We start from the raw sequence: 115,343 nt of genomic DNA on the forward strand, positions 1-115,343 counted from the left end.
ATGGAAACTAGATAATCAGTACTTTATGTCCGCTTATGGCACGAAGCGGACGCGGAAATAAGGTCCGCTATGAGCGAAAAGCAGACGATCGTATTTACACTAAAGTCCATCAAGATGTTGCTTAAGTATTCGAGTATCAATTAACCGGGAGCAGGTCACGACTGGCATCAATATGAGCTCAAAACATACTTAAAATATGCTGGGGTAGCTTTGATGACTTGCTCAATAGCACTCAGATGAATCTTCCAAGCCTCATTAAATGAGCTTCCTCCATATCCCTTTTGCAGGAGAGCATCACGAATTGCTTGTGAAATAAAACGGTCAGCGAATCCGGCCTCAAATGCACTCATGGACAAGGTATCCGGAAGGCCATATTTTAGGCTCTTCTGGAAATGCGCGAGCGATGCTCCAGGATCCCCAATTAGATCTTCCGGGGTAAAGAGGAATTGCGCGAGCGCTGCCAGAATGAGCGAGCAATCAAATGCCAGCGAGCTCTCCAAAAACTGAATAATATCGTCGTCGCTCACCTTCCGTTTAAGCTTGCCGGCTTTCTTTTTAACCTGCATCTGCACCGCTTCTCTGAATATCTCGCCATAGCTCGTTCCGCTCATCCACAGGAGTGCGAGCTGGAAGCCCGCATCAACTGGCTCGACGTTGCGGAAAAAACGGCTGTCACAGAGTTCAGCTAGCAGTGGCCATACAGCAGTGAGCCATGCATCAACAGAATCCAGCGTTAAAAGCATGTCTCTGTGCTCATCTGACCAAGTCTCTATGCGTTTAGTCTGCTTTGCACCGAGCAATGTTTTGCCGAAAAATGCCTGCTTAACAGGCGAGCTTTCCACCGACTCAATGCGTCTGGCGACCAGTCTGAAGTACTCCTCCAATTTGCCTGCTTCTTCTGCAGAGGCCAGCGAGTATGCCAGGGTATCGCGAGCAAGTTCGCCGGCCCTCTGTTCAAATGCGGTAGTAGAAATGGTCGCACAGTTTGCCATTAAGTAGCTTTCAAGCGTATGCGTCATTTTTTTACGCTCGGCCAGGGATCGCAACAGCGTTTTCTCCAGCTCATCTTTTTTCTTCTTGATAAGGCGAGGGACTGTATTTGCCACGTGCTGCGCCCAGCGTTCCCACTCCGCCTCATTATCTATCAAATCCAGCAGATACTCCCCGCTAAAACGCCATTCCTGGGTACGGGAAAGCGCAAAAGGTTTCAATAATAAAAGCAGCGAGCTGGTGACCCCTTCTGCTCGGTCAGGAGACAGCAGCTCAACGGCGTTTTGGAATTTCCACGACTCCTGCCAGCTTGTCCTTCTGTCCCAAACAGTTGAATCAGCGAAGATGACCACACCTTCAGTATGCATTCCGGCGCGGCCGGCACGCCCTATCAGATTCTGAAAATCGCGGACTTTTACAAGCCCGGCTCCCTGATTAACGCCCTGCACGATAAGATAACGAATAGGCAGGTTTACACCCTGAGCGAGGGTGGATGTACACGCAATAAAATTAATGAGCCCTTGCTGCATTCCGTGTTCGAGTGCTAGGCGAATACCCTGAGGTGTATTGCTGTGATGCGTATATATACCCAGCTCAGCGGCTTTAAAGAGGAGAGCGTTGCTTCCGAAGTTACCTTCGATAGTTGTTTTAAGTGCGCTGACTTCTTCAGGATCAGCGTAGGCCGCAGGCCATATGGTGTTATATCCCGCCTCCGCAATCTGTACCGCCCTCTTTGCTATGCCGTTTGCAATTAATTTTGTTCCGCAGAAAATGGCAACGGAACCCTTACCTGCAACCCGCAGACCCAAGTAGAGCGATACGTCGCTCGATTTCGCCCGGGTAGGAAATGTCGCGCTGTCAGCTTTGAGTCCCGAAAGTTGTGCTTCTTTGATTATTCTCGGCACAAAGTAGTCTTCTCTGTCATAACCATTTTCATGAAACATCAACTGCCCAAGCGATTCAGTCCAGCTTGCAAAAGCAACAGACCGGCTGGTGGGTAACAGCGTTGCGCCGTCAATAACCTGTGCCTTATCCGCACCCATCAGCCAGCTTGCAATCGCCTGCGGGTTTTGCATAACAGCTGAAATAAGCAGAGTCTGCGAAGTGTCAGAAAGTAATCCCTTGATTTCGGTGAGCAATAGTTCATAAGTTATTCCTCTCCAGCCGGTATCGAACTGGTGACCCTCGTCGTAAACGACAAGACCAACATGTTTAAAAACCTGAGGTGACTGGCGCAGTACATAGAGAAACTTTTCTGGCGTAAGGACCAGTACATTCGATGTTGAGGGTGGAGCACTTCCCAGCAGTTCTGCAATCTGTTCAACAAAGTCAATCTGAAGGGCATCCGTCAGTTCATTGACTTTAATGTCATCGCCAGCCAGATCCTGTCGCAGTGACAACGCGATTTCATGACATAGTGCCCGGAAAGGGGCGACAACGACCGCAAGCCTGGTGCGCCCGGACATAAATGCACTGCGCAGGACCAACTCAATCGACCTCGTTTTACCGGCACTTGTGGGCATCTGAATCAGCCCTGAAGCGCCACGGTAGATCCCACTGGCCCCCAAAAGCAGCTGCGAAGGCCAGAGTTCTTTGGGGAAGCGTCCTCTCTGAATGACCGGTCGCCAGTAATCTGCGGATAAGCCTGAATAATGTGGGAGAGTTGACCATACAGATGCGGCAAGCCTCATACGGCAAACCGATATGGCGACATCTGCATAAAGTAGCTCCTCAGCGCTACCCATTTTATATACTTCACTGCGGAGAATTTTCAGTAAGCTTTCAATATGCTGCAGTTGGGTTCCTTCGGCAAAATGCGTTATGACAGAGAGCGATATGGAAGTAAGCAATGATCCATAACGTACATCATCAAGAGGCCAATAGGTGCTCCAGTCTGCTTTGAGGAGCCATTGCAGAAAGTGCTCGACTTTGTTGCCTTTTGCTCTGTAATCAATTCGGCGGGCAAGGACTAAGCTGCTGCCCGGTCTGCGAGCTACATAATAGGCGGCTGAAGCTAAAAGTAATGTTGTTCTTTCCAGACCCTGTGCGAACCCTGAATCAAGGACTGCATCAAAAAAGCTGGCGCAGAAATTGAGTTCTGCTTGTGATTCAGGGGGAAGGGGAGTCAAGGGATGGGGTAATTCAGCAAGCACCCCAGTAACGTCCCCAAGCGTTGCTATGGTCATTACAAAGAGCTGCAGTGGATCTGACCCCTCTGGCACTCTGAGGTGCTGAGATTCATCCAGACCAAATTCGTACATCTTGCCTTTGGAACGCGTTATGCCAAAGAGGCGCCTGCTGTTGGAGCCGGCCTTCATTTGCAGGCCCTCTCGTAAAGTTCATGAACCAGTTGCATCTGCATGTCAGAGCGTACAACCATCAGGTATAGTGCTGCGGCATTTGAGTGAGCTTTAGCCAGCGTTTCAGCAAGTTCTTCTTCATTGAAAGCGGTGTTGCAGAGAACAGCTACAGCACCTGATAAGTATGTATATGGGTTATCAGCGGGATTCTGGAAACGTGAAATCCGGTTTACTTCAAGAGCTTTCCCTTCCCGATGAAATCTGCGTTTCGTAGCGTTTAAGGTGACAGCCAGCCTTATATGCTGATCGTTAGATCCGTCGTTAACAGCATTCTGGAGTTGGCCGCCATAGGCGTTTCCCGAAAGAGAGGCTTTAACTTCGAAAGCATGCAGTGCATCTGTCCGGGCGGGGGTGGTAATGTCCAGTTGATGGAAGCCAATGATATCAACACCTTTAACAGATTCATTGTTGCTTGCCTTGTCGGCGTATTTTTCACGAGGAACCCAGAGATTGAGCGTGAACTCAAGGTAATCGGAAATGAGAAATTCAGCGAAGTCACCTGAACGTATTGAAGGGCCGGGCGCTTTGGTTTTGTCGGGGAAAATGTAGGCATTCAGATATTGTTCGGTTGTCATCCCGGTCCCCATTAAAAGCACCGGAATCTCCTGGTCTGAACAATATTGCCGACGAAAATGCAATGCCCAGCTGTCAAGATGCGCTGGATCGGTTGGGGGAATAAAGTCCCAGACATTTATGGTACGACCTTCAACGGTCATCACGCCGGATGGACTTAAGTTTAAACCTTTTAAATGGTCGGGAAGCATAGCTTTTCCTTAAGGTGGGCATTCTACCATGAAAGGGGCTGCAGCCCTTTTTTGTTAGCAATATTGTCAAAACACAAGATTAAACTGGGCTTAGTGCATTGGTAAACAATTTTTAGTATTGGCCTGTGTCTCTTGATCTACTCAAGCTGAGTTTAACAATGCCCGCCTTTGGTACATAATGTACTAATGATCAGAACGATGTTCGATACAAGCCAACAACGGACGTTCGCAGTTGTTCTGCTGCAGATGGATGTTTTGCTAATGTAGTCGCATATTAGTTAATGAGGAGCAGGTAAGTTATTTAAAGAATACTGATCGAGTTAGGTGCGTAATTTTATAATGTTTAATTTTATTTCTGTGATTGTAGCCTTAAGTACCTGTAAACAAATCTTAGCTGTATGCTCTCTTGGTGTGAAGCCTGATGACATTTGCTGATAAGGGTGAATGTAATTACGAAAATCCCTTAAAATATGCGAAAACTTATAAGTATCAAGCTGAATTAGTTCTAAATCTTTTGCGACATCAATAAATGCTGCGAGATTCCAGTCATGAAAAGGTTGAACTTTGCCATCACGATTCTTAGGTGAAGACTTAACCGTATTAAATGCTCGCGGGTAACTAGAAGCTAACCCAAGAAATACCCCTTCTAAAGTACTACCAGCGATTAATATCGTAGAGAGGTAAGCTGCCGAACTAAAAGTTTTTTCAATTTCATCGACTCGCTTGTTCAGAACGTCAGTTACGTTAAGATCTAAGCCTAAATCAGAGATAGTAAAATCCCTAAACTCACGACTTAAAAAGTCAGATTCAGATAGGCTACTGGATTTCACACTACTCTCTTTTAACTCTACTTTATGAAGCTTCTTGAAATTTATTTCAGCTTCTTTTCTAACGACTTGCCATTTATCAAAAGCCAGGTACTGATTAAAATCAAAGATAAAGCGATCCAACTCGTCAATACGGCCAATAAAATTGACAGGATTAAATACTTCTTTGATGCAAACATCAAGCTTTGGAGTTCCATTGATTTTTTCTAAACAATCGTCTGTATACTTCCAGCGAGAGGGGAAGCCTTGTCCATATGAATGATCGAAATCTAGGCCATTAAAAAACTTAACCAAATTAGGGCCAGAACGATATTCAGTGCCTTCGTTAATTAAGTTTCGTAGTTTTTCACTCGTTTTACTGCTGATGATCATTCAAAATCCTCGAGAACATATAATGCGCTTTGGAAAGAGAAACTGCTTCTTTTGTATCGTTATAATGCCGTTTTCATTCTATTACTTCAAAGAGAATTACTGCGTCAATGATAGATCGTGCAAACCAGATTGCGCGATGCCTCCTAAGTACGATGAAAGGTTCTTCTGTAAGCATTCCACCCAAGTGGACCATACACTTTTAGATATCTGAAATAACGTTTGTGATGTCCTCGATGTCCGCTTTTGGCACAAAGCGGACGGTTCAAATAATAGTAACCGTTAGACTTCAAGAGCGGCGAGGATTAGGGTTTCCATTTTTTCCGGGGTGGTGAAGGGGGCAAAGCGCTTGAGCGGTTTGCCGTCGCGTCCGATCAGGAACTTAGTGAAATTCCACTTGATCCGTCCACCCAGCACGCCGGGCAATTCCTCTTTCAGATAACGAAACACTGGGTGCGTTGCGGTGCCGTTGACTGCCACTTTCTCGAACATGGGAAAGCTCACACCGTAGTTGATGTGACAGGTCTGCGCGATGTCGTCGGCACCGCCGGGTTCCTGCTTACCAAACTGGTTGCAGGGAAACCCAAGCACCACCAACCCCTGAGCGGCGTACTTTTTATAGAGCGTTTCAAGGCCAGCGTATTGTGGCGTAAATCCACAATGGCTGGCGGTATTAACCACCAGAACCAGTTTGCCAGCGTACTCGGCCATCGAGATGGGCTGGCCTCGCAGACTGGTGGCAGTAAGTTGATGAAAGGAGGTCATGTCGCAATCCTCAGAGCAAAATCCGTACTACTTCGCCATTGCAGCCAACTCGTTGCCGAGGGGGCACAGAGTGGGCAGCAGTATTAAGCCACCCAATATGACATACGGGCGGTCTTAATTCTCCGCATTCATACATTCGAATCAATCACCACTTGCCCTGCCAGGATAGACGGCGATTGGCGAAAACGGCGTCTGGTTGATGAAGCCTTCCAGCCAGTTACAGTCAGCGAAGATCAGTGCGTTAACGGAGTGGCTGGTTGCATGGCTTGCTGTTCCACGTTGGTAGCCGGTGTAAATGAGGTCTTGAAGCGACCGGTAAATGTGACCAAAATAGCCAATGGTCACAAATCGTCACTCTTCGCTCAATGAGCAGGTTTAAATAATGACAGAGCAAAAAAATCCCGCCGCCACGCGGGGTCCTTCCGATCACACCATTCGCGACCAGATTGTCGCTGCCGCAATGGAATACTTTAGCCACTACGGTTTTGAAAAAACCACCGTGTCCGATCTCGCACGATCCATCGGATTCTCTAAAGCCTATATCTATAAATTCTTCGGCTCTAAACAGGAAATTGGCGAAGTCATCTGTGTCAATTGCCTCACAGAGATTACTGCACGCCTAAATGGCGCGCTGGATAGTTCACCGTCAGCCACGGAAAAAATAAGGCAGCTGTTTAAAACACTTGCGGTGGCAGGCAGTGAGCTGTTCTTCCGCGAACGTAAACTGTATGACATCGCCGCGGCGTCCTCACGTGAGCACTGGGCCGCTGCCGTCCAATATGAAGCTTCGCTGCGCGCAACCGTACAGGCCATCCTGCGTGAAGGACGCGCTGCGGGAGAGTTTGAGCGTAAAACGGCGCTGGATGAAACGGCTGCCGCGGTTTATCTGGTGCTCAAACCGCTGGCCGATCCTCTTCAGCTCCAGACCTCCCTTGATACTGCCGAGGAAGATGCAATCCAATTGGCGGCATTAGTACTAAGGAGTCTTGCACCGTAATTAGTGACCATTGACATAATTGGTCACTAGTCAGAGAATGGGTGCTCACACTTTCCTTGAGTAAGGTAACCCATGCTCCGGCATCTCCTGTTTTTCTCAGTCGCCTGCCTTGTGACCGGCTGCGGCGAACCGGCATCGTCCGCTGACGATCCGCGTACCCAACCGCCTCTGATCAGGACGGCTGCAGTGCAGCCTGCCGCAGAAAATGCCCGGGTTTTTACCGGCACGGTTGCGGCGCGCGTCCAGAGCGATCTTGGATTTCGCGTATCGGGCAAAGTCCTCGAACGTCTGGTTGATAAGGGCCAAAGCGTCAGGCGCGGTCAGCTCCTGATGAAACTCGACCCGGCCGATCTGGCTTTGCAGGTACGCGCAGCGGAAGGAGTGGTAAACGCCGCGCAGGCACGGGCGCGACAGGCCGGCGATGATGAGAATCGCTATCGCGGACTGGTCGGCACCGGTGCGGTTTCTGCCTCCTCTTACAGTCAAATCCGCGCTGCAGCAGAGGCAGCGCGCGCCGATCTGAGCGCTGCGCAGGCGCAGGCACGCGTAGCGCTCAACGCTTCGCAATATGCCGTACTGAGCGCTGACGCAGATGGCGTGGTAGTCGATACCTTGGCCGATCCCGGTCAGGTGGTCAGCGCCGGTCAAACCGTTGTACGCCTTGCGCGAGCCGGGCAGCGTGAGGCGATGGTCAGTCTGCCGGAGACACTGCGGCCGCAGGTCGGATCGACAGCGACGGCCGTGATCTATGGCAGCCAGATCGTCAACGAGGCCAGGTTGCGCGAGCTGTCGGACGCGGCTGATGCTGCAACCCGTACCTATGAAGCACGCTACGTGCTGAGCGGTGCCGCTGCCAGTGCGCCGCTGGGTTCAACGGTCACGTTACGTATTCCTGAATCTGCCGGTGCCGGAGAGTCCTGGTCGATTCCGCTCGGTGCATTATGGGATGCCGGGAGCGGTCCAGGCGTCTGGGTGGTGACAGGTAAACCCGCAAAAGTGACCTGGCGCGCAGTCACGCTACTCGGCATCAGCGATGACAGCGCACGCGTGTCGGGTCCGCTTCATGGCGGGGAGCAGGTGGCAGCGCTAGGCGCGCATCTGCTTCATGAGGGTGAAGCGGTCCGCAGCGGAGCGCCAGAGCCAGAAGGCGTCACGCCATGAGCCAGCATCGCTTTAATCTGTCGGCCTTAGCGGTGCGTGAACGGTCAGTCACGTTGTTCCTCATCCTCCTCGTTACGGTAGCAGGTGTGATCGCTTTTCTCGGACTGGGGCGAGCTGAAGATCCGCCGTTCACCGTCAAGCAGCTCACGGTGATCACCGCCTGGCCGGGTGCCACCGCGCAGGAGATGCAGGATCAGGTTGCCGAACCGCTGGAGAAACGCCTGCAGGAGCTGAAGTGGTACGATCGCAGCGAGACGTACACCCGCCCCGGTATGGCTTACACCATGGTCTCGCTGCAGGACAGCACGCCGCCCGCGGAGGTGCAGGAGCAGTTTTACCAGGCGCGGAAAAAGCTCAGCGATGAGGCGCGCAACCTGCCGCCTGGTGTAATCGGGCCGATGGTTAACGATGAATTCTCAGACGTGGTTTTTGCCCTTTATGCCCTGAAAGCCAAAGGTGAACCGCAGCGCTTTCTGACTCGCGATGCCGAAAAACTCCGCCAGCAGTTGCTGCACGTGCCGGGCGTAAAAAAAGTGACCATCACCGGGGAGCAGGCCGAGCGCATTTATGTCTCCTTCTCCAGCGATCGCCTCGCCACGCTGGGCATAGCGCCAGAGCAGATTTTCAACGCGCTGAACGGGCAGAATGCCCTGTCGCCCGCCGGTTCTGTTCAGACGCGCGGCCCCGAGGTGTTTATTCGCCTTGATGGCGCGCTGGATACGCTGGAAAAAATTCGTAATACGCCGGTCGTTGCGGCTAACCATACGCTGCGGCTTGCGGATGTCGCGAAGATCGAGCGCGGTTATGTTGACCCGCCAGATTTCCTTATCCGTAATGATGGCGATCCGGCGTTGATGTTGAGCGTCGTAATGAGGGAAGGGTGGAACGGCCTTGAGCTGGGTAAGGCACTGGAAAAAGAGGTTGGTAACATCAATGACGGCATGCCGCTGGGCATGACGCTGAGCCGGGTTTCCGATCAGGCGGTAAACATTAGTTCGGCTGTCGATGAGTTCATGATTAAGTTCTTCGTGGCTTTGCTGGTGGTGATGGTGGTGTGCTTTATCAGCATGGGCTGGCGTGTGGGTATTGTGGTCGCTGCCGCAGTGCCGCTGACGCTTGCCGTGGTGTTCGTGGTCATGGCCGCCACCGGGAAAAACTTTGACCGCATCACGCTGGGTTCACTTATTCTCGCGCTGGGCTTACTGGTTGATGACGCCATCATCGCGATAGAGATGATGGTGGTAAAAATGGAAGAGGGCTATGACCGCGTTAAGGCGTCGGCCTATGCCTGGAGCCATACGGCGGCACCCATGCTGGCAGGTACGCTGGTCACGGCGATTGGCTTCATGCCCAACGGCTTCGCGCAGTCAACGGCGGGGGAATATACCAGCAACATGTTCTGGATCGTGGGGATTGCTCTGATTGCCTCATGGGTGGTGGCGGTGGTATTTACCCCTTATCTCGGCGTAAAGATGTTGCCTGAGATCAAGCCAGTAGCCGGTGGCCACGCGGCAATCTACAACACCCGTCACTACAATCGCTTCAGACGCTTATTGGCAACGGTCATCACGCATAAGTGGTGGGTGGCTGGCGCGGTGGTGGGCTGTTTTGCCGTCGCTATCCTCAGCATGGGAGTGGTGAAAAAACAGTTTTTCCCCACCTCCGATCGTCCTGAGGTGCTGGTTGAAGTGCAGATGCCCTACGGCACCGCTATTCAGCAGACCAGCCTGACCACCGCGCGGATTGAGCAGTGGCTGCGCAAGCAACCTGAAACCACTACGGTAACCGCGTATATCGGGCAAGGTGCGCCGCGCTTCTACCTGGCGATGGCCCCGGAGCTACCGGATCCCTCTTTTGCGAAAATAGTGGTGCTGACCAATGGGGAGCAGGAACGCGAAGCGCTGAAGCTACGGCTGCGTAAAGCGGCGGCAGATGGGCTGGCGCCGGAGGCGCAGGTGCGTGTGACCCAGCTGGTTTTCGGCCCTTACTCGCCTTATCCGGTGGCTTACCGGGTGATGGGCCCGGATCCTGACAAGCTGCGTCAGCTGGCGGCGCAGGTAAAAGCGTTGATGCAGGCCAGCCCAATGATGCGCACCGTCAACACCGATTGGGGCTCACGCGTACCGGTGATGCACTTCAGGTTGGATCAGGATCGGTTGCAGGCGATGGGGCTGACGCCTGCCACGGCAGCTCGGCAGCTGCAATTCCTGCTGAGCGGTGCGCCTATCACGGCAATCCGCGAGGATATCCGCTCTGTGGAAGTGACGGGGCGCGCAGCAGGAGACGTGCGCCTCGATCCTGCACGCATCGATGCACTGACGCTCGCTGGCGCCGATGGTCAGCGCATTCCCCTCTCGCAGCTTGGTGAAACCGAGATACGCATGGAAGAGCCGCTGCTGCGCCGGCGTGACAGAACGCCAACGATCACGGTGCGTGGAGATATCGCCGACGGACTGCAGCCCCCGGATGTGTCATCGGCACTCCTTCAGGAGCTTCAGCCACTAATGGCATCACTGCCGCCGGGATATCGCATCGAGCAGGCTGGCTCGATTGAGGAATCGGCTAAGGCGACAAAAGCGATGCTTCCACTGTTCCCGATTATGATCGCCCTGACGCTGCTGATCATCATTCTGCAGGTCCGTTCAATTTCGGCAATGATTATGGTGTTTTTGACGGCGCCGCTAGGGCTGATCGGCGTGGTTCCGATGCTGCTGCTGTTCCAGCAGCCATTCGGCATTAATGCGCTGGTCGGACTGATCGCGCTGTCAGGTATTCTGATGCGCAATACGCTGATTTTGATAGGTCAAATCCACCAGAATGAGCGGGAAGGTTTCGATCCGTTTAATGCGATTGTCGAGGCGACAGTGCAGCGTGCCAGGCCGGTATTATTGACCGCACTGGCGGCCATTCTGGCGTTTATTCCGCTAACGCATTCGGTTTTCTGGGGCACGCTGGCATACACGCTGATCGGCGGTACGTTTGGCGGCACTATCATGACGCTGGTGTTTTTACCGGCGATGTACGCCATCTGGTTCCGCATCAGGAAACCCGCTGCGCCGTCATCTGCAGTTTCTTCGGTTGCCCAATGAAAATCCGATAATCAGCTTAAAAATGGCGGTTCCGGACACCTGGTGGGTTTGTGTCCGGTTCGGCTATTTTCGCAGTGAGTTTGACAGCCATTGCCAACCTGGGAAAAGCAGCCCACAGCGGGCGCGTTCACTCCTGCACCCGCTCAAAGGTCGCAATCACCCGGTCGATATGCTTCTTCATCGCGGCTCGGGCTGCCTTCGCATCACGTTTTTCTAGCGCCGAGAGAATGTCCATATGCTCGGTTTCCGAAACCAGCGGCATATCGCTGGGCGTATAGTGCGCCTGCAACATGCGGAACATGCTGCCATAGCGATGGCCGAGCAGGTGGCCAATGATAAAACCATACGCCGGATTGCCGCTCGCCTGAGCGATGCGAATATGGAATAAACGGTCGCCGGGATGGGTGCGCGATTGCGCGCGATTATCTTCGCAGTTTTGCAGATAGGCCGCGCGGATCAGCGCCAATTCCTGATCGCTGGCATGCACAGCGGCCAGCGCAGCGGCCTCCGGCTCAATCAGGCGTCGCGCTTGCAGCAGCGAGAACGGCGGCAGCTCGGTGGAGAAATCCAGATTGATCCCCAGCTCATCGTCCGGCTCAATCCACTGGTTGCGCCCGGCCTGCATCATCACCGGCTCCTGCGTACTCGACCGCGCTTTGACAATCACGCCATTGCCGACTTTGACATCCACCAACCCAATCACTTCCAGCGCAATCAGCGCTTCACGTACCGATGCGCGACTCACCTGCAGCTGCTCGGCCAACTCGCGTTCCGCTGGCAGGCGACTACCGGGAGGAAATTCGTTGTTGTCGATAAGCTTGATTAACTGGTCGGCTATTTGTCTGTAAAGCCTGGGGTTTTCCATCTTTTTTATCGGCATCGCACTGCTACCTGTCTAAATAAATTAAGTGATCGGATGCACAAATAATCATCAGCACACTTGTCAATGTTACGCAATTGTCAATAAAACGTAATGCGTCAGCGAAAAAGTTGCCAGCGTTATTTGCCCTCTCACAAGGGTAAAACTCACTTTTAATGGCCTGACCATTAGATCTTTGGACCAGAGGAAATGCAATGAATTTATCCGGAAAACGCGTGTTAATCACCGCCGCCGGGCAAGGCATCGGCTTGGCCAGCGCGCGTTACTTTGCGCAGCAGGGCGCAGAGGTTATTGCCAGCGATATCAACCTTGCCGCGCTACACGATCTGCAAGGTATCCGCGCTTATCAGCTGGATGTCACCGATCGTCAGGCAATTGGCGCGGCGGCGCAGGAGCTCGGCACGCTCGATGTGCTGTTTAACTGTGCTGGTGTGGTCCACAGCGGCAGCCTGCTGGCGTGCAGCGAAAAGGAGTGGCAGTTCGCGCTCGACCTCAACGTCACGGCGATGTTTCACATGATTCAGGCATTTCTGCCGGGGATGCTGCAACAGCAGCAGGGCTCGATCATTAACATGTCATCGGTGGCATCCAGTGTGAAAGGCGTGGTCAATCGCTTTGCCTACAGCGCGACCAAAGCGGCGGTGATTGGCCTGACGCGTTCGGTGGCAGCGGATTACATCGGTGAAGGCATCCGCTGCAACGCCATCTGCCCCGGCACGGTCGATTCACCTTCGCTACGCCAGCGCATCGCCGCGCAGGCCGAGGCGGAAGGCCGCACGGAGGCGGAAGTGTATGACGCCTTTGTCGCACGTCAGCCCATTGGCCGTATCGGCACCACAGAGGAGATCGCTTATCTGGCGGCCTATCTGGCTTCCGATGCCAGCGCTTATATCACCGGCACCGCACAGATTATTGATGGCGGCTGGAGCAACTAACAGGAGTGCAGTCATGAAATTATTACGAGTGGGCGAGCCGGGAAAAGAGCGTCCGGCAATGCTGGATCAACAAGGTGAACTGCGCGATTTGTCGCACTTTATCGATGACATCGCCGGCGATGCGCTACTGCCTGCAGAACTGGAAAGGCTGCGTCAGCTGCCGCTCAGTGAACTGCCCAAAATCAGCGGCCAACCGCGCATTGGCGCCTGCGTTGGGCATATCGGCAAATTTATCTGTATCGGCCTGAACTATGCCGATCATGCCGCCGAAACCGGTGCTGACATCCCGCAAGAGCCGGTGGTGTTTAGCAAATGGACCAGCGCCGTGGTGGGGCCAAACGATGCGGTGCGCATTCCTCGCGGTTCAGTGAAAACCGACTGGGAAGTAGAGCTGGGCGTGGTGATCGGCAAAGGCGGCAGCTACATCGCAGAAGCGGATGCGCTGTCACATGTGGCGGGTTACTGCGTGGTCAACGACGTCTCGGAACGTGAATATCAAATTGAGCGCGGCGGCACCTGGGACAAAGGTAAAGGCTGCGACACCTTTGGTCCGATTGGTCCGTGGCTGGGGACCGCCGATGAAATCGCCGATCCGCAGCAGCTCGATCTGTGGCTGGAAGTGGACGGCAGGCGCTATCAGAACGGCAACACCCGCACCATGATCTTCACGGTCGCGCACATCATCAGCTATCTCAGTCGGTTTATGAGCTTGCAGCCGGGCGACATCATCTCAACCGGCACACCGCCGGGCGTCGGCATGGGGCAAAAACCGCCGGTCTATCTGCGAGCAGGGCAAGTCATCAGGTTAGGTATCGCCGGGTTGGGCGAGCAGCGTCAAATCACCGAGGGCAGCGAACAATGACCAGACTTACCGCACTGCGGGTGGAAGATATCCGTTTTCCCACCTCCGAACAGCTCGACGGTTCGGATGCGATGAATCCGGATCCTGATTACTCGGCTGCTTACGTCATCATCGAGACGGATAACGCGGCGATGAGTGGTCACGGACTCACCTTTACCATTGGGCGCGGCAATGAAATTTGCTGTGCGGCGATACGCGCCCTGGAACACCTGATTGTCGGCCGTCAGCTGGAGTCAATCACCGCCGATATGGGGCAGTTCTGGCGCGACATAACCAGCGACAGCCAGCTGCGCTGGATCGGCCCGGATAAAGGCGCGATTCACCTGGCGACCGGTGCGGTGGTCAACGCAGTATGGGATCTGTGGGCGAAATCGGAAGAGAAGCCGCTGTGGCGGCTGGTGGCCGATATGTCGCCGCAGGAGCTGGTGCGCTGCATCGATTTCCGCTACCTCACTGACTGCATCACGCCGGACGAAGCGCTGGCACTGTTGACGGCGCAGCAGGCTGGCAAAGCGCAGCGCATCCGTGAGCTGGAGCAGCACGGTTATCCCTGCTACACCACCTCGGCGGGCTGGCTCGGTTACGACGACGATAAACTGCGTCGCCTGTGCCAGCAGGCGGTCGATGCCGGATTCTCACACATCAAGCTGAAAGTCGGACGTGACCTCGCAGATGATATTCGCCGTGTGCGCATTGCGCGTGAAGTGCTGGGACCGGATCGCCAGTTAATGATCGATGCTAACCAGGTGTGGGAAGTGAATGACGCGATTGATTGGGTGCAGCAGCTGGCCTTCGCGCAACCGTGGTTTATTGAGGAACCCACCAGCCCGGATGATATTGAAGGGCATCGCAAAATTCGCCAGGGCGTCGCGCCGGTGAAGGTGGCAACCGGTGAAATGTGCCAGAACCGCATCATCTTCAAGCAGCTGATTATGCGCGAAGCGATTGACGTGGTGCAGATCGACGCTTGTCGCCTCGGTGGCGTAAATGAAGTACTGGCGGTGATGCTAATGGCAGCGAAATACCAGTTGCCGGTGTGTCCGCATGCAGGCGGCGTTGGATTGTGCGAATACGTCCAGCACCTGTCGATGATCGACTTCGTTTGCATTGCCGGTAGCCATGAAGGCCGAGTCATCGAGTATGTCGATCATCTGCATGAACACTTTTTACATCCGTGCGAAGTGCGCGGCGCCGCCTATATGCCGCCCACCGCGCCCGGCTTCTCGATCGAGATGTATCCCGCTTCGCGCGAGCAATACCGCTATCGCGCGCAGGGAGGCTAAGGTGCGAATCGACGCTCATCAGCATTTCTGGCGCTACGACACGCAGGATTATGCGTGGATCGCGGAATCCATGACGCGCCTGCAACAGGATTATTTACCGGACGATCTCGCACCGCTGCTGGCGCAACGTCAGCTGCAGGGCTCAATTGCGGTTCAGGCGCGGCAGTGTGTAGCGGAGACGCAGCAGCTGTTGCAGTGGGCGCAGCAGCAAGCGGCAACACAGGTAGTTGGCTGGATTGACGTCAGCGCGATGGACCTGACGCCGCAGCTGGAAGCGTTGCAGCATCCGCTGCTGCGGGGATTCCGCCATCAGGTGCAGGATGAGCGCGATCCTGCCGCATGGCTACGACAACCGCGCGTGGCGAGCGGCATCCGTCAGCTGCAGCAGCGTGATTACGTATGGGAAATGCTGGTGACCTGGCGGCATCTGGCAGACGCCACTCAATTTGCCGCGCAGCACGATCGCCACTGGCTGGTGCTTGATCACCTCGGCAAACCGGATATTGCGCGCGGCGCGCAGGCGTGGGGCGAACAGGTGGCGGAACTGGCCGCAATGCCGCACGTGGTCTGCAAATTATCGGGTCTGGTGACCGAGGCGCCGCAGGGTCAATGGCACAGTGCGCAGCTGCGGCCTTTTATCGATGAGGCGCTGGCGCGTTTCGGTCCGCAGCGCCTGATGTTTGGCTCAGACTGGCCCGTCTGCCTGCTGGCAGCGGAGTACCACGCGGTGGCGCAGCTGATTGAGGACGCGACGGCTGAGCTTGCAGCCGACGAACAGGCCGCCATTTGGGGCAACACGGCGGCGCAGGTATATAGCCTGACAGGAGAGAAGCATGAATCTGTTTTTGCAGGATAAAGTGATTATCGTCACCGGCGGCGGATCGGGCATCGGTGCGGCCATCTCACGTTTGCTGGCGGAAGAGGGCGCCATTCCGGTGATCGTCAGCAACGCGCAGCCCGATGAGATGTGGCTGGCCAACCTGCGCGAGCTGCAACCGCATACGGAAGTGCTGCTGGCCGATCTGTGCGATGAGCAGAACTGCCAGCGTGCGGTTGAAGCCGTGCAGCAACAGTTTGGCCGCATCGACGGACTGGTGAACAATGCGGGCGTCAACGATGGCGTTGGGCTGGAAGCGGGGCGCAGCGCTTTTGTCAGCTCGCTGGAAAAGAACCTCATCCACTATTACCAGATGACGCATTTCTGCCAGCGCGCGCTGGAAAACAGCAGAGGAGCCATCGTCAATATTGCCTCAAAAACCGCGTTGAGCGGGCAGGGCGGCACCAGCGGCTACTGCGCGGCGAAAGGGGCAATTCTGGCACTGACGCGGGAGTGGGCGGTGTCACTGCGTAGCAGCGGTGTGCGGGTTAACGCCGTGGTGCCCGCCGAAGTGATGACGCCGCTGTATGAGCGCTGGATCGGCACCTTTGCCGATCCGCAGGGCGAACTGGCGAAAATCACCCAGCGTATTCCACTCGGCCAACGCATGACCACACCGGAAGAGATCGCTAACACCGTCGTGTTTTTGCTGTCGTCGCGCGCTTCCCACACCACGGGCGAGTGGCTGAGCGTTGATGGTGGCTATCTGCATCTCGATCGGGCGCTGTTATGAGTGGCGTAACCGAACGCTATTGTCTGGCGCTGGATCTGGTAGATGAGGCCGACAAGATCGCTGAATACCAGCGCCTGCATCAACGCATCTGGCCGGAAGTGGCGCAGCATCTACGCCAGCATGGCCTCGTCAATATGGAGATCTACCGGCTTGGCACCCGACTTTTTATGGTGATGGAGGTGAACGATCGGTTTAACGCGCAGGATTTTGCTCAGGCCGCTGAACAGAATCCGCATATTCAGCGCTGGGAAGCGCTGATGTGGCAGTTTCAGCAGCCAACGCCGTGGACGCCCGCAGGGGAAAAATGGGTGGCGATGGCGCGAATATTCTCTTTGCAGGACCAATAACAACACTTACCGACTGTACCCTACGAGGATATAACCATGTCTACACAACGCGTCGAGACGCCAGAAAATATGGGCGTCGGGGGAACTATTAGCCTGCGCTGGGCGTTCATGCTAATTACCACCCTGTTTTTCATGTGGGGCGTGTCATACGGCCTGCTGGATGTGCTGAATAAACACTTTCAGGAAACGTTAAACGTCACCAAAGCGCAATCGGGACTATTACAGGCGGCCTATTTCGGTGCCTATTTTATTGTCGCGCTGCCGGCCGGCTATTTTATGCGTCGTCACGGCTACAAGGCCGGTATTTTGGCGGGATTATCGCTGTACGCCATTGGTGCGCTGCTGTTTGTACCCGCGGCGATGGTCAATGATTTCTCGGTATTTCTGCTGGCGCTGTTCGTGCTGGCTTGCGGGCTTGGCTGTCTGGAAACCGCGGCTAACCCGTATGCCACGGTGCTGGGCGATGCCAACGGCGCGGAGCGTCGTCTTAATCTGGCGCAATCCTTTAATGGCTTGGGGCAGTTTGTTGGGCCAATGATTGGTGGCTCGCTGTTCTTTACTCATGCCAGTCAGGAAGCTGCGCAGGACAGCGTCAAAATGACCTATGTCGTGATTGCGTGTGTGGTGCTCGCTATTGCGCTGTTATTTAAACGTACCGCGTTGCCGGACATTCGTGAGTCCGCGAGCGAACATGTGCAGCAGCCCGGCGCCACGTTATGGCAGCAAAAACACTTTGTCGGCGGGGTGATTGCGCAGTTCTTCTATGTCGCCGCCCAGGTTGGGGTTGGCGCCTTCTTTATTAACTACGCCACCGAGCACTGGCACGGCGTCACTAACCAAAGCGCGGCTTATATGCTTTCGGTTGCGATGATCTGTTTTATGGTGGGACGCTTCTTTTCCACCTGGCTGATGGGCCGAGTGAAACCGGCAGCGATGCTGGCGGCCTATGCGCTGATCAACATCGTGCTGTGTGGCATTGTGATGCTGGGCGCTGGTGATGTCTCCGTCATTGCGCTGATCGCCATCTTCTTCTTTATGTCCACCATGTTCCCGACCATCTTTGCCATGGGAGTGAAAAATCTCGGTCAGTCTACCAAACAGGCCAGCTCATTTATGATCATGGCAATTGTCGGCGGTGCGATAATGCCCTATTTCATGGGGCTGATCTCTGACAAAGTCAGTACGGCCGTGGCTTACGGTTTGCCGCTGCTGTGCTTTGTCGTTGTGCTGGTCTATGCGCTTAGGCAGCGGAGATATGCATGATGGCGATAGCGATGGATTAGAGCGCGCAGTGTAGGGCGATTCTTTGGGGTCGCCCTAAATATATGAGGGCCATGCATTTGCCGCTAACTGTAAAATATGAATGATAAAGTTTTGGTATTTGTAGCTGCAACGATATGAGCGAGCAGCGGAGGTTCAGAGTTGATCTCATATCTCTTGAAAGCTGTAAGAAATTTTCATTTAGTTCATTCGTTCTCTTAACTGCTCAACTAAGGGAGTCAGCCAATCAGATACACTTTGTATATAACTGATCCAATCAGGGTGTTTTGATGCAAGATCTATAATCTTTGCTAAGCCCGATGCTCGGTCCAAACCTAACCTATCAATTATGTTAGTGATATATCTATGCGAGTCCATTTCGAAGCGAATGCTGTTAGCAACAGTGATAATTTCTAAGGCGTCATTTTCTAAACCATCAATAGAAATTTCAGTTATTAATTGATGGAGGTACGTTTCAGGCTTAAGGTTGTCTGGAAGATTGAACTGAATAACCTTTCCTTGACCTTCAACCTTCAGTTGTCGAGTTCTTTCTTCTGTACCGGTTAATACCCTATCTAGAGCGGTGGATTTTGCTACCGGCGTGCTATACTCATCACCATCTAATATATAGATTTTGTGTGATATATCCTCACCTCTAATAAGAGAGCTAGAAAGTAACGTAAACGCATTTATCGCTGCGCCAAACATATATATTTTCACGTATCTGCTAGCTTGAAGTGAAGAGCATATTTTTCTGGCAATTGCGTTTGCCAAATCATCTTCAACAAAAATTTCCAGAGGTTTAACTTGCTCTCCTGTTAACCTGTTAATAGCATCAGGTTTTGTTTCGTCAAAGCAATATGACCTATTGTCCAGTGATACAATATGTCGTATATTGACTTTATCAGCCAAGTCTATTATTAATTCACGATGTGTTGTAAAGATGATCTGTTTATTTTTCTCATTTGCGTGGGAAGATAACACATAAATTAATTTTTTTAACGCTTCATCGTGTAATAATAGGTCAAGTTCATCAATTAAAATCAGGGCATTTTTATCTGCTTTAAAAACAGTCTCAAGAATCAGGAATATCTTTTGTTCACCTGCGCTCATGCTAAGAGATGAGTAAGCAAGGCCGTCAATTTCCACACCAATAAATTTAGAGCCATTAGGTTTTTGATGATGATTAAAACTTGTATATCTTTTATTTAATATGTAAGAAGCTTTGTTAAGCATCATAGTTATTAGTGCGCTGCTTACATTGCTTGTTTCATATTTTACATTATTATTTTTCTCTGATTCAATCATCGGCACGCATTTATCGATGCCCAAATAGTAGACTTCACGCATTGGACGCCTAGCATATATTTGAATCCATCGAGAGCCTCTGTTTTCAGCTTTCCCGTAATTTTTTATCTCATTTTCGATTAAGGATCCATCACGACGGTATGTTATGTTGATATTGAAGTTACTGCCATTCCATTCTGCTTGAGGACTTCGAGGAAAAAAGTCGCCAAGTTTATTATCCTCACCAGGAAATCCCTCTTCTGGCATATATATACTTGCTAATGCATGGAGAATGGTGGATTTACCACTTCCATTGGGACCAAGAATGGCGGTTAATGAATGTGGATGAAAGAAAATTTCGTTCAACTCATTTACACATTTTAACCTCCCTATTTTAATTGAGTTGATTCTTTGATTAGTTATGATTTTGCTGTTTTGAGGCATTCAATTCTTCCCAGTAGCGGCCAAAAAAACACTTCTATTTCTGATGTATGATGCAGGTTAAGTATGGTTTCAGTTTCAAGTTTCTGGATGAACATCAACCAAATGATGCATTTAACATTGTACACACTTCAAGAAAAATGTCAGGAACGCTTTCATTCTTATATATATTACGCATCCGCGCTATGCTCCACATGCGCTATGTATACATCCCTCTGTCAGGGAGGACTAACAAGCCTATAGCTTAAGCTCTTAGGTCTTAACCTGCATGTCCCGTTCTAAGATTGCCCGAAATACTTACAGTAAATTGAAAGCAACATCCGCTATTGGAACAAAGCAGATGAAGTCTAACTGTAAGGGCCAACCCGGAATCTAGTCACTCCTCCACACATGAACCTTCGCTCACTCAAAATGCGATGCATAAAAATCGTCATGGAGTCGGCATGCCAGTTTTGCTGCATCAACCTTCAAACAGAGCTTCACGTCTTCATCAAATCCACGCTGACGCAGTTCTAATGCGGATGAACATTCGCGAAGTTGCCGCAAATTTTGTTGCTGCTGAAATTGCCAGACGGCAATCGCGGCCTGTGCTTCCGGAGAACAATTAATGCGCCCCATCGCGGCAATAATGCCACCCGCTGCCACATAATCTTCAAGTGATGGGCGAAGGCTACCATTGGGCCATCGTTCTCCACACGGAATGATGAGGATACGTTTAAAGTCTCTGCAAGCTTTTGCCGTGGCAGCCAGATTCCTGAAACAACCGCTGAAAACCGTAACGCCTGTATCTCTTGCTTTAAAAGAAATTGCCGAGCCGTTGGGGGGGGAAGTACGAGTTTTTCACCTTCGCTTATTGTCATGATTGACGCGGGCGACAGGCTGTAACATTTACCGCTGAATCTTCTGTTCGGACTGGCGGCTTGTGCTCCAATTTTTTAAACCATATTCAATGATCGATTCATCTTTCCACGGATAGGGATAGATGCGCGCTCCGTTATCGACAGCCAGGCTAACACAGGTTGAAAATGACATCACGTCAACGATTACGGCACAGTCAACGTCTGTGGTTAAATAATCCACGGCAGATAAGCCCCACTCCAGGTGAACCTCGAATTCCTCCTGACCAAACCAGTGCATGATTTTTATCTCCGTTATAGTCTGCCGTTCTTCTAATGGTATGGTTAACATCCCGCTAATAAAAGAGGAAAAGCGAATGATTGTAAGGACATGGCACGGTTGCGTTCCGCTAAGACATGCGGAGAGCTTCGCTAAACACCTGGACGAAACAGGCGTGGAGCACTCAGCCAGTGTGCAAGGAAACAAGGGCGCATTTGTGCTGAGGCAAACGCAGGGTGATTGGGAGCATTTCTTCCTGGCGACGTACTGGCAGGATTTGGCTGCAGTACGCGCATTTGCCGGAGAACACTATCATGTGGCTGTGACGTATCCGGGTGATGAAGTCTTTGAACTGATCTCTGATCCCTATGTTTTTCAGCATGAGGTTGCGTCTCTTTCACCTCTATAGCTTATTTCCGGGGCAATCTGCGGGTTTCCCCGAAGATGACTTATTTTTGGTTCTGCCAATCGACATCAGCCAGAGCGAACATGACGCGATATCAGCTTCCTTCGCCGTTACCTTCACAACTCGTCACCTGCGGATAAGGTCGGCAAACCAGCATCATTTTGTTCTTCGGTTCAAAGCCATGGTCGATCATACAGCGTTGCGCTTTGGCTGTGCGTCCAATGCTGGCGACCTTCAGATTCGAGCCGAGAGGTTTCGGATAACCGCAGGCGTACATCATCGGCAGTGCTTGCTGATTGTTGGCAACCTCAACTGAATAGTGTTGTGATGCTCCCACTTTACGCCAGCTAACCTGCATATCTTCAGATCGGCCCGAATCCGGCTTTATCGGGTAGAAGCCCTCATCAGCGTCAAAAGGCAACGCTTCAAGTTGGGACACGCTAAGGGGATGCCCCTGTTTTGCCTCAACGCAGGCCGGAAGCGCTTTCCTGACTTCACAGAAATCGAATCCACTTTTCCGGGTAAAACCAAGCCGCTGCATACACTGGAACTGCAACGCCTGTTCGTTAGCGGGCAAGCGGCTTAATGAACCTGCCGTAGGTTCGCCACACTCTGCCATCGCTGCCCTAACGTCATCTTCGGTGGTTGAAGGGCGCTGCCATTGGGTGAAATCGGCAGGCGGCGGGCAGCCAGTGAGAAGAAATAGCGATGTGATTAAAATGGGTAAGCCGACCAGCTGAGGTTTGCGCAACATAAAAATCCTTATTTATAAGGCAGTCATTTTACATAACTGATTGACGTCGCATAAGTTGGATACAGTAATCATTCCAGCATCGCATCATCAAATCCAAGGTAATAAAAAACCCTGAGCTTCAGGGTTTAATAATGGTATCACCAGAATCATTGTTCTGAGGTGATAATTGCATGACCGTGTTAAGGTGACCGTTCAATCATCTTCCTGATTTTATTGTCATCCACGACGGTCTAAGCCAACTCCTTAGTAGCGGCTTCAGTCAGTGTTGCTCTCACGTGAGGCAGGCTCTGCGGATAATTTTGCTGAATAAACTCAATCATTTTTTCCCGCACGTAGCAGCGCAAATCCCAGGCTGTAGGGGAGTTCTGTGCCGTCATTAATAATCTGATCGTCATGGTTTTATCATTAGTATCGGTAACCTGGAGCACCTGAGTTTGTTGATCCCAGAGTTTGGTTTCACTCAATACTTTTTCAAAATGTTTACGCAGAGGATCTAAGGGCATGGAGTAATCAAGGTAAAGAAAAACCGAGCCTAATATTTGCGCATTATTCCGCGTCCAGTTCTGGAAGGCATTTTCGGTGAAGTAGGTAATTGGCAGCACCAACCGGCGTAAGTCCCAGATGCGCACCACCACGTAGGTTAGGTTTATCTCCTCAATCCAGCCCCATTCATTTTCAACCACCACCGCATCATCAATCTTTATCGGTTGCGTAAAGGCGATTTGAATACCGGCGAACAGGTTCACCAGCGATTTCTGCAGGGCAAAACCAATGATTATCCCGGCAACCCCAGCACCGGCGAGGATTGTCGTGCCGAATTTTCGCACACCCGGAAAGCTCAACAGAATCAGAGAGAGGCAGAATGACACGAGCAGTACGATCGCGACCTTTTTGACGTAAATTATCTGAGTGCGTATTTTTCGGGCGCGTAAATTATTTGAAAGATTAATGTCATAACGGATAAACAGCATATCCTGAGCGACATTCGTCAAGCGAATTAAAATCGAGCAAAGTGATAAGATAATAAATACGTTGGTGGTGGTGGTTATAAAGGCAAGTGAATCCGGATGAATGCTTATATAGTTAACCCCCACATTTATCAGCAGCAAGGGAATAAAAAGAAACATCGACCCACTAAGATGCTTTTCAAGCGATTTGAAGAGCTTTCTGTCACGGCTCTGCCAGTAGCGAATGAATCTGAGAAGTATAAATCGAGCCAGGAAACCCAGTATGAGTGAAAGCGTGACGAGCAATACAGCAGGCACCCATACCGGAGCACCAGATAACTCACCAAATAGTAATGGCATTGTTTTCCCTTATATCCAGCCAACAACCTTTGGTTGTCAGGTAAGTCACAAAAATTCAGTAACCGTTGTCTTCCCGGTTATCTGCGGATTACATGGTTAACGCACCTTAAGTTTATGAAAAATTTAGCCAACTGACGTCCCTGGCCGTTAAAAAAAGGAATTGAGAGAGTGACTTGATGGTGGGGGATAGCGCAGGTTATTGAAAATTAGTGTAAAAACTCATTTTTGCTGTTAGCTAACAGGATGCCCGCAAAGCCAGGCCTGCACGTCGATGGCCGCAATGTCCTGCCATAATGTGTTACGCAAATTTTAGGCAATAAAAAACCCGCAGGAAGCGGGTTGATTTATTATCAGCAGAACTTATCTGCTCAGGCTGTTGCCTTCATCGCTATTGTAAGCGTCACTGATAATGGGCGGGGCTTACAGCGGCGTTACGTTGCCAGCTGCAGGGCCTTTAGCGCCGTTTTCAATGGTGAAGGACACTTGCTGACCTTCATCAAGAGTTTTGTAGTTGTCGCTCTGGATAGCAGAGAAATGGACGAATACATCCTTGCTGCCATCGTTAGGCGTGATAAAGCCAAAACCTTTATCAGAGTTAAACCATTTTACTAAACCAGTCATTTTGTTAGACATAGATACTTCCTTAATTGATGAGCCACTCAACGCGGCGATAATGGCCTGAAGTGAAAGATTTACTTATTGGGCACTTAGGAGGAGGCTCTCGAAGAAGGATATCTAGGGATAACACTTGAACTGAGGACTGCTTTACTAAAACTGCTTTCATAAGGTCTGTGTTCCAAACCGATGACGCATTAAGACATAGCGATAATAATTTAGCAACGTATATGTTTATTTATTTTAACCGTTTAAATACCTGGATGGCTGAACGGCCGCTAATTTTTAAGCGGCCAAAGAGTGTTTAATCCCTAATGAGAACGCGCTAAATACTATCAATCATCCGCCACATACCAGCAAACACGCCACTCAGACTCTTGTTTCCCACCTCTGAAAGGTGGTTATCATCGCGGTACAGCGGCACGTCGTCTTTTGCACCGTAGCAGAAGTTGCTATCACAAAGTGCCTGAGTGGCATCGAGCAGTGCGACATTGGGGGATTGTGCGGCAATGCTATTTAACATCGCCAGCGTCTCCTGATTATGTGATTGATATTCTGCTCGCGTTTGCTGAATCGCCAATGCATTGCCGCGCATGGCATCGCGCGACATGCGGTAAATAACGTCGTAACCAAACTCGGGCACGGGCGTCATGATAAATACCCGGCGATGAGAGGCGAGCTGTTTTACTACTGCGCCAAAATGCTGTTGATAGGCAGTAATCGAGCTCTTCTCATTCAGGAAGCTATAGTCGGGCGTCGTGCTTCCGCTGCCAAAACTGCCATGCAGGTAGAAGGATAAACGGTTGATAATGAGCACCGAAGCGTGGGGATACTTCCGTTCGATATCGATTAGCGCATTCTTCACAAAACCGCCGCAGTCGGGGCTGGCGCTGCGATGAATATCCGGCATTGACGGGCATCCCGACTGCGCAATAAACACTACCGCATCATTGGGTCTGGCACTTTCCACAATTGAAGACAACATTGCCGCCGCATGGCTGTCACCCAATACCACCAGGTTTACCTGGCGAGCCCGACCAAATACGCATTGTGGCGAGGTTGTACCACTAAAGACAAAACACTTTTCGCCGCTGACAAAACGCTCCTGTGAATAGTGTTTGATGCTGGCGATCACCTGCGGAGCGCGTGAAGGAAGCCCGGCGTTTGCCACAATGAACACGCCCACTAACAGTACCAGCGCAGTTTGTCCCAGAGTGACGTAGGTTCTGCCACTCAGCCAACCCTGCTTGTTTTCTACCAGCAGCCAGGAAGCCCAACCCGCAGCCAGTGATAGCAGGATCAGCAGCGCCTGGCTAACCAGCGTGATAGGCCAATTGACCAGATGCCAGAATACCCACAGCGGCCAGTGCCATAAATAAACCGAATAAGAGGTTTTACCGATGTGCTGCACAATACGGTTGTTCAGCCACCGGCTGTTTTGCACGCCGGCATGGATGATCAGTGCCGTCAGCAACACAGGAATGAGCGTCATGATGCCGGGCCAGGCCATGCTTTCATCAAAACACAACGCACAGATTATGAGCCCTGAAATAGCGACGGGTGGGATCCAGCGTTGGCCGCTCAAGGCCGTTTTCGGTGTCAGATACAGCAGTCCGCCTGCCAGCATCTCCCATGCGCGCGTTGGTAACAGATAATAAGTTGCCGTGAGATGAAAATGGGTAGCCACCATCACCAGCACCAGGCCGAATGAAAGTAGTGCGGCAATTCCCATTGCCCAGGCAAACTGCTGGTGCAGGAAACGCGCCGTGAACATCAGTGCCAGAGGTAATAGCAAATAGAATTGCCACTCGACGCTTAATGACCAGGTGTGCAGTAACCATTTATATATCGAGCCGCTATCAAAATAGCCACCCTGTTTGAAATAGACCACATTGGAGATAAAACTGAGGCTGGATACAGCGTGCTCCGCCATTTTATTATATTCATCCGGCGGCATCAGAAAATAACCCATCAGCATCAATATCACGCACAGCACCATCAGGGGCGGTATAATTCTCCGGCAGCGCGCGGCATAAAATGCCAGTAAAGAGAAACGGTTATTTCTAAGGCGAGACAGGATAATACTCGTCATCAGATAACCGGAGATGACAAAGAACACGTCAACACCGAGAAACCCACCGCTCACCCGTGTAAAACCGAAGTGATAGAGAATAACTAACATTACGGCATAGGCGCGCAGCCCATTAATGTCGGTGCGAAAATTCATTCGGCGTTATCCACGTAAGGAATATACCGGACAATGTAAATAGTAGAGTAATGCTAATCAACAGCGGTAAACTTCATCAAGACAGATTAATTACGCGCTGAATGGAACTGACTGTAGGGTAATTTATCTTATTCTACATTTATCCCAGTTTATCTTTCATCGGGTTATCTATTAATGAATTTTAAATGACCAGATACATGCCGATATTAAAAAGTAGAATCACGCCTGGATATTCAGAATATCCCTGATACCTCCTCCTCTAATGAAGCAGTAAAAAACTGGCTCAGCAGCTGCCACAGATAGTGCGCGGCGGGCGTCAAACGGTGATCGGCGCTGCGCAGCAGATGACACTGACTTTCACGTGCGATGCGATGATCGATTGGAATCGCCACCAGTTCGCCGCGTTGCAGCGTGGCTTTCACCGATTGCGCGGTCATAAATGAGATGCCTAAACCCGCCTGCGTCAGGGCAATGGCGCTGGAAAACAAGTTGCAGCAGTAAGACGGGGTAAAGATAAGGCCTTCACTTTTGAAGATCGCGTTGATGTAGCGCTGCAAGCCAAAATTCTCATTCATGGCGATTAAGCGATGCTGGGTTAATGCGCTGGCGCTGACGGCGGAAAGGCCAGCCAGCGGATGATCCGGCGGCACAATGGCGCAGATCGGCCCGCGCTGAAAACTCAGGCACTTCACGCCCGGTGGTCCAGCCGGTCCGAAGCTAACCGCCATATCCACTTCGCCTTTAGCAATCAGCATTACCGTGGTTTGCATATCGCCCGACATGATGTTCACAAATACGCCCGGATAGGCACGGGAAAACGCCTGCACCACATGCCTGACCACATCGTCCACCATGCCTTGCCCGATGCGAATGTTGATCGAGCCACCACGCATATGACGCAAATCCTGCAGTTGACGCTCCAGCATCTTGCGGCGCTGGCTGGTCTGCGCGAAATCCTCCGCCAGCATCCTGCCCGCTTCGGTCAGCACCACGTTACGGCCCCGTCGTTCCAGCAGCGGCAGTTGCAGGCTGCGTTCCAGTGACGACAGCTGCCGACTGATCACCGAGGGATTGATGCCGAGCGCATCCGCCGCGCGTCGAATGCCGCCATGCACGCCAACTTCATACAAATAACTTATGGCTTTCTCGGGATAAGTGGACAGCGTCATATTTTTTGCCAATCTGTTGCTCTCAGGGCAACAATATTAACATTTACTCCTCATTTTTTAACGGCAATGTTTCTGCGCATACTGGCTCGGACACTAAGACAGATGGGTAATAACATGAAAAATATAAAAGATTATTTGCAACAACATGCCGCTGAGATTCTGGGAGACATCAAACGTCTGGTGGCGGCGGAATCGCCTTCGCTCGACAAAGCAGCGGTTGATCGCTGTGGAGAAGTGCTGCAAAGCCTGTTCCAGCAGCGTTTAGGTATCAGCGCCAGCGTGTCGTCGCAGCCTGAGTACGGTAATCACCTCAAGTTCACGCTCGGCCAAAACGGGCCACAAACCACCATCATTGGCCATTTCGATACCGTCTGGGATCACGGCGAACTGGCGCTGCGCGAAGAGGATGGCAAGTTGTTCGGGCCAGGCGTGCTGGATATGAAAGCCGGTTTGGTGCAGGCGATTTGGGCGGTGCGAGCGCTACAGGCGCTGGACCAGCTGGCGGGTAAGCGCATCGTTTTCCTGTGCAACAGCGATGAAGAGTTGGGCAGTCCAAGCTCCAGCGACTGGCTGGCGCAACATGCGCCAGGTGCCGATCAGGTTTTAGTGGTTGAACCGGCGGTGGCGGGCAGCGGTGCGCTGAAGGTCGCGCGTAAAGGCACCGGGCGTTATGACATCACCATCACCGGTCAGGCGGCGCACGCCGGTAACAATCCGGAAGAGGGCGTGAGCGCGATCCAGGAGATGGCGCAACAAATTCTGCGGCTACATGCGTTGAATGCGCCAGAGCGCGGCACCACGGTCAATGTCGGTATCGCCAACGGCGGCGGTCGCATCAATGTGGTCGCTGATAAAGCGGAGTTGGGCATTGATACGCGCGTTACCTGCGAAGAGGAAGCTGAGCGCATCGATGCAGCCATCAGCCAGCTAACCCCCTTTAGCGCAGGTATTGGTATAAACGTCAGCGGCGGACAGAAACGACCGCCGATGCGCCAGACGCCGGCTTCATTGCTGCTGTTTCAACACGCACAGCAGGTGGCGCAGTCATTAGGCTTTGCGCTGGAGGGCAAATCGGTCGGCGGCGGTAGCGACGGCAACTTCACCGCAGCGCTGGGTTTACCGACGCTGGATGGCCTGGGCGCGACCGGCGCAGGCATTCACGCGCGCCACGAACACATCATTATTGCTGATATCGTCCCGCGCGCGGCGCTGGTGGCGGGCCTGATCCTCGCAAACGATGGGGAGGAAGCGCCATGTCGCAGCTAAATATTCAGCAGGCCAGCAGCGCGGCACCGGTGCAGGAGAGCGGGCAAAGCCCGTATATGCTGCTGTTCATTATTCTGGTGCTGGCGACGGTTGCCACCTGGCTTATTCCAGCCGGCGTATTCGATTTTGTAACGCGCGACGGCATCAAGTTTGCGGTGAAAGATAGCCTGCATGCGGTGCCGCAAAGCGGGGTTTATCCGCTGGAAATTTTTACCGCCATTGCCAAAGGGATGGTGAAATCTGCGCCGATTATCTTTCTGATCCTGTTCACCGGCGGCGTACTGGCGGTGGTGGAGGAGACGGGGGCGATTGCTACGGCATTAAATTCGCTCTCGCGCAGCACGCGCCTGAGTGATACGCGCATGGTGTTAATTTTCGGCACTATCTTCGCCCTGCTCGGCACCACCGGCGTGGTGGTGAATGCGGTGGTGGCGTTTGTGCCGATTGGTCTGCTGGTGGCGCGATCGATGGGATTGCCGCCGATTCTCGGTGCCTCGCTGGTTTATCTTACCTGTGCAGCGGGCTTTAACGTGGCAATCCTCAACCCGGCGACCACCGGCCTGACGCAGCATCTGGCGCAGCTGCCGCTGTTCTCCGGCATGCTGTTGCGCGGCATCACCTGTTTGCTGTTTGTGGTCAGCGCCGTGGCTTATCTGATCTGGTCAATTCGTCGCGCACGTCAGGATGGACATCTGCGTCCACAACAGGCGCAAGGTGCCGGGCAAACGGCGCTGGTTACCGGTCGTCATAAGCTGATTTTGAGTACCGTCGCGCTGTCGCTGATCCTGTTCATCAGCGGCGCGGTGAAGTTTCACTGGGGCACCAGTGAGATGTCGGCGATGTTTATTCTGCTCTCCATCGCGGTGGGATTGATGGGACGCATGAGCGGTTCGGACATCGCCAATACCTTCCTCGGCGGCTGTTCCAAACTGGTGAAGGGCGCGTTTATCGTCGGCATGGCGGCCTCTATTTCGCTGGTGCTGCAACAGGGCAACGTGCTGGATCCCATTGTCGGTTTCCTGTCCGATCTGCTGGCACCGATTCCGCCTACGGCGGCAGCGATTGGCATGTTTATCAGCGCGGCGTTGATGCATTTCGGTATCTCATCCGGTTCCGGCGAATCGGCGTTGTTGATTCCAATTTTCTCCCCGCTCGGCGATAACCTCGGTTTGACGCGTCAGGTTATGGTGCAGACGGTGCTACTCGGTGAAGGCATCGTCAACTGCATGAGCCCAACCTCCGGCGTGCTGATGGCGGTGCTGGCCACGGCCAACGTGTCGTTTGGTAAATGGCTGCGCTTTGTCGCGCCGGTCATCGCCGTGTGGTTTGTTATCTGCGTGGTGATGCTGCTGATTGGTGTGGCGATCAACTGGGGACCGTTCTGATATAAAACCAGGAAGCTCGAAGGGGCTTCCTGGTCATTTCTGATATGTTTATAAAAACGCATTTTATCGACATCTAGGCTTAACGTGTCGATGGCGTAAACAAGTTGACGCTATATGTTTATAAAAGTGGATTTTGTCGACATATAGCCACAGCATGTTTCGGTCTGTCAGAGATTTCCTATAGCAATAACAAGCAACTATAATCTAACCGGTTAAGTGGCTTGATCTGCTTCCTGAGCACGTCAGCTTTTCCACACCCTTTTTCTGGCGGTGCATTTCAGAGGCATAAAACTATGCGAGCTCTTCAGACGACCTGGTTTCTCATCCTGATTCTGTTTGTCTTCCCCGCCACGGCGGCCAACTCGCTCAGTGATGGTTGGGACTGGCTTAAGCAGGATGTTTCTCAAACCTGGCAGGAGCCGCAGTATTACGATCTCTATTTGCCCTTCATCAGCTGGCATGCGCGCTTCGCCTACGATAAAGACAAGACGGATAACTACAATGAAACGCCGTGGGGCGGTGGGTTAGGCGTGTCGCGTATTAATGAAGACGGTAACTGGAGCGCGCTCTATGCCATGGCGTTTAAAGATTCGCATAACGAATGGCAGCCGATCATCGGTTATGGCTGGGAGAAGGGTTGGTATGTGGATCAACAGCGCGATTTTCGTCTCGGTCTCGGGCTAACCGCCGGTATTACCGCGCGCGACGATTTCGCCAACTATGTGCCGCTGCCGATTGTGCTGCCGCTGTTCTCTGCCGGTTACAAGCGTCTGAATGTGCAGTTCACCTATATTCCTGGCACACATAATAACGGCAACGTGCTGTTCGCCTGGGTGCGCTATGCCTTCTGATTTAGCCAACGCGTTGCACAACACTAAAATCAGCAAGTTCCTGAAGCGAATTGCGCTGGCTTTGCTGGCGCTACTGGTCATGTTCCTGCTGATTCGTGGCTATCAATCTGAGCAGGGGCCGCCGTTGCATCGCTGGCATACCTGGTCGGCACATGAAATGTCGACGGATGAGATTGATGGTGCCAGCTTCGCCGATTATCTGGCACGCGAAGATGACATCTTCCACGACATGCAAGCCAACGTGACCGATCAACTCAGCGACGAGGATAAAACAGCACTCAACCGCTTTAACCCACAAAGCCCGGTATATCCGGCGCGATTTGACACCAACTGGAATCGCTCGTTTATCCTCGAACCAGAGGGCGAGGTGAAAGGGGCCGTGGTGCTGCTGCATGGCTTAACCGATTCGCCCTACAGCGTGCGTTATCTGGCGCAGGCGTATCAGCAAAAGGGTTTTGTCGCGGTGGTGCCGCGTCTGCCGGGGCACGGCACGGCGCCAGGTTCGCTGACCAAAGTCGACTGGCAAATGTGGATGGCGGTCACGCGCTTAGCGGTGCGGGAAGCCACGCGTCTGGCAGGAAACAACGTGCCTTTGCATCTGGTCGGCTACTCCAACGGCGGCGCGTTAGCCGTAAAGTACAGCCTCGATAGCCTGCAAAATAACGCGCTGCGCCAACCGCAACAGCTGGTGTTGCTGTCGCCGATGATTGGCGTCACCGCCTATGCGCGCTTTGCCGGATTAGCGGGCTGGCCAGCGATTATTCCAGGCTTCGCTAAGGCGGCTTGGCTGAATATCGTTCCGGAATATAATCCGTTTAAATACAACTCCTTTCCAGTACGCGCGGCGCGCCAATCGTGGCTGTTAACCCAGGCGATGCAGGATCAGATGCTGCACGTCATCCGCAGTGGAACCCTGCAGGCGTTCCCGCCGGTGCTAACCTTCCAGTCGGTGCTGGACTCCACCGTCAGCACCCGCGCGGTGGTGAACGCTTTTTATCGCTATTTACCGGATAACGGCAGCGAGCTGGTGATATTTGACGTTAACCAGGCGGCAAACCTGCGCGCACTCTTCAGGCCGGCACTCTATTCGGCAGTCAGCAATTTGTTACCTCCGGCACCGCGCCGCTATGCCTCAACGGTGATCACCAACGCGTCAGCCAGCACTTATGAAACCGTGGCGCGCATAACGCCAGCCGACGAAACTCAGGAGAGGGTGCGTTCGCTGCACGCCGCGTGGCCACAGGATACCTACTCTTTATCGCATATCGCCGTGCCGTTTCCGCTTAGCGACTCGCTATATGGCCGCCAGCCGACAGAAAAGAATCGTTATGGCATCAGCTTTGGCACCATTTCGCTGCGTGGAGAAACCGCCAGCCTGATCGTCGGTCTGGATACCTTAATGCGCAATACATCCAATCCGTTTTACGATTTTATGATGCTGCAAATAAAGGGTCGTATCGACTGCAGCAGCCAGGCGGATGTTGCGCCATGCCTTAAAGGGTTATGACTTTTTTCAGCCAGCCGCTGGCAAGAATCAGCCGCGACAACAGCACCGAGGCGGCAAAAGTGACCACAATTAGCGTCAGTTTGGTGGCCAAAGAGGTGATGGGAATCAGTGCCGTGACGAGGTGGAAAACCGAATAGTGCAGAATGTAGACTCCGGTCATGGTTTTGCTGATGGTCGCCAGGATGGCTTCTTTCACTTTCGCATTATGGCGAAAACGTACCCGGCTGGCGGCGATCACCAGCACTACCACCAGCAGATAGATTTGCGATCCGGTCAGAATAAAGGCATTGCGATCGGCTTTGAATAACGCAAATAAGAAATGCTGCTCATAAAACCAGGTAAACAGGTAGATAAAGGGCAGGGCGATCGCCGCGCCGCGCGCCACTTTTTTACGCTCCATCCATTCGGCAATCAGCGGATCGCACAGCAGCTGGCCGGTTAAGTAAAACAGCAGCCAGGTCCAAAGCCGATATTGCGGCTCCAGCCGGAACAGCGCCTCGTCTGGGTGCAGCACCGCCAGCAAATCGTAACCGTACGAGAATACCAGCAGCACGAAAACCATTGCGCAGAATGCTCGCCGATGCTGACTGAGCCATGTCATTAACGGATGAAAGCTGTAGATGATAATGAACGAGAAGACGAACCACGGTTGAATCAGATAGCCGCGCTGATAGGGTTCCCACAGGTAGTAGACCGTCATCCAGAAAAGAAACACGATCACCACATTGCGAATCTTACTCATCTGCCAGCTGAGATCCTGCTCGGAACGGGCATCCATAATCCCGGCGACGACAAAAAACAGCGGCGTAGCGATAGTGGAGATAAAGGTCAGAAACGCCAGAATCCAGTGATAGTCATAATCGTAGCGATCCCAGGTGTTGTAGACGGTGAAAAACGTCACCGCCGCCATACATCCCAGCGTTTTGATAACATTGAGACCGGTGACATTCATGGCGCGGTCGCGTCCGGTTGACGATGGAAGCAGGCATAAATCACCGGCAGCACCAGCAGCGTCAGCACCGTGGCAAAGCCCAGACCAAACATAATCACCACCGCCATGCTCTGGAAGAACACATCGCGCAGCAGCGGCGCCAGCCCCAGCACGGTGGTGAACGCCGTCAGCAGGATGGGACGCAGACGGGAAGTTGCGGCGTAGAGAATGGCGTCGCTCTGCGGCATCAGCTGTTTCTGCTGCTCAATCTCCTCGACCAGCACAATCCCATTACGGATCAACATGCCGCTCAGGCTCAGCAGGCCGATAAGCGCCATAAAGCCAAACGGAATGCCGGTAATTAAAAAGCCCGGCGTCACGCCAATCAGCGCCAGCGGTACTGTCAGCCAGATGGCGACGGCATTCTTCAGCGAGCTGAACATCAGCACGGTAATCACGAACATCACCAGATAGCCGAGCGGCAGCGACGTAAACACCCCTTGCTGCGCTTCGCTGGAGCTTTCAGCATCGCCACCCCACTCAATGCTATAGCCGTGCGGCAGTGGGATTTGTTCAATTTGCGGCCTCACGCGCGCCAGAATATCGCCTGAGGTATCGCTGCTTAGCGGATTAGGATCGGTTTGAACCGTCAGCACCCGGCTGCGATCGCGACGCAGAATCAGCGGATCTTCCCATTGCAGAGAGAAACCATTCACCACGTTACTGAGCGGAATATATTGCTGCTGGCTCGGACTCCACACCAGCACATTATTAAGATGATTGGCGTCCTGCCGCTCGCTGACCGGTGGCCGCACCATCACCGGCAGCAGATCGGCGCCTTCACGGTAAAGCCCCACGCGACTGCCCGAGAAATTCATCTCCAGCGCGTTATCAACATCCTGTTTATCGACGCCTAACTCCCGTCCCAGCGCCAGATTATATTGTGGGCGAATCACTTTGCTGCGGTTTTGCCAATCATTGCGCACGCTGTCGGTGGCCGGGTCGCGGGTGAGAATCTCGCCCACTTCGCTGGCAATCAGGCGCATTCGATCGGGATCGGGACCTTTAATGCGCACTTCAATCGCGCTGCCGCCGGAAGGGCCAAACATCACGCGTTTAGTGCTGGCGTTTACCTGCGGATATTGGCGCGCAATGTCGCTATCAATCCGCCGGGTAAGCGCTGCGATATTGCGCTGATCGTCCATGCGCACCATGATTTGCGCATAGTTGCTGTACTGACGCTGTCCGTTATAGGTGAGGATAAAGCGCATGCTGCCCTGACCAATGGTGGTCACGGTAGAGAGCACGCCTTGCTGGCCGGTGATCGATTTTTCAATGTCACTGGCCATCTGCTCGGTGGACTTAATATCGGTGCCATACGGCAGCCACAGATCGACGAAGAAAATCGGCGTATTTGCCGAAGGGAAGAAGTTTTGACGAACCGAACCGAAGCCCCAGATAGCCAGCGCCAGCAGGACCGCCATCAGCGAAAGCGTCAGGGTTTTCTGCCTGAGCAACACCTGTAATACCCGCTGATAGCTGCGATAAAAGCCGCCATCATAAGGTGAGGCGGCGGCCTTAGCAGGGGCTGCCGCCTGCGCTTTAAACAGCCACCATTTAATCAGTACCGGCGTAATAGTGAGCGCCGAGAACCAGCTCAGCAGCAGTGAAATCAACAACACCTGGAACAGCGATTTACAGTATTCGCCGGTGGAATCCTGCGACAAGCCGATGGGGGCAAAAGCCAGAATGGCGATGATGGTCGCGCCGAGCAGCGGAAAGGCGGTACGGCGAATAACGAAATTGATGGTGGTGACGAGCGGCGAGTTTTGCTGACGCGCAATCAGCACCCCTTCAACAATCACAATGGCATTATCCACCAGCATACTGAGCGCGATAATCAGCGCGCCCAGCGAAATACGCTGCAGTTCAATGCCGCACAGATACATGATCAACAGTGTGCCCAGCACATTCAGCGCCAGCGACAGCGCAATGATAATGCCGCTGCGCACGCCCATAAAGATCAGCAGCACGCCGACCACAATCGCCAACGCCATCAGGAAATTAGCGATAAAGCCATTGACGGAGTGCGCCACTTCCGCCGCCTGATCGTAGAACACATTGATCTGAATACCAGCCGGTTTTTCCGCTGACATCTGCTGCAGTTTCGCTTCCAGCGCGCGTCCCACGTCAATCACGTTCACCCCAGGAATGAAGGAGATTCCCATGGTGACCGCCGGGCGTCCGCTGGCATGGTAAATGCTGGAGGGCGATTCGCTCAGCCCGCGCGACAGCGTAGCGATGTCGCGCAGGCGGGTAGTGGCGTGATCGCCCGGCGGGCTGACCAGCAAATCACTCAACTCCTCGATGTTTTGAAATTCACCGGTCGGATGCAGGCGGATGGATTCCGTTCCGGCTTTGATCTCTCCGGCGCTTGAAACCACGTTAAGACGGCTCAGCACGCTGGAGAGTTGCGGCAGAGTAATGCCGCGTGCCGCCATCATCGTCAGCGACACATCAACATTAATTTGCTGGGGGATAACCCCGCCGAGCGCGACTTTTCCCACCCCCGGTACCAGCACCAGTTCACGGCGCAGTTGCTCGGCGTACTGCACCAGCTCCGGGTTACTGAAGTTGTCGCCGGAGATGGCGAAGAAAAAACCAAACACATCGCCGAAATCGTCATTCACAAACGGCGCAGCGACGCCGGGCGGAAAGGACCGTGCGGCATCACCGACTCTGCGCCGCAGTTCGTCCCAGATTTGCGGCAGTTGGTTGGAGTGGTAGCGCGAGGCAATATTGACGGTAATCTGTGACAAACCGTTGGACGAGATCGAACTGACGTTGTCCAGATACGGCAACTGCTGCAGCGCATTCTCCAGCGGCAACGTCACTTCTTCTTCTACCTGCTGAGCGGAGGCGCCGGGATAGTGCGTCACCACCACGGCGGTTTTGATGGTAAAGGCGGGATCTTCGAGACGACCAATATTGAGCAGGGCAAAAATGCCGCCGACGCCCAGTAACAGAATGGCCAGCCAGACGCGAACCGGATTATCGATAAACTGCCGGGAGATATCCATTACAGCCCCCGCTCACGCGTCCAGATGCGCACTGGCTGTTGGGCATGCAGCTCATTGACGCCAGCAGCGACCACGCGTTCACCTGCTTGTAGGCCGGCGGTAATCACCACGCCGCGATCGGTCACTTCCCCGACGCTGACTTTACGATCCTCAAGGTGCAGTTGATCGCCGCTGCCTTGTACCACCCAGACGTGCGGCTGATTACGCTGGCTGTTATCGGGATTGAATACCGCTTCCACCGGTACCACCAGCGATTCGCGATGCACATTGGCGGGCAGATTCGCCAGATTAATCGTCACCGTGCCGCTGACGCCGCCCACGGCCGGGAAATCCACCGGGCGGGGCATGGTTAAAATCACTTGCCAGGTCAAGGTGTTACTACTGCTGCTGCCGGTATGTTCTTTGTACTCTGCCTGGAACTCCCGATCGGGCAGGGTATTGATGCGCACCACCGGACGGTAGGTCATGTTGCGCATATCCAACGCGGTAAACAAATTTTCCGGCACGCTAAACACCACGTCGAGCAGATCGGTGCGGGTTAGCGTCGCAATGGTTTGGCCGGCGGCAACCACCTGATGGTTGCGCACATTGACGTTAGCGGCAGTGCCGCTAAACGGTGCGGTGAGCGTCATTTGGCTTAGCTCTTCACGTGCGATTTGCAGGGCAGCATTCGCCGCATCGCGATTGGCGCGCTGCACATCCATATCCGCCTGCGAAATAGCCTGGCGCCCGGAGAGCGTTTGGAAGCGAGCAAATTGCCGTTGTGCCAGCGTGGCTGCGGTTTGGCGTTCGTTGACGCGCTGCTGCGCTTCACGCGCCGTCAGCCGGGCAATCTGCTGTCCCTGCTCGACGCGCGTGCCCTGACGAATATCCAGCGATTCAATTTGTCCGCCGCGCTTGAATGACAAATCGGTAGAGTCGCCGGATTCAATACGTGCCGGGAAAATGCGTTGTTGAGATTCGCCGGAAGCCACAACGTCAATCACTTTAACCATGCGTGGCGGTGCGGCGACGTCCTGTTTTTTTTGATCGCAAGCGGTTGTTATAAATATAACAATCGCCATCAGCGTAAAATAACGAGTCACTGTTTTATCCTCAGCAACAACGAGTGAATTGTTGACGTTTTATTCGTGGCTTATTTATCTGCCAAGCATAGAAACCACCGCATAGGTGAATAGTCCGACAGCAGAGCAAGTGACAATTGCAAAGACAACATAAAGACTTAAACGCAGCAGGCTATAACCATGCATCGATGCCTCCATTAACCATGACCGTAAGGAAACTGTGCCATCGCTATAAAAGGTGAGAGGTGTTAACAGCGTGATTTTGTTAAAGATGAGCATAGACGCATAAGTCAAAAAAAGTAAAGGCAGATAGATTGTAATATTTTTGTTGATATTGATGGAATTTAACTCCATGAAAATGGATTGTATTGAGTTTGTGTTCCACTTAGTTAGAATAAAACTCTGTCATCAAATAATCATTATTTGGGGGCTGATTCAGGCATCCTTATGAATTTTATCTTTATTTATAAATTAATCATTTAAAGAGCGAGTCGGCGCTAACAGTTGGGTGCGCAAGCCCAAAACTTTTATTGCTAAATGAATGCGTTGAATTTCCCTGTGCTACGTTTATAGCGTTCATTTTTCAAAATCTTAAAGTTTTCCGTATAGATAATTCGGCTGCCCGGCTCCAGCTGAGTAGCCATCGATGACATAGAATTCAATCCTAAGCGGACCTCTTCTCAGTCCGAGGAAGTCAGGTCTCATTTTTTCGTTCAATGGCGATTTGTTAATCATGGGATATCACCGCCTTGATTTCCGAAACAGGATTTGAGGAGAAAGCGATGAATACTGCTAAACCGGAAAGTACTTATTATCAACTTTCTGTCGATGAAACGCTGGCCAGTACCCAAAGTTCGACCGAGGGAATAAGCAGTGCTGAAGCGGCGACACGCTTAAAACAGTACGGGGAAAATGCCTTGCCGCAGAAACCCGGTAAACCGGCCTGGCTGCGTTTTCTTGCCCACTTCAATGATGTTTTAATCTACGTTTTGCTGGCCGCCGCGGTGCTGACCGCCGTAATGGGACATTGGGTCGATACGCTGGTGATCCTCGGCGTGGCGGTGGTGAATGCGTTAATTGGCCATATTCAGGAGAGCAACGCGGAAAAATCCCTGCAGAGTATTCGTAATATGCTCTCCAGTGAAACCGTGGTGATTCGCGGCGGGAACCATGAAACGCTGCCCACTACGGCATTGGTGCCAGGCGATGTGGTCGTGATTCGCGCAGGCGATCGTATTCCGGCGGATCTGCGCGTGATCGAAGCGCACAACCTGCGGGTTGAAGAAGCAATTCTCACCGGGGAATCGACCGTCGTCGAGAAGGGCACCGATGCGCTGTCCGGCGATCTGCCGCTGGGCGACCGCACCAATCTGCTGTTCTCCGGCACTACCGTCAGCTCCGGCGGCGGTAAAGGGCTGGTAGTGGCCACCGGTGGCGCGACCGAGTTGGGGCACATCAACCAGATGATGTCCGATATTGAAAAGCACCGTACGCCGTTACTGGTGCAAATGGATAAACTCGGTAAAGCCATTTTCCTGATCATTCTGGCAATGATGGCTGCGCTGTTTGTCTTTAGCCTGCTGTTCCGCGATATGCCGGTTTCAGAGCTGATGCTGTCTCTGATCAGCCTCGCCGTGGCATCGGTTCCCGAAGGATTACCGGCGATCATCTCGATCATTCTTTCACTTGGCGTGCAAACCATGGCGAAGCAGCAGGCGATAATCCGCAAGCTGCCGACCGTGGAAACGCTAGGGGCGATGACGGTGATCTGTTCGGATAAAACCGGCACCCTGACCATGAACGAAATGACGGTGAAAGCCATTATCACCGCCGATCAAATTTATCGCGTTGATGGCGTCAGCTATGAGCCGGTCGGCGCGATTCATAAAGCCGATGATGCGTCGCCGATAACTGTCGCGCCCGGTTCGATACTGGAGCGCTATCTGCGCACCATCGATCTCTGTAATGACAGCCAGCTGATTAAAGATGAGAACGGCCTGTGGAAAATCACCGGTGGCCCGACCGAAGGGGCGCTGAAGGTGCTGGCGGCCAAAGGGCATTTACCGACGGTAACCACCGAACTGCGCAGTAAAATTCCGTTTGATTCGCAATATAAGTACATGTCGACGCACTATCGCATTGGCGAAGAGGAGTGCGTGCTGCTCACCGGTGCGCCGGACGTACTGTTCCGGCATTGCCAACAGCAGCAAACGGAAAGCGGATTGCAGCCCATCGACCTCGCCTGGTGGGAAGCCAAAATTGAAGAGTATGCGCGTGAGGGATTACGCATGGTGGCAGCGGCGTGGAAACCCGCTACGCCGGGCCAGACTGAATTAACCCATCAGGATTTGAGCCACGGCATGATTCTGCTCGGTATCGCCGGCATGATGGATCCGCCACGACCCGAAGCGATCACCGCGATTGGTGACTGCCTGCAGGCCGGCATTCGCGTCAAAATGATTACCGGCGACCATCCGCAAACCGCCATGAGCATCGGTCAGATGTTGGGTATCGGCAATGCCGGTAGCGCCATTACCGGGCGCGAACTGGAAGTGATGGATGACCAGCAGCTGAGTGAAGCCGCGCAGGCTTACGACATCTTTGCCCGTACCAGCCCGGAAGATAAGTTCCGCCTGGTGCAGGCGCTGCAGAGCAAAAAAGAGGTAGTGGGGATGACGGGCGACGGCGTTAACGATGCGCCCGCGCTGAAGCAGGCGGATGTCGGTATCGCCATGGGGATAAAAGGCACCGAAGTTACCAAAGAAGCGGCGGACATGGTGTTAACGGACGATAACTTCGCCACCATTGCCAGCGCGGTCAGGGAAGGGCGTCGGGTTTATGACAACCTGAAAAAGACCATTCTGTTTATCATGCCGACCAACCTGGCGCAGGGTTTACTGATCATCATTGCGCTGCTGGCGGGGAACCTCATTCCGCTGACGCCGGTGTTAATTCTGTGGATGAATATGGCGACGTCTGCAACGCTCTCCTTCGGTTTGGCGTTTGAGGCGGGTGAGCAAAATATTATGCGTCGTCCACCGCGCGATCCCAAACTGCACGTGATGGATGGTTTTGCCATCTGGCGCGTCATCTTTGTCGGCTCGATGATCGCCATCAGCGCCTTCGTTCTGGAAGCCTGGTTACAACCGCGCGGCTATTCACCGGAATTTATTCGTACCGTATTGTTGCAAACGCTGGTGACGGCGCAGTGGTTCTATATGCTGAACTGCCGTGTTTCAGACGGTTTCTCATTAAGCAAAGGGTTGCTGCTCAATAAAGGTATCTGGATTGTCAGCGCAGTTTTGCTGGTGCTGCAATTACTGATTATCTATGCGCCCTTTATGCAACTGCTGTTTGGTACCACAGCGCTGCCGTTACGCTACTGGATTATCACCCTGATTATTGGCTTCGTGATGTTCTTAATTGTCGAGATCGAAAAGCCATTAACCCGAAGATTCAGAACCAAATAATCGCGCGTGACATTCAGGCCGGTTTACTACCGACCTGAATTTATCGGGCAATAATAGACGGTTTGACCTCAAACAAGTCCCAGCGGATAGGTTTTTCTCTATAATACATTTTGTATAGGATGAAGGATCTTTATGATGGGACTGAATGGGTTTCCTTTATGGCCAAGGCTGCTGCGCGTACTGTTAATTCTCGCCACCTTGACCATAATTCTTACCGGCATTTATCTGGCATCGCCGTTAATTAATCAGGTAATGCTCTCTCTGTTCCTGGCAATTATGCTCGATCCGCTGATCGTGCGGCTGGAAAGGAAACGCATTCCACGTCTGCTGTCGTCACTGCTGGTGATCGTGATGTTGTTATTAGTGATTGTCTTCACCATCATCAAACTCACTGTTTTAACCCCCGATTTAATCCAGCTCAGCCGCCAGGCGCCGCAGTTACTGGCCGAACGCTTTGAGCCGGTGACGCAAACCTTTGCGCATTTGGGGATTGTTTTAACGCCGAATGACATGCTGACCTTTATTGATGCTGGCGCAGTCGTGCGGTTTGTTACCGGATTTCTCACGCAAATACCCAGCATTCTTTCCTGGTGGCTAATGGTATTTCTGATGCTATTTTTCATGTTGTATGAAATGAGCAACCTGAAAGTACTCTTGCGTAAACAGGCTGAGGGAAAATACCAGGTCTATTATGTGGCGCTTGAAGAAGGTATTCAAAGTGTGATCGTTTATGCTCAGGTAAAAACTCTAACCAGTATTCTCGGTGGCATTATTGTCTGGGGCGGTGCGCATTTGCTTGGGCTTAAATTCGCCTTTTTCTGGGGCGTATTGATGTTTGTATTCAACTATATTCCGGTGCTGGGATCGTTTATGGCGGCCATCCCGCCGGTTCTGCAGAGTTATATGTTATTTGACATGCAAACAGCATTAGTGGTTGCGCTGTTCTTTGTGGCGTTGAATTTGATTTTAAGCTCAATGATTGAGCCGTTGTTATTAGGCAAGCGGCTGAATATGGCGCTGACCACACAACTGCTGGCATTTCTAATCTGGCAGGCGCTGCTCGGCATTATCGGCGCGATCCTGGCGATTCCACTGACCTTTATGTTGAAAAAGATATTGTTGGCCAGTGCTCAACATCAGGATGTTGAGTAGCAGCAGAGCCAGAGGTCGCCATTCATGGCGTAATGCCGATCAGTTAAGCGCTGAGCGACTTTCGTTCGCGCTCCTGCTCAGCGCCGCCTCTCGCCGCATCCCTGCGGCTCGTCCTGGAATCCCTCACTCGCTCAGCGGGCTGGGATGTCGCCTCAACCCCCCTCGCTGCAGCATCAATGCGTCTTACTGACTCGTCATCGCTATAACGCCTGTAGGGTCGCCATTCATGGCGACCTCCAGACATGGCAGCATCAAGGCTTTTTCGCTGGGTGAAAACTCTGATACAGCACCGGTAACACCAGCAGCGTCAGGATGGTGGCGAATCCCAGACCGAAAATGATCACCACCGCCATGCTCTGGAAAAACACATCACGCAGCAGCGGCAGCAGGCCGAGCACGGTGGTGAATGCGGTGAGCAAAATCGGGCGCAGACGCGAGGTGGCGGCGTCGAGGATGGCTTGCTGCAACGGCTGACGCTGCGCCAGCTGGCGGGTCTCCTCAACCAGCACGATGCCATTGCGAATCAGCATGCCAGATAAACTCAGCAAACCAATCAGCGCCATAAAACCAAACGGAATGCCAGTTAGCAGGAAACCGCAGGTGACACCAATCAACGCCAGCGGCACGGTGATCCAGATCGCCAGCGCATCGCGCAGCGAGTTGAACATCAGCACCGTAATCACAAACATCACGAGGAAGCCCAGCGGCAGCGCGCCCAGCAGCCCGCTTTGGGCATCGCGTGAACTCTCCAGCTCACCGCCCCATTCCAGATGATAGCCCGCCGGCAGCTTAAGCTGCTCAATAGCGGGCTGCACGCGTGCCACAATCTCTGCCGCGGTACGTCCACTGGCCGGATCGGGATCGGTCTGCACCGTCAACACCCGCATACGGTCGCGGCGCATAATCAGCGGGTCTTCCCACTCGAGGCGGAAATCACTCACCAGGTTAGCCAGCGGCACATAACGCTGCTGGGTGTGACTCCATACCTGAATATTGCCGAGATGATCAATATTCTGCCGCTCTTGCGCTGCCGTTTGCAGCATGATCGGCATCAGCCGCGATCCTTCGCGCAGCAGGCCAACGCTATCGCCGCTGAAGTTGATGCGCAGCGCCTGATCAATATCGCGCTTATCCACGCCCAACTCCTGACCACGTAGCGGTGAGTACTGTGGACGAATCACTTTGCTGCGCGCCTGCCAGTCGTTACGCGGCGCAAAGGCGCTGCCTTCAGCAAGGAACATATCATCAATCTGGCTGGCAATCTGGCGCAGAGTAATCGGATCGGGGCCGGTTACGCGCAGCGCAATTGCGCTATCGCTGGCGCTACCAAAATTAATGCGTTTGATGCGCTCGGTTACCTGCGGGAAGTGCTGCCTGATGTGCTGTTCAGTGTGCTGCGCCAGCACTGCCAACTGCTTAGCATCCTGTACGCGCACCATAATCTGCCCGTAATTGCTGTACTGACGTGTGGCGTCGTAGGTCAGGGTAAAACGCATCGCGCCCTGGCCGATGGTGGTCACGGTGCTGACAACGCTCGGCTGCTGATTGATCCAACCTTCGATCTCACGCGCCGTCTGCGCCGTGTAGTTGATGTCAGTGCCATACGGCAGCCATAGGTCGGTAAAGAAAATCGGCGTATTGGAGGCGGGGAAAAAGTTCTGCTTTATGTAGCCAAAGCCATAAACCGACATCGCCAGGCAAGCGGCCATCAGCACCAGCGTGGTGAGGCGAAAACGCAGCAGCGTGGTGAGCACGCGGCGATACAGGCGGAACAGCATGCCCTGATAGGGCTGTGCGGTTTCTATGCCGATCGCCTGATGACCGTCGATCCACTGCACGAATATCGGCGTCAGCGTTAGCGCGGTGAGCCAGCTCAGCAGCAGTGAAATCAGCAACACCTGGAACAGTGATTTACAGTACTCGCCGGTGGAATCCTGCGATAAACCAATGGGCGCAAAGGCGATGATGGCAATCACCGTGGCGCCAAGCAGCGGCAGCGCGCTGCGTTTCACCATCTGCATCATCGCTTGTTGCAACGGCTTGCCGCGCTGGCGATCGACCTTGATGCCTTCCACCACCACGATGGCGTTATCCACCAGCATGCTGAGCGAGATGATCAGCGCACCCAGCGATACCCGCTGCAACTCCAGCTTAAACAGATACATGATCAGCAGCGTGCCAAGCACGTTGAGCGCCAGCGAGGCGGCGATCACCATGCCGCTGCGCACGCCCATAAACAGCAGCAGCGTTCCCACCACAATCGCCAGCGCCATCAGGAAGTTATTGATGAAGCCATCAACCGACTGCTTCACTTCCTGCGCCTGGTTATAAAAGACCTGCAGAGAGAGGCCAAGCGGTTTGGCCTGCTGGTGCTGCTGGATTTTGGCGCTCAGCGCATCGCCGACGTCAATCACGTTGACGCCGGGCGCGAAGGAGACGCCCATCGCCAGCGCGGCGTGTCCATTGGCGTGATAGAGATTACCCGGCAGCTCGGTAACGCCATAACTGACGGTGGCGATATCACGCAACAACACCTGCTGGCGGCTGCCGGGCACCGAGATGGGCAGCGCGCTGATTTCATCTAACGATTGGAATTCACCGGTGGGATGGAAGCGGATCGCTTCATTACCGATACGAATCTGCCTGGCATCAGAAACGGCATTGACGCTGCTGAGCAGGGCGGCCACGCGCTGTGGCGTAATACTCAGCGCCGCCATTTTCTGGCTGGAGAGCGTGATGTTGACTTGCTCCTGCTCGATGCCGGCAATCGCCACTTTCGCCACACCGGGCACCAGATTCAGCTCGCGCCGCAGCTGATCGGCGTAGGTACGCAGCTCGCTATTGGTGAAGTTTTCGCCGGAAATCGTGAAGAAGTAACCGTAAACATCACCAAAATCGTCATTCACCAGCGGGGCGCTGACGCCAGGCGGGAACCTTTGCGTGGCATCGCCGACGCGCCGACGCAGCTCATCCCACACCTGGGGCAATTCGGCGGCCCGATAGTGGCTGTGAATCGAGACGGTAATCTGCGACAAGCCGTTGCTGGAGATTGAGCTAACGCTGTCGAGCGCGGGCAGTCGCTGCAAGGCATTTTCCAGCGGTAGCGTCACTTCCTCTTCCACCTGTTGCGCCGAGGCACCGGGATAATGCGTGACGATCACCGCGGATTTGATGGTGAACAGCGGGTCTTCCAGGCGGCCAATATTAAGCAGTGCAAAAATGCCGCCCACGCCCAGCAGTAGGATCACCAGCCAGCTGCGAATCGGATATTTAATAAACTGTTCCAGCAGGCGCATTACAGACCTCGCTCGCGGGTCCACAGGCGCACCGCCTGACCATCACGCAGATCGCTCACCCCCGCGACCACAATGCGATCGCCCACTTTCAGTCCGGAGACGATTTCGATGCCCTGCGCACTCAGATTGCCCAACACCACGGGTTGCAGCTGGACGTTAAGCACATCGCCTTCACCGCTAATCAACCACACATAAGGCTGATTCGGCAGGCTACGATCGGGGTTGAACACCGCGTTGGCCGGCACGCGCAGCAGCGGCGTTGCGCTGGCGGTTGGCAGGTTGTGCATCTGCACTTTCACCGTACCGCTGAGTCCGCTCACCTGCGGTAAATCCGCCGGGCGCGGCATAGTCAGCACCACTTGCCAGGTTAGCGTGGCGGCATCAGCTTCTGCGCGATGCTCTTTATATGCTGCGCGAAAGGAGCGTCCTGGCAGCGCGTTCAGGCTGATCTCTGGCTGGTAGCTGGCGTTCTCCACCTCAAGAGAGGTGAACAGGTTTTCTGGCACGCTGAAAATGACATCCAGCAGATCGTTACGGCTGATCACCGCCACCGTTTGTCCGGCGGCAACCACCTGATGATTTTGTGACACGACGCGGGAGACGATGCCGTCAAAAGGCGCGCGCAAGGTATGGTAATCCAGCTCCTCTTTGGCGATGTTGAGCGCCACGGCGGCAGTATCACGATTCGACTTTTGCAGATCCATATCCGCTTGAGACACGGCACTGCGCGTTGATAAGGCGCGGAAGCGCTGATACTGGCGTTCTGCCAGCTGGAGTTTGTTCTGCTGATCGTTGACCCGCAGCTGCGCATCAGTATCAATCAACATGCCAATGACATCGCCCGCTTTGACATGGCTACCTTCACGCACCTGAAGATGCGCCAGTCGACCGGCACGTTTGAACGCCAGTTCGGTATAATCACCGGCAGTGATGCGCGCTGGAAATACCCTTAATTGCTCAGTGGTATTTTCACTCAGAGTAAGTGCTTTAATTACCCGAGGTGTGACCGTTTCTTCACCGCTTTTATTGTCACAGCCAATTAAAATCAAACAAATTAGAAGTGCGCCCAGCACTGGCCAATTATTCATGCCCCTGCCTCAATAAGTAAGAAGGGGCAGGAATATGCCATGATGTCGACGATGAAATAATGACCCTCCGCAAGGTAAGGGTCATTAATTGAATCAAATTAACGGCGTTTAACGTCTGTTTAATTAGGGTGTGATGGTTGGTTTAATTATCCTGCCATGTGTGAAGCAATAATGTAAGTAAAAAAACCGATAATAGTGGCTGATGCTAGAGTTATGAAAACAAAGGAGATAATAATTGGAATTGTCAGTTTATCTTTTTTATTCAAAATAATTCTCCATGTTGATAATAGACTATTTTCTTGGTTGACTGAGATTAAAATTTCGATAAGTTTTTATTGGAATTCCAAATAATAACACCATGTAACCAGTGTTGCCGCTATTAGCATTGCACTTCAAAATAGATAAAAACATGACCCCGGTCATTACGCTGCTGTAAATTATAATTAAAGTATGCGTTTTATTTTTTCACGCTTTTTAATATTCAACTCAATCGCACGGGGTTAATTATGACCGTTATTCCTATTCAGCCAAAACGTCCGGAGGCATCCGCGCGTCCCTATTATCAGCAGGATAACGCCGCCGTATTTAAAGCAATAAACAGCTCTCCCGCGGGGTTGAGCAGCAGTGATGCGCAGCACAGGTTAGCGACCAACGGGCCTAACGTGCTGCCGCAAAAAGCCGAAAAGTCGCTGTTTATGCGTTTTGTCGCGCATTTCAAAGATGTATTGATCTACATCCTGCTGGCGGCGGCGGTGGTCACCGCCGTGATGGGCCACTGGGTCGATACCTTTGTCATTCTTGGCGTTGCCGTTATCAATGCCATGATCGGTTTCATCCAGGAAAATAATGCTGAGAAGTCCTTAAAAAGCATCCAGAACATGATGTCGAGCGATGCCATGGTGTTGCGTGACGGCCAGCAGATGACGCTCGCCACGCAGGATCTGGTGGTGGGCGATGTGGTGATGCTGCGTCCTGGAGACAAAATCCCGGCCGATCTACGCCTGTTTGAGGTGCACAATCTGCGCGTCGAAGAAGCGATTCTGACCGGCGAGTCAACGGTGGTGTCGAAGAACACGCTGGCACTTGAAGGCGAAAAGGGGCTTGGCGATCGCCTGAACCTGGCCTATTCCGGTACCACGGTCAGCTCGGGAACCGCGCTGGGTGTGGTTATCGCCACCGGCGGCGATACCGAGCTGGGCCACATCAATGCGATGATCTCCTCCATCGAAGAGGCGAAAACACCGCTGCTGGTGCAGATTGATAAGCTCGGTAAAGCCATCTTCACCATCATCATGTTGATGATGGTGGCGCTGTTCGTGTTTGGTTATCTGCTGCGCGACATCGCCATCGCCGAGTTGCTGCTGTCGGTGATTAGCCTGGCGGTTGCGGCCGTTCCGGAAGGTTTACCGGCGATCATTTCGATTATTCTGTCGCTTGGCGTGCAATCCATGGCGCGTAATCACGCCATCATTCGTAAGCTGCCAACCGTAGAAACCCTCGGGGCGATGACGGTGATTTGCTCGGATAAAACCGGCACGCTGACCATGAACGAGATGACGGTGAAAGCGGTGGTGCTGGCGAATAGCCAGTGGCGCATCAGCGGTAACAGCTATGAACCCACAGGCGAGTTCACGCTTGAAGCCGGCGAGCACAATGATGCGTTAATGCAGGGCTTTTTGCAGGTGGTGGATATCTGTAATGAAAGTCAGCTGCGGCAGGATGCCAATGGCAACTGGGGCATTGTCGGCGGGCCAACCGAAGGGGCGCTGAAAGTGCTGGCCGTCAAGGCGGGCATCCACAGTGACAAGGTACAGATCCTCAGCAAGCTGCCGTTTGACTCAGCCTATAAATACATGGCGGTGAGCTGCCTGATTGACGGCAAACCTTGCCTGCTGATGACCGGCGCGCCCGATGTATTGCTGTCGCTGTGTCAGCAGCAGCAGGGCGCTGCAGAAGCGGAAGTCATTGATCGCCGCTATTGGGAAGCGGCAATTACCACCTACGCCAGCGAAGGATTGCGCACCGTCGCCGCCACATGGCGCTGGCTACCGGAAGCGCAGCATCATATCGACCACGCTGATTTACGTAACGGCATGAAGATGCTTGGCCTGGCGTGCATGATGGATCCGCCACGTCCGGAAGCGATTAGCGCCGTGCGTGATTGCCAGCAGGCGGGCATCCGCGTGAAGATGATCACCGGCGATCACCCGGAAACGGCGATGGCGATTGGGCAGATGCTGGGCATTGGCAACAGCGATGCCGCCATCACCGGCTATCAGCTGGAGCACATGGACGATGCCGCACTGGGCGTGGCGGCGCGTGAATATGACATCTTTGCGCGTACCAGTCCCGAGCATAAGTTGCGCCTGGTGAAAGCGCTGGCGAGCAGCGGTGAGATCGTCGGCATGACCGGTGATGGCGTCAATGATGCGCCTGCGCTGAAGCAAGCGAACGTCGGTATCGCCATGGGCATCAAAGGCACCGAAGTGACCAAAGAGGCGGCGGATATGATCCTCGCCGATGACAACTTCGCTACCATCGCCGCAGCGGTGAAAGAGGGGCGTCGCGTCTACGATAACCTGAAGAAAACCATTCTGTTTATCATGCCGACCAACCTCGCTCAGGGGTTGTTGATCATCATAGCGATTTTGATGGGCAACCTGCTGCCGCTGACGCCGGTACAGATTTTGTGGATGAATATGGCGACCTCGGCAACGCTGTCGTTTGGTTTGGCATTCGAACCGGCAGAGCGCAACATCATGCGTCGACCACCGCGCAATGCTCGCAGCCACGTGATGGATGGGTATGCGATCTGGCGCGTGATTTTCGTCGGCCTGCTGATCTCGATTAGCGCCTTTGTGCTGGAAGCCTGGCTCCAGCCGCGCGGCTACTCACCGGAATTCATCCGTACCGTGCTGCTGCAGATGCTGGTGACCGCGCAGTGGGCTTACATGCTGAACTGCCGCAACAGCGATGGATTCTCACTCGATGCCGGCTTGCTGAAAAATCGCGGCATCTGGCTGGTAACCGTGGTGCTGATAGCGCTGCAGGCGATGATTATCTATGTTCCGCTGATGAACACCCTGTTCGGCACCGCACCGCTGCCGCTGAAGTATTGGCTGATTTCGCTGGCGGTCAGTGCTGGGATCTTCGTGCTGGTGGAGATAGAAAAACAGCTGACGCGCGGCTGGCGCGTAGCCTAAATGTAAACCTGTTAACTGCCGGGGCGCGTGCGCTCCGGCATAACGCCTTAATCAATCTCTTCCTATCAAATCTCAAATATCCCCCCTTTTGTTAACAAATCAGCTTTAACCTCGACCATCGCATTTTGCTTCAATGTGCATATGCACGCCTTTGGAACAGAATGCCAATGGCATTGAATGAGCTTTTGTTTATGCCTTAGTGATTGATTGTGCATATGTTCATCATCCACAACCCATGCTGAGAGCACGATCACACCTTGAACGACGAAAATTACTTAGCAGGCTTATTGTGATGACGCTCACAATGAGCAGGCGAAAAATAAGCGATAAAATATAACAAATGAACAACACGCGTTCATTTGAGCAAGGCCAATATAACCTCTGACCTCACGCTAAAAGGTTCCTCCATGAAAAACCGATACAGCACAAAAGTGCTGGCGCTTTTCTGCGCCCTGTCATTTCTGATGTACGTCGATCGCGTCAACCTTTCGACGGCGGCAGGGCTGATCAAACAGGATCTGGGCCTCAACAACACCGACCTGGGGCTGATTTTCTCCGCCTTTGCTTACACCTATTTAGTGTTCCAGATTATCGGCGGCTGGTTTGTGGACCGCTTCGGTGCCCGCAAAACCATCATCATTTGCGGCAGCATCTGGGTGGTGGCGACCATTTGCACCGGTTTTGCCGGCGGTTTCGCCTCACTGTTCTTGTCACGTATGCTGCTCGGTGTGGGCGAAGGGGCGGCCTTACCTTCGCAGGCGCGCGCGATGACCTTCTGGTTCTCCAGTGAAAAACGCGGCTTCGTGCAGGGCATCACCCACTCATTCTCCCGCTTCGGTAATGCCGTCACGCCATCGCTGGTGGCGCTGTTGGTGCTGATGCACTCCTGGCGCTTCTCCTTCATTGCATTAGGTGTCATCACCGCAGTTTGGCTGGGTTTCTGGATCGCCGGCTTCCGCGACAACCCGCACCACATCGCGGAGATGAGTGATGAGGAGCGCAAAATCCTGCCTAAACTTGACGCCTATATGACGGACAAAGTGAAAACGCCAACGCCGTGGAAAGCGCTGCTCAAGCGAATTGGACCGACCATGGGCGTCTATTTCTGCTACGGCTGGACGGGCTGGCTGTTCTTCACCTGGCTGCCGACGTTCTTCATGAATGGTCGCGGCATGGATCTGAAATCGTCCGCACTGTTCACCTCGGCGGTGTTTCTCTCTGGCGTAGTGGGCAACACGGTAGGCGGGATTGTGAGTGACAAAATCCTGAAACGTACCGGCAATGTGGTCGCCGCGCGCCGTAACGTCATCATCTTTAGCTTCCTGAGCGCCGGTTTACTGCTGATTCCGGTGATCAGTTCTACCAACATGACGCTGATCACCGCCTGCCTTGGCCTGGCTTTCTTTTGCCTCGAACTGACCATTGGGCCCATCTGGGCGGTGCCGATGGAGATCACGCCTAAGTACGTCGGCGTGGCCAGCGGTTTGGTTAACGCCGGTTCAGCGGTAGCGGGCATCATTTCACCGATTCTGTTTGGCATCATCATTGATAGAACCGGCAACTGGAGCCTGCCGTTTTATGGCTCGGTGGTGCTGCTGATGGTCGGCATCGTGCTCACCTTCTTTATGCGTCCGGACATTCCGTTGTCCGAAGATGCACCTGCTCGCGGTGAAGTTCAGCCCGCAAACAATGCTTATCACTGAGGAAATCCTGATGAAAAAACCTTCTGTTGCACTGGTGCTGGGCGATCCAGCAGGTATTGGTCCGGAGTTGGTCGCCAAAGTGCTGGCGCAACCGGCGCTGCGTGAGCTGGCTAACGTCATCATCATTGCCGATCGTCACGAGCTGGAAAAAGGCATGACCATTGCCGGACAACGTTTTGACTATGAGGAGATCACCGCTAGCGCAGACATTCACTTCACGCCGGGCAAACCGTTACTGCTCAATCATGACTGGTCAAAGCGCACGCCTTTTGCCTACGGCAATGCCAGCGAACAGAGCGGCGTGTATATTCTGGAAACGCTGGCGCGCGCGGTGGAATTAACCCAGCAGGGCATCACCCAGGGCGTCTGTTTTGCACCGCTCAATAAGCAAGCGATGCACATGGGTGGACTGCAGCATCGTGACGAGTTGCACTGGTTCGCTGAACTGCTGAAATGGGACCATTTCTGCTGTGAGGTGAACGTAGTGGATAACCTCTGGGCCGGTCGCGCAACCTCGCACATTCCGTTCCGCGACATTGTGCCGAACCTCAGCGTTGAGGGCATCGTCGATACCATTGCGCTTATGGATCGCACGCTGCGCCAGGCGGGCATCGCTCAGCCAAAAATCGCGGTACAGGCGCTTAATCCCCACGGCGGGGAGAACGGCCTGTTTGGTGATGAAGAGCAAACCATTATTAAACCGGCGATGGCTAAAGCTAAACAGCAAGGCATTGATGTTTATGGCCCTTATCCGGCAGATACCACCTATAAAGCGGTGGAGACACAGCAGCTGGATGCGGTGGTCTCGATGTACCACGACCAGTTTGCCACGGCGCTAAAAATGCTGGGCTTCGAGCGCGGCATTACCGTGCAGGGCGGACTGCCGATCCCCATTGCCACCGCCAATCACGGCACCGCCTACAACCTTTATGGGCAAAATCTGGCCACGCCATCGGCGTTTGAGAACGCTTTCCGCCTGCTGGTGCGTATGGCATCCAGCGCCGCTTAAGGCGGCTTCAGCATCCCGGCGTGTTGTCGGGATGCATCCTTCTTCACCGGGGAGGCCCCATGCACAACGACAACCGCCCGACGCGAGTTCGCTGGACGCTGTTTTTCATTATTTTTGCACTGGTGGTGATCAATCTCATCGACCGGGTTTCGCTCTCCATCGCCATGCCGACTATCGCGGCCGAATTTAACCTGTCGCCGACGCTGCAAGGCGTGATTCTCAGCTGTTTCTTCTGGGCCTACGCTCTGTTGCAGCTACCGGGTGGCTGGATGATCGATCGTTATGGTCCGCGATGCATGATCACCTATTCGACATTTTTCTGGGGCGTGTTCCAGACGCTGGCGGCGCTGGCCACCGGTGGTATCTCACTGCTGCTGTCACGCGTGATGCTAGGCGCGGCTGAAGCACCACTGTTTCCGGCGGGCGGCAAACTCAACGCACTGTGGCTCTCTGCGAATGAGCGCGGTCGCGGCGCGGTACTGATGGATTGCGGCGGCCCGATTGGCGCAGCGCTGGGCGGTTTGATCATTGCGCATTTGATTGTGATGCTGGGATCGTGGCGGCTGGTGTTTGCCATTACCGGTGTTGCCACGCTGCTGATGTCGTGGGTTGCCTGGCACTGGCTGCGCGACGATCCGGCACAGCATCCCGACGTGAATGCGGCAGAGCGCGCGTTAATTAACGCAGAAGCTGCGCCAGCGGAAGCGAGTGAGCCATCTGCCACGCGTGGCTTTGGCATCGCACGGCCTACATTAGTAGCGATGCTCACCGGACGCGCGGCTTGGGCAATGATGTTTTTTGGTTTGCTCACTTGGGGACCAAGCTATCTGGCCCATGCGCGTGGCTTCGATCTCATCGCCATCGGCAACGCCACGTTCATTATTTTCCTGTTTGGCGCACTGGGTTCGCTTTCCGGCGGTTTCCTGCTGGATGCGTTGGTAAAACGTGGCATGCAACATGGACGCGCATTGAAAGGTCTGTTGGCCATGTCCGGTACGGTGGCGCTGGCGGCATTCCTCTCGTTGCCCTATCTCAGCAGTGCGATCGCGGCAGTTGCGCTGCTGTGCGTCGCGGCGTTTTTCCTGATGTGGGGCAGTTTGTACTGGAGTTTACCTGCGCTGCTGACCACCCGTGAGAAGATGGGGCTGGTGGGCGGCGCCATGAACATGGCAGGTAGCGTGGGAGGAATTGCCGTTCCGCTGCTGGTGGGCATTATGCTGCAGATGGGGGTGCACTATGACAGCATCCCGCTGTTTTTTGCCGGCTGTTCAGCGGTGTATGTGCTGGGTACCTGCCTGATTGGCATGCAACCACGCGAGGAGGCACCATCATGTATCACGGTCCGATAATCGATCCACATCAGCACTTCTGGCAGCCGCAGCAGAATCCGCATCCCTGGCTCCAGCCCGATGCGCAGATCCCCTTCCGTTACGGCAACTATGAGGCGATTAAGCGCGACTATCTGCCGCCAGATTACTTGCGCGATGCCGCCACGCACCGCGTTGAAGCCACGGTGTATATGGAAGCCGAGTGGGATCCGGCGGCACCTCTGAGTGAAACACGCTATATCCATCAGCTGGCAAAACGCTTCGGTTATCCCAATGCGGTGATTGCACAGGCCTGGCTTGATCGCACTGATGTTAGTGAGGTACTGGAGTGGCAAGCTGCCTATCCGTTGGTGCGCAGCGTGCGGCACAAACCCGGCGGCGCCGCCAGCTGGCAGCAGGCTCGCAGCGGAGAACATAGCCTGATGAGCAACCCACGCTGGCTCAACGGCTACGCCGAACTGCAGAAATATGCACTGCATTTCGATCTGCAAACGCCGTGGTGGCATCTGGATGAAGCTTGCCGCCTGGCGCGTGACTTTCCACACACCACGCTAATACTTAATCATTGCGGTTTGCCCGCAGACCGCAGCGCGGAAGGGCTAACGGCATGGCGCCAGGCGATGTCATCGCTGGCGGATTATGAAAATGTCGCGGTGAAAATTTCGGGCCTCGGTGAGCGCGATCACCCGTGGAGCGTATCGCGCAATCAGGGCATTGTGCGCGATACGCTAGCGATGTTTGGCACTCATCGCTGCATGTTCGCCAGTAATTTCCCGGTCGATAGCCTGTGCGTCACTTTTGACACCCTGTATACCGGTTTCAAAAAGATGGTTGAGCATTTGCCTTATGACATGCAATACCGGCTGTTCTACGACAACGCGCTGCGCTATTACCGCCCGACGTTGTCTACGGCCGCAACCCCACTCAAGGAGAACCTTCGCTATGTCCCATCCGCTTAAACTTGGCGTTAACACCTCAATATTCGATGGGCACGATATGGACCTCGCTTTCGGCATCATCCGTGAGCTTGGTTATGACTACGTTGAGTTGGCCTATAACCAGGGATATGTCGGCGATCTGGATGACAGTCTGTTTAGCCAGCAGAATGCGCAACACATACGCTCGCTGCTGGACAAACATCAGCTGAAAACGCTGGCGCTAGGCTGCACCTTTAACCTCGCACGAGCGGAAGCGGTCGGCTACCTGCAAACGCGCATTGGCTTTGCCCAGGCAATCGGCGTCAAACTGCTTAACGCCTGTACGGCAAAGCACGAGGATTACGCTGCGCTGGTGAATAATCTGCGTCAGATTGCGCCGCAGCTGGAACAGGCTGGCTGCTGTTTGCTGCTCGAAAATGGCGGTGATGCCAATTACGATGCGTTTGCCCTGGCGGCAGAGGGAGAACAGCTGTTACGCGAGGTAGGCAGTGCGGCGCTGGCGTTTAACGGTGACGCCGGCAATATGGTGTCGCTGCGACCGCAGGCGGATGCGATACAGCAGATGATGCAGCTGTTACCACAGATGCGTCATTGTCATATCAAGGATGTGGTGAAGCAGGGCAGTGAGTTTCATTTCCCGGCCATTGGCCAGGGGCTGCTGGATTACAAACCGCTGCTAAAGGAGCTGGTTAAGCGTGACATTCCCTGCACGCTGGAAATCCCGCTGCGTATGCATCGGCTGGCGGACAGCACGCCGCAACGCAGCGCCGCGCCGGTCGCGCTGGAACGCATTGTTCAGGTACTCAGTGAGAGTAAAAAATTTATCGAGGATGTGGCGGGTTAAGCCAAAAAAAATCCGCCCGCCAGGCAAGATAACTTGTACTAGCGGGCGGAATTGAGCGAGCGACTTATTTCTTAGGAATCTCAGAGATTTCTTTCACATCACTCTTATTCATTTGCTGCTTCACGCCATTGGCATCAACGTAACCCAGCAGGCCAGTTTCTGCATCTTGCGGTTTGCCATCGGTCACAATGGTACGGCCATCATTGGTATGAATCGCGTAGGATGTACGTGTACAGCCGGTCAGGGCGGACAGGGCAATCACTGCAGAAATAGAAAGCAAAATTGTTTTTTTCATTAGTCGTCTCTCCAGGCGAGTTTAAGGATATTAATTATCCAGTTCGCTCATGTTGGTAATCTTGTCGCGATTGATCTGCTCAGTTTTACCGGTTTGCGCATCTTTGTAAGAAACAAGGCCGGTGTCACTGTCGATTTGTGGCTTGCCCGACGTAACAATAGTGCGTCCGTCGGTGGTCTTAATCGCCTGGTTTGATGAGCAGGCTGTTAACGTCATTGCCATAAAGGTGCCAAGAAATGCGGTTGCCAATACTGTTTTTTTCATCGTGATGAGTTCCTTTCAGTGGAATAAGTTTTAACTACCTAAATAGCTTAGAACATTTTCCCAAAACAGCCAGAAACCAGGGGATATGGCTGTTTAACTTTACTCATACGGCGATTCATGTCGTGTGTTTAGCGAATCTCATTCACGTACATAAAGTGTTCGGTGCTAAAGCGGTGGTGCGCCAAAATTACCGGAAGGGCACTCTGATCAAACGACACTTCATCAATCACCATCACGGCGTGCGGCAAACTCAATTCCAACAGCACTGCATCCTCTTCATTCGCCAGCGTGGCGGTAATTTGTTCACGCACGGCGGCTACACGTAGATCGTAGCGTTCAAATAGATAGCGATAGAGCAGCGGCGGTAACTGATCTGCGGGTGGGAAATCGGGCAAACGCGCCGAGGGCAACACCAACGATTCATGCATCGCGGCGATTCCCATCACGCGACGTAAACGCTTCAGTCGGATCACCGCATCGCCTTGACCTATTTGCAGTTTCTCTGCCTCGTTGGCGCTAGCATGGCTTAGCTGATAATCCAGTAATCGGGTATCAGATTGCAGCAACCCGCCGGTTTTATCGTGCAGGCGAAAATACTGGAAAAAATGGCTGAGATTGTGCAGCGGTGCCCAGCCGGTCACCACGGTGCCGGTTTTGCGGCGTCGCATCAGCATGCCTTCCGTCGTTAGCGCGGCCAGCGCTTTACGCACGGTGCCAACCGAAACACCAAACTTCGCCGCCAGGCTATTTTCACTCGGCAAAATGGTGCCTGCGGGCAATTCACCTTGCAGGATCGATTCGCTGATATGGCGCTTGACCACTTCATACAGCGGCGCACCTTCACCTTCGCTGAGTCGGGCGAAAGGTTGCGCATCATTTGCGTCATAGTTTTTTTGCATGTTTCTGATTACCGATTGACCTCAGTCGTTGAATTGCATTATCTATAAACTATATAGAAATACAACAGACGATAATCCTATGATGGAAAATTCACGCTTCAACAGTGCATTAGCGATGATTGCTAATGATGGCGCGCAAATGACGGATGACCTTAAACAGATGCTTGAGGTGGATACCTGTTTCCCGCCGGGCAACGGTTATGGCGCATTTGCTGACGTGATGATGCACTTGTTGGAACCGCTGAATTTTTACTTTGCACGTGTCTCTGTGCCGGAACATCTATGGCAGGCGCCGGACGGCAGCGCGTACGGTGAACGCGTCAATCTGCTGGCATCACTCAATGCCGGTGCGGCAGAAAACTGCAATCTCTACTTCCATACCGATACCGTGCCTGCCGGCGATGGCTGGCGTTTTCCGGCGCTGACGCTAACCGCGGCGGAAGGCAAATTGTTTGGGCGCGGTGCGGCAGACATGAAAGGCACCATTGTTGCCGCCATGGCAGCAGTGCGCGCAGCGCAGGCGGCGGCCCTCCCGCTGCGTTTTAATCCGGTATTTCTGTTGTGTAGCGATGAAGAGGGTGGTTTGTATCCCGGTATCCGTTATTTGGCGGAACAACAGCTTTTCTCCGGTCACCTGCTCAGCTTCAACGGTGGCGCGGTGCCGCGCATCTGGTCCGGCTGCTTTGGCAGCATCGATCTCAAAGTGATTATCACCGGACGTTCGGCGCACTCCGGCGATCCGGTTAACGGCATCAATGCAATCGAAGCGGCGCTGCCGCTGATGAATGCGCTTTATCAGTTGAAGCTCGAGGTGGAACAACGCACCTCGGCGATGCCTTCCCCACCGCATTATCACGGCAAACCGCTAACGTCACTGTTAACGCTGGCCGCCGCGCAGGGCGGCAGCAAAGGCTCGACCATTCCTGAACGGTTTGAGCTACTGATTAACCGCCGCTATGCGCCGGAAGAGTGCTTTGACGAGGTGTGGCAGGAGCTAACGCAGTGTGTAACAAGCGCGATGCGCGGCAGCCACGCGCTCGATGTCACGCTGCAAATGATTGGTCATCTGGCGCCGGTCGCTAATCCTCACGGCCCGCACTGGCCGCGCTGGCAGGCGGCGCTGAGTCGGGGATTTGGCTTCCAACCCAGCGAGTTCAAACCCTGGGGATCGTCCACCAGTTCCGATATGGGCTGGGTCCAGCAAGCTGGGATTCAGGAAATTTTACTTGGCGGCCTCGCCCGTCCTGACAATCGCATTCATGCCGCCGATGAGTACACAACGCTGGCAGATTTGATCGCACTTTCGCAGTCCATTTTGGCGTATCTCGCCGATGATTTTCAGCCAACCCAGGGTAGTTAACTAATTAACGAGGAAGAGAAGATGTGCGCAATGAAAGGGTTAAACCGCAGACAGTTTATCGCCAGTTGTACCGCTCTGACGGGTGCAGCGATGCTGCCCTGGTCGTTCTCGGCCCATGCCGCGCAGGTGGCGAGCGCCACCCCAGGCGGCACGGCGCGTAAAGGCGGCGTGCTGCGCATCAGCGTTGATCAGGCCGTCAGCGTGTTGAATCCGCATCAGATCCGCGTCAACCCGGAATATCTGGTGGCGGAACTGCTGTACAGCGGCTTAACGCGTCTGACGCAGGAGATGAAAGCCGAAGGCGATTTGGCGCAATCCTGGCAGGCCAACGCCGATCTGAAACAGTGGACGTTTACCTTGCGCCCGAACCTGAAGTTCAGCGACGGTTCCGCGCTGACGTCTGCCGATGTGGTCGCCAGCCTGCAGGCACTACTCGATCCAAAAAATGCCTCACCGGCGCTGCATAATATTGGGCCGATTAAAACCGTTAGCGCGCCAGATACCCATACGGTGTTGATTGAAACCGATACGCCTTACGCCGATTTGCCGGTGATGCTGGCTTATCCGGATGCGAAAATTATCCCCGCCACTATCGCACAAGGCCAATATGACAAGCTCAGTAAAGCCTCGTTCGGGGCCGGTCCTTTCCAGCTGGTGTCCTACGATCCAGAACGCAAAATTGTGGTGAAGCGTAATCCGCATTACTACGATGCGGCGCGTCCTTATCTTGATGGTGTGGAAGTGGTGGTTTATCCCGATGGCATCGCGGAGAGTTCAGCGCTGATCTCCGGTGACACCGATCTGATGCTAAGCGCCCAGTCGAGCGAGTTCGCGCGCCTGTCCAAATCTTCCGGCGTGCTGCCGCTGCGTGTGGCCTCCGGCCAGTTCCTCAATGTGAACATGGGCTGCGACCAAAAACCTTTTAACGATGTACGGGTACGTCAGGCGCTGGCTCTCTGCGTTGATCGCCAGGCGTCGGTGGACTTCGTGGCGGATGGCCTGGGTTCGCCGGGCAACGACACGCCGATTAACAGCGCGTATCCCTTTTTCGCCAACCTGGCAAAAAAAGCGGTGGATTACAGCAAAGCCAAAGCGCTGCTGGCGGATGCCGGTTACCCCAACGGTCTCGATTTAACGCTTATCGCCTCTGACAAACCGGCCACCCGCACGCAACTGGGCATCGCCCTGCGCGAGATGGCGAAGCAGGGCGGTTTTCGCATCAACGTGCAGACCATGGCGCATAGCACTTATCTCGATCAGGTGTGGAAGAAGGGCAATTTCTACGTCGGCTTTTACAACATGCAGCCGACGCCTGACGCGGTGTTCTCTCTGCTCTACACCTCAACCGCGTCGTGGAATGAAACGCGCTGGAACAATGCGGAGTTTGATAAAGCTGTCGGTGCTGCGCGTGAAACCCGTGATGAAGCACAGCGCATAACGCTGTATGGCAAAGCCCAGCAGCTGATGCATGACGAAGTGCCATCGGTGATCCCTACCTTCTTCGATCTGCTCGCCGCCAGCCGCGATTATGTCGGCGGATATCATCTGCATCCGCGCGGTGCGGTATTCCGTCTTGACCATATCTGGTTAACCGACAAAGCGCCGAAGCGCGCAGTGTAAGGAGCGAACGTGACAGCAAGTTATCTGCTTAAACGCCTTCTGCTGATGGTTTACACCTTGTTAGTGGTGTCACTGCTGGTCTTTGGCATTACTCAACTGTTACCGGCCGATGCGGCTGTCACCTTGCTGGGTCAAAACGCTACGCCGGAAGCGTTGGCGGCGGTGCGTGAACGTCTGGGGCTGGATGCCCCGGCGTGGTTGCAATACTGGCACTGGCTGACGCAGGCACTGCAGGGCAATTTTGGCGTATCGATGCGTAATGGCCTCGAAGTCGCGCCGACACTTCTGACGGCGTTATCGCGCTCGCTACTGCTGGCGGTGTGCGCCTTAATCCTGATGCTGATTATCGCCATTCCCCTCGGCATCTGGGCGGCGGTGCGGCGCGGCAAAACTGCGGATGTGCTGGTGAGTGTTATCTCCTATATCGGCATCTCCTTCCCGGAATTTGTCACTGCTACGCTGGTGCTGCTGTTGTTTGCCGATGTCTGGCAGATTTTGCCCGCCACCGGCTATGTGCCGCTCAGTGAGAATTTTGTCAGCGGCATTCAGCACCTGATTCTGCCGTCGGTGACCGTGGCGCTGATTCTGGTGGCGCACGTCTCGCGCATGGTGCGCTCAGAAATGGTTGATGTGCTGCATACCGATTACATTCGCGCCGCGTGGCTGAAGGGCTTATCACGTCGCCGCATTCTCTGGCGACATGCGCTGCGTAATGGCTTGTTGCCGACCATCACCATTGTGGCGCTGGATGTTGGTTATCTGCTGGGCGGCATTGTGGTGGTGGAGGAAATCTTCGCCATTCCCGGCATTGGCCGCGAATTGATTGTCGCCGTGCAGGCGCGCGATCTGCCCACCATTCAGGCTGGCGTGATGATCCTCGCCGCGACCTATTCAGTGGTGAATTTCCTGGCTGATTTGGCCTACGTCACTCTCGATAAGCGGATCTCCTATGCCTGATATTTTGAAACGTTTACTGCGTTCACCGCAGGGCGCCGCTGGTGTGCTGATTATCTTGCTGGCGTTATTAATGGTGGTTGGCGGTGCGCACGTCGCGCCCTTTGATCCCGAATCTATCTCGATCCTGACGCGCTATAAGCCGCCCGGCCCGGAACACTGGTTTGGTACCGATCAGATGGGCCGCGATATCTTTAGCCGCGTGATGGTGGGCGCACGCTCAACCATTTTACTGTCGCTGCTGGCTACCGCGCTGGCGATGGTAATCGGTTCGGTGCTTGGTACCGCCAGCGCCTATCTGGGCGGCAAATTTGATGAGTTCATGATGCGCACCATGGATGCGGTGATGGCGATTCCCAGCCTGCTGTTTGCGTTGCTGATTGTCAGCACGCTCGGGCAGAGCAGCATGAACGCGGTGCTGGCGATTACTATCGCATTTGTGCCGGGCATGGTGCGTATCTCGCGCAGCGTAGCGCTGGCCGCCCGCCAGCAGGATTACATTAACGCCGCCATCGCACGCGGTGAGGCTGGGCACTACATCATCCTGCGCGAAATGCTGCCGAATATTCTGGCGCCGATCATTGTGGAAGCCACCATTCGCGTCGCTTTCGCCATCATGCTGTTTGCCACCCTGAGTTTCCTTGGTTTGGGCGCACAACCGCCTGAGCCAGAATGGGGATTAATGGTCTCTGAAGCACGCGCCTACTTCTTCAATGCACCCTGGATGATGATGATTCCGGGCCTCGCCATAGCGCTGGTCGCCATTGGTTTTAATTTACTGGGTGACGGGCTGCGTGATGTGCTCAACCCAAGGAGCCACTGATGAGTGACAACCTTGCACCGGTGCTGTCGGTGGAAAATTACAGCCTCGATTACGCGTTAGCCAAAGGGCATGCTCTGCCGGTGTTGCGTGACATCAACTTGCAGGTGATGCCCGGCGAAGTGTTGGGGCTGGTAGGCGAATCGGGTTCCGGCAAAACCACGCTTGGCTGGGCGATTATGCGCTGGCTAGCAGGCAATGCGCGCGAGCTGCAGGGCGATATTCGCCTGAACGGTGAAAGTCTACTGACCTTGCCCGTAGCCAAAATGACTGCGCTGCGCGGTGCCAAACTGGGCATGATTTTTCAGGATCCGAGCGCCTCGCTCAATCCCACGCTGACATTGGGTGAGCAGGTCACTGAAGTGTTACGCCGCCATCGCGGTTTATCAGCGCGTGAAGCGCAAGAGCTGGGTGAATCGCTGCTGCACGACGTTGAACTTAAAAATCCGGCGCGCATGATGCGCCGCTATCCGCATCAGGTTTCGGGTGGCGAGAAGCAGCGCATCCTGATCGCCACCGCTTTCGCCTGCCAGCCGGACTGCATGATTTTTGATGAACCGACCACCGCGTTAGATGTAATTAGTTCGGCGCAAATCCTCGATCTTTACGCGCGTCTACGTGAAGAGACCGGTGTAGCGTCGCTCTACATCTCGCACGATCTGGCGTTGGTGGCGAAAGTGGCCAATCGCGTCTGTGTGCTGGAACAGGGACGTATTGTCGAACAGGCCGACACGCGCAGCCTGTTTAACGCGCCGCAAAATGTTTACACCCGCAAACTTATTGAGGCGGTGCCCAATCCGCATCATCGGCTGCTGCAGGACGCGCCAGGCAATCAACCGTTACTTGGCCTGAAGCAACTGACTATTGATTATGGCAAACACGGTTTTCTCGATCGTCTGCTGAAGCGTGAAGCCAATACCACGCGCGCCGCCAATGCGGTTTCGCTCACCGTTCATCAGGGAGAAATTCTCGGCGTGGTCGGCGAATCCGGTTCTGGAAAGTCCTCGCTGGGTAAAGCCATCACCGGGCTGGTGCCGTTCAGCGGTGAGCTCGATTTTTGTGGCTACACGCTGCCTGGCCGGGCGCAGATGGATAAAGAGTATCGCCGCCGGGTGCAGCTAATTTTCCAGCACCCCGATGCTTCGTTGAATCCGCGTATGACCATCGGCGAAATCATCGCGCGGCCGCTGCGGTTATATGGTTTACCCGCGGGTGAAACCGAAGCGCAGGCTGTGACGCGACTGCTGCAGGAAGTGCGTTTGCCAGCGGAGTTTTCTCAACGTTATCCGCATGCGCTTTCGGGCGGGCAGAAGCAGCGTGTCGCCATCGCCCGTGCGTTTGCCAATCCGCCGGATCTGGTGATTTGTGATGAGATCACCGCCGCGCTTGATGTCTCGGTACAGGCCACCATTATCGAGCTACTGCTGGAACTGCGCCGCCGCTACGGCACCGCGTATCTGTTTATTACCCACGATCTCAACCTGATTCGCCAAATCGCCCATCGTGTCGCCGTGATGTATCGCGGTGACGTGGTGGAAGTGCTGCCTGGCGAGAACATGACGGCGCTGGCGCAACATCCTTATACCCGTGCACTGCTTGATGCGGTGCATATTCCCGACTTTTCAAAGTCCGTTGCATGACGAGAAAAACATGAAACCTGAACAGTTAATTCATCATATCGATCGCGACTATTGTCTCTCTTTCCTGGCAAAAATGGTGCAGCACAAAAGCTACAGCGCCACCGATGGCGAGCGTGAACTGGCGAAATACATGGCCGCGCAGATGGCGCAGCAAGGCCTGGAAACCGAACTGCAGAGCGTGCCCGGCGGCAGGCTGAATGCCATCGGGCGGCTGGCGGGTAGCGGCGGAGGAAAAAGCCTGCTGTTCAACGGACATCTGGATACCAATCCGGTCACTGAGGGCTGGACCGTCGATCCCTGGGAAGGAAAAATCGATGAACAGTTTATCTATGGTATCGGCGTTTCGAACATGAAAGCGGGTGATGCCGCCTATTTTTGCGCGTTAAAAACGCTGATTGATGCCGGTGTAAAGCTGAAAGGCGATGTGATTTTGACCTACGTGGTGGGCGAGTTGCAGGGCGGAATTGGTACGCTGGCGGCGATTGAGCAAGGTGCGCGCGCCGACTACTTCATCAATGCCGAACCGACCGATCTGCAAGCGCTAACCATGCACGCCGGTTCGCTGATGTTTACGATTGAGCTCACCGGCGATACGCGCCATCTGTCAAAACGTGAAGACGCGGTGGATGCGATCAGCGCCGCCGTCGAGTTGATTCCGCAGATTAACGGCATGACCTTTAGCGGCGCTAAAACCGCTGAACATCTGAAGATTAATCGTGGTCACATCGGCACCGTGCATGGTGCGTTAGGCCGCGATCTGGAAGAGTGGCGACCGCCGCAGGTGGCTGACTTTGTGCGCTTAAAAGGCTCGGCACGTTTTGCGCCGGGACAAACGGTGGAAGGTGTGCTCGGCGATCTTCAGGCGCTGCTGAATACGTTATGCCAGCACTATCCGGGCCTGAAAGCTGAACTATATGATGATGGCATCCGCGATAAACCCACCATGTTGCCGTTTGAAGTGTCACCGGAATCCGCCATTGTTAAAGCGGTGAATCGCGGCTGGAAAACCGTGCGCGGCACCGAGCAGCCGACCGGCGTGATCACACCTCCGGCGTTCTTTGGCACCGACGCGGCACATCTTTATCAGCATGCGGGTATGGAAGGGATCGTCTGTGGACCCGGCGGCAAATACAACACCATGCCGGATGAGCGCGTAGAAATCAGTGAATTCCTTGATATGGTGCGCATCTATCTGCTGGCCATTCTGGAGATTTGCCAGCCGGTTGAGGCCGCGTAATGCAGGTTGAAGCGCTGATGCGTCTGCGTGCCGCCATGCAGCAGAGCGAGGTCGATATCTTGCTGGTGGATCACGGTGAGCTGCTGGCCTGGCTCACCGGTTTTACTGTCTCTGAAACATTGTACCGCGCCTGTCTGGTACCTCTTAACGGCGAGCCCTGGATGGTGCTGCGCCAGCTGGATGAAGCGCCATGTCGCGCGCAATCGCCGACGCTTGAAGTGGAAAGCTATCGCGATGATCAAGATGCCTGGCACGCGGTGGCGCAAAGCTTGATACGCCGCGGATATCAACAGGTGCGCATCGGCGCAGATTTTTACTCCTACGGCATGACGGTACATAGTTGGCAGCAGCTTTCGCGCTATCTACCGCAAGCTACGTGGCATGATTTAACCGGGCTAAGCGATCGGCTGCGCAGCGTCAAATTCCCGGCGGAGATCGCCGCGTTGCGTCAGGCAGCTGCCATCGCGGACGCCACGCTGATGAAGATTGGTGCCGAAGTGCAAAGCGGCTGGCGCGTGCGCGATGTCGCCGCGCTGGCTGCCGGACAGTTTTTACGGCTGGGCGCGGATACCGGCGAAACTGGACCGATTGTGATCGCCAGCGGTGATAATGGTTTTTTGCATGCCAGCGGTCACGAGCAACGGCTTGAGAACGGCGATGTGCTGCACGTCGAGCTGATCCCGAAAGTGAAGCATTACAGCGCACGGCTGATGCGGCCTTTTATTGTTGGCCAGATAGCAGCGCAGCGTGCCGAGTTGGCAGAACAGCTGATCGCGATACAGGACCAGCAATTTGCGGCAATGAAACCAGGAATGGTGGCACACGAGGTGGATACTATCGTGCGCGATCAGGTGCTCAGGAGCGGATTACGCGCGGATTACCCCAACATTACCGGTTATGCATTGGGGCTTTATACACGCACGCCACGACCCAGTGATTTTTCCTGCAGTTTTCATGCAAAGGCGCAGTGGCTGCTGGAAGAGAATATGGTTTTCCACATGTATATTTCGGCGCAAGGCCTGGCGTTCAGCGAAACGGTGCGCATTACGCACGCTGGCGCAGAACGGCTGACAAATTTATCGCGTCAGTTATTATCATTGCCGGGCCACAAATGACCAGGAGGTGTTATGACGCAGGATGTTGAACTGATTGATTTAGCAGTAACCTTTCCCGCCTTACGCTTCGATCTAAAATATGCCACGGCGGATAATATCGCCGGCTACGCCATTTACCGTGAGGCAAAAGCATTGCTGCATCCGGCCGCCGCCGACGCACTGGCAAAAAGCATTGAGATCGCCCGGCTGGCGGGATTGAGCTTGCTAATACTTGATGCCTATCGGCCGCAGCAAGCGCAGTGGCATCTGTGGGATGCCTGCCCAGATAAAGATTATGTGGTGCCACCCGCCCAGGGTTCGAATCACAGTCGGGGTGTGGCAATCGATCTGACGCTCATTGATGCACAAGGCCAGCCGCTGAATATGGGCACCGCATTCGATGCGATGGAGGTGGAGTCACATCCCTATCATCCGAATGTCCCCTCAGAAGCACAACGTAATCGCCTGCTACTGAATGCGATTATGTTTGCCGGAGGTTTTGTCGCTATGCCAACCGAATGGTGGCACTTCGAGCTGCCTGACGCGAAAAACTATCCATTACTTGATGAGCGATTTGCCTGCGTTGCGCGTTGAATGGATTAAGAAATGCGGGCGGCTACCTCAGCTGACTATCCTTACTTCCGCGGCGGTTATAACCGCTGATTGCCGCCTGTTTTTTATCGATCTTGCTCTGACAATTCACGCAGTAACGTACGCCCGCTAACGCAGCGCGACGCGCTTCCGGAATAGGCTCGCCGCACTCATCACAAAACTCGGCGCTTTCACCGTGACCAATATTCTGGCGTGCACGGGCCACCGCATCATCCACCGTGGCATCAATTTGTTTGTGCACCGCACCATCTTCAGACCAGCCGCCCGCCATACGTCACCTCCGGTAAAAATACTTAACAAAAGTATAAGGCAAGCCAGGATTTATGCCGGGCCGGCAGGCGTGACTGCTTAATTCAGCCGCACCTTTAACATAGTTGACACATCATCCGCCGCCATCCTAGACTGCGGTCTGTTCCAAGGGGTGCCCGGTTAGCGGGCTGAGATTCTACCGGCTGGCGTTGATGCGCTGGAACGTAGTGACCCTCCGAACCTGATCCGGCTAATACCGGCGTAGGGATGCGGAACCACAGGGCTTGCACGCCCTGATTCCATCTTTGTGCTTTGTAGCGGACAGTTCGCACTCTTCAGGCCTTGCCTGGGAGATTTTGCACAATCGCAAAGGTGGCTACGAACATGACCGAATCGGCAATTATCCAGGCGCTGCTCACATTCCTACAGCGTGAGGATGCTTCAGACGATGATTTCAACCAGCTGGCGCTCGACATCTTCGCTTATCAATTCCAGCATAATCAGCCTTATCGCCGCTTCGCGACTCAGCGCGGACGTACGCCGTTCACCGTAAAGCACTGGCGCAACATTCCCGCTATTCCCATCTCCGCCTTTAAAGATCTGACGCTCAGCTGTCGTCCAACGGACGATATCGAAGCGATCTTTATGACCAGCGGCACCACCGGCACGGTAAAAGGACGCAGTTATCATCCCACGCTCGACGTGTGGAAGAGCTCGATGCGGCTGAACTTCCGCCGCCGCTTCATGGCGGGCATGGATCGTATTCGCATGGGCATTTTGTTCCCGAATAACGTGGTGATGCCGAACTCATCGCTGGCGACCTATCTTGACCTGGCGCTGCAGGAGTTTGGCACGCCCGGCAGTGAAGTGATGGTGGATGAACACGGGCTCGACGTGGCGCGCATTTTCTGCGCCCTGCAGCAGGCTGAAGCCAGCGGCGAGCCTTATGCGCTGCTGGGCGCCAGCTACAGTTTTGTCCACCTGCTGGATGAGATGCAGCGCCAGCAGCGCTGTTTCTCGCTGCCCGCAGGCAGCCGCATTCTCGATACCGGCGGCTTTAAAGGTCAGTCGCGCGAAATGGAACCCGCAGAATTTTACGCTGCGATCTCCGCCGCCTTCGGAATCCCGCGCTCGCACTGCATCAACATGTACGGCATGACGGAAATCAGCACGCAGTTCTATGACGAGGGCAATGAAAACTGTCCGCCGGTAAAATCCGGGCCGCACTGGGTGCGCACCCGCGTGGTCAATCCGCTGACCGGCGAGGATCTGCCTGCAGGTGAAATTGGCGTGCTAGTGCATCACGATCTTGCACATTTCAACTCGGTTTCTGCCCTGTTGACGGAAGATGCCGGCAGGATGGTGCCGGGCGGATTCCATTTGTTAGGGCGTGTGACCGGCGCTGATGCAAAAGGCTGTTCGCTGACCATGGAAGCGTTTCTGGCCGCCACGCAGGTGCAGGCGTGAGAGAGTTTGCCGGACATCTGCCCGGTCTTTCTGCCGATGAGGTGCAGTGGCGCACGCTGAGTTTTAGCCAGCACGGCGAAAGTCTTGAGGTGTGTGTTCCGCAGCTCAACGATCAACAGATCACGGCGCTGTCAGCCCGAATTAGTGCTAATGCTCGCGCCTATCTCAGCCAGCTCAGCGTCGCGCAAATCATCGCGATTATTGATGAAGCGGTGGCGCGGCTGCTGGATCGCACCCATCCGCTGCGCATCAAAGCCGAAAAGCTGCTGCCGATGGTCACCGGTTACGATGCCGAGATGGTGCGCCTCGGCTTAACCGGCTATCTCAAAACCTTCCGCGAACCGCAGCTCAAACGCTTTCTGGCTGAGGACTTTGCCGATGCGCAGATGCTGGATGCGTTTCAGCCACGGCCTAATGGCGGCTTTGCGCGCGCATTTGGTCCGCAGCTGCTGCTGCATATCTGGGCTGGCAATGTGCCGGGCTTACCGCTGTGGAGTTTGATCTGCGGTTTGCTGGTGAAGGCCGGCACTATCGGCAAACTGCCCGGTAATGAGCCGCTGATGGCGAGCTGGTTCGCCCAACTGCTGGCAGAAATCGACCCTAAACTGGGCGCATGCCTGGCGGTGGTGTGGTGGAAAGGGGGCGATGCTGAAACTGAGCCGACCTGGCTACGTCAGCCCGACGTAGTGGTTGCCTATGGCGGCAATCAAACGCTCGCCGCGATTCAGCAGCGTCTGCCGGTCACCACGCGGTTTCTGCCGCACGGGCACAAAATCAGTTTTGGTTTGGTGGCACGTTCGGCGCTCAATGCCCGCCAGGGCGCGGATCTGGCACGTCGCGTGGCGTATGACGTGATGCGTTACGACCAGGCCGGATGTTACTCGCCGCAGATGCTGTTTGTGGAGCGCGGCGGCAAGATTTCACCCGATGAGTTTGCGGCTTACGTCGCGCATGAGCTGGCCGCGTTGGAACATAAACATCCGCGTCGTGCGCTGGCGATCGAAGAGATCAACAGCATCGCGGCGTGGCGCAATGGTGAAGAACTGCGCGCGCTGGCGGGCGATCGCACCTTATACGGCGCGCCTGCCGACAGCTGGGCGGTGGTGTGTGTCGCCCAGGCTGCAGCGCTGGCTCCCTCCGCGCTGGGGAGAACGTTGAAAGTGGTGCCGGTTGATGTGCTGGATGACGCGATCGGTTTGATAGCGCCGCAGCGCGACTTTCTGCAGACGGCAGGCGTTGCCGCCACGCCGCAGGAGTTGTTCCGCCTTGCCGCGCTACTTGGGCAGGTTGGCGTGACCCGCATTACCGCGTTCGGCCAGATGACGTCGCCGCAGGCGGGCTGGCACCACGATGGGCGTTTTAGCTTGCTTGATCTGGTGCGCATTACGGAAATCGAGCAGGGTGCCGAAGCCGCTGCCGATGGGTTCGCGCCTTACGCGGACTGATTTGGTCGCAATGAATGGCGGCCCTACGACGGGATGGTGCGGTTTTGTAGGGTGCATATTCATGCGCACCAGGCAAAATCACTCAAGATATTTTTATAGGAGCCAGGATGAAATTCTCCAACCGTACGGTTTTGGTCACCGGCGCCAGCCGCGGTATCGGTGCCGCGATTGCCAAAGCCTTCGCCGCTGAAGGGGCATTGGTGGTGGTCAACTATCTGCGCAATGCAGCGGCGGCGGAAGGCGTGGTCGAGGCGTGCCGCGCGCTCGGCGGTGACGCGCTAGCGATCGCTGCGGATGTCACCTCAGAGCAGCAGGTCAATGCGATGATGGAGCAGATCGTCAACGCCACCGGCCGACTCGATGCGGTGATCAACAATGCTTTCGCTCCTTACGTTTTCGACACGGACAACCGCCAGCGTTTCTGGGAAACGCCATGGTCAGCTTACCAGACGCAGTTCGACGGTGCGGTGCAAGCTGCCTACAACGTGTGCCAGGCGGCGCTGCCCTTAATGCGCACGCAGGTGCGTGGCAGCATCGTCAATATCGTCACCGATCTGGTGGCGCGTCCCTCCGTGCCTTATCACGACTACATCACGGCGAAAGCGGGGCTGATCGGTTTTAGCCGCGCGCTCGCGACAGAGCTGGGTCCGCTGGGCATTCGCGTCAACTGTGTGGCACCGGGACTGGTTTATCCCACCGATGCCAGCCAGGCAACACACGAAGAGGTGCGCGAATTCCTGACGGCACAAACGCCGCTGCGCCGCATCGCGCGCCCGGAAGATATCACCGGGCCGGTGTTGTTTCTGGCATCAGACTGGAGCGAGTTTGTCACCGGGCAGACGCTGCACGTGGATGGTGGTTTGGTGATGATTTGATGCGAGCGCATAAACCTATTTTCACGCGTCGTAGCGGCGCAATTCATTACGCAATATGTGGATGGGTGCGGTGCTGTCAGCAATACGCGCGATAATCGCGCCGCAACAAATTATGTTAATCAACGGTGAGTTAGCGCATTAAATAATAAATAATACGCTAACTGATCCACCTCAGAAATTTCCTTAGTTGAAAGAGTAAATCGCATTGCTAAGGGCGATGTTCAGCGATGTTATTTTTATGAATACGGATCACAACTGGCTAAAATTTAGCTTCATTGAATTTTATCATGCCCCTATAGTTTTCGTGGTTAACGGAATTAACTATAGGGATATATATGTACCACAGTGATGCGGTGATACGGCAGCTTCAGGCGCAAAGGATTCTGGCAGAAAAGCTCGACAATGCGGTTGCCGGCGTTATTGATGCAGTTTCCGAACAAGTCAATAAGATCAATAAAGGGGCGACCCGGCTTTCATTTTATGCATCGTGTTTTACTGATGAGTATTATGATGTTTGTAAAAAACAGGCGCTGGAAGATAATCGATTCCTGATGGGGGTAGCGCAGTTAGTAAAAGAGCGAAATATTGTTTTCTCACTGCTAAAAACATACTTAGATTATCAACTGCAAAACAGAAACTTCCGGCAGCTTGAAGTAATAAAAATGCATCTAATGCGGGCTAACATCCATATCGCTGCAAGTACACTCACTTCATCTTCATTTAGTCTGGGCGCGACTCTTGCGGTCGTAGCGGGACTCAACATTACGCTACCTGTTGGAAGAAACATTGGACAAGTCGTTGGGGTTGTGGCCGGTGGCTTGGGAATATATGGTGTAGTTCAGAATGCAGCAGACAGCGCGAAGCGCCTGCAGTTAATGCATCCGCCTTATTATCACGCATTATATGTCCGTGAGCTCGAAATGATGTATTTCCTTGTTGAAACTACACTAATACGTGCAGGCGCACTTAAAAATGAATGGCTTTCAGATTATGAGATCGCTGAAGTTTTAATGAAATTAATGGGAAAGGCATGAAGAGATTTTTAAAACAGTGGTTAATAACTGAAGGAAAGTTTTTGTTATGTATCTATGGCCCGGTTATAACGACTTTAATATTTGGAGTGTTAAAGGTAATTTATTATCCAGATAGTGGGATGTTGAGTGTGGGGATATTTTATCTATGCGCTCTGACATTTTTTGTTTATAAATTTCGTTAATTTAAAGGATTAAATATGTCAACTCCAGCACATATCTGGTTAGAAGATGAAAGCGGTTCGCCGATTGTGGGCTCGTGCATGATGCCGACCAGACTGGGTTCGATAGAGCTCAACTCGGTCATGCATAATATTACCATCCCCGTGGATCCGCACACCGGAAGGCTGACAGCCACACGAATTCATGCACCGATATCCGTTCAAAAGGAGTTCGATAGAACAACGCCGGTGCTGTTTCGTGCATTGTGTCAGGCCAGAACGCTGAAATCAGCGACCATCAAAATGTACCGAATTAACGAAGCGGGCATTGAGGTTGAGTATTTTAATATCCTCCTGGATAACGTCAAAATCTCCAGCATCTCTCCGGCCCTGCTGCCAAACGGCCAGACCAGCACGCATCTGGAAAATATTGAGCTACGATATGAAACGATCACATGGAAATATGTGGACGGTAACATTGTGTTTAAGGATGGATGGAATGAGAGGATGATTGCATAGCCTTTGGCTAACCCTGAGGAGTAGAACTAACATGAACAAAATAGCATTACTTAAAGACGACATAACCAACGTTCAGGCAGACGCTATTGTGAATGCCGCCAACACCTCTTTGCTGGGCGGAGGCGGGGTTGATGGCGCCATCCATCGGGCAGGCGGGCCAGCGATTTTGGCTGAATGTCAGAAAATAATGAATCGGCAAGGTGGCTGTAAAGTCGGGGATGCAGTCATCACCACGGCGGGAGATTTACCGGCAAAATATGTCATTCATACCGTTGGACCACATTGGCATGACGGGCAACATGACGAAAAAAAACTGTTAAAAAATGCCTATCAGAGCTGTTTTAAATTGGTAGAAGAATATGACATTCAAACCGTTTCGTTTCCGAATATCAGCACTGGTATCTACAGATTTCCTAAGATATTGGCGGCTGAGATCGCATTGGGTGTGATTGATCAGTGCTTACATGACAACCCCAACATCGAACAAGTCAATTTGGTGTGCTTTGATGAGGAAAATTACGACATTTATTCAAAAATGCTGGCCCAATAAAGTTCTGATTAATTCACTCGGTAAAAGGCAGCTTAAGGAGTTGATGGCGACGATTTTCACCGTGTTCACCTCTCAAGTAAATTGGGCAAACGATGTATGCCGATTACAATAATCAGTTAAAATGCTCACTGACTCAGTCGATAAACATCCGCATACTGTTAGCGTGATATTTGCGATAGGGTAGATAAGGTTAATGACTATCCTGTCGACGCAGTAAACCGGGAATAATGGCAACTGTTGACCCTCACTCAATAATTACAAGGAATAGTGAGTAACATGGGATTTAGGTTTCGAAAATCGATTAGCATTATTCCAGGTGTAAGGATGAACCTGAGCACCTCCGGTGCGAGTCTGAGTGTTGGGCCGCGAGGGGCCTCCGTTTCATTTGGCAAGCGCGGTACTTTTGCCAATCTTGGGCTTCCAGGAACGGGGCTGAGCTACCGTACCCGGCTCGACCGGGCAAGTGCAGCGAGCAGAAAACGTAATGCCTCTAAACAAGAGGACCCTCATTTACGGCAAGAGCTTGAGCAAGAGGTTGAAGCGCTTAATCAGGCAGTAGACGATATTGTGAATATCTATCTTCTTACACCTGATCCTCGCATGGGGCATTCCTACTCCGAGCTGGAATCGCATTATCGCCAGTTGATGTTGCAGCCCTACAATGTGCCTGCACCTGCCCGTCCCGAAAAGCCCGCTCCCCTTGTTGCCCCTGAACAACCTGAAGACAACCAAGGCCGAAGTCTTATTGGCCGAATATTTGAATCAGCCTCTGCGCGGCAGGAACGGCAAACACAAAATATTGAGCAATGGCAACGCAAAGTCGAAGAGTGTAAACAGGAAAACGAACTTCATTTGAAGCGATATCAGGCGATGCGCCAGATCTGGGCGGAGCAGTACGCTAACTGGCAATTCGATGCGGCTGAGCATGAAAAAAAGATTGCGAGTAAAGCGATTAACATTGCATCTCAATTCGCCAGCGATAATAACTATTTCGAATCACTTCTGTCCGAAGTCATTCAGGCTGCTGATTGGCCACGCGAGACGCTAGTGTCGTTTCAGGTAAATACTTCCACGTCTGAAATCCTCATGGAAGTGGATTTGCCAGAGCATGAAATGCTGCCCAATTCATCGGTGCGGGTGAATGCCCGAGGCACAGAGATCATTGAGAAAGAGTTGTCACAAAAGGCCATGCGAGAACGTTATGCTCTTCATGTGCACGGGATCGTATTGCGGCTGGCTGGCATGGCTTTTTGCGCGCTGCCTTTCAATACAGTTATCGTCAGCGGTTTTACTCAGAGAATTAGCAAACAGACTGGGCACCTTAATGACGAATACATCATATCCTCACGTATTGAACGTCATTTATTTGAAAGGCTCAACTTTAGTAATCTGGAAAATGTCAGCCCAATTGAAGCATTCGATCAATTCCAAACACAGCGTCGCATGAGCGCTACTTTCATTTTTCAGCCAGTTACACCTATTGCTTAAGAATGTAGTCGCGACCTTTATTACTCGGGAACCCTAACCTTTTTGACGCGATTACATTCATTTTTTCTAAACCTCGTGGCAGAAGGTCTTTTGATAATCCCCGCTCATAAAAAAAGCGGCCCTCAGGCCGCCAAAAACCTCAATTGCAGTGAACATTGAGGAAGGAGGGCAATAATTAGGTTAGCCTTTCACGCCACCGGCCGTCAGGCCGCTGACTAGCCAGCGTTGTGCCAGTAAGAACACCAGCGTAATCGGAATCGCAGACAACACCGCCGCTGCGGCAAAATCGCCCCACAAATAGTTCTGCGGGTTCAGATATTGCTGCATGCCAACCGCCAGCGTGTAGCTGTTCACATCGCGCAACAGCAGCGACGCAACCGGCACTTCGGTCACCGCGGCAATAAACGCCAGAATAAACACCACCGCCAGAATCGGCACCGACAGCGGCAGCAGCACTAAGCGGAACGCCTGCCACGGCGTGGCGCCATCCAGCGCGGCGGCTTCTTCCAGCGAACCATCGATGGTTTCGAAATAGCCTTTAATGGTCCAGACGTGCAGGGCAATGCCGCCAAGGTAGGCAAAGATCACACCGCCATGGGTGTTGAGGCCGATAAACGGCAGATATTGCCCAAGGCGATCAAACAGCGCATACAGCGCCACCAGCGACAGCACGGCAGGGAACATCTGGAAAATCAGCATGCCTTTTAACAAGGTCGCGCGACCGGCAAAGCGCATGCGCGCAAAGGCATACGCGCAGGTGGTAGAGAGCGCCACAATGCCGACGGCGCTGATGGCGGCGATCTTCACCGAGTTCCACAGCCACAGCAGCACCGGGAACGGTGGCGGCGTGACGCGTCCGTCGGCGTGCTCTACGCTGAAGCCTAGCGCTAGCTGCCAGTGTTCCCAGGAAATCTGTTCCGGTATCAGCGAACCGGTAGCGAAGTTACCGGCGCGCAGTGAGATGGCGAATACCATCAGCAGCGGAAACAGAATTCCCGCAATAAACATCAGCAGCAGCAGATGCGTCATCAACAGACGCAGCTTTTGCGACTTGGGTTGCACCATAGCCATAACGCCTCCTTAATCGAATTTCATCCGCACGGCTTTCAGATTGATCACCGCCAGCGCACCCACCAGCAGGAAGATCAGCGTGGCGATGGCTGCCGCCAGGCCAAAGTCCTGCCCGCCGCCGCCTTCAAACGCAATACGCCAGGTGTAATTCACCAGTAAATCGGTGTAGCCGGCTGGCGTAGTGGTGCCGATACGATCCGGTCCGCCGTTGGTCAGCAGCTGCACCAGTACAAAGTTATTAAAGTTAAAGGCAAAACTGGCGATCATCAGCGGCATCAGCGGCTTTAACAGCAACGGCAGGGTAATCAGGAAGAAGTTCTGCAGCGGCCCGGCACCGTCCATCGCCGACGCCTCATAGAGATCGTCCGGAATGGCTTTCAGCAAGCCCATGCAGAGAATCATCATGTAGGGATAACCGAGCCAGGTATTGACGATCACCAGCATGGTGCGCGCCAGCGTCGGATCGCTAAACCATGCGGGCTGGAAGCCGAACAGCGCTCTCAGCATCACGTTGATTTCACCGAAGCTCTGGTTGAACAAGCCTTTGAAAATCAGTATCGAGATAAACGCGGGCACGGCGTAAGGCAAAATCAGCATCACGCGATACACCGCTTTGCCTTTCAGCGCTTCCCACTGCACCAGACATGCCAGCACCATGCCGACCGCCACGGTGAGAATCACCGTCACAAACGAAAACAGCAGCGTCCAGCCAAAGATGGCCAGAAACGGCTTCTGAATCCCTTCATCGGTAAACACGCGGATGAAGTTTTTCCAGCCGCTATTCACCGTGAAGCCCGGGCTGAGCGCTTCACCGCTGGCGTTCTGATAGAAGCCGGTGTCACGATTAGCCTGATACAGCGCGCCACTTTGCTGATTTTTCAGATCGCCGTTGGCTTGCAGCTCAAACAGCGGACGCGTACCAGAGAACTGGCGCAGCGAGCTCATTACCACGCGTCGACCATCCGGCAGTTCTGCCTGAATCTGGTTCAGCGCCTGGCGATTAGTGGTGACGATGCGCAGCGTGGCACGTTCACCGGCAGGCGGCGGGGCGCTGGTGAGTTTCAGCTGTTGCGCGCCGCCAAAGGCAAACGCAGGTGAGACGAAAGTTTGCCCGTTGGCGGCTTCTGTCAGTACCAGCTGCCAACGATCGCCTGCCGGAAACAGTGAGAAATTGAGCGCCGAGCCATCCTGATATTGTCGACTGAGCAACACCTGCTGCGCCCGCTCCAGCGTCAGCTGGTTGGTGCTGCTGTAGTTAGTGAAGGCAATCGCGACGGTACAAGCGAGGGGAAACAGCACGAACAGCGCCATGCCCGCCAGCCCGGGATAGACATAGCGCCAGGCGTAAGCGCGACGATTAGCATAAATCCAGATGCCGACGGCGCTAATAATCAGCGTCACCAGCGCAAACAGATATTCACCTTTTGCATACATCAGCACGAGCAGATAGCCGACCAGCAGACAGCAGATACCGAGAAAAAGAGCTTTCAGCACGGCGCTGTAGCGTGCTGTTTTCGGTTTTCCTGACATGATGCGGTTTTCCTTAACAGCCAGTAACGAGCCGGAGCGATCCGGCTCTGGAAGAGAGGATTACTTGTTGAGACGCGCCTGCGCATCTTTCAGTGCCGCGTCCACGCTTTGACGCCCGCTCAGCGCATTCAGCGTGGCGGTGCGCATGGCGTACCAGAAGGCGGCCATCTGCGGAATATTTGGCATGATGTCGCCGTTACGCGCGTTATTCATGGTGGCGGCGATGCGTTCATCCTTCTCCAGCGTCTGCTGGAAAGACTTCAGCGCCACTGCGCCCAGCGGCTTGTCTCTGTTGACGGCATCAAGACCGCTATCGGTTAGCAGGTAGTTTTCCAGGAACTCTTTCGCCAGCTCTTTATTCGGGCTAGCAGCATTGATCCCGGCGCTTAGCACGCCGACAAAGGTTTTGGACGGTTTGCCGTTGAGCGTCGGCAACAACGTGACACCGTAATTTATTTTGCTCTTATCGATGTTGCTCCACGCCCACGGACCGTTAATGGTCATGGCGGTTTGCCCCTTGTTAAAGGCGGCTTCGGCGATGGAGTAATCGGTGTCGGCATTCAGCGTTTTGGCTTTCACCTGATCGACGAGGAAGCTCATGCCCGCTTTAGCACCGGCATTATCGACGCCGGTGTCTTTCACATCGTAGCGGCCATCGTTAAGTTTGAACGCATAAGCGCCACCCGCTGCCAGCAGCGGCCAGGTGAAGTAGGGCTCCTGCAGGTTGAACATCATGGCGCTCTTGCCTTGCGCGCGCATTTTCTTATCCAGCGCGGCGATCTCTTCCCAGTTTTTTGGCGGCTCAGGCAGCAGATCTTTGTTGTAAATCAGCGATAAAGACTCAACTGAAATCGGATAACCGATCAGCTTGCCGTTGAAGCGCACCGCGTCCCAGGTGAAGGGGAAAATCTTCTGCTGGAAATTGGCATCCGGTGAGATCTCCGCCAACAGGCCGGACTGCGCGTAACCGCCAAAACGGTCGTGCGCCCAGAAGATGATGTCCGGTCCGTCGCCGGTGGCGGCAACCTGTGGATACTTCTCTTCCATTTTGTCCGGATGCTCCACCGTCACCTTAATGCCGGTCTCCTGCTCAAACTTTTTACCCACTTCAGCCAGGCCGTTATAGCCCTTATCGCCGTTGATCCAGATGACCAGCTTTCCTTCTTCAATTTTGGCAACGGCGGAAGCTGAAAACAGCACGGCCGTCAGGGCGGAAAGGGCAAGCGTGCGTGCACCGGTTTTCATTGTCATAACTCCATCCTGTTAGCGGAAACGGAAATCGTTTTACCCGCCACATTGTGAGCCTCTGCTGCGGCTTCTCATCCTCCCCGGCTCTACGCCTGCGGTGCATCTGGTGTGATCTGCGTTGCAAAATAAACGGGTTATCACGGACTGGCGCACAGAATCGCCGCTCATCTCTGCGTTATCGATCACAAAAACCCGCGGCGGCGGCGTTGCGCCGTGCTTGCCCTGGCGTTCTCCTCCTCCCGTCTCCTCCCCCACACAGATGCGCTGCGGTGGAGGATGTCGGCCCCAATAACCTTGCCCATAGTTGTCGCCGGGGTCTGTCCGCCGACTTGCGGACAAGGATGAGTGAGCTGAGAGGAAAACATCATGTCGAGCGTTACGTTGCGCAGTGTCTCTAAGGTCTGGGGCGAAACCGAGGTGTCGAAAAACATCAGCCTGGAGATCGCGGAAGGCGAGTTTGTGGTGTTTGTCGGGCCGTCGGGCTGCGGAAAATCGACGCTGCTGCGCATGATTGCCGGTCTGGAAACCATCACCAGCGGCGATCTGTTTATCGGTGACCAACGCATGAATGAGGTGCCGCCGGCTGAGCGCGGTATCGGCATGGTGTTTCAGTCCTACGCGCTGTATCCCCATCTTTCGGTGGCAGAGAACATGTCATTTGGCCTGAAGCTGGCCGGTACGCGTAAAGCGGAGATCCAGCAGCGGGTCAACCAGGTGGCGGAAGTGCTACAGCTGGCGCATCTGCTCGAGCGACGTCCTAAAGCGCTTTCCGGGGGGCAGCGCCAGCGGGTGGCGATTGGCCGTACGCTGGTGGCGGAACCGCGCGTGTTTTTATTGGATGAGCCGCTCTCCAACCTCGATGCGGCACTGCGTGTGCAGATGCGGATTGAGATCTCGCGCCTGCATAAGCGCCTGAAGCGCACCATGATTTACGTCACCCACGATCAGACCGAAGCGATGACGCTGGCCGATAAGATCGTGGTGCTGGATGGCGGACACGTTGCGCAGGTCGGCAAGCCGCTCGAGCTTTATCACTATCCCGCCAATCGTTTCGTCGCCGGTTTTATCGGCTCGCCACGCATGAATTTCTTACCCGTAAAAGTCACCGCCACCGCCATCGATCAGGTTCAGGTGCGCTTACCTAACACCCAGCTGGTATGGCTGCCGGTCGACAGCGCTGGCGTGCAGGTGGGCAGCAACATGTCGTTAGGTATCCGGCCCGAGCATCTGCTCTCCAGCGATATTGCCGATGTCACCCTTGAAGGTGAGGTGACGGTGGTCGAGCAGTTGGGTCACGAAACGCAAATTCACATTCAGATTCCCGCTATTCGTCAAAGCCTGGTGTACCGCCAGGAGGACGTCGTGCTGGTAGAAGAGGGCGCCCTGATGGGTATCGGCCTGCCGCCAGAGCGTTGCCATCTTTTCCGTGAAGATGGCAGCGCCTGTCGCAGGTTGCATCAGGAGCCCGGTGTTTAGCCCTGCAAAACAATAAAAGCAATGACCTCAGGAGATAGAAAATGTTAACTCTGCGCAAACTCCCTCTCGCGGTTGCTATCGCGGCGGGTACGCTCTCTGCCCCGTCGATGGCAGTCGATTTTACCGGCTATGCCCGTTCCGGCATCGGCTGGACCGGCAGCGGCGGGGAACAGCAATGTTTTCAAGCTACCGGTGCTCAAAGTAAATACCGTCTGGGCAACGAGTGTGAAACCTACGCTGAACTGAAACTGGGCCAGGAAGTGTGGAAAGAGGGCGATAAAAGCTTCTATTTCGATACCAACGTCGCCTATTCGGTTTCTCAACAAAATGACTGGGAAGCGACTTCTCCGGCATTTCGTGAAGCCAACGTGAAAGGTAAAAACCTGATTGAAGCCCTGCCTGGCTCCACCATCTGGGCCGGTAAGCGTTTCTATCAGCGTCATGACGTCCACATGATCGACTTCTACTACTGGGATATCTCCGGTCCAGGTGCCGGTCTTGAAGATGTTGATCTCGGCTTCGGTAAGCTCTCATTCGCCGCCACGCGCTCCTCTGAAGCGGGTGGTTCTTACACTTTCTCCAGCGATCAGATCCGCGACTACGCCACCAGCACGGCGAACGACGTGTTTGACGTGCGCCTGGCCGGGCTTGAAACCAACCCGAACGGCGTGCTGGAACTGGGCGTAGATTATGGCCGTGCCAATGCGCGTGACGGCTATCGCCTTGAGGACAATGCCTCCAAAGATGGCTGGATGTTCACCGCAGAACATACCCAAAGCATGATGAAGGGCTACAACAAATTCGTGCTGCAATACGCCACCGATGCGTTGACCTCGCAAGGCAAAGGGTTGCCGCAGGGCACCAATATCAATAACAGCGGCAGCATGTACCGCGTGCTCGATCACGGTGCGATCAATCTCGCCGATCGCTGGGATCTGATGTATGTCGCCATGTACCAGAATACCGATCTCGACAACAACCGCGGGACCGAGTGGTACACCGTGGGCGTGCGCCCAATGTACAAATGGACACCGATCATGAGCACCTTGCTGGAAGTGGGCTACGACAACGTGAAGTCACAGCAGGTTAGCGAGCGCAACGGCCAATACAAAGTGACGCTGGCGCAACAGTGGCAGGCCGGCGACAGCATCTGGTCGCGCCCGGCACTGCGTTTGTTCGCCACCTACGCCAAGTGGGATGAGAAGTGGGGCTATAGCAAAGACAGCGCCGGTGATTTGACCTCATTTGCGTCTAACGACAACAGCGGCAACGGCATCTTAACCAACAGCCGTGGCAACAACGATGAGTGGACGTTCGGGGCGCAGATGGAGATTTGGTGGTAAAGCTCCCGCTGATGACCTGACTGAGACCATCTCTTTTCGGCGCGGCGCGCCATTGCCTGGTTCGCGCCGCTGCCTGACAGCTTTTTGAGGTAGCACAATGAAAATGAAAAAAACGGTTTTTGCGCTGTGCCTGAGTGCGGCGCTGCTGGCTGGCCAGAGTTTACCGGCCTTCGCCGAGGTGAATCTGGTGCCACAGGATCTCTCCGCTGCACCCACCATTCCGCCCGCCAGCCTGCAGACGCTAAGCTGGTTGCCGGTCGATACGTCGCGCACCCAGGTCAGCACGCTGGCGGAAAATGGCGCCAACCTCAACGCTGCGGGCGTAACGGGTTCGGTCGCGGCCTACAGCCTGCCGGCAAACATCGGTGAACTCACCATTACGCTGAGCAGCGAAGTGCATCAGAATCAGGTGTTTGCGCCGAATGTGCTGGTACTGGATGAGAACATGCGCCCGGCGGCCTGGTTTCCGGCGCGCTTTTTTACCTATCAACAACCGGGCGTGATGGCAGCCGATCGTCTTGAAGGCGTAATGAAGCTGACGCCTGCACTTGGACAGCAAAAGATCTATCTGCTGGTATTCACCACCGAGAAAGACCTGATTGAAACCACCACCTTGATGGATCCGGCGAAGGCGTACGCCAAAGGCACCGGCCATGCGGTGCCGGATATTCCCGATCCCATTGCCCGTCACAGCCGCGCAGGCACGCTTAAGCTCAAAGTGAAAACCAGCGCAGGCTCGTCGATTTTAGTCGGGCCGCTGTTTGGTTCATCGGGCCCCGCGCCGGTGACGGTCGGCAATACCCAGCCGGTGGCGCCTGCGGTGTACCATGCAGCCGCTGCACCTGAAGCCAAACGTGAGCCGATCATGACCGATACCGAAGGCTATTTTAATCAGAACATCCGCCAGGCCGTCGATCAGGGCAACATTGATAAGGCGTTGAAACTGCTGGATGAGGCCGAGCGTTTAGGCTCCACCTCCGCGAGGAAAGTTTTTGTCAGCAGTGTTAAAGGCAAGGGGTAAAGCACCCCGACAATGCTGATTTGTTCCATCTGGTGCGCTGCGGCGCACCTTTTTTTGCCTGGTGCTGGCTGTCCCCCATCCCGGCCTTCCCCCGCTTGCGGGGGAAGGAGACGCTGCCACATGCAGCTTCAGAACTCACATATAGCAGCATCTTCCTCCTCCATTTATGGGGGAGGACCGAGGAGGGGGACAGCCAGCACGGTCAGCCAGCACGGACCGAGGCTCGAATCAATACAAAAATCAAACCCGCTTTCGCCGACGATCGATATCTGCCAGCAACGCGTTAATCTGCGGGTCAGCAAACATCTCCTCCAGCGAGGCGCTGAGCTTGCGCCGCCAGTTGGGGTAGTGCGTGGTGGTGCCGGGAATATTCACCGGGGCGGCCATATCCAGCCAATCCTCGGGCTGCAGGCCCAACAGCGCGCTGTGGCTGTCAGCCAGATAGCGCTGCATCGCTTCGCTTAACGCCCGATTCATCACCTGTGGCTCGCGCTGTGCTGCCAGACATCCGCTGCGTTGCAGGATGCTGAACAGCGCGCGACGTGCGGCTAGACGCGCCTTGTTGAGGCCGGCCAGAATCTGTTTATCGGGATACAGCCCAAGCTCGCTGCCCAGACGTAGATCGTCACTTTGCCACCAGCCGCGCAGCGTCGGCATATCGTGCGTGGTGGCCACCGCCATGGCCTGACGTGGCCAGTGCGATGGCGGGCGAAATGCCGTTTTAGACGTCTGTTCAAAGTAGAGCACTTTGTAGGAATAGACGCCCGCCTGCTGCAGTTTGCCGACGATCGCCTGTGGCACCGTTCCCAAGTCTTCACCAATCACCATGCACTGGTGACGCTGGCTCTCCAGCGCCAGAATGGCGAGCAGATCGTCGATGGGATAATGCACGTAGGCGCCTTCGGCGGCACTTTCGCCCTGCGGAATCCACCACAGGCGCAGCAGCGCCATCACGTGATCGATACGCAACGCGCCACAGTCGTGCATGTTGGCACGCAGCAGCGCTATCCACGGCTCAAAGGCGCGCGCCTGCATCACCTGCGGATCCATTGGCGGCAATCCCCAGTTCTGGCCCAGCGGCCCGAGAATATCCGGCGGTGCGCCCACGCTGGCTTGCAAGCAGTACAGCTGGCGATCGCTCCAGGTTTCCGCGCCGCCCTGCGCCACGCCAACCGCCAGATCGCGATATAAGCCAATCGGCATCGCATAGTGCTGGCAAACCGCCCAGCACGCGGCGAACTGTTCGGCGGCCAGCCACTGTAACCACAGATAGAAACGCACTTCATAGGTGTGCTCGATACGGAATGCCCGCACCGCCGCGCTGTCTGGCGACTGTAATTCCGCAGGCCATGTCGTCCAGTCGTAGCGCTGCGCATCCTCGGCGATCTGCGCGGCGTGCAGCGCGTCGAAAACACCCTGATGCAGCAAACTTTCCCCGCCTTGCGCCATAAAGGTGTCAAAAGCGACCACCTGTTGGTCGTCCGCCGCGCGCTTTCTGAAGTGCTGCCATGCGAGGCGCAGTGCCGCCAGCTTCAGCGCGGTAACGGCAGAGTAATCAACCCACTCAGCGTCACGCGCCGCCTGTAACGCCTGCTGCGTAGTCGGCGAGTGCCACCAGCGCTGCGCTTCCTCACTATGTTGAAAATCTTGCACGGCGGCGACATCGATATACAGCATATTGAGCCAGCGACGTGAAGAGGGGCTATAGGGGCTGGCGCTTTCCGGTGTAGCCGGGAACAGCGCGTGCAGCGGGTTGAGGCCAATACAGGCGCCGCCGCGTTGCGCGACCTCTGCCAGCATCTGCTTTAAATCGCTGAAGTCGCCGATCCCCCAGTTAGTCGCTGAGCGCAGGGTATAGAGCTGAATGCAGGCGCCCCACAGCGAATTGCCCTGAACGATGGCGGGCGGCTCGTAACAACGAGCAGGCGCGACAATAATCCGGCAGTGCAACGGCTGCGGATGCGCGTTAACTCTGAGCTGGTGATAACCATACGGCAGCGATGGCAAACGGATCGGCTGGCTGGCGGTGCAGCTGCCATTCCAGCTCTCGCCCTGTTCACTGACCAGTTGCCATTCGGCGGTGACGCCAGGCGCGGGCAGCACTATTTCAGCCTGCTCGCCCTGGACGATCAGCACCGGCGGCAACGGCGATACCGCTGGGCGGGCGGGGTGCATCGCCGCCAGCAGACGCTGGCGGGTAACTGGAGAGACAGACTGCAAACGACCATGCGCATCGATGTAATCGGTGGCAATTTCCGGTGCGGGAGTGAATGTTGGTGTCATGGTGCTACTCATCGCGCGGCCTGCCAGATACGTTGCTGATAGTCGCGAATTGCGCGATCGGCGCTGAACATCCCGCAGCGTGCAGTATTAAGAATCGCGGCGCGCGTCCAGCCATCCTGGTCGGCCCATAAGGTTTCTGCCTGCGCCTGGGCGTTCAGATAGTGACGGAAATCGGCCAGCACCAGATAAGGATCGCCGCCTGCCGCGCTGAGGCTGTGCAGCAGGGGCGCGAAGGCGCTGACATCACCGTCGCTGAAGGTGCCATCCTCTAACGCTGTGAGCACGCGATCGAGCTGCGCATCTTTTTTGCGCCACCCATCGGGTGAGTATCCCGCGGCTTTTAACGCGCTGACTTCGTCCACGGTATGGCCAAAGATAAAGATATTTTCGCTGCCTACCTGCTCAGCAATCTCCACGTTTGCGCCATCCAGCGTGCCAATGGTCAGGGCGCCGTTGAGCGCCAGCTTCATGTTGCCGGTGCCTGATGCCTCTTTACCCGCCGTGGAAATTTGCTCGGATAAGTCCGCTGCCGGAATCAGTCGCTCGGCAACCGACACGTTGTAATCCGGAATAAACACCACTTTAAGGCGATCGCCTATGCGCGGATCGTTGTTGATGGTGGCTGCGACTTTGTTTATCGCGTAGATAATATTTTTCGCCAGCACATAACCCGGCGCGGCTTTCGCACCAAACAGCACCACGCGCGGCGCCAGATTAGCCTGCGGATCGCTCACCAGCGTTTGCCACAGCGCAATGGTATGCAGCAGCGCCAGATGTTGACGCTTGTACTCATGCAGACGCTTGATTTGTACATCAAACAGCGCCTCGGGATTGACCGTAATGCCGGTGCGTTCGGCGATCCAGCGCGTCAGCGACAGCTTGTTTTGCTGTTTAATCGCGCGGTATTGTGCCTGGAATGCCGCGTGGTCGGCGTAAATTTCTAGTCCCTTTAGCTGATCAAGATCGGTCAGCCACGGGCGATCGAGCGTTTTAGTGATCAATGCCGCCAGCGCCGGGTTGCACTGATTTATCCAGCGGCGCGGCGTAATGCCGTTGGTGACGTTATGAAACTTTGCTGGCCACAGCGCGTGATATTCCGGGAACAGATCTTTCACCACCAGCTGCGAGTGCAGCGCCGCCACACCGTTGACCGCAAAGCCGCTGGTGACGCAGAGATTAGCCATGCGCAGCTGGTTGTTGTGTACCAGCGCCAGCTTCGCCCAGGTGGCGTCATCACCCGGCCAGCGCGCCTCAACCTGCTTTTTCAACTGGGCGTTCAGGGTGTTGATGATCATCAGATGGCGCGGCAGCAGGGCGCGCACCATGCGCACATCCCAGCACTCCAGCGCCTCAGGCATCAAGGTGTGGTTGGTGTAGGCAAAAGTGCGCTGCGTAATCTGCCACGCGTTTTCCCAGCTGATTTGATGCTCATCCAGCAGCAGACGCATCAGCTCCGGGATCGCCAGGGTTGGATGCGTGTCGTTGAGCTGGATCACCTCATAATCGGGCAGGGATTCAATGCTGCGCCCGGCGCGATGATGACGACGCAGGATGTCCGCCAGCGAACAGGCACACTGAAAATATTGCTGCATCAGGCGCAGCTTTTTGCCGTTGTCATGATTGTCGTTGGGATACAGCACTTTGGTGAGTTTCTCTGCGTCGATACCTTGCTGTTCAGCACGCAAAAAATCGCCGTTATTAAAACGTTGTAGATCAAAAGGCTGAGCATGTTTCGCTTGCCACAGGCGCAGCGGTTGCGTCACACCATTTTGGTAACCCACCACCGGCAGATCCCAGGCCTCACCGCGTATTTGCACCGCCGGTTGCCAGCGATGCACACCGTTTTGCGTCATGACTTTGCCGCCCAGGTTAACCGCGACCGTGAGCGCCGCGTTGTGGCTGAACCACGGATAGCAGTCGCGCTGCCAGTCATCAGGCAGCTCTTGCTGGGCGCCATCGACAAAATGCTGGCGAAACAGGCCGTACTGATAGTTGAGTCCGTAACCGGTAGCGGGTTGTCCCACTGTCGCCATCGAATCGAGGAAGCAGGCCGCGAGGCGACCCAGCCCGCCATTACCCAGCGCCGGATCGATCTCACGCTCTTCAATCTCACTCAGCGAAATATCCCATACGGCCAGCGCCTCGTTTACCGCGTCATACCAGCCAAGGTTGAGCAGATTGTTGCCGGTCAGCCTGCCAATCAAAAACTCCATCGAGATGTAGTTAACGTGACGCTGTGCGGTCGCCGCAGGCGGCGCGGGCCTCTCTGCCAGCATATCGGCCAGCGCGCCACTCAGCGCTTGCCACCACTGATCAGGCGTCATCTCTTTAGCGTCATGCAGACCAAAACGCTGCCACTGTCGGGTCAGCGCTTGTGTAAAACGAGAGCGATCAAATTTCATAGCCGGGTTGTCCTGTAAGGGCGAAGGTGCGTAGCGGTCATTCTGCGCGACGGGCATGGGACGCTCCTCCTCCTGCACAAAATTCAGGGGGGAGGATGATCGGGGTGGAGAGGCTGAGGGAAATCTGAAAGCGCGACAAGAATGTGATAACCCTCGCTTTTGTTAAGTTTGCTTAATGGGTTCGCTTGCATTAGGTAAACGAATGTCTGAACGTATGTGACTATTAATTACGAAGCGTAAAATAATGATGCGCCACGTTAAGGGAGAAGCGTTCGCCGATGTTAATACCTGCAAAACTCAGCCGTCCTGTCCGCCTCGAAAGCACGGTCACGCGTGAGCGTTTGATCCAGAAACTGAGTGCCGCAGGGAATTATCGTCTGGTGCTGGTGACCAGTCCGGCGGGTTATGGCAAAACCACTCTGATCTCCCAATGGGCGGCGGAAAAACCGCATCTGGGCTGGTATTCACTGGATGAGGGCGACAATCAGCCGGAACGCTTCGTTGATTACCTGATTGCGGCGCTGCAGCAGGCAACGCTTGGCGGCTGCGCGCGCAGCGAAGCGCTGGCGCAGAAGCGGCAATATATTAACCTCAATGCGCTGTTCGCCCAGCTGTTCAGTGAGCTGGCGGCGTGGCAGCAGCCGATCTGGTTAATCATCGATGATTACCATCACATCACCAATCCCGCTATTCATGACGCCATGCGCTTCTTTTTGCGCAATCAGCCGGAAAACGTCACGCTGATTTTGCTGTCGCGTAACTTGCCACAACTCGGCATTGCTAACCTGCGCGTGCGTGAACAGCTGATTGAACTCGGCAGCCAGCAGCTGGCGTTTACCCACCAAGAGGCGAAACAATTTTTCGATTGTCGCCTGACTACGCCGCTGGAATCGGAAGAGAGCGGCCGTTTGTGTGACGATGTGGCGGGCTGGGCAACGGCATTGCAGCTGATCGCGCTCTCCACCCGCCAGGGCGCCAGTTCAGCGCAGGACTCCGCGCGCCGCCTGTCCGGCATCAACGCCAGTCATCTGGCAGATTATCTGGTTGAAGAAGTGCTGAACAACGTGGATAGCGCTACGCGCCAGTTTTTGCTGAAAAGCGCGCTGCTGCGATCCATGAACGATACGCTGATCGCCTGCGTGACCGGCGAAGAGCAGGGCCAGATGCGGCTGGAAGAGATTGAACGTCAGGGGCTGTTTTTACAGCGCATGGATAACTCCGGCGAATGGTTTAGCTATCATCCGCTGTTCGGCAACTTTTTGCGCCAGCGCTGCCAGTGGGAACTCGCCGCTGAGCTGCCGGATCTGCATCGCGCTGCGGCTGAGAGCTGGATGAAGCTGGGTTTTCCCGGAGAAGCGATTCACCATGCGCTGGCCGCCGGCGATGCGCTGATGCTACGCGATGTACTGCTGCAGTACGCCTGGACGCTGTTTAATCAGAGCGAACTCACGCTGTTAGAAAATTCGCTAACAGCCCTGCCGTGGGAGATCCTGCGGGAAAACCCCAAGCTGCTGCTGCTGCAGGCGTGGCTGATGCAAAGTCAGCATCGCTTTTCCGAAGTGAATACGCTGCTGACGCGCTTTGAGCAGTCATGCCCCAACGAGATTGATGAGGTGCTGCGTGGCGAATTCAATGCGCTGCTGGCGCAAGTGTCGATGAACGATGGCAACGCCGAGGAAGCGGAACGGCTGGCTTTGCTGGCGCTTGATGTGCTGCCCAAAAGTCGCCCTTACAGCTGCATTGTTGCCACGTCGGTCTTAGGTGAAGTGATGCATTGCAAAGGTGAACTCAGCAGTTCGCTCAAGCTGATGCGGCAGACGGAACAGATGGCGCGTCGCGAAGAGGCCTGGAACTACGCGCTGTGGAGTCTGATTCAGCAAAGTGAAATTCTATTTGCGCAGGGTTTTTTGCAGTCCGCCTATGAAATGCAGGAGCGGGCGTTTGTGCTGGTTAATGAGCAGCATCTGGCGCAGTTCCCGATGCATGAATTTCTGCTGCGCATCCGTGCGCAGCTGTTGTGGGCGTGGGGCCGGCTGGATGAAGCCGAACAGGCCGCGCGCGACGGGATTAAAGTACTGAAAGGGTATCAACCACAGCAGCAGATTCAGTGTCTGGGGTTGCTGGTGCAGTGCTCGCTGGCGCGCGGCAATCTTGATAACGCCCGCAGCCATCTCAGTCGCCTTGAGAACCTGCTGAATAACGGCAGCTTGCACAGTGACTGGATCGCTAATGCCGATAAAGTCAGAGTGATTTTTTGGCAGATGACCGGCGATAGCCAAAGTGCCAGCAGCTGGATGCGTCAGACGGCGAAACCTGAATTTGCCAATAATCATTTCTTGCAAGGTCAGTGGCGCAACGTGGCGCGGGCGCAAATATTGCTGGGAAATATGAGTCAGGCGGAAGTGGTGCTGGATGAGCTGAACGACAATGCTCGCGCGCTGCAGCTGATGAGCGATATGAACCGCAATCTGCTGTTATTAAATCAGATCTATTGGCAAACCGATCGTAAAGCCGAAGCGCAGCAGGCTCTGATTGAAGCGCTGAAACTGGCGCGTAGCACCGGCTTCGTCAGCCATTTCGTGATTGAAGGCGAAACCATGGCGCAGCAGCTGCGTCAGCTTATCCAGTTGAATACGTTGGATGAACTGGATAATCATCGCGCCCGCAGGATCCTTAGCGAGATCAATAAATATCATCGCCATAAGTTTGCCCATTTCGACGAAGGCTTCGTCAGTCGCCTGCTTAATCATCCTGACGTGCCCGAGCTGATCCGCACCAGCCCGCTTACCCAGCGCGAATGGCAGGTTTTGGGGTTGATCTACTCGGGCTACAGTAATGACCAAATTGCCGGCGAGCTGGACGTCGCCGCGACCACCATCAAAACTCATATCCGTAATCTGTATCAGAAACTGGGCGTGACGCACCGCGCAGAGGCGATGAATCAGGCGCAGTCAATGCTGCGGATGATGGGATATGTGTAGAAGAACATCTGCTAGCGCCTGAATAAGGGAATTTTCCGGGTGCATTAGCCCATCACATCTTGATGGTTTTCAACCATGATATCTGCTGGACCTCATCATTTACTTTCCTTGGGTATGTTTTCATCATTGAATCAGGAAATCATATTGTCGTCATGAAGGTTACCATCACACAAGCCGATCCGTTTTCGTCTGAATCCCAAGCGCTGGTGGAGAAGCTGTCTGCAGAACTTGCGGTAATTACCGGTGATAACGGGAAAAGTCACTTCAACGCTGAGGAGATAGCCCGTGAGCGATCGCTGTGGCTGCTGGCCAGAGATGACGCGGGCAACGCCGTCGGTTGCGCAGCGCTGAGGCCGCTATCCACAAACGTGGCTGAAGTTAAACGTATGTACTCCGACCGTAGCGTATCCGGTGTGGGCGCGGCGTTGCTGGCCTATCTGGAAAGCCGCGCCAAAAGTATGGGATACAGTGAAATCCGCCTTTCGACACGCGTCGTCAATCAACGGGCGGTTGCGTTCTATCGACGCTATGATTACGCGCAGACCGAAAATTATGGGCCTTATTGCGGCAGAGAAGAATCCATCTGTTTTAGTAAAAAGCTATAGACGGTTAACGCTGAGAGAAGACGAAACTAAGCTGGTACGAAACAGATAATTTAATGGGAAACGCTGATGTCACTGCCTCCAGAAGAGCTTGATAGGGATTGCTGGAATAAACTGGCAAGCGGGGCGCATGCGGCCGATGCGGATTTTCACTTTTTAACCCTCGCCTCTGTCGATGCGCGGGGCCAGCCGCAGGCCAGAACGCTGGTGTTACGCCGGGTTGATCGCCTCACGCGTACGCTGGAGTTTCACACCGATATGCGCAGCCCCAAATGGCAGGCGCTGGCACTTAATCCGCAGGTAACGGTTTTAGGGTATTGCAACAAAACCCAGCTGCGCTTGCAGGGGACGATTACGCTGCATGGCGCGGAGAGTGAACGGGCTGAGGCGGCATGGCAGCGTTTATCTCCCTGGACGCAGCAAACCTATGCCGGCCCCACGCCGGGCAGCGATGTTGATGACGAACACAACGCTGCTGGCGGCGGCAAGGGCAATTTCGGTGTATTGCTGTTTCAGGCTAGCCTGCTGGATTGGTGCAGGCTTGCCAGGGAAAACAATCAAAGAGCTTTGTTGCGTTATAGCGCCTCGGGGAGCCTTGCCAGCGCTCAGTGGATCAATCCTTAACTAAGGCGCGCACTGTTTCTTGTTCATCTCATTCGTGTGCGCAATCGCACGCTTAGACTTGATATTGAACAATAGATAACTCGCCAGCGCCAATCCCCACACGCCTGCGGCGCCGTATAACAGCACGCCGGAAAATCCGTCTGCCAGCACCCGCACAGCAAAATTGCCGGTCAGCGCAACCTCGCCACCACCCGCAATGCGCTCGGCCACAACCTGGGCATCATTGATGGCGGGCATGATGCGTTGCAGACTCGCCGCTACGCCTGCCACCAGCAGGCTGCCCATCAGCGCGATGTTGATTGACAGGGTGATCAGTCGCGCGCTGATATCGATTCCTGACGCCATGCCCACACGATTGCCCGGCACTGAACCGGTGGTGGTGTTGGTCACCGGCGTATTGGTCAGCCCGAGCGCAATGCCTGAAAGTAGCGCACCCGGCAGTAAACTCATTTGCTGTGATACAGCGAACTTCATCAGCATAAAACCTGCACCAAGAGTAAATAAACCCAGCGGGATCATGCGTGCCGCACCAATGCGAACCACTAGCTTCTCTCCCAGCGGCGGCATCAATAAGGTTGGCAACGTGTAGGCCAGCAGCGCCAGGCCGGTGGCCATGCTGCTGTAGCCTAAGCCGCTCTGATAATAGACCGGCAGATAGATCATCAGCGGCCAGAAGCTGAAGTTCATACCTATCGAGCCCATCAGCGCACCGGAAAAGGCGCGAATGCGGAACACCGAGAAATCAAACATCGGATGAGGATGACGTCGTTCAATCCAGACAAATAACAACGCGCTGAGCAGGGTGATCAGCAAAATAAGCTGTGCGCTCAGGCTGCGCCAACCGAGGCTGCCGCCCTGAGTAATGAGAAAGGTTGCACCAACCACGGTGAGCGATAAGGTGATCAGCCCGCTAAGATCGAGTTTTTTCGCTTCGCTATCACGCGATTCCACCACGTTTTTCATGGCCAGCATCAGCGTGAGCAACGCGATAAAACCGTGCACCAGAAATACCCACTGCCAGCTAAACCACGCCACCAGCATACCGCCGATGATCGGCCCGAAGCCCAGGCCAAAACCAAAGGTGATTCCCCACGCGGCGAAAGCACGGCTGCGCGCTTTTCCCTGTGGGAACTGGAACGACAGAATGGCAATCAGGCAGGTTAACATCGCGCCACCGCTTAGCCCTTGCAGTAAGCGCGCGACAATCAGCCACAGCGGGCTTTGCGCCAGCCCGCACATCACCGAAGTCAGCCCGAAGGCGATAATGCTGATAATAAAGATGCGCTTACGTCCATAGGTATCCGCCAGCGTGCCGGTGGCCATTAACACCGCGGTGCAGGCCAGCGTGTAGGCGTTCATGATCCACTGCAGCTCGCGGAAACTGGCGTGCATTTGCTTTTCCAGCACGGGCAAAATCACCGGTACGCTGGAGATCTCCAGCCCTGACATCAACGCGGCCAAACAAACCGCCATCAGCGCCAACATGTTCTTCATAGTCAATCCCTGCGAAACGTTAAGAGAGTGCCAGCATGGAAGATTGCGGCGGCAGTGGAAATCTGTGCGCATGCCATATATCGTCAAGATCGTGCCAAATTACAGGTAATCCCGTTATGCATATCACCGCTCCGCTTGATGTCAGACATGCTGCACCGAAAAATCGTCGCCTGGTGCTGCTGGCCTATGAATGCCTGTGTACGTTTGAGTTCGGCATTGCTGTTGAAGCGTTTGGTCGCGCAGATGAAGTGTTCGGCGCACCGCTGTATGAATTGTCTGTGGCATCGGTTGAAGAGGGGATTTTTGCCGCGCAGGGTGGCGTGCGCTTAGTGGTTGATGGCGGGCTGGAACTGCTGGAGGATGCCGGCACCATCGTGATTCCCGGCTGGCGCAGCGTACATGAACCGGCCTCGGAAGCGCTTATCGCGGCGCTGCAAAAAGCGCACCGCAACGGCACGCGAATTGTCTCGATCTGCGCGGGAAGTTTTGTGCTCGGTGCGGCGGGATTACTCAACGGCAAACGCGCGACTGCACACTGGAACAGCACCGACATTCTGGCGCAACGCTTTCCAGACGTGCAGGTTGAGCATGGCATGATTTATGTTGATGAAGGCAGCGTGATCACCTCGGCGGGTGGCGCGGCGGGCGTTGATTTGTGTCTACATTTGATCCGTCGGGATTACGGTATTGACGTTGCCAACCGAACCGCGCGCCGCATGGTAACGCCGCCGCTGCGCGAAGGTAATCAGGCGCAGCTGATTCAGCAGCCGGTGCCACAACGACGAGCCAAAAGTCTCGCTCCGCTGCTCGACGATCTGCGCAATCATCTCAATACGCCGCTGGTGATTGACCAGCTTGCCAGGCAAGCCGGCATGAGCCGTCGCACCTTTATGCGCCGTTTTCATGATGCGACCGGCACCACGCCCGGTGAATGGATGCTGAGCGTGCGGCTGGAGAAAGCCTGCGGCTTGCTGGAAAACGGTAAGCTGAGCATCGATCAGGTCGCCGAGCTGGCCGGTTTTGGCTCACCGGAGACCTTGAGACATCACTTCAGACAACGGCTGAATACCACGCCGACCCGCTGGCGCAAGGCATTCAGCCAACGTGCGTTACTGGGTTAGCGTGGTGGCATCAAACAGGAATAGCCGCGCGGCACCGGAGAATTTCACTACGCAGCTCTCCAGCATTTTTTGCGTTTCTTCGGTAACTTTGGCGTAGCTATTGGCCTGCCATTGCTGCAGCGTATACTCCTGTACATTCACATCATCCCCACAATTAACGTCCTGCGAGAGAGAGGAATTCGCGACGCCCTTGCCCGAACGATGAATAATAGTGCTAAACAGCAGCTGATAATTATCATCGCCACCCGCCAGATTTTTATAAACCAGTTTCCAGGTGATTGGCGTTATGGTTACCGCACTGTCATATTTCTTGCTGGGATGTTTATCCAGCTCGGTTTTGAGTATCTCTGTGATGCGCGGCATTAAATAGGGCAGTGAAGGGTTCATAAAGCCGGCAACTTCAGTGCCTTTAAGTTCGTCCTTGGTGAAACCCGGCACGTTGCCGCCACCGGCAAACATCATCGACACAAACTGCAGGGTTTTAAGCGCCGCGACTTTTGACGTATCGCCTTGCGTGACGTAGCGCAACTGGGTGTCCGATGGGCGACTAAAGTCCGTTTCGAGCATCTGCACGCCCTCAACCTCTATCTGTGATTGGTTAGCGGAGATAATCTTCTCCGTTTGCACCACTTTTGAGGTGGGCGGTAGGGGCTTATCGTTGGCACAACCGGACAGCAGTGAAATCAGGGTAAGCAGAGGGAGCATGAGCTGGCGTGGCATTTTTTAATCCATAAAGTGGTTAATCCTAGATATGTGGCAGCATCGGCATGGGTGAGAAAAACTTTAGCGTTGAAAAGTACGGGGGACGAGATGAGGCGGATAGACAGCTAAAATAATGCGCAACAGATTGCGCATTATTTAGCGATGAATTTAGTTACCGCGATAGGTTGAATAGCCAAACGGACTCAGCAGCAGTGGAATATGGTAGTGTTCGCCGTTGCTTTCCATATTGAACTCAACCGGAATTTCCGGGAAAAATGTTTTCTGATTGCTCATTTTGTAATAGTCACCGGTTTTAAACACCACGCGATAACTGCCAGCGCTAGCCGTTTTATCTTCAGGGAACAGCGCACTAATACGGCCGTTGCTGTCCGTTTTGCCGGTGGCTAATTTCACCCAGTTATTATTTTGCTTTTGATCGAGTTCCACTTCAATACCGGAAGTGGGTGAGCCGGTTTGCAAATTTAATACGTGCACGCTAAGCGGATTTTTCGTGGTCGCAGCCTGAGCAGTAACGGCTGAAAGGCTGGTGGTTAACAGCAGTGCGCTAAGCGTGAAGAGGTGAGTTTTCATACAAAATATCCGTTTTCTACAGGTAAATGAGCGCTAAGAGTAGAATCAGAATCGACAAAATAATAATTGATGAGACTAAATGTGAAATTTCCGATCTAGAGAAGCGGTACCAGGACAATGCGCCTGGAATATGAACAGTAATGTTTATTATTTCTCCACATTTCCCGTAGTCACACGTTTCAGCCGCGCGCAAAACCTAACCGATGATGATCTTAAAGCTATTGCTGTTGGTCTTAAGCAGGTACTGCTTCGAAAACTATCCGCTGGTATCCCCTTGCGGCTGAAGTTGCCAAAGCGCGTGCGCCGTAAAAACTGCCACCACAAATAGCGGCGCATTAAGTTAATGGGGAGCTTCGGCTCCCTTTTTTATCTTTTTGCTAACCTGAGTGATTAATCCAAAAGGTAATTAAGAATATGCTGGGCGTGAACAGAAAGTTCATCATTCGCACTAAATAATATATCTGTCAGCCCATGCCTGATTATTAGGCTGCAAATGTTATTTGATCATGAATAAGCGAAGCGGCAAATAAGATTAGATTGATCAATAATTAATCAACCTAATGGTTTCTTGCGTGAAATAACTCTCCTGACATGAAGAAAGCTGTATTTAAGCGAAGCGTAAATACAGAGTCAGGAGAGTGTTGTGCAGAAGTAAAACGCGGTTAAAAATGTATTGTTGTTAGGCTAATGTTATTTGCGTCGGCTAATTTTTCCTCCTTTCCTTCCCGCTTCAATGGCGCGGTCTGGATCGTTTTTGAAATTGCCGCCACTAGCCTGACCGCCCTTGCGCCCAGCCTCGGCTGCGCGTTCCTTATTCTCTGCGAAGTTGCCCGCGCCACCACGACGTTGCGGCTTTTTTTCTTCCTCATCGGGTAGCTTCTTAGCGTCCGTCATTGGTTCTCCTCTCTGTTCAATACCAATATGATGCAAAATAAATGTAATGCCATTTTTACCAGACTCAAGCCAGGATTAATCTTAAGGCCTAATTTAAAAATCTTGATAGTCTGCCTATCGACCCGTTTTTCATTCCTGTCATCATGCAACTTCCATGAATGCTAATTATTATTTTTTTAACGTAAAGAGGGAAGCTTTGATTGCAAGAATAATAAGCGAAGCGGTGGGGTTGTTACATTTAACCGCTCTCGCATTTCTTCGATTCATTACTTGCGTAGCGGCACTTGCTTGCTACGTTTAATTAATCTGCTCGTTTGGTTTTAATTAACGCTTCGCTTATTTCCAGTTTATTAACGTAATGAGCCGATGTAATCCCCACGGGTCGCTATCGACGGTGTTCCACCAGCAAACCGTTCTGTAACCCTGCTTTCCACTTTCGGAGCGAATTGATGACCAAAGAAATTGTTTACCTAGATTGGTTGCGCGATGCGCATGCCATGGAAAAACATGCCGAGTCTTTGCTGCAGGCCGCAGCGCTGCGTCTGGACGCCTTCCCGCTACTGCAGGCGCGTATCAAACAGTACATGCAACAAACCTGTGAACAGCAGAAGCAGGTGAAAGAGGCACTGAAGCGATACGACAGCAGCTGGTCGGCATTGAAAGAGGCGCTTGGCCGTATGTCGGCAGTGGGACAAGCGGCCAGCGATATGTTGCGCGATGAAGAGGGCGTGCGCATCGCGGTGAGCAGCTATGTATTCTGCAACTATAAAGTGGCGACTTACACCGCACTGCTGGCCGCCGCGCAGCAGGCGGAAGACGCTGAGGGCGTGAAAACCTTCCAGCGTATTTTGCAGCATGAAACACAGATGGCCGACTGGTTGCTGTTACAGCTGCCGGAGGTGGCAAATGAGGCGATTCTGCGGCGCACGGAAGTGGATATGCCTGGCCTGGTTTAATCGCTGAAAAATCGGTCAGCCGTTTGACGTTGCTGACCGCGTTCGTTTGCTGGCAGAAAATGCCTAATCAATATATTTAGAAATGCAATCTATTAGCGTTGAGTCAAATTAACGTATATGCGATTAAAAAGATCATTCTTTAAAAGGAATGGCGATCAATTGCGTGCTTATCTATAAATTAAGCAAAGAAATCGGTGTTGGTGCGAGTGTTCATTTTTGATAAAGAAGTAATACTGATCAATGAAATCGATTTCAAATTAATTACTTTCCTGCCTCTAATGTTAAACAACTGACTGACGATAACAGCAGAGATGCCGCAATTTAAGTTGCGGAACATCGTCTATTGATAAAATTACATTGTTCTCTTCACTACTTTTCAATCAAAATCATTGAGGTTTCTAAATGGACGTAGTTCAAAGATTTTCGCGTAATGTAAAGTTGCGGACTAAATTAACAATATCTTCTGTGCTCAATATCGCCATGCTGCTATTAGTGGCGACGCTCGGCTTAAATTCGCTGTTGTTAGCGGAAACCGGCGTTAATGGCATGATGAAAGATGACTACCCAACCATCGCGCTCGGCAACCAACTGATTGATGAAATAAACGTGACGATACAGCAGCAGGCGCTGCTGCTGAGCCCTATCGATGCGCAGCGTCGGGCCGCGATTCAAACCAATCTCCAGGATGCCTCGAATAAAATCACAGAGACTTACAAGCAATTGGCGCTACTGGCGACGGATGAGGAGTCAAAAACGTTTCTTGCCCGAGTCCAGGCCAAGCGAGCAGATTTTCTTAAAGAGAGAATGGCCTTCTTCGAATTGATAAATAGTGATGTGAGTAAAGCGGTAGATTTCTATTTTACCGCGCTGACTTTAGCGCAAAAGAGTTATATTGCGGAAGTGGAGGGGTTTATTACGCTGCAAGAGCAGCAGATGAATGGCTCTTACGACAGCTTTATGGCGTCCTACAGCAATACTAAAATCTCCATGATAATTATTTTTATTGTGGCTATTTTGCTGTCGGCGTTTATTGGCTGGATTATTATCCGTTCGATTACTGTGCCATTAAGAAAAGTCATTGCGTTTCTTGGTCGGGTGGCTGATGGCGATCTCAGCTCTAATTTTCATGAGCAGCGTAAAGATGAAATGGGGCAGCTAATTAATGCCATTCAGCAAATGCAGGAGAAAATGTCGGGGATTGTTAGCCATATTCGTATTAGCGCAGAACAGATATCCGGTGGCGCCAGCGAAATAATGTCGGGCACCCACGATCTCGCTGCCCGTACGGAAGAGCAGGCCAGTTCTGTGGAACAAACCGCGGCTTCGGTTGAGGAGTTCAGCGCCACTATCAGTAACACCCGCAACAATACCCACGTAGCGGCGGATCTTTCAACCAAAGCGGAAAGCGCCATGGGGCAGAATGCCAGCATGATGGACAATGTCGCGACCAAAATGGCCGAGATTCATGATTCTGCTAGCCGCATGGCTGACATTATTAACCTGATCGATTCTATCGCTTTCCAGACCAATATTCTGGCGCTCAATGCTGCTGTCGAGGCCGCACGCGCCGGCGAACATGGCCGTGGTTTTGCCGTGGTGGCGCAGGAGGTGCGAGCTCTGGCTCAGAAAACCGCTACCTCTTCGCATGAGATTCGTCACTTGATTGAAGAGTCTTCGACGCGCATTGCGGATGGTCGCGATATGGTCACCGACGCCAATACCTTGATGTCCGACATGATGTCCAACGTTGCCAGCATGAAAGAATTACTGGTGCAGATAAACCAGGCCAGCAGCGAGCAGGCGGATGGCATCAGCCAGATCAATACCGCCATCAGCCAGATTGATATCACCACGCAGCAAAATGCATCGCTGGTAGAACAGTCGCTGGCGGCCTCGGCGATGCTGAACGAGCAGGCAAACAATATGGTGAACAGCGTTAGCGTGTTTACGCTGCGCAGAACGGCATAAATTGCGGATACAGAATCCCCTGCGGATTCTGTATTCCCCTATTTTGCGTCTAAAGAGAAACTAGCGAGAGCGGTTATAGGCTTGCGCTAAATCGGCGCATAGTCGCCAGTGCCTTCTGGCCACGGCGTCAGCAAATCAAAGCCGGTTTCCGTCACGGCGATGGTGTGTTCCCACTGCGCTGACAGCGAGCGGTCTTTGGTTACCACCGTCCAGCCATCTGACAACACGCTGGTACCCGCTTTGCCGGCGTTGATCATGGGCTCGATAGTGAAGATCATCCCGGCCTGCAGCGCTAATCCCGCACCCGGCGTGCCGTAATGCAGGATTTGCGGATCGCCGTGATACACCTCGCCGACGCCGTGACCACAATATTCCCGCACCACCGAGAAGCCAGCTTTTTCTGCGACCTGCTGAATGGCTGCGCCAATATCGCCCAGCGTCGCGCCCGGCTTCACCACGTTAATGCCCGCCACCATCGAGTCGTAGGTGATCTCCACCAGTCTTTTCGCCCGCACCGACGGTTGGCCAACGTAATACATGCGGCTGGTATCGCCGTACCAGCCATCTTTAATGATGGCGACGTCGATATTCACGATGTCGCCATCCTTGAGCTTTTTCTCACCTGGAATGCCGTGACACACCACGTGATTGACCGAGGTACAAGTGGTGCGCGTATAGCCCTGATAGCCGATATTAGCGGGCACCACGTTGAGCTGGTTGACGATATAGTCGTGGCAGATCGCGTCCAGTTCATCAGTGGTGACGCCCGGTTTGACGTACGGCGTGATGATCTCCAGCACTTTGGCGGCGGCGTGTCCGGCGGCGCGCGCCAGTTCGATCTCTTCAGCGGTGTGCAGTTTGATGCTCATGACGCGATTCCCTGCGATGTGAATAAAGGATGGTCGAGCAGCTGCGCTAAATCAGCGCCGCTGTCGCGTTCGACGCGCATCAGTAAGCGCGTCAATTCCTGATGATTGAGGGTGGGATAAATCTCGGCCAGCATGCCGATCTTCATCCAGTGTTCTGCCTGTGCGTTGATGGAACGGCTCATGGCCGTGCTGGCAATGCGCAAGTTCTCATGCATTAAGTCGGAGATTTTTACGATACCCATGATGTGACCTATATATAAAACATATGCGTTATGTATATAGGTTACCACATGTGTGGCGATTGAAAAAACGCAGTGGGTTGGTTAGCGGAAAACCCTTTGACGGTTAATAGGGGATGCCAATCCATGGCGAACAACATCCTAAGGCGCCTTACTCAGACTTCGTTGGAGGACGACGGCTTATTTTGCCTCCTTTCCGGCCCGCTTCAACGGCTCTTTCAGGGTCGTTTCTGAAGTTGCCACCGCTGGCTTTGCCTCCCGCACTGCCAGCTTCTTTTGCACGTTCCGGATTGTTAGCAAAATTCCCTGCGCCGCCTCTGTAGCTCTGTTTGTTCATAGGAAGACCTCTTATCAATGTTCCATTAGATTTAAGGACTAGCTAGTCACGCTGAAATTCTAGTCGGTGGTTTTGGTAAAGCCAGGGCGAAAAGCATGATCATTTGAAACAGATCAAAAGAAGTTTTATTGGCTATCGCGTTGTTCCAATAAGCAATGACGTCGATCACACCCTTCACAGTGCGTTTTCTAACCGATTAACAGTGACCTTCGTCACATTTTAAAAATCCTGTCTATACTTTTGCCTTTTGGGATTACGCCTTTGCGCCCGCGCGGCGCGTTCAATATGCAGGGAACAGGAATGGAAACATCGCAGCAAAACAATGAAGACGACTCAGCACTAAGCAACCTTACCGTGAAACAGCGCCTGTTTTTTGTGGTGCTGGTGGCCACCATGGGAGCGCTGGCGTTTGGTTATGACACCGGCATTATTTCCGGCGCGTTGCCGTATATGACCTTACCGCCCGATCAGGGCGGCCTCGATCTCACCCCCTTCACCGAAGGTTTAGTGACGTCATCACTGATCTTCGGCGCCGCACTTGGCGCTTTCCTTAGCGGTTACTTCTCCGACCGCTTCGGTCGCCGCATTACGCTGCGCAGCCTGGCGCTGATCTTCGTCGCCGGCGCCATTGGTACCGCATTGGCGCCTAATCTGCATGTGATGGTGGCGATGCGTTTCCTGTTGGGTATCGCGGTGGGTGGCGGATCGTCAACCGTGCCGGTATTTATTGCAGAAATCGCCGGGCCTAAACGTCGCGCACCGTTGGTGAGTCGCAACGAGCTGATGATCGTTTCCGGCCAGCTGCTGGCGTATGTGGTCAGTGCGCTAATGAGCTATTTGCTCAATGATTCGCATATGTGGCGTTACATGCTAGCGCTGGCGATGATTCCGGGTGCGTTACTGTTTATCGGTACCTTCTTTGTACCGGCTTCGCCGCACTGGATGGTGGCAGAAGGGCGCATCAAAGAAGCGAGCCGTATTCTGCACAAGCTGCGTGAAACACCGCGCGAAGTGCGAAAAGAGATGGCGGAGATGCGTCAGCATGCCAAAGCTTCGCGACAGGGACCGTCCGCTCGTGAACTGTTGCAGCAGAAGTGGGTGATGAGGCTGCTATTGGTGGGTGCGGGGTTGGGTATTGTTATCCAGTTCACCGGCGTGAATGCCTTTATGTATTACACGCCGGTGATTTTGAAAACCACCGGCATGGGCACCAACGCCTCGATTGCCGCGACCATCGGAAACGGCGTGGTATCAGTCATTGCAACCATAGTCGGTATCAAAGCGGTGGGGCGTTTTGGACGTCGTACTATGCTGATGACCGGGCTGACGGTAGTGATTGCCATGCAGCTGGCGCTGGGTTGTGTGCTGCTGTTGATGCCACAAAGCATGACGCAAAGTATGTTCGCGCTGGCGGCCATTCTGGTGTTCCTGTTCTTTATGCAGATGTGTATTTCACCGGTTTACTGGCTGCTGATGTCCGAGCTGTTCCCGATGAAATTGCGCGGCGTGCTCACCGGTGCGGCGGTGTCGTTCCAGTGGATTTGCAACGCGGCGGTGGCCTTTGCTTTCCCACCGTTGCTGGCCGCTACCGGCAACGCTGCCTTCTTTATCTTTGCCGCCATTAACGTCGCATCGCTGATCTTCGTTATTACCATGTTGCCGGAAACCAAAGGCAAATCGCTTGAGCAGATCGAAAATGAGATGCGCGATCGTTTTAGCGAGCAGGATCAGGAAGCAGCAGACGGCGTCGCTTAACCGCGCTTGAGAATTCCTGGCTGCGGGGGGAAGATACGCATCTTTCACCGGGCCAGGAATTGCCATGCTGATCACCGCCGAGAACACCCGCACCTTTAATACCGACATTCGCCTGGCCTGCACGCTGGCTGCGGTAGCCGGCGCGCTCAACACCGCCGCGTTCGAGACCGTCGGTTTCTTTTCGGCAAACATGACCGGCAACGTCTCCTCGCTTTCCGATCATCTGGCGAAAGCCAATCTGCACGTCGGCCTGTTTTTTCTCCTCATCGTCTTGCTGTTTATCGCCGGTTCATCGGTCTCAACGTTGATTATTAACACCGGCAGAAGGCGCCAAATCCGCGGCATCTACGCGATCAATATCCTGATTGAAGGCATTGCGCTGCTGGCGCTGGGCGTGATGGAAAGCGCGTTTCGATTCAGCGGCTCTGGCGTGCTGTTAGTGCTCAGTCTGAGTTTTCTAATGGGCTTGCAGAACGCGGTAGTGACGCGCATCTCCAACGCGCGCGTCCGTACCACGCATGTTTCGGGGACCGCCACCGACATCGGCATTGAGTTAGCGATGCTGTTTGATGTGCTGCGCCGCAAAGAATCCCCCAAAGATGCGCCACTGTATATCGAGCGGTTGAAACTGCATTGCTACACCGTACTGGCCTTTCTTGGCGGCGGCGTTTTGGGGATTTGGCTGCTGCAGGTGATGAGCTATCTACTGTTAATCGTGATTGGTGCGCTGCTGAGCGTGCTCGCGTTAACCGCGCTTAAACGGAGCGCATCGTCGCAGTAAACAGTGATGTGCTTCACGCTTTGTCATGCCGCTGCGGAAAATTGCTTGCCACTTTCCCCACGCTGTAAGCAAGATAGCCCGCGTTAAGGATTGTTACTGTTCGGCAGGCAAAACCTGAGGCGCGCCCTTTTTCATTTCGAAGAGGGCGCGCCTCAGGTTTTTTTTTGCGCGGAATTCGGGGCATAAATGCAGGGCATTGTTCAGGAGAAAGAGTGATGCAATATCAGGAACTGGCGGATGAGATCGTTGCCGGCGTCGGCGGCAAAGCGAACATTATCAGCGTGATGCACTGCGCCACGCGTTTGCGCTTCAAGCTCAAAAACAGTCAACAGGCGCAAACGGCGGCGTTGAAAAACAATCCTGGCGTGATCATGGTGGTGGAGAGCGGCGGCCAATATCAGGTGGTGATTGGTAATCAGGTTGCTGAGGTCTATCGCGAACTGACCGCACGACATGCGCTGGACGATCGGAGCGACGCCACCGATAACGAGGCACCACAAGGCCTGTTTGCCCGCTTTATCGATCTGGTTTCCGGCATTTTCACCCCGTTTATTGGCGTGATGATCGCCTCCGGTATTATTAAAGGATTGCTGGCGCTGGCGCTGGTGATCGGCGTGATGGATGCCAGCAGCGGCAGCTACAAGGTGCTGTTTGTTGCCAGCGACGGTTTGTTCTATTTCCTGCCAATTCTGCTCGGCTACAGCGCCGGGAAAAAATTTGGCGGCAATCCGTTTGTCAGCATGGCGATTGCCGCTGCGCTGGTGCATCCGATAATTCTTGAGGTGCTACAACAGCAGCAGCAGGGCAACGCGCTGACGTTCATTGGCATTCCACTGGAAGTGCTGAACTACAGCTCTTCAGTGATCCCGATTATCTTTGCCGCCTGGGTTTCCAGCCTGATTGAGCGCTGGGTGCATCCGCGTTCGCCCAGCGCGGTGCGTAACTTCACCACGCCGTTATGCTGCCTGCTGATTACCGTGCCGCTGACTTTTCTCGCCATTGGCCCGGCGGCCACCTGGCTAAGCCGCATGCTGGCCGAAGGCTATTTGTGGATTTATAGCCTGAGCCCAATGATTGCCGGTGCGGTGATGGGCGCAATCTGGCAAGTGTGCGTCATTTTTGGTCTGCACTGGGGATTGGTGCCGATTATGCTGAATAACCTCGCCAACTTTGGTCACGACACCTTGCTGCCGCTGCTGATGCCTGCGGTGCTGGGGCAGGCGGGCGCGACGCTGGGCATCTTCCTGCGTACCCGAGAGGCTAAGCTGAAAGCGATGGCGGGATCGGCCTTCACCGCCAGCATCTTTGGCATCACCGAGCCGGCAGTCTATGGCGTCACGCTGCCGCGCCGTCGTCCGTTTATCTTCGGTTGCATTGGCGGAGCGCTGGGCGCGGCGATTCTCGGTTTCTGGCACACCACCATTTACTCCTTTGGCTTCCCGAGCGTCTTCACCTTTATTCAGGTGGTGCCGAACAGTGGCATTGATGCCAGCGTGCTGGCGGCATTCGCCGGTGCAGCGGTGGCGCTGCTGTTTGCCTGCGTCACCACCTATCTATTTGGCCTTAGCGAAGTAGCCGCCACGCCGGCAGCGGCAGTAACACCGGCGCCCGCCGCGGTTGCACCGCCTGCCAGCCTCACGCGACGCGAAAGCGTGGTGAGCCCGATGGCGGGAGCAGTGATTCCGCTGGAGCAGGTCAAAGATGAAACCTTTGCCAGCGGATTGTTGGGCAAAGGGGCGGCGATTATCCCGCAGCAGGGGCGCGTGGTTTCCCCGATAAACGGCGTGGTGTCGTCGATATTCCGCACCGGTCATGCCATCGGCCTGACCTCAGAACAGGGCGCGGAAGTGCTGATCCACGTTGGCCTCGACACCGTGAAGCTGGACGGACAATTTTTCCATCCCAGGGTCGCGAACGATCAGCCGATTGAGGTGGGGGATGTGCTGCTGGAATTCGATCTCGATGCAATCAAAGCCGCAGGATTCGATCTCACCACGCCAGTGCTGGTGAGTAACAGTGATGATTTTGTGGATGTATTAACCCTGAGCCACACGGCGGTGAGCGAAGGCGCTCCGCTGTTGGCCGTGCTGAAATAACCAAGGAGTAAGCAAATGACTAAACGTTTCCCGGATGAATTTTTATGGGGTGGCGCGGTTGCCGCCAATCAGGTTGAAGGGGCTTATCAGGAAGGCGGTAAGGGCTTATCCACGTCGGATTTACAACCGAAAGGCATTTTTGGCGCGCGCGTGGAGCGCAGCGGTGATGACTTTGGTATCAAAGATACCGCCATCGATTTCTATCACCGCTTCCCGCAGGACATCAAACTATTCGCCGAAATGGGCTTTACCGTGCTGCGTACCTCAATTGCCTGGACGCGCATTTTCCCGCAGGGCGACGAAGCCGAGCCGAATGAAGCGGGACTGGCCTATTACGATCGTCTGTTTGATGAGATGGCAAAATACAACATCACGCCGCTGGTGACACTGTCACATTATGAAATGCCGTATGGCTTAATCAAAAAGTATGGCGGCTGGGGCAATCGCATCACCATTGATTGTTTCGAGCGTTATGCGCGCGCAGTGTTCACCCGTTTTCAGCACAAGGTGAAGCTGTGGCTGACCTTCAATGAAATCAATATGTCGCTGCATGCGCCTTTCACCGGCGTGGGGCTGGCGGAAGAGAGCGACCAGCAGGCGATTTATCAGGCGATTCACCACCAGCTGGTGGCGAGTGGTCGCGCGGTAAAAGCCTGCCATGAAATCGTGCAGGACGGCAAAATTGGCAATATGCTGCTGGGCGCGCTGCTTTATCCATTGAGCTGCCGACCGGCGGACGTGCTGGAAACCTTGCAGCAAAACCGCGAATGGCTGTTCTTTGGCGATGTGCAGGTACGCGGCGCTTATCCAGCGTATATGAAGCGGTTCTTTGCCGATCGCGGCATCACTATTGCGATGACCGACGAAGATAAACGCGACCTGCAAAACACCGTCGATTACATCTCCTTCAGCTACTACATGACCGGCTGCGTCACCACCAATGAAGAGGATAATCAGAAAGCGCGCGGCAACATTCTCTCAATGGTGCCGAATCCACATTTGCCGAGTTCTGATTGGGGCTGGCAGATTGATCCAGAAGGGCTGCGCATTCTGCTCAATATTCTTTATGACCGTTATCAGAAGCCGCTGTTTATCGTGGAAAACGGGCTGGGCGCCAAAGATGTGGTAGAAGCCGATGGCACTATTAATGATGATTATCGCATTCAGTATCTCAACGATCATCTGGTGCAGGTGCGCGAAGCGATTGAGGATGGCGTCGAGGTGATGGGCTATACCTGCTGGGGCCCGATTGATTTGGTTAGCGCATCCAAAGCCGAGTTTTCCAAGCGCTACGGTTTTATCTATGTTGATCGTGATGATGCCGGCAACGGCACGCTGGAACGTTCGCGCAAGAAGAGTTTCTTCTGGTATCAGGACGTGATCCGCAGTCATGGTGAAGCGTTGAAATAACGTAGGTGGCGAGGTTTTCGTAGGGTGCGCATTGGTGCGCACCCTGTTTAAGCCTCGTCGGCATCTTCCTGCAACGCCAGCGTCTCTTTGCGTACGCGTTCAATATGAATCGTCAGAAACATGCGTTCTTCGCTGGAAAGTTCATACAGATATTTTTGCTGAATATGTTGGTCGATCTTCATTGCACACTGATAGGCGAGGGGATATTTGTCACGCACCACATCATGCAGTGATTCATCCTCACTCCACACGCCACGTATACCCAACATGCGCTGGGCGAAAAACTTCAGGTGGTTGACGAAGCGGTTGTAACTCAGGCTATCGGTGCGGTAATCGAGCTGCAGCCGATACTTCACGATATGCAGAATCTCCTGCATAAACTGCGTGATGTGCGAGACATCAGCGAAGTCGCTGCCGAGCTGCGCATTCACCAGATGCAACGCAATAAAGCCGGCCTCATCTTCCGGCAGCACGACACCCAGGCGCTTGCTGATCATCTCCAGCGCTTCAAGGCCAAGCGAGAACTCCTTCGGATACAGCGTTTTAATCTCCCACTTCAACACGTTGCGAATCGGAATGCCCTGCTGATGACGCTCAATGGCAAAGTGACAGTGATCGCACAGCGCGATGGAGAGACTTTCATGCAGCGGTTGGCCAAGCTGCTGACGTGCGTTGGCGATAATCAGTTCGCTGGTGGTAATCACCTCCAGCGGAATATCCGACAGCAGTTCGCTGAGCCGTCCGGTTAAAGCATCGCTTTGTAGCGCAAACACTTTCTCGATCTGTTGCGCATCCAGTGTGTCGCCGACGCGCTTCTGAAACGCTAAACCGCGTCCCATCACCACCTGCTCTTTGCCGTTGTCGCCCAGCACCACCGCGACATTATTGTTGAGGATTTTCGCGATTTTCATTTTTCTCAGCCCTGAAAATAAAAAACCTGACCCACCGGGAGGACGGCGTGCCAGGTTTTGCCTGCGCTGAACGCAGTAACAATCTCGCGAGATCATAATCGGCTGAGGATTTCCGACAAGCAGAGCGACAGTTAAATGTGAAATGCATCATGTTTCTGGGCTATTAACCCGGCGCGATTAGGGTTTAGTCGACCTTAATTATTTTTTCTTATTAAGCATCGCTTTCAAATCCGCAAAAGGATTATAGGTGGCTTCACCGACATCCTTTTGCGCATCTTCCCCCGCTACCACGCTAGTGCCGTATTGATCGGCTTCCGTGTATTTAGAGTGCTCATGGTCATGGCAATAGAGACACAATAACTCCCAGTTGCTGCCATCTTCCGGATTATTGGTGTGGTCGTGATCGATATGGTGCACCGTCAATTCACGTAGGTTGGAGTAAACAAATTCTCGCGAGCAGCGTCCACACACCCACGGATAAATTTTTAATGCTTTCTCACGGTAGCCGCTTTCCAGCCGGGTGTAGTTTTTGGGAATCAAAGCCATTGCCGAGGTACCTGTTAAAAGAGAGTGATTTATTTTGATTGCAGCAAACTAATCCAGACAGCAGGGTACTGCAAGTGGCGAGCGGAGTCAGCTATTGGCTCTTAAAACGGGGAGGGGAAATCGTGGCGATTACAGCGTGGCTAGCACTCAGTCCGGTTGCGGGTTCAGGAGCGGGAAACCTCACCGCGCAATCCGGACTGAGTTAACTTCAATTGCTCAACTCTTCTGCGCGATTATTTCGCCTGCAGTTCTTTACGCACGATCTCTGCGCCGGCACTTAACGCATCCAGCTTGCCGCGCGCGACGCCACGCGGTAACGGGATCATGCCACAGTTGGTGCACGGATAGAGCTTGTCGGCATCGACATACTGCAGTGCTTTTCGCAGCGTAGCGGCAACTTCCTCAGGCGTCTCGATGGTGTTGGTCGCCACATCAATCGCACCAACCATCACCTTTTTACCGCGAACCAACTCCATCAGTTCCATTGGCACGTGCGAGTTTTGACACTCCAGTGAGATGATATCGATATTGGATTTCTGCAGTTTAGGGAAGATCTCTTCATACTGACGCCACTCGGTACCCAGCGTCTTTTTCCAATCGGTATTGGCTTTGATGCCATAACCGTAGCAAATGTGCACAGCGGTTTCACACTTGAGGCCTTCGATGGCTCTTTCCAGCGTGGCAATGCCCCACTCATTCACTTCATCAAAGAAAACGTTAAATGCGGGTTCATCGAACTGAATAATATCGACACCCACCGCTTCTAATTCTTTGGCCTCTTCATTGAGGATTTTAGCGAATTCCCACGCCAGCTTTTCACGGCTTTTATAGTGATTATCATACAGCGTATCAATCATGGTCATAGGACCAGGCAGCGCCCATTTAATCGGTTGGTCAGTTTGGGAGCGTAAGAATTTAGCATCCTCAACAAACACCGATTTTTGGCGGCTTACCGGGCCAACCACGGTTGGAACACTCGCTTCGTAGCGATTACGGATTTTAACGATTTCACGCTTCTCAAAATCAACCCCGTTGAGGTGTTCAATAAAGGTAGTGACAAAGTGTTGGCGCGTTTGCTCACCATCACTAACAATATCGATACCCGCCTGTTGTTGATCTTCCAGACACAAACGAAGCGCATCTTGTTTGCCGTCGATTAATTCCTGATCTTGCAATTTCCACGGTGACCACAGCGTCTCCGGCTGAGCAAGCCAGGAAGGTTTAGGCAAACTGCCCGCAGTGGACGTCGGTAATAATTTTTTCATCGCAGGTGACCTTATTTTTTATCAATCAAAGAACGGAATTGGCAAACCATTGCTCAAGAATAGTTTGATATGGTTTGATGAAGTTCTCTTCAGTGAACTTTCCTTGTTCAATAGCCAACTGGCTACGTTCTTCTCGATCATAAACAATCTGAGTTAACGAAAAATCGAGGTGGTTCAGGCTTGGCTGATAGTATTTTCCGGCTGCAGAGTTAGCGTTGTAGATCTCAGGACGATAGATCTTTTGGAAAGTCTCCATCGTGCTGATGGTACTGATCAGCTCAAGATTGGTGTAATCACTGAGTAAATCGCCATGGAAATAAAATGCTAAAGGCGCAACGCTGTTAGCAGGCATGAAATAACGCGCACGTAATCCCATTTTGCCGAAATATTCATCCGTCAGGGAGAGTTCATCTTGCTGATACTCTATGCCGAGTACCGGATGTTCATTGCCGGTACGATAATAGGTGTTTTTGCTTGAAACGCTGAGGCAGATAACCGGCGCTTTTTTGAAGTTATTTTTATACGCCTCCGAGTTAACAAAATATTTGAAGACGTTGCCATGCAGTTCACCAAAGTTATCCGGGGTGCGGAACTCTGGATGATTTTTATTATGCTCGGACAGCAATACGCTGAAGTCATAGTCGCGCACGTAAGACGAGAAGTTATTGCCAACAATGCCTTCAATACGTTCATTGGTTTTTTTATCAACGATATTGGTTTTTAATATCTCAATCACCGGGAAGGTATTGTCATTGCCTGCTGTGGCGATCTTTAACTCAACGGAGACGATTTCGAGTTCAACAGCGTAACGATCCGCTTTCGGGTTATCCCAATGCGCCAGAGAATTAAAGCGGTTATCAATCATCACTAAGGCGTTGCGTAAATTATCCTGGCGCTTCTCGCCCCGCGCTAAATTCGCAAAGTTGGTGGTGATACGCGTGTTCTCGGAAGGATTATAATTTTCGTCGAAACGCAGCGTCTTCACAGCAAAGTCAAAATGGTTAGTCATCGCAATCTGGCACCTTAGTGTCGAATATCAAGCCCGATTAACTTGCAGGATTTCCCAGGTTTTTCTTCGCTGGTACTCTCAGGGAGTAGGCTTGATATTATTTTAAGTTATTAACAATGCATCTTTTATGCCTCAGTCTCTGGGTGAAAAAAAGTGATTTAATTTCAACGAACATGAACGAATTTCATGATGGCGTGCAGGATAAGGTATGGAGCAGATGCAGTAGGAGCCAAAATCCCAGTTTATGGCAAGCGCCACTGCGGGATGGCAAAGGTGTTTGCCCAGCGCTGGCAGAGGTTGATGACTTAGGAAGCCTTAGCGCCATACACCATCTACAACATATTGTTACATTATAACATGCTCATTCTTCTCGCTTGATTGAACCCATTCTCAACCTCGTCGTCTCAGCAATGGCACGTTTTTTACAGGGAACGAATTAATCTAGTTACACTAATAATGAGGCAAAGATGTTTAAACGGGGTTGGCTTGAGCAATTTTACGTACCGGGATGGGTATCGTTGTATGTCGGCATTTTACTTAATATTCCTATTTTCATTCGTCGCTATCATCAACTGCAATTTGACAATGTTCTGTCGGTCATCATTGAAGTCGTCGCCGCATTTTGTTTAGTGATGTTTTTAACTTTATTAATGTCATTAACCGGCAAGATGATTTCTCGGCTATTGATGACGCTGCTGGTGATATTTTCTAGCGCCGCCAGCTACTACATGATCTTTTTCAATATTGATATTGGCTATGGGATTATTGCTGCGGTGCTGGCAACGGATTCGATTGATCTCTCAAAGGAATCCATTGGCTGGCATTTCATCTTGTGGCTGGTGGCGGTCAATATTATTCCGTTATGGCTGATTTGGCGTGGATTACGCACCAGCTCAGCTGCCACGATTAATAAAAAACGTTACTGGTCTTATAAAACCGTGGCCATTCTGGTTGCTGCAATGGGTTGTTGGTTACCGCTCAACCTGATGGGGAAAATGCAAGATGAGCAAGACAAACACAACAATCGCATGATGGCCAGCTACGGCGGTATCGTGGCCGGGACCTATTCTCCTTCGAATTGGTTATCAGGCGTGGGATTACTGGCTTACAGTTCCTACAGCCAGGCGGAAGATAATCGAAATCTTTACGACCCAACGGATCATTATCGCTATAACCCGCCCAAGGATGCTGACAACCTTTATATCGTGTTTGTGATTGGCGAGAGCGCACGCCGCGATCATATGGGACTTTACGGTTATGACCGTGACAACACGCCTTATCTCGACCATGAAAAAAATCTGGTTCACCTGCAGGGTTATTCTTGTGATACCTCAACTAAACTCTCGCTGCGTTGCATGTTTGTGCGCGAAGGCGGGGCGTCAGAAGCCCCGCAGCGAACGCTGAAAGAGATGAACGTATTTACGGTAATGAAGAAACAGGGCTTTTCTGAAGAGCTCTATTCTATGCAGAGTGAAGCCTGGTTCTATAACAAAGTTATGGCAGACAGCTATGCATTACGGGAATCTATTCAGGCGGAAAAACGCCATGTAGGGCAACCGGTGGATGATATGGCTTTAGTCACGGAACTCCAGGATTCTATTCAGCGCCATCCTCAGGGCAAACATATCGTTATTCTGCATACTAAAGGTTCGCACTATCTTTATACGGAACGTTATCCTCGTGCATTTGCGCGTTATCAACCGGAGTGCCAGGGCATTGATGATGCATGCAGTACGCAGGAGATGATTAATTCGTATGACAATAGTATTTTGTATACCGATTACTTTCTTAAGCAGACGTTTGATAGCCTGAAAGATAAAAATGCCATTGTCTTTTATGCCTCCGATCATGGTGAATCGATTTCCGATAATCTGCATTTCCACGGCACGCCGCGTGACCATGCACCTATGGCGCAGCGCACTATTCCAATTATGGTCTGGGCCTCGGATAAATTCCTGAGTAATAAGGATCACAAAGCCTCGTTCGCACAATTAGAGCAGCTGCAAAATAATAAAACGCCGGTGTTTCACGAGAAGCTATTCGACACTATTTTAGGCTGTTCTGGCTTTACTTCTCCTGATGGTGGTATTAATCCGGCGAGAAACTGGTGCGCCCATACGGAATAGGGGTTATTGCTGCATAGCGTGACTGAGGGGAAAGTGGCTATCATCGCTTCCCCTCTTACGGTCACCAGGCTGGCACAGCCGCGGACATTCCAGCTATAATCCCCCAAATTCTTCAACCGGTTCAGACCTAACAATGACAAAACTCACCTTACAAGAGCAGATGCTTAAAGCTGGATTAGTTACCAGCAAAAAGATGGATAAAGTGCAAAGAACGGCCAAAAAATCACGCGTTCAGGCACGTGAAGCAAGAGAGGCCGTGGAAGAGAATAAAAAAGCACAGCTTGAGCGCGATAAGCAACTGAGCGAACAACAAAAGCAAGCGGCTTTATCCAAAGAGTATAAGGCACAGGTGAAGCAACTGATTGAAATGAACCGCATCGACATTTCGAAAGGCAATATTGGTTTCAACTTCACCGACGGTAATTTAATTAAAAAAATAATGGTGGATAAAACCACCCAGGCTCAGCTGATTAGTGGTCGTCTGGCCATTGCGCGTTTGGTGGTTGATAACAATGGTGAGAGTCAATACGCCATCATTCCCGCCAGCGTAGCCGATAAAATTGCGCAGCGAGATGCGAACAGCATTGTCTTAAACAGCGCCCTGAGTCAGGAAGAGCAGGATGAAGAAGATCCGTACGCTGATTTCAAAGTGCCTGATGATTTGATGTGGTAATCCGTAAATTCTGCTTCAGAACGGGCTGTTGCTGCGGGCTGTTATCCACTCTTTCGTGATGGGATGAACAAAGTGCAGCGCGCTGGCGTGCAGCATCAGCCGTGAGGTTTGTTCGGTTCCCGGCAACAGGCGGCCGCCATAAAGGTCACAGCCCCAAATCGGGTGGCCCAGCTGCTGGCAGTGAATACGCAGCTGGTGGGTGCGACCGGTTTCCGGGCTTAGCGCAACCCGCGTTAACGGCAGTAACGTCCCATCTTCACACTCGTGATAAAAACGCTCAATCACCTGATAGCGCGAACGCGCGGGCTTGCCGCGTACGGCGCAAATCGACATCCTGGGGAACAGCGCCGGATCTTTCGCTATCGCCGCGTCTATCACGCCCTGATCATGCTCCAGATGCCCACACAGCAGTGCGCTGTACTCTTTGGTCACGCTGCGTTGACTGAATTGCTGGCACAGCGCGGCATTCATCGCTTTATTGCGGGCGATTACCATCAAACCGGAAGTCCCAAAATCAAGGCGGTGAACCAGCGTGCAGCCGGGGAACGTTTTTACCAGCCGGTGATGGACTGAGTCGAGATTTTGTGGATTTTTCCCGGACAGGCTGAGCAAGCCAGCAGGCTTGTTGATCAGCAGCAGGTGTTCGTCCTGATAAACAATCTCTATCTCTTCAGTACAGGGCGGGGCAATAAAGGTATCGATAATGGAAGACATCAGGCTGCCCGGCTGGAAGGTGGGGGCGGATAATAACCAATTTTCCGCTGACTGGCGAATCTGACCCGCCGCAGATTCGCCGCGCGGAAATTTATCGTCCACACTTACCCGGTAGACGTAGTCTGCGCAGGCATTGTGCATTACACTGCGCGCTGAAAAAACTGAGTAGATAACGATTAGGTAGGCGGTAATGGCGATGAACGGAACAATCACAACCTGGTTTCAGGATAAAGGTTTTGGATTTATCAAAGATGAGAATGGCGATAACCGCTATTTTCATGTGATTAAGGTCGCTAATCCTGAGCTGATTAAGAAAGATGCCGCGGTCACGTTTGAACCGACCACCAATAACAAAGGCTTGTCAGCCTACGCGGTGAAAGTGTCACCGGAAAGTAAATACATCTATATTGCTGGCGAGCGCCTGAAACTCACCTCGATCAAAAATTACGTGGTGTATAGCGAAGAAGTTCCGGTCGAAACCCGCATTGATAAAGAGAATCCGGTGTTGTCGGTGGGGTTATTGATGAACAGCATTAAGCCGAAAAAAGATGTTAAGCCTGATGAAATGCGCACGTTGAAAAAGCTGGCGATCACCACCTTCCAGGGAAGCACGCTCATTTTCTCGGCAGATGAAATCGACGTGGATGCCACGGTGAAAATGCTTAAACTTTAAACCACTATTGTCTATTCCTGCTGATTATTGAGGTGCGTACTCTGCGCACCTTTAACACCTCGCCATACACTTCCATGCTCTACCGCCGCAACCCCTGAAGCAAAAAGCGCACCTAAGAAAGACCCGGCTTGTAGCCTGAGACGACGCATTATTGGTAATTTCTGAACGTTATAAATGTAGTCAGAAAATATATAATTCGTTTATCAAGGAGTTACAAATATGATACCAGGAAATGTATCACACTCAGCAAATCCCCTTTCCCGTCCCGCTATTATTTCCATTACATCCGATGCTCAGGATGCCGGTTTAATCTTACCCGGCGCAACCACGCTGGATCGCACGCCAACGCTGGCGGGCAGTGCTGCTCCGTTCAGCATGCTACGCATCATGGACGGCGATAATGTGATTAAGGTGGTTACAGCCGATGCAAAAGGGAACTGGTGTTTTACTCCCGTTCTGGCCAACGGCGAACACCGTTTAAGTGTTATGACAGCAGAAGGCATGCGCAGTGACGAGTACAGCGTTAATGTCGCCGCCATTCATCCACGCGAACCGCAAATCAGCCATATCTATGACAACATCGGCAGCGAAGGGTATCTGCGCCCGGGACAGTCTACTGACGACCAGTCACCGAAAATCTACGGCACCGCGCAGCCAAACCAAATCGTAACGCTGTACGCCAATAATGAGGCAGTTGGCAGCGTGCGCGCAGGTGAAGATGGCAGTTGGATGCTGGCAGAGAAATTGTCGCCGGGCGCGCAGCAGTTACATATCAGTGCTGGCGGTGAATCCAGCCAGCCTTTCAGCATTGATGTGCATGATTCATACGTCGATTTTGTTGGCCAAACGCAGATTGATAACGTTGAGGTATTACTGACGAACGGCGAATGGGCGCCGGTCAACCACGATGAAACCGTCGGTTCCGCAACGCTGCAGTTAGGCGGCAAAGTGACCTCGCAATACACCACGGTAGAGATTTACCTCAATGGTGAGCGCGTTTATCGCGACTATTCAGACTATAAAGGTGAGTGGCAATTCGAGGCCCAGCTTCAGGAAGGTCGCAACGAAATCAGACTGGTGACTGAAGAGGGCGGTAGCAGCGATATTTTCGTGGTT

At 53.6% G+C, this 115,343-nt stretch carries 93 protein-coding genes, 1 pseudogene and 1 riboswitch (1 of these 95 running past the window's edge); of the genes and pseudogenes, 55 read left to right on the forward strand and 39 right to left on the reverse strand.

The genetic code is table 11. The features are described from left to right. Nucleotides 1-167 precede the first annotated feature (167 nt). The 5 genes from PMI17_RS02740 to PMI17_RS25305 form a co-directional block, all read right to left on the reverse strand. Nucleotides 168-3,308, reverse strand: coding sequence for a DEAD/DEAH box helicase (locus PMI17_RS02740; RefSeq protein ID WP_007885835.1), 3,141 nt, complete (start codon nucleotides 3,306-3,308; stop codon nucleotides 168-170). Continuing rightward, nucleotides 3,305-4,114 (reverse strand): hypothetical protein, encoded by an 810-nt coding sequence (locus PMI17_RS02745; RefSeq protein ID WP_007885836.1) that lies wholly within the window; start codon nucleotides 4,112-4,114, stop codon nucleotides 3,305-3,307. The genes PMI17_RS02740 and PMI17_RS02745 overlap by 4 nt, the downstream gene beginning before the upstream one ends. A 320-nt stretch (nucleotides 4,115-4,434) precedes the next feature. After that, nucleotides 4,435-5,313 (reverse strand): hypothetical protein, encoded by an 879-nt coding sequence (locus tag PMI17_RS02750; protein WP_007885838.1) that lies wholly within the window; start codon nucleotides 5,311-5,313, stop codon nucleotides 4,435-4,437. A gap of 279 nt (nucleotides 5,314-5,592) precedes the next feature. After that, on the reverse strand, nucleotides 5,593-6,075 hold the full coding sequence (locus tag PMI17_RS02755; RefSeq protein ID WP_007885846.1) for a glutathione peroxidase: 483 nt from the start codon (nucleotides 6,073-6,075) through the stop codon (nucleotides 5,593-5,595). Between the two features lie 141 nt (nucleotides 6,076-6,216). Further along, complete coding sequence (locus tag PMI17_RS25305; protein ID WP_157178861.1) at nucleotides 6,217-6,420, reverse strand: hypothetical protein; 204 nt, start codon at nucleotides 6,418-6,420, stop codon at nucleotides 6,217-6,219. A gap of 37 nt (nucleotides 6,421-6,457) precedes the next feature. On the opposite strand from PMI17_RS25305, the gene PMI17_RS02760 reads away from it, so the two are divergent. From PMI17_RS02760 to PMI17_RS02770, 3 genes are all read left to right on the forward strand, one after another. Then, on the forward strand, nucleotides 6,458-7,072 hold the full coding sequence (locus tag PMI17_RS02760) for a TetR/AcrR family transcriptional regulator (RefSeq protein ID WP_007885848.1): 615 nt from the start codon (nucleotides 6,458-6,460) through the stop codon (nucleotides 7,070-7,072). Nucleotides 7,073-7,144: 72 nt separating this feature from the next. Next, nucleotides 7,145-8,233 (forward strand): efflux RND transporter periplasmic adaptor subunit, encoded by a 1,089-nt coding sequence (locus tag PMI17_RS02765; RefSeq protein ID WP_007885850.1) that lies wholly within the window; start codon nucleotides 7,145-7,147, stop codon nucleotides 8,231-8,233. Further along, on the forward strand, nucleotides 8,230-11,322 hold the full coding sequence (locus PMI17_RS02770; protein ID WP_007885851.1) for an efflux RND transporter permease subunit: 3,093 nt from the start codon (nucleotides 8,230-8,232) through the stop codon (nucleotides 11,320-11,322). Before PMI17_RS02765 ends, PMI17_RS02770 begins: the two co-directional genes overlap by 4 nt. 127 nt (nucleotides 11,323-11,449) lie before the next feature. Here the strand turns inward: PMI17_RS02770 and PMI17_RS02775 are convergent, their stop codons facing one another. Next, nucleotides 11,450-12,202 carry a FadR/GntR family transcriptional regulator gene (locus PMI17_RS02775; protein ID WP_007885852.1) on the reverse strand — a complete coding sequence of 251 codons (753 nt, stop codon included), beginning with the start codon at nucleotides 12,200-12,202 and terminating at the stop codon, nucleotides 11,450-11,452. Nucleotides 12,203-12,396: 194 nt separating this feature from the next. On the opposite strand from PMI17_RS02775, the gene PMI17_RS02780 reads away from it, so the two are divergent. Genes PMI17_RS02780 through fucP form a run of 7 tightly spaced genes read left to right on the forward strand, consistent with a single transcriptional unit; the run spans nucleotide 12,397 to nucleotide 18,502 of the window. After that, the gene (locus PMI17_RS02780; RefSeq protein WP_007885853.1) at nucleotides 12,397-13,137 is read left to right on the forward strand and encodes an SDR family oxidoreductase; all 741 of its coding nucleotides are present in this window, start codon (nucleotides 12,397-12,399) and stop codon (nucleotides 13,135-13,137) included. A gap of 13 nt (nucleotides 13,138-13,150) precedes the next feature. Next, nucleotides 13,151-13,999: a fumarylacetoacetate hydrolase family protein gene (locus PMI17_RS02785; protein ID WP_007885854.1), complete on the forward strand. Its 849-nt coding sequence runs from the start codon at nucleotides 13,151-13,153 to the stop codon at nucleotides 13,997-13,999. Further along, complete coding sequence (locus tag PMI17_RS02790; protein WP_007885855.1) at nucleotides 13,996-15,282, forward strand: L-fuconate dehydratase; 1,287 nt, start codon at nucleotides 13,996-13,998, stop codon at nucleotides 15,280-15,282. The genes PMI17_RS02785 and PMI17_RS02790 overlap by 4 nt, the downstream gene beginning before the upstream one ends. Nucleotide 15,283: 1 nt before the next feature. Further along, nucleotides 15,284-16,138, forward strand: coding sequence for an amidohydrolase (locus tag PMI17_RS02795; RefSeq protein WP_007885856.1), 855 nt, complete (start codon nucleotides 15,284-15,286; stop codon nucleotides 16,136-16,138). Beyond that, nucleotides 16,116-16,892: an SDR family oxidoreductase gene (locus PMI17_RS02800; protein WP_007885857.1), complete on the forward strand. Its 777-nt coding sequence runs from the start codon at nucleotides 16,116-16,118 to the stop codon at nucleotides 16,890-16,892. Before PMI17_RS02795 ends, PMI17_RS02800 begins: the two co-directional genes overlap by 23 nt. Then, a complete protein-coding gene (locus tag PMI17_RS02805; RefSeq protein WP_007885858.1) occupies nucleotides 16,889-17,239 on the forward strand; it encodes an L-rhamnose mutarotase in 351 nt (116 codons plus the stop codon). Before PMI17_RS02800 ends, PMI17_RS02805 begins: the two co-directional genes overlap by 4 nt. Nucleotides 17,240-17,275: 36 nt before the next feature. Continuing rightward, complete coding sequence (gene fucP / locus PMI17_RS02810) at nucleotides 17,276-18,502, forward strand: L-fucose:H+ symporter permease (RefSeq protein ID WP_007885859.1); 1,227 nt, start codon at nucleotides 17,276-17,278, stop codon at nucleotides 18,500-18,502. A gap of 198 nt (nucleotides 18,503-18,700) precedes the next feature. On the opposite strand, the gene PMI17_RS02815 is transcribed toward fucP, so the two are convergent. Together PMI17_RS02815 and PMI17_RS02820 are read right to left on the reverse strand one after the other, a co-directional pair. Beyond that, complete coding sequence (locus PMI17_RS02815; protein WP_007885860.1) at nucleotides 18,701-20,230, reverse strand: AAA family ATPase; 1,530 nt, start codon at nucleotides 20,228-20,230, stop codon at nucleotides 18,701-18,703. A gap of 399 nt (nucleotides 20,231-20,629) precedes the next feature. Further along, nucleotides 20,630-21,364 (reverse strand): annotated as a pseudogene (locus PMI17_RS02820) (2-phosphosulfolactate phosphatase). Nucleotides 21,365-21,440: 76 nt separating this feature from the next. Between PMI17_RS02820 and PMI17_RS02825 the strand changes: the two are divergent. Beyond that, nucleotides 21,441-21,752: a hypothetical protein gene (locus tag PMI17_RS02825; protein WP_007885862.1), complete on the forward strand. Its 312-nt coding sequence runs from the start codon at nucleotides 21,441-21,443 to the stop codon at nucleotides 21,750-21,752. Between the two features lie 91 nt (nucleotides 21,753-21,843). On the opposite strand, the gene PMI17_RS02830 is transcribed toward PMI17_RS02825, so the two are convergent. The 5 genes from PMI17_RS02830 to PMI17_RS02850 all read right to left on the reverse strand — a co-directional run bounded on the left by PMI17_RS02830 (nucleotide 21,844) and on the right by PMI17_RS02850 (nucleotide 27,821). Then, nucleotides 21,844-22,503 carry a hypothetical protein gene (locus PMI17_RS02830; RefSeq protein WP_007885863.1) on the reverse strand — a complete coding sequence of 220 codons (660 nt, stop codon included), beginning with the start codon at nucleotides 22,501-22,503 and terminating at the stop codon, nucleotides 21,844-21,846. 230 nt (nucleotides 22,504-22,733) lie between these two features. After that, nucleotides 22,734-23,810: a mechanosensitive ion channel family protein gene (locus PMI17_RS02835; protein ID WP_007885865.1), complete on the reverse strand. Its 1,077-nt coding sequence runs from the start codon at nucleotides 23,808-23,810 to the stop codon at nucleotides 22,734-22,736. Between the two features lie 420 nt (nucleotides 23,811-24,230). Beyond that, nucleotides 24,231-24,443: an RNA chaperone/antiterminator CspA gene (gene cspA, locus PMI17_RS02840; protein ID WP_007885867.1), complete on the reverse strand. Its 213-nt coding sequence runs from the start codon at nucleotides 24,441-24,443 to the stop codon at nucleotides 24,231-24,233. A gap of 307 nt (nucleotides 24,444-24,750) precedes the next feature. Beyond that, nucleotides 24,751-26,652, reverse strand: a complete 1,902-nt coding sequence (locus PMI17_RS02845; protein WP_007885868.1) for an acyltransferase family protein — start codon at nucleotides 26,650-26,652, stop codon at nucleotides 24,751-24,753. 233 nt (nucleotides 26,653-26,885) lie between these two features. Beyond that, nucleotides 26,886-27,821, reverse strand: coding sequence for a LysR family transcriptional regulator (locus PMI17_RS02850; protein WP_007885869.1), 936 nt, complete (start codon nucleotides 27,819-27,821; stop codon nucleotides 26,886-26,888). 114 nt (nucleotides 27,822-27,935) lie between these two features. Here PMI17_RS02850 and PMI17_RS02855 point away from each other — a divergent pair, with 114 nt between their 5' ends. The 4 genes from PMI17_RS02855 to PMI17_RS02870 all read left to right on the forward strand — a co-directional run bounded on the left by PMI17_RS02855 (nucleotide 27,936) and on the right by PMI17_RS02870 (nucleotide 32,830). Continuing rightward, complete coding sequence (locus PMI17_RS02855; RefSeq protein WP_036620056.1) at nucleotides 27,936-29,087, forward strand: M20 family metallopeptidase; 1,152 nt, start codon at nucleotides 27,936-27,938, stop codon at nucleotides 29,085-29,087. Continuing rightward, a complete protein-coding gene (locus PMI17_RS02860; RefSeq protein WP_007885872.1) occupies nucleotides 29,075-30,472 on the forward strand; it encodes a YfcC family protein in 1,398 nt (465 codons plus the stop codon). Before PMI17_RS02855 ends, PMI17_RS02860 begins: the two co-directional genes overlap by 13 nt. 293 nt (nucleotides 30,473-30,765) lie before the next feature. After that, complete coding sequence (gene pagP / locus PMI17_RS02865; protein ID WP_007885879.1) at nucleotides 30,766-31,323, forward strand: lipid IV(A) palmitoyltransferase PagP; 558 nt, start codon at nucleotides 30,766-30,768, stop codon at nucleotides 31,321-31,323. Next, the gene (locus PMI17_RS02870) at nucleotides 31,313-32,830 is read left to right on the forward strand and encodes a carboxylesterase (RefSeq protein ID WP_007885881.1); all 1,518 of its coding nucleotides are present in this window, start codon (nucleotides 31,313-31,315) and stop codon (nucleotides 32,828-32,830) included. Before pagP ends, PMI17_RS02870 begins: the two co-directional genes overlap by 11 nt. Here PMI17_RS02870 and PMI17_RS02875 read toward each other — a convergent pair. Genes PMI17_RS02875 through PMI17_RS02885 form a run of 3 tightly spaced genes read right to left on the reverse strand, consistent with a single transcriptional unit; the run spans nucleotide 32,817 to nucleotide 37,926 of the window. After that, nucleotides 32,817-33,782 (reverse strand): acyltransferase, encoded by a 966-nt coding sequence (locus PMI17_RS02875; RefSeq protein ID WP_007885883.1) that lies wholly within the window; start codon nucleotides 33,780-33,782, stop codon nucleotides 32,817-32,819. The two genes, PMI17_RS02870 and PMI17_RS02875, sit on opposite strands and share 14 nt — an antisense overlap. Continuing rightward, complete coding sequence (locus PMI17_RS02880; protein ID WP_007885885.1) at nucleotides 33,779-36,841, reverse strand: efflux RND transporter permease subunit; 3,063 nt, start codon at nucleotides 36,839-36,841, stop codon at nucleotides 33,779-33,781. Before PMI17_RS02880 ends, PMI17_RS02875 begins: the two co-directional genes overlap by 4 nt. Further along, the gene (locus PMI17_RS02885; protein WP_007885888.1) at nucleotides 36,841-37,926 is read right to left on the reverse strand and encodes an efflux RND transporter periplasmic adaptor subunit; all 1,086 of its coding nucleotides are present in this window, start codon (nucleotides 37,924-37,926) and stop codon (nucleotides 36,841-36,843) included. The genes PMI17_RS02880 and PMI17_RS02885 overlap by 1 nt, the downstream gene beginning before the upstream one ends. 761 nt (nucleotides 37,927-38,687) lie before the next feature. On the opposite strand from PMI17_RS02885, the gene PMI17_RS02890 reads away from it, so the two are divergent. Continuing rightward, nucleotides 38,688-41,375 (forward strand): cation-transporting P-type ATPase, encoded by a 2,688-nt coding sequence (locus tag PMI17_RS02890; protein WP_007885894.1) that lies wholly within the window; start codon nucleotides 38,688-38,690, stop codon nucleotides 41,373-41,375. A 135-nt stretch (nucleotides 41,376-41,510) separates the two neighbouring features. Further along, complete coding sequence (locus PMI17_RS02895; protein ID WP_036620059.1) at nucleotides 41,511-42,527, forward strand: AI-2E family transporter; 1,017 nt, start codon at nucleotides 41,511-41,513, stop codon at nucleotides 42,525-42,527. A gap of 251 nt (nucleotides 42,528-42,778) precedes the next feature. On the opposite strand, the gene PMI17_RS02900 is transcribed toward PMI17_RS02895, so the two are convergent. After that, nucleotides 42,779-45,823: an efflux RND transporter permease subunit gene (locus tag PMI17_RS02900; protein WP_007885898.1), complete on the reverse strand. Its 3,045-nt coding sequence runs from the start codon at nucleotides 45,821-45,823 to the stop codon at nucleotides 42,779-42,781. Then, on the reverse strand, nucleotides 45,823-46,911 hold the full coding sequence (locus PMI17_RS02905; RefSeq protein ID WP_007885900.1) for an efflux RND transporter periplasmic adaptor subunit: 1,089 nt from the start codon (nucleotides 46,909-46,911) through the stop codon (nucleotides 45,823-45,825). Before PMI17_RS02905 ends, PMI17_RS02900 begins: the two co-directional genes overlap by 1 nt. A 506-nt stretch (nucleotides 46,912-47,417) precedes the next feature. Here PMI17_RS02905 and PMI17_RS02910 point away from each other — a divergent pair. From PMI17_RS02910 to PMI17_RS02935, 6 genes are all read left to right on the forward strand, one after another. Further along, the gene (locus PMI17_RS02910; protein WP_007885902.1) at nucleotides 47,418-50,114 is read left to right on the forward strand and encodes a cation-transporting P-type ATPase; all 2,697 of its coding nucleotides are present in this window, start codon (nucleotides 47,418-47,420) and stop codon (nucleotides 50,112-50,114) included. A 407-nt stretch (nucleotides 50,115-50,521) separates the two neighbouring features. Next, on the forward strand, nucleotides 50,522-51,817 hold the full coding sequence (locus tag PMI17_RS02915; protein ID WP_007885903.1) for an MFS transporter: 1,296 nt from the start codon (nucleotides 50,522-50,524) through the stop codon (nucleotides 51,815-51,817). Between the two features lie 10 nt (nucleotides 51,818-51,827). Next, nucleotides 51,828-52,826, forward strand: coding sequence for a 4-hydroxythreonine-4-phosphate dehydrogenase PdxA (locus tag PMI17_RS02920; RefSeq protein ID WP_007885904.1), 999 nt, complete (start codon nucleotides 51,828-51,830; stop codon nucleotides 52,824-52,826). Between the two features lie 59 nt (nucleotides 52,827-52,885). After that, nucleotides 52,886-54,175 carry an MFS transporter gene (locus PMI17_RS02925; RefSeq protein ID WP_007885905.1) on the forward strand — a complete coding sequence of 430 codons (1,290 nt, stop codon included), beginning with the start codon at nucleotides 52,886-52,888 and terminating at the stop codon, nucleotides 54,173-54,175. Further along, entirely contained in the window at nucleotides 54,157-55,113 is a 957-nt protein-coding gene (locus tag PMI17_RS02930; RefSeq protein ID WP_007885906.1) for an amidohydrolase, read from the forward strand. The genes PMI17_RS02925 and PMI17_RS02930 overlap by 19 nt, the downstream gene beginning before the upstream one ends. Then, nucleotides 55,097-55,936, forward strand: a complete 840-nt coding sequence (locus tag PMI17_RS02935) for a sugar phosphate isomerase/epimerase (protein ID WP_007885908.1) — start codon at nucleotides 55,097-55,099, stop codon at nucleotides 55,934-55,936. The genes PMI17_RS02930 and PMI17_RS02935 overlap by 17 nt, the downstream gene beginning before the upstream one ends. Before the next feature lie 64 nt (nucleotides 55,937-56,000). On the opposite strand, the gene PMI17_RS02940 is transcribed toward PMI17_RS02935, so the two are convergent. The 3 genes from PMI17_RS02940 to PMI17_RS02950 form a co-directional block, all read right to left on the reverse strand. Beyond that, nucleotides 56,001-56,231, reverse strand: a complete 231-nt coding sequence (locus PMI17_RS02940) for a YgdI/YgdR family lipoprotein (RefSeq protein WP_007885911.1) — start codon at nucleotides 56,229-56,231, stop codon at nucleotides 56,001-56,003. Nucleotides 56,232-56,261: 30 nt separating this feature from the next. Next, on the reverse strand, nucleotides 56,262-56,495 hold the full coding sequence (locus tag PMI17_RS02945) for a YgdI/YgdR family lipoprotein (RefSeq protein ID WP_007885913.1): 234 nt from the start codon (nucleotides 56,493-56,495) through the stop codon (nucleotides 56,262-56,264). Nucleotides 56,496-56,623: 128 nt separating this feature from the next. After that, entirely contained in the window at nucleotides 56,624-57,394 is a 771-nt protein-coding gene (locus PMI17_RS02950; RefSeq protein ID WP_007885915.1) for a GntR family transcriptional regulator, read from the reverse strand. Nucleotides 57,395-57,473: 79 nt separating this feature from the next. Here PMI17_RS02950 and PMI17_RS02955 point away from each other — a divergent pair, with 79 nt between their 5' ends. The 8 genes from PMI17_RS02955 to ddpX are packed head-to-tail and all read left to right on the forward strand — an operon-like array spanning nucleotide 57,474 to nucleotide 66,713. Beyond that, nucleotides 57,474-58,754 (forward strand): M20 family metallopeptidase, encoded by a 1,281-nt coding sequence (locus PMI17_RS02955; RefSeq protein ID WP_007885917.1) that lies wholly within the window; start codon nucleotides 57,474-57,476, stop codon nucleotides 58,752-58,754. 21 nt (nucleotides 58,755-58,775) lie between these two features. Next, the gene (locus PMI17_RS02960; protein ID WP_007885919.1) at nucleotides 58,776-60,374 is read left to right on the forward strand and encodes an ABC transporter substrate-binding protein; all 1,599 of its coding nucleotides are present in this window, start codon (nucleotides 58,776-58,778) and stop codon (nucleotides 60,372-60,374) included. Between the two features lie 9 nt (nucleotides 60,375-60,383). Then, nucleotides 60,384-61,331 (forward strand): ABC transporter permease, encoded by a 948-nt coding sequence (locus PMI17_RS02965; protein ID WP_007885920.1) that lies wholly within the window; start codon nucleotides 60,384-60,386, stop codon nucleotides 61,329-61,331. Further along, nucleotides 61,324-62,151, forward strand: a complete 828-nt coding sequence (locus tag PMI17_RS02970; RefSeq protein ID WP_007885921.1) for an ABC transporter permease — start codon at nucleotides 61,324-61,326, stop codon at nucleotides 62,149-62,151. The genes PMI17_RS02965 and PMI17_RS02970 overlap by 8 nt, the downstream gene beginning before the upstream one ends. Continuing rightward, nucleotides 62,151-63,788 (forward strand): ABC transporter ATP-binding protein, encoded by a 1,638-nt coding sequence (locus PMI17_RS02975; RefSeq protein WP_007885922.1) that lies wholly within the window; start codon nucleotides 62,151-62,153, stop codon nucleotides 63,786-63,788. Before PMI17_RS02970 ends, PMI17_RS02975 begins: the two co-directional genes overlap by 1 nt. Before the next feature lie 10 nt (nucleotides 63,789-63,798). Next, nucleotides 63,799-65,025, forward strand: a complete 1,227-nt coding sequence (locus tag PMI17_RS02980) for a M20 family metallopeptidase (protein ID WP_007885923.1) — start codon at nucleotides 63,799-63,801, stop codon at nucleotides 65,023-65,025. Then, nucleotides 65,025-66,140 carry a Xaa-Pro peptidase family protein gene (locus PMI17_RS02985; RefSeq protein ID WP_007885932.1) on the forward strand — a complete coding sequence of 372 codons (1,116 nt, stop codon included), beginning with the start codon at nucleotides 65,025-65,027 and terminating at the stop codon, nucleotides 66,138-66,140. Before PMI17_RS02980 ends, PMI17_RS02985 begins: the two co-directional genes overlap by 1 nt. Before the next feature lie 12 nt (nucleotides 66,141-66,152). Further along, complete coding sequence (gene ddpX, locus PMI17_RS02990; protein WP_007885934.1) at nucleotides 66,153-66,713, forward strand: D-alanyl-D-alanine dipeptidase; 561 nt, start codon at nucleotides 66,153-66,155, stop codon at nucleotides 66,711-66,713. A gap of 22 nt (nucleotides 66,714-66,735) precedes the next feature. On the opposite strand, the gene PMI17_RS02995 is transcribed toward ddpX, so the two are convergent. Continuing rightward, complete coding sequence (locus tag PMI17_RS02995) at nucleotides 66,736-67,002, reverse strand: DksA/TraR family C4-type zinc finger protein (RefSeq protein WP_007885936.1); 267 nt, start codon at nucleotides 67,000-67,002, stop codon at nucleotides 66,736-66,738. A gap of 136 nt (nucleotides 67,003-67,138) precedes the next feature. Beyond that, nucleotides 67,139-67,265, forward strand: a riboswitch (TPP riboswitch). A gap of 99 nt (nucleotides 67,266-67,364) precedes the next feature. Here PMI17_RS02995 and PMI17_RS03000 point away from each other — a divergent pair. The 7 genes from PMI17_RS03000 to PMI17_RS03030 all read left to right on the forward strand — a co-directional run bounded on the left by PMI17_RS03000 (nucleotide 67,365) and on the right by PMI17_RS03030 (nucleotide 74,516). Further along, nucleotides 67,365-68,447: a long-chain-fatty-acid--CoA ligase gene (locus tag PMI17_RS03000; protein ID WP_007885937.1), complete on the forward strand. Its 1,083-nt coding sequence runs from the start codon at nucleotides 67,365-67,367 to the stop codon at nucleotides 68,445-68,447. Next, nucleotides 68,444-69,892 carry an acyl-CoA reductase gene (locus tag PMI17_RS03005; protein ID WP_007885940.1) on the forward strand — a complete coding sequence of 483 codons (1,449 nt, stop codon included), beginning with the start codon at nucleotides 68,444-68,446 and terminating at the stop codon, nucleotides 69,890-69,892. The genes PMI17_RS03000 and PMI17_RS03005 overlap by 4 nt, the downstream gene beginning before the upstream one ends. 107 nt (nucleotides 69,893-69,999) lie before the next feature. Beyond that, a complete protein-coding gene (locus tag PMI17_RS03010; protein WP_007885941.1) occupies nucleotides 70,000-70,767 on the forward strand; it encodes a 3-oxoacyl-ACP reductase in 768 nt (255 codons plus the stop codon). 335 nt (nucleotides 70,768-71,102) lie between these two features. Next, the gene (locus tag PMI17_RS03015) at nucleotides 71,103-71,801 is read left to right on the forward strand and encodes a hypothetical protein (protein ID WP_007885942.1); all 699 of its coding nucleotides are present in this window, start codon (nucleotides 71,103-71,105) and stop codon (nucleotides 71,799-71,801) included. 197 nt (nucleotides 71,802-71,998) lie between these two features. Next, complete coding sequence (locus PMI17_RS03020) at nucleotides 71,999-72,478, forward strand: type VI secretion system tube protein TssD (RefSeq protein WP_007885943.1); 480 nt, start codon at nucleotides 71,999-72,001, stop codon at nucleotides 72,476-72,478. Between the two features lie 31 nt (nucleotides 72,479-72,509). Continuing rightward, complete coding sequence (locus tag PMI17_RS03025) at nucleotides 72,510-73,028, forward strand: O-acetyl-ADP-ribose deacetylase (RefSeq protein ID WP_007885944.1); 519 nt, start codon at nucleotides 72,510-72,512, stop codon at nucleotides 73,026-73,028. Nucleotides 73,029-73,304: 276 nt separating this feature from the next. Then, nucleotides 73,305-74,516 (forward strand): DUF4236 domain-containing protein, encoded by a 1,212-nt coding sequence (locus tag PMI17_RS03030; RefSeq protein ID WP_036620063.1) that lies wholly within the window; start codon nucleotides 73,305-73,307, stop codon nucleotides 74,514-74,516. Nucleotides 74,517-74,696: 180 nt separating this feature from the next. On the opposite strand, the gene malG is transcribed toward PMI17_RS03030, so the two are convergent. From malG to malE, 3 genes are read right to left on the reverse strand one after another with little or no spacing between them, the layout of a single operon-like run. Beyond that, on the reverse strand, nucleotides 74,697-75,587 hold the full coding sequence (gene malG, locus PMI17_RS03035; RefSeq protein ID WP_007885946.1) for a maltose ABC transporter permease MalG: 891 nt from the start codon (nucleotides 75,585-75,587) through the stop codon (nucleotides 74,697-74,699). A gap of 9 nt (nucleotides 75,588-75,596) precedes the next feature. Beyond that, nucleotides 75,597-77,117, reverse strand: coding sequence for a maltose ABC transporter permease MalF (malF, locus tag PMI17_RS03040; protein WP_007885947.1), 1,521 nt, complete (start codon nucleotides 77,115-77,117; stop codon nucleotides 75,597-75,599). Nucleotides 77,118-77,177: 60 nt separating this feature from the next. Next, nucleotides 77,178-78,368, reverse strand: a complete 1,191-nt coding sequence (gene malE, locus PMI17_RS03045; RefSeq protein ID WP_036620066.1) for a maltose/maltodextrin ABC transporter substrate-binding protein MalE — start codon at nucleotides 78,366-78,368, stop codon at nucleotides 77,178-77,180. 363 nt (nucleotides 78,369-78,731) lie between these two features. On the opposite strand from malE, the gene malK reads away from it, so the two are divergent. From malK to malM, 3 genes are all read left to right on the forward strand, one after another. Beyond that, complete coding sequence (malK, locus tag PMI17_RS03050; protein WP_007885958.1) at nucleotides 78,732-79,841, forward strand: maltose/maltodextrin ABC transporter ATP-binding protein MalK; 1,110 nt, start codon at nucleotides 78,732-78,734, stop codon at nucleotides 79,839-79,841. Nucleotides 79,842-79,882: 41 nt separating this feature from the next. After that, nucleotides 79,883-81,184, forward strand: a complete 1,302-nt coding sequence (locus PMI17_RS03055; RefSeq protein WP_007885960.1) for a maltoporin — start codon at nucleotides 79,883-79,885, stop codon at nucleotides 81,182-81,184. Nucleotides 81,185-81,281: 97 nt separating this feature from the next. Next, complete coding sequence (gene malM / locus PMI17_RS03060) at nucleotides 81,282-82,205, forward strand: maltose operon protein MalM (RefSeq protein ID WP_007885962.1); 924 nt, start codon at nucleotides 81,282-81,284, stop codon at nucleotides 82,203-82,205. Between the two features lie 240 nt (nucleotides 82,206-82,445). Here malM and malQ read toward each other — a convergent pair whose 3' ends face one another. Together malQ and malP are read right to left on the reverse strand one after the other, a co-directional pair. Then, nucleotides 82,446-84,488, reverse strand: coding sequence for a 4-alpha-glucanotransferase (gene malQ, locus PMI17_RS03065; RefSeq protein ID WP_036620100.1), 2,043 nt, complete (start codon nucleotides 84,486-84,488; stop codon nucleotides 82,446-82,448). A gap of 8 nt (nucleotides 84,489-84,496) precedes the next feature. Next, a complete protein-coding gene (gene malP / locus PMI17_RS03070) occupies nucleotides 84,497-86,890 on the reverse strand; it encodes a maltodextrin phosphorylase (RefSeq protein WP_036620104.1) in 2,394 nt (797 codons plus the stop codon). Between the two features lie 278 nt (nucleotides 86,891-87,168). On the opposite strand from malP, the gene malT reads away from it, so the two are divergent. From malT to PMI17_RS03085, 3 genes are all read left to right on the forward strand, one after another. Further along, nucleotides 87,169-89,871 carry an HTH-type transcriptional regulator MalT gene (gene malT, locus PMI17_RS03075; protein ID WP_007885967.1) on the forward strand — a complete coding sequence of 901 codons (2,703 nt, stop codon included), beginning with the start codon at nucleotides 87,169-87,171 and terminating at the stop codon, nucleotides 89,869-89,871. 152 nt (nucleotides 89,872-90,023) lie between these two features. Further along, nucleotides 90,024-90,476 (forward strand): GNAT family N-acetyltransferase, encoded by a 453-nt coding sequence (locus PMI17_RS03080; RefSeq protein WP_007885968.1) that lies wholly within the window; start codon nucleotides 90,024-90,026, stop codon nucleotides 90,474-90,476. Nucleotides 90,477-90,542: 66 nt separating this feature from the next. After that, nucleotides 90,543-91,097 carry a pyridoxamine 5'-phosphate oxidase family protein gene (locus PMI17_RS03085; RefSeq protein ID WP_007885970.1) on the forward strand — a complete coding sequence of 185 codons (555 nt, stop codon included), beginning with the start codon at nucleotides 90,543-90,545 and terminating at the stop codon, nucleotides 91,095-91,097. Here the strand turns inward: PMI17_RS03085 and PMI17_RS03090 are convergent, their stop codons facing one another. After that, nucleotides 91,098-92,591: an MFS transporter gene (locus PMI17_RS03090; RefSeq protein WP_007885972.1), complete on the reverse strand. Its 1,494-nt coding sequence runs from the start codon at nucleotides 92,589-92,591 to the stop codon at nucleotides 91,098-91,100. A gap of 116 nt (nucleotides 92,592-92,707) precedes the next feature. Here PMI17_RS03090 and ftrA point away from each other — a divergent pair, with 116 nt between their 5' ends. Continuing rightward, on the forward strand, nucleotides 92,708-93,712 hold the full coding sequence (gene ftrA, locus PMI17_RS03095) for a transcriptional regulator FtrA (RefSeq protein WP_007885986.1): 1,005 nt from the start codon (nucleotides 92,708-92,710) through the stop codon (nucleotides 93,710-93,712). On the opposite strand, the gene PMI17_RS03100 is transcribed toward ftrA, so the two are convergent. The 3 genes from PMI17_RS03100 to PMI17_RS03110 form a co-directional block, all read right to left on the reverse strand. Beyond that, the gene (locus tag PMI17_RS03100; protein WP_007885994.1) at nucleotides 93,701-94,432 is read right to left on the reverse strand and encodes a hypothetical protein; all 732 of its coding nucleotides are present in this window, start codon (nucleotides 94,430-94,432) and stop codon (nucleotides 93,701-93,703) included. The genes ftrA and PMI17_RS03100 overlap by 12 nt on opposite strands. Before the next feature lie 150 nt (nucleotides 94,433-94,582). After that, nucleotides 94,583-95,005, reverse strand: coding sequence for a hydroxyisourate hydrolase (uraH, locus tag PMI17_RS03105; protein ID WP_007885995.1), 423 nt, complete (start codon nucleotides 95,003-95,005; stop codon nucleotides 94,583-94,585). Between the two features lie 690 nt (nucleotides 95,006-95,695). Next, on the reverse strand, nucleotides 95,696-95,899 hold the full coding sequence (locus PMI17_RS03110) for a general stress protein (protein ID WP_007886002.1): 204 nt from the start codon (nucleotides 95,897-95,899) through the stop codon (nucleotides 95,696-95,698). Between the two features lie 449 nt (nucleotides 95,900-96,348). Between PMI17_RS03110 and PMI17_RS03115 the strand changes: the two genes are divergently transcribed. Together PMI17_RS03115 and PMI17_RS03120 are read left to right on the forward strand one after the other, a co-directional pair. Next, nucleotides 96,349-96,855, forward strand: a complete 507-nt coding sequence (locus PMI17_RS03115) for a DUF892 family protein (RefSeq protein ID WP_007886004.1) — start codon at nucleotides 96,349-96,351, stop codon at nucleotides 96,853-96,855. Nucleotides 96,856-97,257: 402 nt separating this feature from the next. After that, nucleotides 97,258-98,823: a methyl-accepting chemotaxis protein gene (locus PMI17_RS03120; RefSeq protein ID WP_007886006.1), complete on the forward strand. Its 1,566-nt coding sequence runs from the start codon at nucleotides 97,258-97,260 to the stop codon at nucleotides 98,821-98,823. Between the two features lie 86 nt (nucleotides 98,824-98,909). On the opposite strand, the gene map is transcribed toward PMI17_RS03120, so the two are convergent. The 3 genes from map to PMI17_RS24655 form a co-directional block, all read right to left on the reverse strand. Further along, entirely contained in the window at nucleotides 98,910-99,692 is a 783-nt protein-coding gene (map, locus tag PMI17_RS03125; protein ID WP_007886007.1) for a type I methionyl aminopeptidase, read from the reverse strand. Next, the gene (locus PMI17_RS03130) at nucleotides 99,689-99,934 is read right to left on the reverse strand and encodes a ParD-like family protein (protein ID WP_007886008.1); all 246 of its coding nucleotides are present in this window, start codon (nucleotides 99,932-99,934) and stop codon (nucleotides 99,689-99,691) included. Before PMI17_RS03130 ends, map begins: the two co-directional genes overlap by 4 nt. A gap of 148 nt (nucleotides 99,935-100,082) precedes the next feature. Next, nucleotides 100,083-100,268, reverse strand: a complete 186-nt coding sequence (locus tag PMI17_RS24655; RefSeq protein WP_007886009.1) for a general stress protein — start codon at nucleotides 100,266-100,268, stop codon at nucleotides 100,083-100,085. A gap of 300 nt (nucleotides 100,269-100,568) precedes the next feature. Here PMI17_RS24655 and PMI17_RS03135 point away from each other — a divergent pair, with 300 nt between their 5' ends. The 4 genes from PMI17_RS03135 to PMI17_RS03150 all read left to right on the forward strand — a co-directional run bounded on the left by PMI17_RS03135 (nucleotide 100,569) and on the right by PMI17_RS03150 (nucleotide 106,310). Next, nucleotides 100,569-102,023 carry a sugar porter family MFS transporter gene (locus PMI17_RS03135; protein ID WP_007886011.1) on the forward strand — a complete coding sequence of 485 codons (1,455 nt, stop codon included), beginning with the start codon at nucleotides 100,569-100,571 and terminating at the stop codon, nucleotides 102,021-102,023. 64 nt (nucleotides 102,024-102,087) lie between these two features. Then, the gene (locus PMI17_RS03140) at nucleotides 102,088-102,804 is read left to right on the forward strand and encodes a YoaK family protein (protein WP_007886013.1); all 717 of its coding nucleotides are present in this window, start codon (nucleotides 102,088-102,090) and stop codon (nucleotides 102,802-102,804) included. A gap of 215 nt (nucleotides 102,805-103,019) precedes the next feature. Continuing rightward, nucleotides 103,020-104,900, forward strand: coding sequence for a PTS beta-glucoside transporter subunit IIABC (gene bglF / locus PMI17_RS03145; RefSeq protein WP_007886015.1), 1,881 nt, complete (start codon nucleotides 103,020-103,022; stop codon nucleotides 104,898-104,900). A gap of 15 nt (nucleotides 104,901-104,915) precedes the next feature. Further along, nucleotides 104,916-106,310 (forward strand): glycoside hydrolase family 1 protein, encoded by a 1,395-nt coding sequence (locus PMI17_RS03150; protein ID WP_007886017.1) that lies wholly within the window; start codon nucleotides 104,916-104,918, stop codon nucleotides 106,308-106,310. A gap of 47 nt (nucleotides 106,311-106,357) precedes the next feature. Here the strand turns inward: PMI17_RS03150 and licT are convergent, their stop codons facing one another. From licT to PMI17_RS03170, 4 genes are all read right to left on the reverse strand, one after another. After that, on the reverse strand, nucleotides 106,358-107,221 hold the full coding sequence (gene licT / locus PMI17_RS03155; protein ID WP_007886020.1) for a BglG family transcription antiterminator LicT: 864 nt from the start codon (nucleotides 107,219-107,221) through the stop codon (nucleotides 106,358-106,360). A 198-nt stretch (nucleotides 107,222-107,419) separates the two neighbouring features. Further along, complete coding sequence (gene yajD / locus PMI17_RS03160) at nucleotides 107,420-107,767, reverse strand: HNH nuclease YajD (protein ID WP_007886021.1); 348 nt, start codon at nucleotides 107,765-107,767, stop codon at nucleotides 107,420-107,422. Nucleotides 107,768-108,000: 233 nt separating this feature from the next. Continuing rightward, a complete protein-coding gene (locus PMI17_RS03165) occupies nucleotides 108,001-109,032 on the reverse strand; it encodes a methionine synthase (RefSeq protein ID WP_007886022.1) in 1,032 nt (343 codons plus the stop codon). Nucleotides 109,033-109,057: 25 nt separating this feature from the next. After that, on the reverse strand, nucleotides 109,058-110,041 hold the full coding sequence (locus PMI17_RS03170) for a DUF1852 domain-containing protein (RefSeq protein ID WP_007886023.1): 984 nt from the start codon (nucleotides 110,039-110,041) through the stop codon (nucleotides 109,058-109,060). Nucleotides 110,042-110,508: 467 nt separating this feature from the next. Between PMI17_RS03170 and eptB the strand changes: the two genes are divergently transcribed. Both eptB and PMI17_RS03180 read left to right on the forward strand, forming a co-directional pair. After that, nucleotides 110,509-112,167, forward strand: coding sequence for a kdo(2)-lipid A phosphoethanolamine 7''-transferase (gene eptB / locus PMI17_RS03175; protein WP_007886024.1), 1,659 nt, complete (start codon nucleotides 110,509-110,511; stop codon nucleotides 112,165-112,167). 133 nt (nucleotides 112,168-112,300) lie between these two features. Then, the gene (locus tag PMI17_RS03180) at nucleotides 112,301-112,840 is read left to right on the forward strand and encodes a DUF2058 domain-containing protein (protein ID WP_007886025.1); all 540 of its coding nucleotides are present in this window, start codon (nucleotides 112,301-112,303) and stop codon (nucleotides 112,838-112,840) included. A 15-nt stretch (nucleotides 112,841-112,855) separates the two neighbouring features. Here PMI17_RS03180 and PMI17_RS03185 read toward each other — a convergent pair whose 3' ends face one another. Next, nucleotides 112,856-113,554, reverse strand: a complete 699-nt coding sequence (locus PMI17_RS03185; RefSeq protein WP_036620110.1) for an RluA family pseudouridine synthase — start codon at nucleotides 113,552-113,554, stop codon at nucleotides 112,856-112,858. A gap of 190 nt (nucleotides 113,555-113,744) precedes the next feature. On the opposite strand from PMI17_RS03185, the gene PMI17_RS03190 reads away from it, so the two are divergent. Together PMI17_RS03190 and PMI17_RS25310 are read left to right on the forward strand one after the other, a co-directional pair. Next, entirely contained in the window at nucleotides 113,745-114,227 is a 483-nt protein-coding gene (locus tag PMI17_RS03190) for a cold-shock protein (protein ID WP_007886027.1), read from the forward strand. A 219-nt stretch (nucleotides 114,228-114,446) separates the two neighbouring features. Further along, nucleotides 114,447-115,343, forward strand: the beginning of a protein-coding gene (locus PMI17_RS25310; protein ID WP_007886031.1) for an Ig-like domain-containing protein. The gene runs 3,138 nt beyond the window's last position; the window shows 897 of its 4,035 coding nt (coding positions 1-897); its start codon is at nucleotides 114,447-114,449; the stop codon falls past the right edge of the window.

Origin of the sequence: Pantoea sp. GM01 (genome assembly GCF_000282675.1) — a bacterium.
Classification (GTDB): Bacteria; Pseudomonadota; Gammaproteobacteria; order Enterobacterales; family Enterobacteriaceae; genus Pantoea; species Pantoea nemavictus.

Excerpts from the sequence above, each read along its gene's own strand:
- PMI17_RS03085 (WP_007885970.1), top strand. The coding sequence starts at position 90,543 with ATGTCACTGCCTCCAGAAGAGCTTGATAGGGATTGCTGGAATAAACTG.
- PMI17_RS03000 (WP_007885937.1), top strand. The coding sequence starts at position 67,365 with ATGACCGAATCGGCAATTATCCAGGCGCTGCTCACATTCCTACAGCGT.
- PMI17_RS03015 (WP_007885942.1), top strand. The coding sequence starts at position 71,103 with ATGTACCACAGTGATGCGGTGATACGGCAGCTTCAGGCGCAAAGGATT.
- PMI17_RS02870 (WP_007885881.1), top strand. The coding sequence starts at position 31,313 with ATGCCTTCTGATTTAGCCAACGCGTTGCACAACACTAAAATCAGCAAG.
- PMI17_RS03080 (WP_007885968.1), top strand. The coding sequence starts at position 90,024 with ATGAAGGTTACCATCACACAAGCCGATCCGTTTTCGTCTGAATCCCAA.
- yajD (WP_007886021.1), bottom strand. The coding sequence starts at position 107,767 with ATGGCTTTGATTCCCAAAAACTACACCCGGCTGGAAAGCGGCTACCGT.
- PMI17_RS03020 (WP_007885943.1), top strand. The coding sequence starts at position 71,999 with ATGTCAACTCCAGCACATATCTGGTTAGAAGATGAAAGCGGTTCGCCG.
- PMI17_RS02880 (WP_007885885.1), bottom strand. The coding sequence starts at position 36,841 with ATGGATATCTCCCGGCAGTTTATCGATAATCCGGTTCGCGTCTGGCTG.
- malG (WP_007885946.1), bottom strand. The coding sequence starts at position 75,587 with ATGGCTATGGTGCAACCCAAGTCGCAAAAGCTGCGTCTGTTGATGACG.
- PMI17_RS02800 (WP_007885857.1), top strand. The coding sequence starts at position 16,116 with ATGAATCTGTTTTTGCAGGATAAAGTGATTATCGTCACCGGCGGCGGA.
- malT (WP_007885967.1), top strand. The coding sequence starts at position 87,169 with ATGTTAATACCTGCAAAACTCAGCCGTCCTGTCCGCCTCGAAAGCACG.
- PMI17_RS02920 (WP_007885904.1), top strand. The coding sequence starts at position 51,828 with ATGAAAAAACCTTCTGTTGCACTGGTGCTGGGCGATCCAGCAGGTATT.
- PMI17_RS03110 (WP_007886002.1), bottom strand. The coding sequence starts at position 95,899 with ATGACGGACGCTAAGAAGCTACCCGATGAGGAAGAAAAAAAGCCGCAA.
- PMI17_RS02940 (WP_007885911.1), bottom strand. The coding sequence starts at position 56,231 with ATGAAAAAAACAATTTTGCTTTCTATTTCTGCAGTGATTGCCCTGTCC.
- PMI17_RS02790 (WP_007885855.1), top strand. The coding sequence starts at position 13,996 with ATGACCAGACTTACCGCACTGCGGGTGGAAGATATCCGTTTTCCCACC.
- PMI17_RS03090 (WP_007885972.1), bottom strand. The coding sequence starts at position 92,591 with ATGAAGAACATGTTGGCGCTGATGGCGGTTTGTTTGGCCGCGTTGATG.
- licT (WP_007886020.1), bottom strand. The coding sequence starts at position 107,221 with ATGAAAATCGCGAAAATCCTCAACAATAATGTCGCGGTGGTGCTGGGC.
- PMI17_RS02900 (WP_007885898.1), bottom strand. The coding sequence starts at position 45,823 with ATGCGCCTGCTGGAACAGTTTATTAAATATCCGATTCGCAGCTGGCTG.
- malQ (WP_036620100.1), bottom strand. The coding sequence starts at position 84,488 with ATGACACCAACATTCACTCCCGCACCGGAAATTGCCACCGATTACATC.
- PMI17_RS03180 (WP_007886025.1), top strand. The coding sequence starts at position 112,301 with ATGACAAAACTCACCTTACAAGAGCAGATGCTTAAAGCTGGATTAGTT.
- PMI17_RS02935 (WP_007885908.1), top strand. The coding sequence starts at position 55,097 with ATGTCCCATCCGCTTAAACTTGGCGTTAACACCTCAATATTCGATGGG.
- PMI17_RS02825 (WP_007885862.1), top strand. The coding sequence starts at position 21,441 with ATGATTGTAAGGACATGGCACGGTTGCGTTCCGCTAAGACATGCGGAG.
- malM (WP_007885962.1), top strand. The coding sequence starts at position 81,282 with ATGAAAATGAAAAAAACGGTTTTTGCGCTGTGCCTGAGTGCGGCGCTG.
- PMI17_RS02930 (WP_007885906.1), top strand. The coding sequence starts at position 54,157 with ATGTATCACGGTCCGATAATCGATCCACATCAGCACTTCTGGCAGCCG.
- PMI17_RS02755 (WP_007885846.1), bottom strand. The coding sequence starts at position 6,075 with ATGACCTCCTTTCATCAACTTACTGCCACCAGTCTGCGAGGCCAGCCC.
- ftrA (WP_007885986.1), top strand. The coding sequence starts at position 92,708 with ATGCATATCACCGCTCCGCTTGATGTCAGACATGCTGCACCGAAAAAT.
- PMI17_RS02845 (WP_007885868.1), bottom strand. The coding sequence starts at position 26,652 with ATGAATTTTCGCACCGACATTAATGGGCTGCGCGCCTATGCCGTAATG.
- PMI17_RS02745 (WP_007885836.1), bottom strand. The coding sequence starts at position 4,114 with ATGCTTCCCGACCATTTAAAAGGTTTAAACTTAAGTCCATCCGGCGTG.
- malP (WP_036620104.1), bottom strand. The coding sequence starts at position 86,890 with ATGAAATTTGATCGCTCTCGTTTTACACAAGCGCTGACCCGACAGTGG.
- PMI17_RS02970 (WP_007885921.1), top strand. The coding sequence starts at position 61,324 with ATGCCTGATATTTTGAAACGTTTACTGCGTTCACCGCAGGGCGCCGCT.
- PMI17_RS02915 (WP_007885903.1), top strand. The coding sequence starts at position 50,522 with ATGAAAAACCGATACAGCACAAAAGTGCTGGCGCTTTTCTGCGCCCTG.
- PMI17_RS02850 (WP_007885869.1), bottom strand. The coding sequence starts at position 27,821 with ATGACGCTGTCCACTTATCCCGAGAAAGCCATAAGTTATTTGTATGAA.
- PMI17_RS02770 (WP_007885851.1), top strand. The coding sequence starts at position 8,230 with ATGAGCCAGCATCGCTTTAATCTGTCGGCCTTAGCGGTGCGTGAACGG.
- PMI17_RS02830 (WP_007885863.1), bottom strand. The coding sequence starts at position 22,503 with ATGTTGCGCAAACCTCAGCTGGTCGGCTTACCCATTTTAATCACATCG.
- PMI17_RS02910 (WP_007885902.1), top strand. The coding sequence starts at position 47,418 with ATGACCGTTATTCCTATTCAGCCAAAACGTCCGGAGGCATCCGCGCGT.
- eptB (WP_007886024.1), top strand. The coding sequence starts at position 110,509 with ATGTTTAAACGGGGTTGGCTTGAGCAATTTTACGTACCGGGATGGGTA.
- PMI17_RS02760 (WP_007885848.1), top strand. The coding sequence starts at position 6,458 with ATGACAGAGCAAAAAAATCCCGCCGCCACGCGGGGTCCTTCCGATCAC.
- PMI17_RS03140 (WP_007886013.1), top strand. The coding sequence starts at position 102,088 with ATGCTGATCACCGCCGAGAACACCCGCACCTTTAATACCGACATTCGC.
- PMI17_RS02950 (WP_007885915.1), bottom strand. The coding sequence starts at position 57,394 with ATGCAAAAAAACTATGACGCAAATGATGCGCAACCTTTCGCCCGACTC.
- PMI17_RS02905 (WP_007885900.1), bottom strand. The coding sequence starts at position 46,911 with ATGAATAATTGGCCAGTGCTGGGCGCACTTCTAATTTGTTTGATTTTA.
- PMI17_RS02890 (WP_007885894.1), top strand. The coding sequence starts at position 38,688 with ATGAATACTGCTAAACCGGAAAGTACTTATTATCAACTTTCTGTCGAT.
- PMI17_RS02750 (WP_007885838.1), bottom strand. The coding sequence starts at position 5,313 with ATGATCATCAGCAGTAAAACGAGTGAAAAACTACGAAACTTAATTAAC.
- PMI17_RS02995 (WP_007885936.1), bottom strand. The coding sequence starts at position 67,002 with ATGGCGGGCGGCTGGTCTGAAGATGGTGCGGTGCACAAACAAATTGAT.
- PMI17_RS03135 (WP_007886011.1), top strand. The coding sequence starts at position 100,569 with ATGGAAACATCGCAGCAAAACAATGAAGACGACTCAGCACTAAGCAAC.
- PMI17_RS02925 (WP_007885905.1), top strand. The coding sequence starts at position 52,886 with ATGCACAACGACAACCGCCCGACGCGAGTTCGCTGGACGCTGTTTTTC.
- PMI17_RS03030 (WP_036620063.1), top strand. The coding sequence starts at position 73,305 with ATGGGATTTAGGTTTCGAAAATCGATTAGCATTATTCCAGGTGTAAGG.
- PMI17_RS02780 (WP_007885853.1), top strand. The coding sequence starts at position 12,397 with ATGAATTTATCCGGAAAACGCGTGTTAATCACCGCCGCCGGGCAAGGC.
- PMI17_RS02985 (WP_007885932.1), top strand. The coding sequence starts at position 65,025 with ATGCAGGTTGAAGCGCTGATGCGTCTGCGTGCCGCCATGCAGCAGAGC.
- PMI17_RS24655 (WP_007886009.1), bottom strand. The coding sequence starts at position 100,268 with ATGAACAAACAGAGCTACAGAGGCGGCGCAGGGAATTTTGCTAACAAT.
- PMI17_RS02875 (WP_007885883.1), bottom strand. The coding sequence starts at position 33,782 with ATGAATGTCACCGGTCTCAATGTTATCAAAACGCTGGGATGTATGGCG.
- malE (WP_036620066.1), bottom strand. The coding sequence starts at position 78,368 with ATGACAATGAAAACCGGTGCACGCACGCTTGCCCTTTCCGCCCTGACG.
- PMI17_RS02815 (WP_007885860.1), bottom strand. The coding sequence starts at position 20,230 with ATGCCTCAAAACAGCAAAATCATAACTAATCAAAGAATCAACTCAATT.
- PMI17_RS02980 (WP_007885923.1), top strand. The coding sequence starts at position 63,799 with ATGAAACCTGAACAGTTAATTCATCATATCGATCGCGACTATTGTCTC.
- PMI17_RS03120 (WP_007886006.1), top strand. The coding sequence starts at position 97,258 with ATGGACGTAGTTCAAAGATTTTCGCGTAATGTAAAGTTGCGGACTAAA.
- PMI17_RS03025 (WP_007885944.1), top strand. The coding sequence starts at position 72,510 with ATGAACAAAATAGCATTACTTAAAGACGACATAACCAACGTTCAGGCA.
- map (WP_007886007.1), bottom strand. The coding sequence starts at position 99,692 with ATGAGCATCAAACTGCACACCGCTGAAGAGATCGAACTGGCGCGCGCC.
- PMI17_RS02960 (WP_007885919.1), top strand. The coding sequence starts at position 58,776 with ATGTGCGCAATGAAAGGGTTAAACCGCAGACAGTTTATCGCCAGTTGT.
- malF (WP_007885947.1), bottom strand. The coding sequence starts at position 77,117 with ATGTCAGGAAAACCGAAAACAGCACGCTACAGCGCCGTGCTGAAAGCT.
- PMI17_RS03010 (WP_007885941.1), top strand. The coding sequence starts at position 70,000 with ATGAAATTCTCCAACCGTACGGTTTTGGTCACCGGCGCCAGCCGCGGT.
- PMI17_RS02765 (WP_007885850.1), top strand. The coding sequence starts at position 7,145 with ATGCTCCGGCATCTCCTGTTTTTCTCAGTCGCCTGCCTTGTGACCGGC.
- PMI17_RS03115 (WP_007886004.1), top strand. The coding sequence starts at position 96,349 with ATGACCAAAGAAATTGTTTACCTAGATTGGTTGCGCGATGCGCATGCC.
- cspA (WP_007885867.1), bottom strand. The coding sequence starts at position 24,443 with ATGTCTAACAAAATGACTGGTTTAGTAAAATGGTTTAACTCTGATAAA.
- PMI17_RS03190 (WP_007886027.1), top strand. The coding sequence starts at position 113,745 with ATGGCGATGAACGGAACAATCACAACCTGGTTTCAGGATAAAGGTTTT.
- PMI17_RS03165 (WP_007886022.1), bottom strand. The coding sequence starts at position 109,032 with ATGAAAAAATTATTACCGACGTCCACTGCGGGCAGTTTGCCTAAACCT.
- fucP (WP_007885859.1), top strand. The coding sequence starts at position 17,276 with ATGTCTACACAACGCGTCGAGACGCCAGAAAATATGGGCGTCGGGGGA.
- PMI17_RS02835 (WP_007885865.1), bottom strand. The coding sequence starts at position 23,810 with ATGCCATTACTATTTGGTGAGTTATCTGGTGCTCCGGTATGGGTGCCT.
- PMI17_RS02860 (WP_007885872.1), top strand. The coding sequence starts at position 29,075 with ATGTCGCAGCTAAATATTCAGCAGGCCAGCAGCGCGGCACCGGTGCAG.
- PMI17_RS02805 (WP_007885858.1), top strand. The coding sequence starts at position 16,889 with ATGAGTGGCGTAACCGAACGCTATTGTCTGGCGCTGGATCTGGTAGAT.
- bglF (WP_007886015.1), top strand. The coding sequence starts at position 103,020 with ATGCAATATCAGGAACTGGCGGATGAGATCGTTGCCGGCGTCGGCGGC.
- PMI17_RS02975 (WP_007885922.1), top strand. The coding sequence starts at position 62,151 with ATGAGTGACAACCTTGCACCGGTGCTGTCGGTGGAAAATTACAGCCTC.
- PMI17_RS03170 (WP_007886023.1), bottom strand. The coding sequence starts at position 110,041 with ATGACTAACCATTTTGACTTTGCTGTGAAGACGCTGCGTTTCGACGAA.
- PMI17_RS02895 (WP_036620059.1), top strand. The coding sequence starts at position 41,511 with ATGGGACTGAATGGGTTTCCTTTATGGCCAAGGCTGCTGCGCGTACTG.
- PMI17_RS03185 (WP_036620110.1), bottom strand. The coding sequence starts at position 113,554 with ATGTCTTCCATTATCGATACCTTTATTGCCCCGCCCTGTACTGAAGAG.
- pagP (WP_007885879.1), top strand. The coding sequence starts at position 30,766 with ATGCGAGCTCTTCAGACGACCTGGTTTCTCATCCTGATTCTGTTTGTC.
- PMI17_RS02855 (WP_036620056.1), top strand. The coding sequence starts at position 27,936 with ATGAAAAATATAAAAGATTATTTGCAACAACATGCCGCTGAGATTCTG.
- PMI17_RS03150 (WP_007886017.1), top strand. The coding sequence starts at position 104,916 with ATGACTAAACGTTTCCCGGATGAATTTTTATGGGGTGGCGCGGTTGCC.
- PMI17_RS03055 (WP_007885960.1), top strand. The coding sequence starts at position 79,883 with ATGTTAACTCTGCGCAAACTCCCTCTCGCGGTTGCTATCGCGGCGGGT.
- PMI17_RS02955 (WP_007885917.1), top strand. The coding sequence starts at position 57,474 with ATGATGGAAAATTCACGCTTCAACAGTGCATTAGCGATGATTGCTAAT.
- PMI17_RS02945 (WP_007885913.1), bottom strand. The coding sequence starts at position 56,495 with ATGAAAAAAACAGTATTGGCAACCGCATTTCTTGGCACCTTTATGGCA.
- uraH (WP_007885995.1), bottom strand. The coding sequence starts at position 95,005 with ATGAAAACTCACCTCTTCACGCTTAGCGCACTGCTGTTAACCACCAGC.
- ddpX (WP_007885934.1), top strand. The coding sequence starts at position 66,153 with ATGACGCAGGATGTTGAACTGATTGATTTAGCAGTAACCTTTCCCGCC.
- PMI17_RS02740 (WP_007885835.1), bottom strand. The coding sequence starts at position 3,308 with ATGAAGGCCGGCTCCAACAGCAGGCGCCTCTTTGGCATAACGCGTTCC.
- PMI17_RS03100 (WP_007885994.1), bottom strand. The coding sequence starts at position 94,432 with ATGCCACGCCAGCTCATGCTCCCTCTGCTTACCCTGATTTCACTGCTG.
- PMI17_RS02785 (WP_007885854.1), top strand. The coding sequence starts at position 13,151 with ATGAAATTATTACGAGTGGGCGAGCCGGGAAAAGAGCGTCCGGCAATG.
- malK (WP_007885958.1), top strand. The coding sequence starts at position 78,732 with ATGTCGAGCGTTACGTTGCGCAGTGTCTCTAAGGTCTGGGGCGAAACC.
- PMI17_RS02775 (WP_007885852.1), bottom strand. The coding sequence starts at position 12,202 with ATGCCGATAAAAAAGATGGAAAACCCCAGGCTTTACAGACAAATAGCC.
- PMI17_RS03130 (WP_007886008.1), bottom strand. The coding sequence starts at position 99,934 with ATGGGTATCGTAAAAATCTCCGACTTAATGCATGAGAACTTGCGCATT.